Genomic DNA, 115343 nt, shown 5'->3' with positions numbered 1-115343 from the left:
CGCACCGACTCGCTCGACCTCGTGACGGTGGATTCGCCCGCCGGGGTCTCCCATCGCTCGTTCTCCCGGGTGGTGGTCGTCGACGTGGACGAGGGGCACTGGCCCAATCCCCGGATCCGGCGCAACGCCTTCCAGCCCGCCGATCTGCTGGCGCACCTCGCCGATCCCGAGGCCGCGGGGCAGGAGTTCGCGCCCGGCGAGGCCGTGCAGGAGGCCCGCCGCCGGACGGTCCGCGACGAGGGGGCGCTGTTCCTGGCCGCGGTGAGCCGGGCACGCGATGAGCTCGTCGTCTGCGCGCTGGACGACGGCGAGACGAGCCCCAGCGCCTTCCACCACATCGCCGCGGAGTTCGCGGGGGGAGCGGCGACCTCGCTCTCCCGGCTCTCCGAGAAGGCCGGCGAGGAGGACGGGGAGACGGAGGCGGGAGAGCTCGTGCCCGCCCGGCTGCGGGACATCGTGGGCCTGGCCCGGCAGGGGCTGCTCACGGAGGAGGATCCGGCGGACTGGGCCGCGCTCGTCGCCGCACTCGAGGCCGCGGGCCTGCGCGAGGCCGGTCCCTCGACGTGGAGCACCTGGCACCAGCCCTCCTCCACGGCTCCGGCGCGTGGACGGGACGAGACGCTGCGCATCCGCCCCTCGCAGGTGGAGGCCTTCGCGACCTGCCCGCTGCAGTGGTTCCTCACGGACAGCGGCGGTCGTCCGGGCGAGACCGTGACCGCGGCCTCGCTGGGGACGGCCATGCACCAGGTCGCCGAACACCATCCGGAGCCGGACCGGGCGGCGATGCTGGCGGAGTTCGACGAGGCGTTCGACTACTCGCTCCTGGCCTCGGAGTGGGAGCGCGACCGGACGCGGAGGGACGCGGAGACGATGGTCGACGCCCTCATCGACTACCTCCGGTTCAGCCGGGAGGACATGAGCGCCCGCGCCGAGCGCCTGCGGGCGGCCGGGGTCGCAGAGCCGGAGATCGCGGTGCTGCGTGAGGCGCAGGTGCGCGCCGCCTCGCCGGAGGTTTCGCCGGGAGGCCCGTGGCGCATCGGCGGCCGGGCGGACCGTCTCGAACGGGTGGGCGACACGGTGCGGGTCATCGACTTCAAGACCGGGCAGGCGCAGCCCTCGGCACAGGAGGCCAGGGACAATCCGCAGCTGAGGGTCTACCAGTACGCGCTCGCCGACGGCGAGGCCGTGCTCCCGCCCGTGCCGCAGGCGGGAGAGGAGCCCGGTGCGGCAGGTGAGGCCACCGGCGCGGCGGGAGGGGGCCCCGTGAGCACCGGCGGCGCGACCACCGGAACCGGGGCGAGCGGCCCGGAGAGCGCGGTTCCCGTGCGGCTGCGGGGGCTGGAACCGGCCGGTGCGGCACTCGTGCACCTGCGGAAGGGGCCGGGCGCGGGCCGGGGCGGGCTGCCGTCCTCGGTGCGCGAACAGCCTGCGATGGACCGCTCCTCGGAGGAGGGGGCGCAGATGCACGAGGACACCGCCGCCCTCATCGACGGTGTCGCCGCGGGGATGCGCCTGGCGCAGTTCCCCGCGACGCCGGGACGCCACTGCGAGCACTGCCCGGTGCGCTCCTCGTGCCCGGCGATGACGGCGCTCACAGCAGACGGAGGAGAGGGATGAGAGGGAACGCGATCAGTGCGGTCGAGCTGGCCGACCTCCTGGGAGCCAACCGGCCCACGGAGGAGCAGCAGCGGATCATCGAGGCGCCGCTGGAGTCCGCCGTCGTCATCGCCGGCGCGGGCTCGGGCAAGACCACCGTCATCTCGCTGCGGGTCGTCTGGCTCGTGGCCAACGGGCTCGTGGCCCCTGACCGGGTGCTGGGCCTCACCTTCACCCGGAAGGCGGTGGGCGAGCTCAACGAGCGCGTGCGCACCATGCTCGCCCGCTATCGGAGGGCGGTCGCGGCGCCCGGCACCCGTGGCGCGGGGGCGCACCGGGCGCGGGCCCGCGCCGAGGAGGAGGTGCCCGGCCTCGACCTGCCCGTCATCTCCACCTACAACTCCTATGCGGCCTCGCTCGTGGCCGATCACGGGATGGAGATCGGCCTCGAGGCGGGCGAGGGCGTCCTCGACGCAGCCGCGCGCCAGGAGCTCGCCGATGCCGTCCTGGACTCGGCGACCTCGGCGGCGGTCGTGCCGGAGCGCGCGCGCTCGACCATGAGCGCGTGGATGACGCAGATGCTCGGGGAGATGGGCGAGCACCTCGTGGACTTCGAGAAGATCGAGGCCTTCCTCGGCGAATCGGTCGAGGCGCTGTGCACGCCGGTGTTCCTGCGGGGGCTGGCGAAGGCCGTGCGCCGTCGCCGCAGCGGCCCCTATCAGGACAAGGCGGCGAAGACCCAGTTCGCAGCGCAGCTCGAGGACGCGGCGGACGAGCTCGAGGCGGCCGGCCGGGGGCCCGGCCGCAGCGCAGCCCTCGCCCGCGCGCGTCCGCTCGTGGAGGCGCACGAGCAGAAGATCGTGCCGCAGCTCGAGGCGAAGCGCCGCATCGTGGGCCTCGCCCGCTCCTATGCGGATGCGAAGCGGGAGCGCGGGGGCATGGAGTTCTCCGACCAGGTCTCCTTCGCACACCGCATCATGACGACCTCCCGGACCGCGCGGGAGACCGAGCGGTCCCGATGGGACGTCGTGCTCCTGGACGAGTACCAGGACACCTCCTATTCGCAGCTGCTCCTCCTGCGGGAGCTCTTCGCGCGCCTCCCGGTCATGGCGGTGGGCGATCCCCGGCAGGCGATCTACGGCTGGCGCGGGGCCAGCGCGGACAACATCACATCCTTCGCCGGCTCGTTCCGGGGGCCGGCCGATGTGCCGGCGGCCAAGTACGGGCTCATGACCTCGTGGCGCAACGACGAGGCGATCCTCACCGCTGCGAACCGGATCGCCCGCGGCCTCGACACCGAGGACGAGCGCAGGGGGCTCGCCGCCCGCCCGGGAGCGGGTCCCGGAGCGGTGGAGGTCTCGCTCACCCAGAATGCGGTGAATCCCGGGATTCGCAGCGCCGAAAGCGCGATGACCGCGGACGGCGGCACAGGACCGGAAGGGACCGCAGGCCCGGAGAGCACTGCGGAGTCGGGCGGGAGCGCTGGACCGGACGGCACCGTCCCGCCGGACGGCGCCGCAGAGCTCGCGCAGGAGCCGCCCTCGCAGCTCGAGGAGCTCGTGAGCTGGGTCCTGCGGGTGCGGGAGGAGCTGCGCGAGGAGGCGCGCGCGGCAGCCGGGAGGGAAGGCGCGAAGGACGTCCCCGAGCCGACCGTCGCGGTGCTGTGCCGCAACCGCTCGGGCTTCGGCCATGTCGCCGCCGCCCTCGAGGACGCGGGTCTGCCCGTCGAGGCGCTCGGGGTGCGGGGCCTGCTCGAGGACCCGTTCGTCGCTGATGCGCTCGCCGCCCTCGAGGTGCTTGTCGACCCGGATGCGGGCAATGTGCTCATGCGCCTGCTCACGGGGCGGATGGTGCGCCTGGGTGCGGCCGATGTGCACGCCTTCTCCTCCTTCGTGCGCTCGCGGGCGGTGGCGATGCCCGACCCCGAGGCTCCGGGGGAGCAGGTCGAGGAGGGCATCGGCGTCGTCGAGGGCCTCGACGAGCTGCTCCACGCGGCGGCTCCGCCGGTGGCGGACGCGGCGCGTCCGGAGGCCCGGCGGCACCCGGAGACGGGTGAGCCCCTGCTCAGCGCCGAGGGGCACCGGCGGCTCGTCCTCCTGGCCCGCAGCCTCCGCCGGCTGCGCAGCGCGAACCTCACCCTCACCGGGCTGCTGCGGGCGGTGATCCGCGAACTCGGCATCGATACGGAGATCGCGGCGCTGGCCCCCGCCCACGAGCGGGTGCACCAGCGTCAGCTCGACGGCTTCCTCGCCGTCGCGAGCGGCTTCGTCGCCGAGCACCCCGCGGGGGGACCGCGCGATCTCCTCGCCTGGCTGCGTGTCATGGAGGCCGCCGACGAGATCGGGGAGACGACGCCTGAGCCGGCCCCGGGCTCCGTCACCGTCATGACGGTCCACGCCTCGAAGGGCCTCGAATTCGATGCCGTCGCCGTGCCGTTCATGCACGCCGGCGGGCTCCCGAGCGCCCGCCGGTCGAAGGCGGGCTGGCTGGCCGGGGGCGCGCTGCCCTATCCGCTGCGCGGCGACAGCTCCAGGCTTCCGCCCTTCGACCTGCGGGAGATGGGGCTCGAATCGCCCGCGGACTTCGAGGCGGCGCTCGGAGACGACGGCGCGGTGGGCCGAGCGCTCGAGGCGCACCACCGGAGCGAGGAGCGCAGACTCGCCTATGTCGCGCTCACCCGGGCGAGGAAGCGCCTGTTCGTCTCCGCCTCCCGCTTCACGATCGGCCGGACGCGGCCGGTGGAGGACTTCCCCTTCCTCGCGGAGGTCGCCGAGAGCCTGGGGCTCACGCTGCCGGAGCTGCCGGAAGCCGATCCCGTGGCCGAGGAGGCGGCCGCTGCCGCGGTCTGGCCGGCCTCCGATCCCGCTCCGCTCGTGCGGCAGCGCGCGGCGCGGCTGTCCGCGCTGCGCACCGTCCGGCACGAGTCCCCGCGGCTGGAGGACCTCGTGCGCTCGGCGGACTCACCGCGGGTGAGGGCGCTGGCCGCGCGCGCGCTGCAGCTGCTGGACGAGGAGTCGCGGGCTGCGGCCCCGCTCGAGCTTCCCAGCCGCCTCTCCGCGACGGCCATGGTGGGGCTGAGCGCGGATGCTGCGGGCTGGTGGGCCGATCAGCTCCGCCCCATGCCCGAGGCGCCCAGCGTCGGCGCGGAGCTCGGCACCGCCTTCCACGCGTGGGTCGAGCGGCACTACGGCCAGGCGGCCCTGCTCGACATGGAGGCGGGGGAGACCGCGGCACGGCTGCCTGCGGCCGCGCACGAGTCCTTCGACCGGCTCCGGGAGACGTTCTCCGCTTCGGCCTATGCGGCGAGGACCCCGGCCGCCGTCGAGCTGTCCTTCGAGCTGGTGCTGGACCGGGGCCCGGATGCCGCGGCCCTGCACGTGCCGGGCAAGATCGACGCGGTGTTCCGCGAGGACGACGGCCGCGTGCTCGTGGTCGACTGGAAGACCGGCCGCAGGCCCACGGACCCGGAGCGGCTGCGGCACATGGAGCTGCAGCTCGCGGTGTACCATGCGGCGCTCATGCGGATGCCCGCCTATGCCGATGCCGCGGGCATCGACGCGGAGTTCTACTTCGTGGGCTCGGACGAGGTGTGGCGGGCGGAGCGGCTCATGGGCGAGGAGGAGCTGATCCGCTGGCTGCGCGAGGCCGAGGCCGGTTCTGCCCGGTCCGCCGGCTGAGTCGGCTCTGCGGGAGCGGGCAGTGCCGCTGTCGCGGGCAGCACCACTGGAATCGGCGGCCTCGCCCGGGGGAGGCGTCCAGGGGGAGGCGTCAGTTCCCGCGGGGATCGTCCTCGAGCTCGCTGAGCCGCTCGGTGCCGATGCCGTCCTCGTCATAGGCGGGTGCGGCCAGCGGCTGGAAGGCCTCGGCATCGCGGGCGAGCAGACGGACGCCGTCGGAGCTCCTCCCGCCCGGCTCCGGGGAGGCGGCCTCCGGCCGGTCATGCGGGTCCGCGTCGGTCCTTCCGGCGTCGCCAGCGGTGTCGGCAGGGTCAGCGGTCTCGCCGGGGTCAGCGGTCTCGTCATCGGTGCCGGCGTCGACGGGGGCGCCGCTGCCTTCCGGGTCGGCGGCTCCGTGTGCGTCGGCGGCTCCGGCATGCGGCTCGCCGGAGGCATCCGCGTCCTCGGCGTCCGTGATCTCCGCGAGCGCCTCGAGGAGGGCCACGGCATCGTCGACGGCCGAGGGGTCCTGTGCGGCGACGGCCGCGAGCAGCCAGTCGAGCACCGTGATCTCCGAGTGGAAGCCCACGCGCACGCGCAGACCGGGATCCTCCGCGCCGCGCGCCCGGCGGTAGGCGCGGAAGAAGCGCTCGAAGTCCTCGGGCGTGAGGAGGGAGGAGACCGCGGCCAGATCGGCTGCGGGATCGCCCACCCGCAGGCGGGAGAGCTCGCCGATGCCGCTGATCCGCCCCTCCTCGGCCCAGAGCGCGTCAGGTCCCAGGTTCGCGTGCACCGGGACCGGCAGGAAGCGCCAGGCGGCGACGTCCTCGAGGGCCTCCTCCCAGCGCTGGAGCAGGGTCGCAGGCACCCTGCCGGTCTCTGCCGCCGAATCGAGGTCGGCGAGCATGCGCTCGCGCAGCTCCGCGGACTCCTCGACCACGAGGCCCGCATCCGCGACGGGGCCGGGGTCGGCGCCGTGGATCAGCGCGACCGCCTCGGCGAGGGAGTCGACGAGGTCCGGCTGCCGCGCGAACATGTCGGTGGACAGCGGCGTGCCGGGCATGGGCTCGGTGAGCATGAGCGTATGAGCGCCCTCGCGGTCGAGGAGCCGCCCCGGCACGCCTCCGGAGGCCAGCACCGCGGTGAGCGCGAAGGGCGCCTCGGACAGGAGCGGGGCGAGGACGGAGGCTGCGATGCGCTCGGCGGAGGCGGCGGTCTCGGACTCCGGCGGCCAGGCCGTCGCCACGAGTGTGCGCGCGCCGTCCGCGAGCAGCACCCGGAGGGCGTCGGCGGAGGGCAGGGGCGCCCAGGCGCTGGGGGAGAAGCCCTCCAGCAGGGAGGCGGCGGCAGCGGCGATCCTCGGTCCGATGGTGTCCACCGTTCCAAACTACCCGCTGCGGCAGGCGCCCGTGCGATGGGTGCGGGGGCGTGTCCGCGCCCTTCGATAGTCTGGCCGGCATGAAGGAACTTCCGCTCCTGCCGCCGGCCAGCCTCTCCCGCACTGCAGTGGACCGCTCCCACGTCCACCGCGGCGGGGGCATCGACGCGATCTGGGAGACGGGCCGGGCCCGGGCGGTCCTCGCCCACCGCGGCACCCTGCTCGTCTCCCGGGGCGGGCTCCACCTGCTCGACCGCAAGGATGTGCCGGAGGACTCGGTCATGCTCTACCTCGGCGCGGACGGGGAGGGGACGCACTTCGTGGGCGGCGCGCTCACGGACGAGGGGCGGGCCGCCGTGGACCGGCGGCTGGCCGCGGAGACCGACCGCGACCCCGAGGATCTGCTCACGGACCCCGTAGGCGGTCTCCACGCCACACGCCCCGTCTGGCTGGGGCTGCGCGAGCTGGGCACGCGCCTGAGCGACCGGGACGTGGCGCTCGCCACCTCGCTCGTGGCCGTGGGCAACTGGCACGCCACCCACACGCATTCGCCGCGCAGCGGTGCCCCCACCCACCCGGCGCAGGCGGGCTGGGTGCGGGTGGACCCGGAGGCGGGCACGGAGCACTTCCCGCGGACGGACCCGGCCGTCATCATGGCCGTCGTGCACACGGACGCGGACGGCACGGAGCGAATCCTGCTGGGCTCCAACGCGCTGTGGCCGGACGACCGCTTCTCGCTGCTGGCCGGCTTCGTGGACCCGGGGGAGACCCTGGAATCGGCGGTGATCCGGGAGGTCGAGGAGGAGGCCGGCCTCCGGGTGCGCCGGCCCCGCTACGTGGGCTCCCAGCCCTGGCCCTTCCCCGCCTCGCTCATGCTCGGCTTCACCGCGGAGGCGGACTCCCTCGAGGTCCACACGAACGACGAGGAGCTCACCCACCTGCGCTGGTTCACCCGCGAGGAGCTCGTCGAGGAGCTGCGCGAGGGCACGGTCTCCGTCCCGGACGCCGTCTCCATCGCGGGCCAGATCATCGCGGCCTGGGCAGGCGGACTGGATCCGCAGACGACCGGCTGGTCAGCGCGGGGATGAGCCGGGGCGATCCCGGGAGGGCGCGGCCCGAGCAGCTGCTCGACGCCCTGGACCCGGAGCAGCGGCAGGTGGCCGAGCACCTGGAGGGCCCCCTCGTGGTCCTCGCAGGGGCGGGCACCGGCAAGACGCGGGCGATGACCCACCGCATCGCCTACGGCGCGGCGACGGGTGCCCTCGACCCGCGTCACGTCCTCGCCCTGACCTTCACGGCCAAGGCTGCGGGCGAGATGCGCTCCCGGCTGCGGGCCCTGGGCGCGGGCACCGTCCAGGCGCGCACCTTCCACTCGGCCGCACTGCGCCAGCTGCGGTACTTCTGGCCCCGCTTCGGTGAGGGCCCGTTCCCCGAGCTCATGGCCCAGAAGGCGCCCATGGTCTCCCGCGCCGTCCAGGCGGTGGGCATCGCCCCGGAGCGGGAGACCGTGCGCGATGTCGCCGCGGAGATCGAATACGCCGCGGTCTCGCTGCTGGGAGCGGAGGAGTACGGGGAGCGCGCCGGCGGCCGCGATCTTCCCGCCGGGCTCGACGCGGAGACGATGGTGCGGGTGATCGCGCGCTACGGCGAGATCAAGACGGAGCGGCGCATCCTCGACTTCGAGGACGTGCTCCTCGTGCTCGCAGGCGTGCTGGGCAGCCGCGAGGAGATCGCGGCAGAGGTGCACGGCCAGTACCGGAGCTTCGTCGTCGACGAGTTCCAGGACGTCTCGCCCCTGCAGTACGACCTGCTCCGGCGCTGGCTGGGACGGCGCGACTCGCTGTGCGTCGTGGGAGATCCCGCGCAGACCATCTACACCTTCGCCGGGGCCTCCGATCGCTTCCTGCGCCGTCTGCCCGTGGACTTCCCCGGTGCACGGGAGATCCGGCTCGTGCGCAACTACCGCTCCGCGGAGCCGGTCATCGGCGTGGCGAATGCGGTCCTCGCCCGCACCGCGCGCTCGCCCATCCGCCTGCGGGGCACGGATCGCACGGGCCCGCAGCCGGCCTTCGCGGAGTACGAGGACGATGCCGCCGAGGCCGAGGCGGTGGCCGCGCGCATCGCCTCGGAGGTCTCGGGCGGGCGGCGGGCCGGCGACATCGCAGTGCTCTTCCGGACCAATTCCCAGAGCCGCCTGTTCGAGGAGGCGCTGAGCGCCCGCGGGGTGCCGTACGTGCTGCGGGGAGGGGAGCGCTTCTTCGCCCGCCGCGAGGTGAAGGAGGCGATCGCGATCATGCGCGCCGCCTCGGGCCGGGGGAGCACGGAGCGGCTGGACGAGCAGGTGAGGTCGATCCTCTCCTCGGTCGGCTGGACGCCCGAGGCGCCGAGCGCGCAGGGCGCGGTGCGGGAGCGCTGGGAATCCCTGACCGCGCTCGTGAACCTCGCGCAGGACAGCCAGGCCGACACCACCCTGCCGGTGCCGCTCAGCGCGTTCATCGCGGAGCTCGACGACCGGGCCGAGCACCAGTTCGCCCCTGCCGTCGACGGCGTGACGCTGGCCTCGGTGCACGCGGCCAAGGGGCTCGAATGGGAGAGCGTCCACCTGGTGGGCGCCTCGGAGGGCCTCATACCCATCGGCTATGCCGAGACCGCCGATGAGATCGACGAGGAGCGGCGCCTGTTCTACGTCGCGGTGACCCGTGCGCGCACGGCTCTGTCACTGAGCTGGTCGAAGGGGCGTCGCGGAGCGTCGGGGAGCGGGCGGCGGGCCTCGCGCTTCGTCTCCGAGGTGCAGGCCGGTCAGCGGGCCGCGACGACGCGGGCCGCTGCCCCGGCCGCCCGGAACCGGACTCCCGCCCCCGTGAAGTGCCGGGTGTGCGGTCGTCTCCTGACCGCCCGCGCGGATCGCAACCGCGGGCGCTGCGGCACATGTCCGGCCGAGGTCGACGATGCGGTGCTCGAGGCCGTCGTCCACTGGCGTGCGGCGAAGGCGGAGGAGGCGCGCCTGCCGGTCTTCCTCGTGCTCGCGATGCCGACGGTGCGCGAGATCGCGGAGAAGCGCCCGGAGGGGCTCGACGAACTGGGCCGCGTGAGCGGGATCGGTCCGCTCAAGCTGGAGCAATACGGAGCGGAGCTCCTGGAGCTGGTGCGGGCGCACCGCTCGGACTGAGCGGGATCCTGCAGTCGCAGTCGTGGTGGAACCGCGCCGGCCGATGGGAGACCGTGCCGTCCCGGCCGTCGATCGTCGCGATCCGGTCGAATCCGCGGCCGTGCACCCGCAGCTCGCGCAGCATGCGCGCGGATTCGAGGCAGGCGGCCTCGACGAGCAGCGGGTCCACGAGCGCTCCGGCCGAACGCTGCGACAGCTGGGTCCAGGCCTCGAACCAGCCTGGGCCGTCATCGCGGGAGCGGAGCACGGCGCACACCGCGCAGGGTCCGGCGCCCGGGCGCACCGGCACGAGCTCGGCCCGCCTGTCGCCGATCCGCACCGACAGGTGCCAGGCGTCGTCGGCGAACAGCGCCGAGGCCTCGCTGATGTCGTGCGTGTGGAGGCTCGAGAGCACGGTGAGGGCGGCACCGGCGCCGGCGCGCGCCGCGGCGGCCGCGCTCTCGCACACCTCGACCGCGAAGCCGGCCGCTGTGAGGATCCGTGCGTGTGCCTCGGCGGCCTGGCCGAGGGCGAAGATCCGGGGTGCGGAGATGCGGGCGGCGGCGGCCGAGGCCTCCTTGCCGCATGCGGCCGCGTACGCCTCGGCGAAATCGCGGGGGATGCCGCTGCGGCCGGCCGCTCCGCGCGGTTCGATGACATCGGCTTCGCGCAGGAGGCGGAGGAGCGCTGCCGCCCGCTCCCCGGACACGCCGCTGCGCTCCGCCGTCTCGGCGAACTCGGCCTCTGCGCAGCCGCGGCACAAGGCATCGAGGAGTGCGAGGTCCCCGGGGGCGAGGCCGTCGAGGAGCACGGGATCGTCCACGCCGAACTGGACCGAGGTCTCGTTCCGCCGGACGAGGGGAACGCTCCGCCTGAACTGCAGCATCATGGCCTCCTGTGCTCGGGACACCAGGCTAGGAGGCCGGTCGCGGCCGTGGAAGACCCCGCCGAAGGCTGTGGACAGACCTGTGGACACACAGACGACCGGAAGACGTCCGGCCGAGCGCCGCTCCAAGGGGCGGAGCACTCTGCCACGACATCTCCCGGCCGTGTGTCCCCCAGCCGCGCGCGGAGCTCGTGGGCCTTCCCCTAGCCCACGAACCCCGGGTTTTCCAGGGGTACGAAGAACTAACCTAGGAGGCTCGCGGCACCGCGTCAATGCGCGCGTGCACAGTTGCGCCCCCTGCCTTGTGGATAAGGTGTTGACGACACGCGGATAGGTGTGGACGGAGCTGTGGAGGGGTGGAGGCGGATGGCGGCTGAGGCCCCGGACTCCGGGGGTGCCGCTGTGGATTCCGCCCGCCGACAGAATTCCCGCACGAATTTCCGGCGCCGCCTGCGCTTCCCGGGGCCTGTGCGCAACCGTCCGCGCGAGCCGGTACGGTCGTGGGTCATGAACCCCACCGAGGTGCGCGAGGCGCTCGAGACCGGGCTGATCCGCGTCCGCCGGTCCGCCCGGCGCAGGAAGACCATCGCCGTGAGCCGCGAGGGGGAGAGCTGGCTCCTGGCGGTGCCCCAGCGCTACGACCCGGTGCGCAATGCGCGGAGCATCGGCGAGCTCATCGGGCGCGTGCAGCGCAGGTCCGCCCGCGCGCCCCGCAGCGACGAGGCGCTCATGTCCCGGGCGACCGCGCTCAACGAGCGCTATTTCGACGACGGCGTCGAACCCGTGAGCGTGCGCTGGGTGGGCAATCAGAGCACGCGCTTCGCCTCGGCGACGAGCGCAGAGCGGAGCATCAGGGTCTCGGACCGGATGCGCGAGGTGCCGGAATGGGTGCTCGACGCGCTGCTGGTCCACGAGCTCGCGCACCTGCGCCGCCCCGATCATTCCGCGGAGTTCCGCGCGCTCACCGCCCGATACCCGCACACGGAGCGCGCAGAGGCCTTCCTGGAGGGATTCAGCGCGGGCGAGCGCTCCGCGCGCGGCGAGCAGCGCCCCTCCGGCGAGTGAGCGCGGAGTCTGAGCGCGGCCCCGTGCAGCGCAGACCCGAGTGAGCGGTTCCTGTCGGTGTGAGGGTGGAAAACCGACCGGAACCGCTCACTCGATGGATGGGGCGCGGAGTGTGCGCAGTCGCCGGAGCAGAGCCTCCGCCCCGGTGAGGAGATCGGGGGCGGTGCGCGCAGGCAGCTGCGAGGCGCGCACGCGGACAGCGCGCCCTTCGCCCGCCAGGGGAGCGGACTCCGGCAGCACCGCCGCATAGAGCACATCGAGGTGCTCCGCGCAGCGCTGCGTGCCCACCCGGAAGACGCGCACCGCGAGCGGGACGGGAGGCACCTCGGCCGAGGCGGCGGCCTGGGCCCCGCACTCCTCGGCGAGTTCGCGCAGGGCGGCGCCGCGCAGATCGGCATCGCCGTTCTCGATGTGACCCCCGGGCTGCCGGAGCTGGCCCGAGCCGGGGTGGTCCACCAGGACGAGTGCGGACAGATCGGGGGAGACCGCGAGACAGCTCACGGTGAGGTGGCGCGGGCCGTCCTCGCGTCCCGGGTGCCAGCGGCCTGCGCTGTCAGCGCGTCCCCTGCCCTCAGCGGGGTCTTCGCAGTCTGCGCCGAGCAGTGAGCGGGCGGCTGCGCGGGCCAGGGCGGTGTCCGCCTCCGGAAGCCCGCTGGAGGCCTCTCGGAGCGTGCGCGCGAACTGTGCGGTCCGCGAGGCCCCCTGCGGCAGGCGCGCTGCGCGCACCTCTGCCGCTGCACGCACCGCCGCCACGGGGGAGGGTATGGGCCCAGGCCCCGGCCCGGAGTTCAGCGCCTGTCCCGGGATCCGCCGCCGTCCGACTCCCCGGAGTCCGGCCCCTCTGCGCCCGACCCCTCTGCATCGGGTGCCTCTGCATCGGATGCCGCGGAACCCGTCTCCTCGGTCGCGGTGTCGCCAGAGCTCTCCTCCTCGCCTGCGACCGTTTCGCCGGGCCCATCGGCTCCCTCGGCCTCACCGGCCTCACCGGCCTCACGGAGGATGCGCTCGAGCGCCTCGTCGAGCGAGGACTCGGAGGACCACGCCTCGCTCCTGCGCTCCTCGTAGCCGAGGGGATCGTCGAGGTCCTGGGTCGTGGGCAGCAGATCGGGGTGGGAGAGCACGCGGTCGCGGGCCTCCGCGCCGGAGTGCTGCTCGAGGAAGGAGAAGAGCGCGGCGGCGTCGCGGACCCGGCGCGGGCGCAGCGAGAAGCCCAGCTGCGCGGCGAACGCGGCCTCGGCCTCGCTCTCGGAGGCGGCACGGGTGCGCAGCGCCTCCCGGATCTCCTCGCGCTGCTCCAGCTGCTCGCATGCGGCGTGGACGACCACATCGGTCCACCCCTCGATGACGGACAGGAGGTTCTCGAGCGCCTCGAGCGCCTCGCGCTGCGCGGGAGTGGTCTCGGAGGAGAACATCTTCTCCGTGAGCTTGTCGCCCATGCGCATGAGTTCGCTGGGGTCCATGCCCTGGGCCGCGTCCTGGACGGCGCCCATGTCCATGCGGACCTCGGAGGCGTACTTCGCGAGTGCGGTCTCGAGGTGGCCCCGGAGCCAGGGCGCGGACTCGAACAGCCACAGGTGGGCGAGCTCGCGCGCGGCGAGCCAGATGCGCAGCTGCGTGGGATCGAGGTCCATCTCCGCGGCCGCCCCGGGGAGGTTGGCCTCGACGAGCACGGGGGTGCGGCCGAAGAGGGGGAGCCCGAACTCCGTGCCCGTGAGCACGGCGCCGGACAGCGCGGCCACCGCCTGGCCCATCTGCGAGGCGAACATCGCCGAGGACATCGAGCTGAGCATCTGGCCGGCACCGGCCATGAGCTGGGCCATCTCCGGCGGGAGCTGCTCCTTGAGGCCCTCGAGGACGGAATCGGACATGTTCGCGGCGATGGGCTCGGCCAGCCTCGACCACTCGGCGAGGGAGCCCTTCGCCCAGCCGGTGCGGTTGAGGGCGCTCGGGCCCGCGATGCGCGGCTCGGCCGCGATGACGCGCTCGAGCCACAGCTCGGCGAGCCGGAACGCATCGGCGGCGTTGCGCTCGGTCTCCGGGGTCACCGCGGGATCGGGGGAGGGGACGGAGCGTTCGATCACCTGCTGCGCGGCGCGGGTGGGATCGCCGCCGCTCATCATGGACTGCACCTGGCCCATGATCTGCTGCAGCATCGCGGGGTCGAAGGGCATGCCCCCGCCCTGGCCGCCCTGGCCGGGAGGGATGGCCTGGCCGCCCTGACCGAACATCATGCCGAACATCTGCTCGAACGGATTGCGGCCGCTCTCGTCGTCCTCGCCGGGCTTACGGTCGTCGTTCCTGTCGCTCATCGTGTCCCTCGCTCCTCCGGTGCCAGTGCTGTCAGCGTAACGTCTGCACCCGAGGACTTCCTTCCTGGTTCCTGTCCGCTCAGAGCTGATCCGCACGGTCGACGCTGATTTCCCGCCGCGGTGCCGCGGCCACTAGACTGGACCGGACGTGAGACAGGCGACTGGGAGGTCGAGGCCGGTGAGCAGCACTCCGCCCGCAGCGGAACGGCCATCAGCCGATCCCGCTCCCGGGCAGTCCGGCGCGCACCGTCGCCGTCGCCCCACCGCCGCAGGGGTGTCCTCGATCCTGCTCTACGCCCTCGTGTTCGCGGCCGCCCTCATCCCCGTGCCGTATCTGCTGCAGATGCCCGGCCCCGTCGTGAACACGCTCGAGCCCTATGAGGGCCAGGAGCTCATCGCGATCTCCGGGACGGAGACCTACGAGGCGCAGGGTCAGCTGGACATGCTCACCGTCGCCGTGGCGGGCGGACCGGGCCGCAGCGTCTACGCTTCGAATGCGCTGCAGTCGCTCGTGAAGGGCGCGGAGACGGTCGTCCCCACCGAGGCCTTCTATCCGCTCGAGACCACCCGGGAGCAGGTCGCGGACCGGAACACCGCGGACATGACCTCCTCGCAGGACGAGGCGACCGCGGCCGCGCTCACGGAGCTCGGGATCTCCTTCGACACCGTCGTGGGCGTGAGCGAGGTCGCCGAGGGCGCAGCCGCGGAGGGGATCCTCGAGCCCGGTGATCTGCTCCTGAGCGTGGACGGTGCGCCCGTCGAGGGCTCGGCCGAGGGCATGGCCGCCGTGCGCGAGGCCGTGGTCTCGGCCGAGGGGCCGCTGATCCTCACGGTCGACCGCGCCGGTGAGACCGCCGAGGTCGAGGTCGAGCCGGACTCCTCCGGGGGCGAGCCGGCGATCGGCGTGGTGATGGGCCTGGCCTACTCCTTCCCGTTCGAGGTGGACTTCACGGTGGAGGGCATCGGCGGGCCATCGGCAGGGACGATCTTCGCCCTCACGATCATCGACAAGCTCACGGAGGGCAACCTCACAGGCGGCGAGCCGATCGCAGGCACCGGGGCCATCGACGCCGCCGGCGCCGTCGCTCCGATCGGCGGGGCGAGGCAGAAGGTCGTGGCCGCAGCGGCCTCGGGGGCGGAGTTCTTCCTGTCCCCGGCGGGCAACTGCGCGGAGGTGATGGAGGCTCCCGGCGCCGAGCGGATGACGGTGGTGCGGATCGACGACCTGCACCAGGCGCGCACCGCCGTCGAGGACATCGCCGCGGGGGAGACCGGAGCGCTGCCCTCCTGCGAGCCCTCCCCGGCGTAGGAGCCGGCCGGTGCTCCCCTTCCGGGGGCACAGCTGCGGTGCGAGCCGCAGACCACAACGGTTGCGGACGAGCGTCCGCAGACACATACGGGCAGGCGGGGGACCGCGGGCCCGCGATACTGACGAGAAGGAAGGGCGACTGTGAGCTTTTCAGCCAGACCCACCGCACCACCATCGGGGAGCGGCGGCCGCAGACGGCCGTCGCCCCTGTTCCTGACCATCGTCGCCGTGCTGGTCCTCGTGGGCCTGTTCGTGGTGTTCGCGCAGATCTACACCGAGGTGCTGTGGTTCAGCCAGCTCGACCGCCTCTCCGTCTTCACGACGGAGTGGCTGGTCAAGGGCGCGCTGTTCGCGGCCGGCTTCGTGCTCATGGCCCTGCCGCTGTGGTACATGCTCTCGGCGGCGCACCGGACCCGGCCCGAGACGGTGCCGACCACTCCGCGCGAGGAGAACCTCAACCGGTACCGCGAGGCGGTGGAGCCGCTGCGCCGGACCTTCACCTTCGCGATCCCCGCGGTCGTGGGCCTGCTGGGCGGCCTCGCGCTGAGCGCCTCGTGGCAGAGCGCGCTGCTGTTCGTGAATTCCGTGCCGTTCGGCCGTGAGGACGCGCAGTACCAGCACGACCTCTCCTTCTACGTCTTCCAGCTGCCCATGGTCAGCGTGCTGGCCGGTTACCTCGGGATGGTCGCGCTGCTGTGCGCCATCGCGGGCATCGTCGCGCACTACCTGTTCGGCGGAGTGCGCCCCCTCGAGACCCGCGGCTTCGAGATCAGCCGGGCCGCGCGGCGGCAGCTCGCCACCGCGCTCGCCGTGCTGGTGCTCATCCAGGCCGTCCGCCTGTTCCTGTGGCGCTACACGAAGCTCACGGACGACACCGGCCTCGTCACGGGTGCGACGTATGCCGATGTGCATGCGGCCCTGCCGGCGATCCTCATCGTCGCGGTCGCGGCGGCGATCGTGGCGGCCCTCGTGTTCTCCACCGCGTACTTCCGCACCTTCCGTCTCACCGCGATCTCCCTCGGCATGCTCGTCGTGCTGGGCGGTGTGGCCGTCCTCGGCTTCCCGGCCGCGGTGCAGCAGTTCCAGGTGAATCCGTCCCAGCAGAGCCTTGAGGCGGACTACATCAACCGGCACCTCGAGGCGACCCGCGACGCCTACGGGATCGACGATGTCGAGGTGATCCCCTACACCCCGAACACGGACGGCGAGGCCGGCGCGCTCCGGCAGGATGCGGTGACCGCGGCGAGTGTGCGCCTGCTCGACCCCAGCCTCGTCTCGGACACGTTCCGCCAGCTCCAGCAGAGCCGTTCGTACTACGCGTTCCCCGAGCAGCTGGACGTCGACCGCTACGAGATCGACGGCGAGGTCGAGGACACGGTCATCGCGCTGCGCGAGCTCAACCCGGATGCGCTGGCCGACAGCACCTGGGTCAACCAGGCGACGGTCTACACGCACGGCATCGGCGCGGTGGCCGCCTACGGCAGCCGTCAGGGCGGCGACGGCGAGCCGGTCTTCTTCGAGGACAACATCCCCGCCTCGGGTCTGCTCACCGAGCAGTCCGACTACGAGCCCCGCGTCTACTTCGGGGAGCGCTCGACCCAGTACTCGATCGTCGGAGCGCCCGAGGGGGCCGATCCCATCGAGCTCGACTACCCGGCGGACGAGGACGAGGGCTCGGGCCAGGTCAACTACACCTTCACCGGCGATGCGGGCCCCAGGGTGGGGGACCTCTTCCACCGGCTGCTGTACGCGATCAAGTTCCAGGACGAGCAGATCGTCCTCGCGGACACGGTGAACGAGGAGTCGCAGATCCTCTACGACCGGACCCCGCGGGAGCGCGTGCAGAAGCTCGCGCCGTTCCTGGAGGTCGACGGCGATCCCTACCCGGCCGTGATCGACGGGCGGATCAAGTGGATCCTCGACGGCTACACGACGTCCAACCAGTACCCGTACTCGCGTCCCTCGGTCCTGCAGGAGGCGACGAGCGATGCGAACACGCAAGCCACGAATGCGGTCGCGACGCTGCCCGACCAGCAGGTCAACTACATCCGCAACTCCGTGAAGATCACGGTGGATGCCTATGACGGTGCGGTCGACTTCTACGAGTGGGACGCCGAGGACCCCGTGCTGCAGGCGTGGATGAAGGTCTTCCCGGACCTCGTCCAGCCGTCCTCGGAGATGTCCAGCGAGCTGATGAGCCACGTCCGCTATCCCGAGGACCTGTTCAAGGTGCAGCGTTCGCTGCTCACCCAGTACCACGTCTCCAATGCGAGCGAGTACTACTCGGGGCAGGACTTCTGGACCCTGCCTGTCGATCCCACCCGGGACCAGGAGTCCGGAGCGGTCCAGCCGCCCTACTTCCTCACCCTGCAGATGCCGGAGCAGGAGGAGCCGGCGTTCTCGCTGACCTCCTCGTTCATCCCCCGTCCGACGGAGGGGCAGACGAGGAACAACCTCACGGGCTTCCTGGCCGCCACTGCGGATGCGGGTTCGACACCGGGGGAGATCAGCGAGGAGTACGGACGGCTGCGGCTCCTGCAGCTGCCGAGGAACACCACGTTCCCCGGACCCGGTCAGGCGCAGAACAACTTCAACACGGAGCCGGAGATCCAGACGAGCCTCAACCTGCTGCGCCAGGGTGAGTCGCAGGTGGAGAACGGCAACCTGCTCACTCTGCCGGTCGCCGGCGGCCTGCTCTACATCCAGCCGGTCTACGTCCGCTCCGCGGGTGAGACCTCCTACCCGGTGCTGCAGCGCGTGCTCGTGGCCTTCGGCGAGCAGATCGGCTTCGCGCCGACGCTCGACGAGGCGCTCGACCAGGTGTTCGGCGGCGACTCCGGTGCGGCGGCCGGTGATTCCGATGCGGCCGACGGCTCGGAGTCCGGTGAGTCCGGCGGCGCCGGCGGCACCGGCGGCGACTCGGGCGGTGGAGACGAGGCTCCCGGTCTCCAGGATGCGCTCGACCGCGCGCAGGACGCGATGACCGAGGCCGATGAGGCGCTCAGCAACGGCGACTTCGCCGCGTACGGCGAGGCGCAGGAGCGGCTGCGGCAGGCGCTCGAGGACGCGCTCGAGGCCGAGGGCGTCGATCCGGCCGAGGCTGCCGATCCCGCCGAGGAGGGCGCAGGCGCCGAGGCGCCGCCCGCCGAGGGCTGATCCGGCACCGACCCGGGGGCCCGGGGCTGCTGCAGCAGCCCCGGGCCCCGTGTGCTGTCCGGTCGCTTCTCCCAGCCGCCACCGCGATTGCGGCGGGGAGGAGTGATCGGAGGAGGGTGCATGGAGCGACCCGGGAGCCGGCTAGGCGGGCGGTTCGGTGAACGGCGGGTGTCGGGGATCACTCCCGCTCGATTTGTCCGTTCACCTTCCGGGCGCGTAGTGTTGGGGACATCGCCGCGGGGTGGAGCAGTTCGGTAGCTCGCCGGGCTCATAACCCGGAGGTCGGAGGTTCAAATCCTCCCCCCGCCACCAATGAGAAGGCCCTGATCAGCAGAAATGCCGGTCAGGGCCTTTGCGCATCCCGAGTCTTCGGGGGTGTCGACCGAGGTGTGCCGTCCCGCCTAAGAAGAATCTCACCTCCTCACGTCGACATCGGTGAGGGCGGTAGGGCACTGTGAGAGCATGTCCCGGCTCAGCACGACGATCACCCTCCTCGCGGCACTCCTGGTGCTGGGTGTAGGGGCTCTGCTCGTCGTCCGCCTCTCCGGCAGCGGCTCCGGTGCCTCTCCGGACCTCAGCCCCATCGAGATATCCCCGGCACCGGCCGCCTCCGGCGAGCCTTCGGAGACACCGGCGGAGGGAGCGCCCACCGAGGGCGGCGGGGACGAGGGACGGTTCGTCCCCGCACCCCCCGAGCTCTACGAGCTCGACGATGACGACGATGACCGCCCGGCCGGTTCCCGCGGTGGAGGCGGCGGGTCCGGCACCGGCGATGATGACGATGACGATGACGGCGACGATGAAGACGATGACGAAGACGATGACTGAGCGGCGTCGTCCCCGGTTCTCCGTCGGCCAGCGCATCACCGCCGGTGTCACGCTCGTGACGGTGGCCGTGCTGTGCCTCGTGGGCGTCGTCCTCTATACGGTCGAGTCGGCAGCCCTCGAGCGGCGGATCAGCGACGAGCTCAGGCAGGAGATCGTGGAGTTCCGCGCCCTGGCCGAGTCCGGAGTCGATCCCGAGACCGGCGCGCCCTTCGAATCCGTGGACCGCCTGCTCCGGCTCTTCCTCCAGCGGAACGAGCCGGCCGCCGCGGAGACCCTCTTCGGCTTCCTCACCACCGGCACCGTGGTCTACCAGGGCAGAGCGGATCCCCAGCTGCGCGAGAGCCCGGAGTTCGCGGACACGGTCGAGGCGATGCTGGTCGAGGGCGGCACGCGGACGGCGACGATCGGGGGGAGCGAGTACCGGATCGTTGTCCAGCCGCTGACGGAGGATCAGAGCCGGGCGGCCTTCGTGGTCGTGCACGACGTCTCCGGCACACGCCGGGGGCTGGCCGCGCTCATGGGCACCTATGCGCTCTCGGCCGTCATCGCCACGGTCCTCGTCACGGCCTCGGCCTCCTTCATCGCCCAGCGGCTGCTGCAGCCGGTGAGAGAGCTGCGCACCACCGCCCAGTCCATCACCGGCGGACGGCTCGACCGCAGGCTGGAGGCGAGCGGCAGCGACGACCTGGCCGAGCTCGTGCGCACGTTCAACGAGATGCTCGACCGGCTCGAGGCCGCCTTCGAGACCCAGCGGCAGTTTCTCGACGACGCCGGACACGAGCTCCGCACGCCGCTCACGGTGCTGCGCGGCCACCTCGAGGTGCTCGACCCGGCAGACGTGGACGACGTCGAGGAGACGCGGGCCCTCCTCCTCGACGAGATCGCCCGGATGTCCCGGCTCGTCGACGACCTGCTGGTGCTCGCGAAGGCCCGCCGCCCCGACTTCCTGCGCACGGAGACCGTGGACCTGGCCGTCCTGCTCGCCGAGATCGGCGCCAAGGCCACGGGTCTGGCCGACCGCGAATGGCGGGTCCAGGACACCGAGCCCCGGACGCTGTGCGCGGACCCCCAGCGCCTCACCCAGGCGCTCCTCCAGCTGGCCGACAACGCCGTGCGGCACACGTCCCCCGGCGATGCCATCACCTTCGGCGCCGATGTCTCGGAGACGGCGGCGGAGCTCTGGGTGCGCGACACCGGGCCGGGGGTGCCCGAGTCCCAGCGCGAGGCCATCTTCCAGCGCTTCGCCCGAGGCGGCAGCAGCGGCGCGGGGGACGATGGCGCACAGTCCGGGTGCCGCGGCGGCGACCCGGATCTGGGTGCGGGCCTCGGGCTCGCGATCGTGAGCGCGATCGCGCGCGCCCACCACGGCACGGTCTCCGTCGATCCCGTCCCTGCAGGCCTTCCCAGCACCAGCCCCGGTGCCACCTTCCGACTGCGACTGCCCCTGGAACCCGGAGGAGAAGAATGAGCCGCATCCTCATCGTCGAGGACGAGACCCGCATCGCATCGTTCGTGGCGAAGGGGCTGCGCGCGGAGGGATTCGCGCCGACCGTCGCCTCCGATGGGCTCACGGGCCGCGACTACGCCCTGACCGGCGAGTTCGACCTCGTCGTCCTCGATCTCGGCCTGCCCGGCATGAACGGCTTCGAGGTGCTCGCCGAGCTCCGCGGGCAGCGCCCCCACCTGCCGGTGCTCGTGCTCACGGCCAGCGATTCGGGCACCGACACCGTCGCCGCGCTCGAGGGCGGTGCTGCGGACTATATGGTGAAGCCCTTCCACTTCGCCGAGCTCCTGGCCCGCATCCGGCTGCGCCTGCGCACCCCGGTCGCCGCGGAGCCGGTGCCGGACGAGCTCACGGCCGGCAGCGTCCGCCTCGACCTGCGGCGGCGGCGCGCCTACCTGGGGGAGCGCGAGGTCGAGCTCTCGGCCCGCGAGCTCACCCTCGCCGAGGTGCTCATGGAGCACCGCGGTCAGGCGCTGTCCCGGGCGCAGCTGCTCTCGCGGGTCTGGGGCTACGACTTCGATCCCGGGTCCAATGTGGTCGACGTGTACGTGGGCTACCTGCGCCGCAAACTGGGCGCAGACTTCATCCGCACCGTCCGCGGCGTGGGCTATCGGGTCGACTGAGCTCCGCTCCGCCCCGCCTGCGCGCAGGCCCGCCCGTGCATGAGAAGCCCCTCATGCACGGATGAGAACCCTCTCACCGGCGGCTCATCCGCACCTCACCCTCGGATCTGAGGATGGTGTGCAGATGACGACGACAGGGGGTCTCGCATGACCATCACCGCAGTGCTCTACTCGCACGACTCGATCGGGCTCGGACACGCCCGGCGCAACCGCGCGCTCGCCTTCGCCCTCGCAGAGCGGCTGCCTGCGCTCCTCGGCGAGGACGTGGGCGGGCTGCTCATCGCCGGCCATCCCGATGCCTCGGCGGACACTCTGCCGCCGGGCTGGGACTGGCTGGTCCTGCCGGGCTTCCTCCGGACTCCCGAGGGATACGCCTCCCGCCGGCTGCCGCTCTCCGTCGAGGAGCTCGCCGAGCTCCGCGGCGCGACGATCACGAGTGCGGTGGAGGCGCTCGAGCCGGACCTGCTCATCGCGGACCGGCACCCCTTCGGCGTGGGCGGCGAACTCGCCGGAGCGCTCGCCTCCCTCCGATCCCGCGGTCGCTGTGCGACGGTGCTGGGGCTGCGCGACGTGCTCGACGCACCCCAGGCGGTCCGGCCGGAATGGGAGGGCGGCGGCGGAGTCGAGGCGGTCGCGGACGCCTACGATGCGGTGTGGGTCTACGGCGACCGCGGCATCTACGATCCCCTCGCGACGGGGGAGGTGCCTGCGAGCCTGGCCCCGCGGGTCCGGACGACCGGCTATCTCTCCCACGGCCGGCCCGAGGCCTCCGCTGCCGTCGCCGGGAGCCCCTTCGTGCTCACGATGGTGGGCGGAGGCGCCGACGGCGGCCCCGTGGCCCGTGCCGCCGCCGCAGCCGAGGTTCCCCGCGGCCTCCGTCACCTCGTCATCACTGGCCCGCAGATGCCCGAGGCCGCTGCCGCCGAGGTCCGGCGGGCGGCGACCGGGGACACGGTCGTGCTGCGCACAGCGGCGAACGTGCCCGCGCTCATCCGGGCGGCCTCGGCCGTCGTGACGATGGGCGGGTACAACTCGCTGACCGAGGTGATGGCCACCGATACGCCCGCGCTCGTGGTCCCGCGCTGCTCCCGGCGGGCCGAGCAGTCGCGCCGGGCGGCGGCGCTCGCAGACGCCGGCGCGGTCGATGTGCTCGCCGCGGGAGAGTGCACGCCCGCGGCCCTCGGCTCCTGGCTCGCTGAGACCGCGGGCAGGCGCACGGACCGCGGCGGCATCGACCTCGACGGCCTCGTCCGCGTGCCGGAGCTGGCCGCCGAGCTCGTCCGCTCCCGCCGGCGCGCGGCCGCACCCGCCGTGCACACCGCCGCAGCCGCCGGCCGCTCCCGACTCGCGGAGGCCGCCCATGCGCACTGAGAGCACGCCTGCGGAGCAGAGCCCGGCGCAGCCCCTCGCCGCGCAGCCGCCGACCGGCTCCGGCCGCCCCGTCGTGGGCTACGTCCTCAAGATGTACCCGCGCTTCTCCGAGACCTTCATCGTCTCCGAGATACTCGCCCGCGAGGCCCGGGGCGAGCAGCTCGTGATCTTCTCCCTGCGGCCCACGACGGACTCCCGCTTCCATCCCGAACTCGCACGCGTACAGGCCCCCGTCGTCCATGTGCCGCGGCCCAGCTCCGCGCACCGGTGGTGGGACGGCTGGCGGCAGGCCGCCGGGGCGGGACTCGCTTCCGGCCTCTCCGCGGCCCTGGACGCGCTGCTGGAGGCGGATCACGACGACGCGGGGCAGGCCGTCGCACTCGCGCGCCTCGCCGCCGAGCACGGCGTCACCCACCTGCACGCGCACTTCGCTTCGGTCGCGACGACGGTGGCCCGGCTCGCCGGCCGCATCGCAGACCTCCCGTACTCCTTCACCGCGCACGCAAAGGACATCTTCCACGAGGACGTCTCCGCCGCGGACCTGCGGACCAAGTTCGCCGAGGCCCACCACTCCGTCACGATCAGCGAGTACAACCTCGCCCACCTGCGCGCCCGCTTCCCCGCCGAGACCGGGCGCCTCCACCTCGTGCGCAACGGGCTGGAGCTCGCGCGCTTCGAGCACGCGCCGCGGGCGGAGCCGGGGACGCCCGCCCGCCTGCTCGCCGTGGGCCGCCTCGTGGAGAAGAAGGGCTTCGGGCACCTCATCGCCGCGGTGGACGCGCTCCGCGCGCGCGGGCACCGCGTGACGGCGGACATCGTGGGCGACGGACCTCTGCGGGCGGAGCTCGGCGCGGAGATCGCCCGGCGCGGCCTCGGCGAGGCCGTGCGCCTGCTGGGTCCGCGCACGCAGGAGGAGGTGGTGGGCCTGCTCGGCAGCCACGACGTGTTCGCCGCCCCCTTCGTGGTGGGCGCTGACGGCAATGCGGACGGGCTCCCCACCGTCCTGCTCGAGGCGATGGCGCGCGGCATCCGCTGCGTCGCCGCCGATGTCACGGCCGTGGGCGAGGTCATCGCGACAGGGGAGACCGGCTGGCTCGTGCCCAGTGCGGACACCGCTGCGCTCACGGACGCCGTCGAGGACGCCCTCGTCTCCGGCGCCCGGAGCCTCGCGCTCCTGGAGCGTGCACGGGAGCGGGTGGAGCACCGGTACGACTCCCGCAGGCAGGCCGCGGAGCTGGCGGCGCTCGTGAGCGGGGGTGCGCCCGCGGAGACCGGCGCTCCGGAGCGCGCGGACGCGGAGGGCCCGTTCCCGGAGGGCCCGCTCCCGGAGGACGCGCACGCAGGAGAGAGGAGTGCGGCATGAGGATCGCGTATCTGCTCGCCGATCCGGGGATCGGGGTGTTCGGGACGAAGGGCGCCTCCGTCCACGTGCAGGAGGTCATCCGCGCGCTGCGCCGCCTGGGCCACGAGGTCACGGTGTTCTGCGTGCGCCGCGACGAGGAGGTTCCCGCGGACCTCGCCGACCTCGAGGTCGTGACGGTGGGCATCGGCCCCTCCGCGGACGCGGCCGGGCGGGAGGTCCGCATCGCCGAGGCCGGCCGCGGGCTCGCGGCGGCCGCACGGGCGCACGGCATCCCCTTCGACCTCGTCTACGAGCGCTATGCGCTCTTCAGCACGGCGGGCGCTCAGCTGGCCCGGAGCTCGGGGGCGCCCTTCGTCCTCGAAGTGAATGCGCCGCTCGTCGAGGAGCAGCGCACCCACCGCGTGCTGTGCGACGAATCCGCGGCGCTGGCCGCCACACGGCTCCAGTTCGCGCGCGCGAGGGTGCTCACCTGTGTGTCCTCGCAGGTGGCCGCCTGGGCCGCACGGATGTGCCCCGAGGCGGCCGGACGCATCGTCGTCGTGCCCAACGGCGTGGACGTCGAGCGGATCCGGCCGGCGTCCGCACGGGCGGGGGAGCGGGCGGCCTTCACGGTGGGATTCGTCGGCACGCTCAAGCCCTGGCACGGGACCGACGTCCTCCTCGAGGCCTTCGCGCTCGCCCGCGAGGAGGCGCCGGCTCCGCAGCGGGCGGCGGTGGGGTCCTCGGACTGGCGGCTCGACATCTGCGGGAAGGGCCCGGAGCTCGAGAGCCTGCGTGCCCGTGCCCGCGCGCTCGGGATCGAGGCGCAGGTGACCTTCCGCGGCGCTGTCGCCCCGGAACGCGTGCCCGGGATCCTCGGAGGCTTCGATGCGGCCGTGGCGCCCTATCCTCCGGGCGCGGACTACTTCTCGCCGCTCAAGGTCTACGAGTACATGGCCGCAGGCCTGCCGGTCGTCGCATCGGGGGTCGGCGAGCTGCCCGGTCTGCTGGGCGAAGGGGAGCGGGGCCTGCTCGTGGAGCCGGGCGATGCGGCCGCGCTGGCCGATGCGCTCGGGGCGCTCGCCTCGGCCCCCGCCCTGCGCGCCCGCCTGGGGTCCGCCGCCCGCACAGCCGCTGTGGCAGAGCACTCCTGGGAGGAGCGCTGCGCCGTGTGGCTCGACCGGCTGCCGGGCGCACAGGACCGCGGCGCAGGCGGACAGGACCGTGATGCGGCCGCGCAGCACTCCCGTCCGGCGGCCCGGCCCCTCCTCCGGGAAGCGGTCGCGCCATGAGCCGGAACTCCCGCACCCTCAGCCGGCAGGCCCTGCGCCGCACGCTGCGGATGATCGTCCCGCACCTGCGCCGGCACCGCCTGCTCGCGCTCGGCGGCCTGCTCGCGCTCGCCGGCGACGTCGTGTTCCGCGTGCTCGAGCCGTGGCCCGTCAAATATGCCGTCGACGCGGTGACGGCGGCCCTGGGCGCCCGGGTCGCCGCCGGCACGGGCATGGGGGAGGACGTGGGGATCACGCTCGTGACCTGGGCGCTCATCCTCGCCGCACTCGTGGCCGGACGCGCGCTCTGCAACTACGCCTCGACCGTGGCCTTCGCCCTCGTGGGCTCCCGGGTGGCGACGGAGCTGCGCTCGCGGGTCTTCGACCACGTGCAGTCGCTGTCCCTGCGCTACCACTCGCGGGCCTCGGTGGGGGACACCTCGCAGCGGCTCGTCGGCGACATCGGGCGCCTGCAGGAGGTCGCGGTGACGGCGGGGCTGCCGCTCGTGGGCAACGTCCTCACGCTCCTCGTCCTGCTGGGCGTCGTCATCGTCCTCGATCCCGTGCTCGCGGGCGTGGTCGTCGCGACCGCCGCGGCCTATCTCGTCCTCTCCCGCTTCTCCACCCCGCGCATCACGGACGCCTCGCGCGCCACGCGCAAGGGCGAGGGGCAGCTCGTGAGCTCCGCGGCCGAGGCGCTCGGCGCCATCCGCGTGGTCCAGGCCTACGGACTGGAGCAGACGGTGGCCGCGGACTTCGCGGGCGGCAATGAGCGCGCGCTGCGCGCCGGGGTGCGCGCCCGCCGCCTCGCCGCCGGCCTCGAGCGCTCCACCGATCTCCTCGTGGGCGCGGCGACGGCCGTGGTGCTGGGCGTGGGCGGCTGGCAGGTGCTGCGCGGGGCGATGACGCCGGGTGACATGGTCCTGTTCCTCATGTACCTCAAGCTCGCGATGAAGCCGCTGCGCGATATGGCCAAGTACACCGGCCGCATCGCGCGGGCCACGGCCTCGGGCGAGCGGATCGCGGACCTGCTCGAGGAGCCCGTGGAGATCGGCGACCCCACGCCCACCCTCGCGATGGGACGGGTGGACGGCGATATCGCCTTCGACTCCGTCTCCGCGCGGGACGGGCACGGGCGCGAGCTGTTCAGGGATCTGAGCCTCCACATCCCGGCGGGGCAGCGCGTGGGGCTCCTGGGCCCCTCGGGGGCGGGCAAGTCGACGCTGGCCGGCTACCTCCTGCGGCTCGCGGACCCGGATTCCGGTCATGTGCTCATCGACGGCTACGACACGCGCCGCGTGACGCGGGCGAGCCTGCGCTCCCAGGTCTCCATCCTCCTGCAGGAGTCGGTGCTCTTCGCGGGCACGGTGCGGGAGAACATCCGCTTCGGCCGACTCGACGCCGCCGACCACGAGGTCGAGGAGGCGGCGCGCCGGGCCGGAGCCGACGAGTTCATCCGGAGCCTGCCCGCCGGCTACGACACCGTGCTCGGGCAGCGCGGAGACACGCTCTCGGGCGGGCAGCGACAGCGCATCGCGATCGCGCGCGCCCTCGTCCGCGATGCCCCCGTCGTCATCCTCGACGAGGCGACGACGGGGCTCGATCCCCAGGCCCGGGCGCTCGTGGGGGCCTCCGTCGACGAGCTCACCCGCGGGCGCACGACGCTCGCGATCACCCACGACCTCGGCATGCTCGCGGGCCTCGACCGGCTGCTGTGGCTCGAGAACGGCCGGATCGTCGAGGACGGGACGCCGAGGCGGCTGCTCTCCCAGCGCGAGGGGCGCATCGCGCAGTGGGCCGCGACCCAGCTGAAGCAGGTGCGGACATGAGCGCGGGACCGGAGCCGCACGGGGACCGCCGCCGGATCGCTGAGCTGGCCGGTGTGCCGGGGGCTGCGAACCTGCTCGACGACGCGGCCCTCTCGGAGCTCCTCGACCGCCCCGTGCGCGCCCGGTACCTGCGGATGAAGGAGGGGCACAGCCTCGTCGTCGCCTGGCAGACGGCGGGAGCGGGAGCCGAGCCCGAGGCGCACGGCTGGACCGCGGTGCTCGCCGATGCCGATAAGCGCGGCAATGCCCTCCGCCGGGCGGAGCGCGCCGGCGTCCCGCTGCGGGAGCACACGCTGCCTTCGCAGGAGCGCGGGACCGTCAGGGCGGACGCAGGCGCGGCGGCGGGAGGCGTCCCCGTGCTCTCGGGCTCCGCGTGGGCCGATCCCGCCCTTGTCCGGCAGCTTGCCCGGCTGCGTGCGTGTGCCGGGCCGGGCATCCGCTGGGAGGTGCTGCGCTTCAATCCGCGCAGGCGCCTCGTGCTGCGGGCCGAGGACTCGACCGGCGTGCGCGCGATCCGGATCTCCGCGGAGGGCTCCGCTGCTCTGTCCGAGGCGACCCGGCAGTGGCAGCGACTCGGCGCGCCCGTGCTGTCGGTGGAGCCTGTGCTGTCGGTGGAGCCCGTGCAGCAGGCCGAGGCCGCTGCGACGCCCCCCGGCGCGCTCGAGGGGGTGACGGCCTCCCCCTGGTGGGGGATCGGCGACCTCGCCGCGCATCCCGACACGCGTGCCGCCGAGGCCGCAGGTGCCGCGATCGCCGAGGTCCACCTGCGTGCGCGAGCAGGTGCACGCACGCCGGACCCCGGAGCGGACCGCGCGGTGCCCGGCGTCGGACCCGCCCTCCCCGGGGCAGAGCCCGCCCACCTCGCAGGCGGCATCGCGAAGGCCGTCCCGCACCTGCGCTCGCGGCTCATGCGCCTCGGCGAGCACCTGGCACCGCGGCTTGCAGGAGCGTCCCCCGCAGGCCGGGGACCCACGCAGCTGCACGGCGATCTGTCACCGGACCAGATCCTCGTCGATGCTGCGGGACGAATCAGGATCATCGACCTCGACCGCGCAGGGTGGGGGCCGCCTGCCCGCGACCTCGGCGCCTGGCTCGCGGCCTGCCGTCTGCAGCGGAGTCCCACGCTGGCCTCGGCGTTCATGCACGGCTATCAGGAGGCCGCGGCCGCCCGCGCAGAGGTCTCCGCGGAGAAGATCGCGGCATGGGAGGCCTTCGCCCTCCTCCAGCGCGCGCTCGAGCCGATGCGCGGCCTCGCCGCCGACTGGTGCGTCCAGGCGGAGGAGCGGGTCCGTCTCGCCGAGGAGCGGCTCGGACTCGCCGAGGCCGCCGCGACCCACCGGGAGGTGAGCGGCTCATGAGGACGCCGCCTGCCTCCGTCCTCCTCGACGGCGAGACCTGGACCATCCGCCGGGCCTGGCCCGGGACGGAGGAGCGCACCGCGGTCGAGGCCGTCTCCGCCGGCGGGCACGTGCGCGCGGGGTTCTCGGATGCCTCGGGCATCCGGCTGCACCCGTACGGCGCCGATCCGCGGCTGCCCGCGCTCGCCGCCTCTGCCCGGGCCGGCAGCGTCGTCTCCCATCGCCCCGGCAGGCGGGCCGTCGTGCGCAGCGCGGACGGGAGCCGCTACACCAAGGTGGTGCGCGAGGGCCGCTCGCGGACGATCCTGGACGGCATCGGGAGCGCGGAGGCCTTCGCCGGTCCCTTCCGTACGCCCGAGGTGCTGGGCTCCGATGCCTCGACCGTGACGTTCGCGGCGCTGCCCGGGCGCAGTCTGCACCGGCCGGAGGACTTCTCGGCCGTCGAATGGGAACGGGCCTGGGGCGAGGTGCTCCGGGCCTGGTGCGCCGCCGTCGGCACCGGGAGCGCGACGGGCACAGCGAGTGCCGCTGACAGCGCAGGGGCCGGTGCGGACGCACAGCGCTCGACGCCTGTCCACGGCGGCGGTGCCGAGGCGCGGGTCCTGCGGCAGTGGCGTGACCGGGCGGCGGGCCTGCTCGGCGCCGAGGCCCGTGCCTATTCCGCTGCGGTGGAGCGGACCGCCGAGGAGCTCAGCATCCTCCCCGCGCCCCGCCTCGTGCCCGCGCACCGGGACCTGCATGACAGACAGCTGCTGTGGACTCCCGAGGCCGGCCCCGGGCTCCTCGATGTGGACACCGCCTGCCTTGCGGACCCCGGTCTCGATCTCGGCAACCTGCGCGCCCACGCCCGGTGGCGGTCCCGCCAGGGGGTGTGGAGCAGCGGACAGGCGGCGGTCGTGGCCGAGCACGTCGATGCGGTCGCACACCGCGCCGGCGTCGCTCCCGCGTCGCTCGAGCTCCACGAGCGCTCGGCGCTGCTGCGGCTGGGCGCGGTCTATGCCTTCCGCCCGGCCTGGGTGGAAGCGGCCCGGGAGCTGCGGTGCATGCTCGTGGGGGAGGGGAGGTGACCCGGACGCGCCATGCGGGGAGGCAGCACTGCACGCAGATCGCACGCAGACTGCGCGCACGTCCACCACGTGCCCGCGGGCATCGGTGCGGAAGCCCGGCTCCGGTGCGGAAGCCCGTCAGGCCGTGAACAGCACCTCTGTGAACTCCCTGCGCCATGCGGCGGTCTCCCGGCCCACCGCCTCGACGTCCGCCCCCGGCCTCAGCGCCGCCGCGAGGAGATCGGCGAGCCGGGGCATGTCCGCCTCCGTGAGGCCCCGCCGCACGATCTCCGGGGTGCCCAGCCGCAGCCCGTTCTGGTCGCCGGGAACCTCCGGCCCGGGCACTCCGATCCCGCAGGCGAGCAGGCCCGCCCGCTCCAACAGGCGCGCCACCGCAGTGCCGCCGGTCAGGGAGAGCGCGGGACCGGCGGCATCCGTGCGCAGCGCGAACTGATGGGAGTCGGTGTGCCCCTGCGCGCACTCGAAGACGGGCACGCCGCGGGCGGAGAGCTCAGCGGCGAGCCGGGCGGCCGCTGCCCGCATCGCGGCGGCGTACTCGACCCCGACCGCCTGCCAGTCCGCCATCGTCACCGCGAGGGCGGCGACGTTCCCGGCATCGAAATTGGCGGTGAGGCCGGGGAAGGCGATGGCCTCGATCCTCTCCGCCAGCTCCGCCTCGTTCGTCACGGCGAGGCCGTGTGCGGGTCCGCCCAGGCTCTTGTAGGTGCTCATGGTCATGAGGTGCGCGCCTTCGTCGAGCGGATCGGGCCACTGGCGCCCGGCGATCATCCCGCACACATGGGCGGCGTCGAAGAGGACCTTCGCCCCCACAGCATCGGCGATCTCGCGCACCTGTGCGACGGGATGCGGGAACAGGTTGAGCGAGCCTCCCACCGTGATGAGGGCCGGCCGGACCTCGCGGGCGAGCGCCGCGAGCGCATCCACGTCGAGCGTGTAGTCAGCGGCGTCCACCGGCGCCTCGACGGTCTCGATCCCGTAGAGCCCGGCGGAGCCGGCCGCATGGTGGGTCACGTGCCCGCCGATCGTCGCGGGCGAGGCGATGATGCGCTCGCCGGGCCGGGCGGTCGCCATGAAGGCGGCGAGATTGGCCATCGCCCCCGAGGGCAGGCGGACCTCCGCGAAGTCCGCATCGAAGACCTGCGCCGCGGTCTCCTCCGCGATCACCTCGATCTGCTCGATGTGCTCGAGACCCACCTCGTACTTATCGCCGGCGTACCCCAGCGAGGTCCGCGCACCCAGACCTGCCGCGAGCAGCGCCTCGGCCCGGGGATTCATGACATTGGTCGCAGGGTTGAGGTTGAACGCCTCAGCATCGTAGAGCCGGGCGTTCGCCTCGGCGAGGGCCTCGATCTCAGCGCTGATCCCTGCGGGGGACCGGCCGGTGACGCGGTCGGCGACCACGGAGTCGATGCGGTCGCGGCTGCGGGTCGCGATCCAGGGGCGTGCTGCCAGGCGCATGGGCGCTCCTCGTGCGGTGCGGAGGTGTATGGGCAGGGCGACGTCCCCGAAACAGGGGACACGCGATTCTAACAATCAGGTGATGCGCATCACTCTGCGGATCCGCCCCTTGCGGGTAGTTAAGAGTTGAAGTAATCTGACGTATGTCATTGAAATATCAACTACATGAGGAGCGCTCATGACCGCACTTCCCGCAGGACTCACCGCCGGCACCTGGAACGTGGACGGCGTCCACTCCGAGTTCGCCTTCGTCGCCCGCCACGCCGGGGTCTCCAAGGTCCGCGGCACCTTCGAGGTGATCGGCGGCGCGATCGAGGTCGGCGAGACCCTCGAGGAGTCCCGCGTCACCGCCGAGGCCGATGCCGCGTCCATCACGACCGGCAACGAGCAGCGCGACGGACACCTCCAGTCCGGCGACTTCCTGCTCGCGGAGGAGAACCCGAAGATCGTCTTCACCTCGAGCGCGATCGAGAACGTCGACGGTCCGGAGTTCGACCTGCGCGGCACCCTCTCGATGCGCGGCGTCGAGCAGGAGGTCGTGTTCAAGGCCGAGTTCAACGGGGTGGCCGAGGATCCCTATGGCAACACGGTCGCCGGCTTCTCCGCGACCGCGACCGTCAACCGCAAGGACTTCGGCATGAGCTTCGAGGCCGTCCTCAAGGGCGGGGAGCTGCTCGTCTCCGACAAGGTCGCGATCAGCATCGAGATCGAGGCCGTCAGGGCCTGAGCTCAGCTGCCTCGGCGCTGAACCCCATCGGCGCCGGTGCTGCCCGCCGGCACGGCGGTGAGCGGCCGCGAATGCGCTCACCCGTGCGCATGGAGCCCGGACCCATTCATGTGGGTCCGGGCTCCATGTGCGTCACACCGACACGCGCTGCGCACTTCACGGCGGGCCGCGAGCACAGCCGCCTTCCGCTGCGCCCGCTCCGGCTCACCCGGCTGAGACGGTGCCGCCGGCGGCGTATGCGCGGAAGCGATCGGCGGCGCGGGCGACCTCGGCCTCGCTCTTGCAGAACGAGTAGCGGACCACCGAGCGCAGCCGCTCGGCAGTCGCGGAGCCCGCCTGGCACAGGGCGGGTGCGGGGATCCCCGTGACACCGGCCTCCCGCGTGAGCCGTGCATTGAGCGCGGCCGCATCCTCACCCGCGGCCGCCCCCGCGAAGTCCGCGAGCACGAAGTAGCCGGAGGCGGGCACGAACACGTCGACGCCGGGGAGCTCGCGGAGCGCTGCGACGAGCACATCGCGGCGCGCGGCCAGGATCCGGGCGTTCTCCGCCGGGAACCCCGGGTGGGCGCGCAGGGCCTCGGCGACGGCCGGCTGCAGCGGCGCACCGGAGACGAACGTGAGGAACTGCTTGATCGCCTGGACGGCCTGCACCACCGCGGGCGCGCCGATGAGCCAGCCGACCTTCCAGCCCGTCGCATTGAGCGCCTTGCCCGCCGAGGACACCGTCACGACGCGCGGATCGCCGATCACGGCCGCCGGAGCGGTGTGCGCGCCCTCGAACACGAGGTGCTCGTAGACCTCGTCCGTGAGCAGCCAGGCGCCGCTGGGCTCCACGATCTCCCAGACCCGCCGGATGTCGGCCTCGCTCAGCACCAGGCCCGTGGGATTGTGCGGGGTGTTGAGCAGCACCACCGAGGTCTCCCGACCGACCGCCTGCGCCAGCGCCGCGAGGTCGACCTCCGGGCGCGGGCCGTCGAAGCGCAGCCCCACGGGCCGGACCCGCGCGCCGGCGAGAGCCGCCGCGGCCGCATAGGAGTCGTAGTAGGGCTCGAGGACCACCACCTCGGACCCGGCGGGCGCGAGCGCGAGGAGCGCGGCGGTGAGCGCCTCGGTGGCCCCCGTGGTCACGAGCACCTCCTCGGCGGCCGCGGCATGGCCCCAGTCCCGCAGCCGGTGCTCGGCCACCGCCGCGCGCAGCTCCGGCGCACCCTGCGGCGGCGCGTACTGGTTGCGGCCGGCCCGCATCGCGGCCTGCGCGGCCTGGAGCAGGAAGTCGGGCGCGTCGTCCCCCGGTGCTCCCTGGCCGAGGTTGACGGCGTCATGGGCGGCCGCGAGCTGGGTCATCTGGCCGAAGATCGTCTGCTCGACGGAGCCGTCGGCCGCCACGAGCCCCGCGGCGGCCGAGACCCTGTGCCAAAGCGGCTGCCCGCCGCGGGCGCTGCCCGGCAGACCGGCGTACCGGCCCGCGCTCATGCCCCGGCCTCCGCGGTGCCGAACGCCTCGAGCGCGAAATCGTGCAGCCGGCCGTTGCTCGCCAGGGCATCCCCGCCGAAGGGGCCGTCCTCGCCGCTCAGGGAGGTGAACCGGCCGCCGGCCTCCCGGACGACGGGCACGAGCGCGGCCATGTCGTAGAGCTCGAGCTCGGGCTCGCAGGCGAGGTCCACGACACCCTCGGCCACCAGCATGTAGGACCAGAAATCGCCGTAGGCGCGCGTCCGCCACACCGCATCCGCGAGAGAGAGGAAGCGTTCGCGCAGACCGCGCTCGGCCCAGCCGCCCAGGGAGGAATAGGACAGCGAGGCGTCTGCGGCGTCTGCGATGCCGGACACGCCCAGCGGCTCCGGCGCACCGCCGGCGACGCTGCGGAAGGCGCCGGAGCCGGTCGCCGCCCACCAGCGCAGACCGAGGGCGGGCGCGCTCACGACCCCCACGAGCGGAGCGGTGCCCTCGTAGAGCGCGATGAGGCTGGCCCACACCGGCACGCCGCGCACGAAGTTCTTGGTGCCGTCGATGGGATCGACGATCCACCTGCGGCCGGAGGCCTCGCCGTGGGCGCCGAACTCCTCGCCCAGCAGCGCGTCCTCGGGCCGCTCGTCGGCCAGACGCGCGCGGATGAGCTCCTCCACCGCCCGGTCGACCTCGGTCACGGGGGTGAGGTCCGGCTTCGCCTCGACGGAGAAGTCCTGAGCGCGGAAGCGGGGCAGCGAGAGGGCGTCTGCAGCATCGGCGAGCGCGAGCGCGAGGGCGAGATCGTCGGTCATGGCACCACTGTAGGCAGACGGGCGGCCGCGGTGCGGCAGAGCCGTCATGCGGACGCGCCCCACTTCCCACCCCGTACGCCGCTGGGCACCCCGTCGTGAGTGGGCGGCAAGCGGCACAAGGGATGGCGGCGTGCGAGGTGTGGAGTGCGCTCAGCCCAGGTTCGCGAGCAGGCGTCGCAGCGAGGCGAGGCGGCGCTGACCCGCGGCCCCGGCGTGCCCTGCCGCCACCCACGCGTCGAGCGCACAGCCGGGGGCATCGGCGAGGTGCGTGCAGCCGCGCGGGCAGTCGGCCGTGGCCGGAGCCAGCTCCTCGAACGCGGCGACCACGGCGTCCGGGACCACATGGGCGAGGCCGAAGCTGCGGATGCCCGGCGTGTCGATGACCCAGCCGCCGCTCGGCAGGGGCAGCGCCCACGCCGAGGAGGACGTGTGGCGGCCCGCACCTGTGACCTCGTTGACGGCGCCGGTCGCTCTGCCGGCACCGGGGACCAGCTCGTTGATGAGCGTGGACTTGCCCACCCCGGACTGCCCCAGCAGCACGGTCTCCCGGCCGGCGATCTCCGGCAGCAGCGCGGACGTGCGGGGCAGGCCGGAGGACCCGTAGCCGCACTCGACGACGACGGCTGCGATGTCCGAGAAGTGCGCGCGCACTTCCGCGGCAGGCGCGAGGTCCGTCTTCGTCACGGCGATGACCGGCCGGATGCCCGCGTCGAGGGCCGCCACGAGCGCCCGGTCGAGGAAGCCCCAGGACGGTGCGGGATCGATCGCCGCGGTGACGAGCACGAGCGTGTCCGCGTTCGCCACGACGACCCGCTCCGTGGGGTCGGTGTCATCGGCGGAGCGGCGGAGGAGGGTCGCGCGCTCCTCGACGGAGACGATGCGGGCGAGCGTCCCCTCCGTCCCGCTCGTGTCGCCCACGACGCGCACGCGGTCCCCGGGCACGATGGAGCGCCTGCGCACCCCGGAGGCGCGCACGCAGGTGAGGAGCGCGGCCTCGGGGTCCGCCTCCGCGAGAGTCCTGCCGGGCACCACGCGCAGCCGGCCGCGGTCCACGGACACGACGACGCCGGCCAGCGCGTCCTCGTGCTCGGGCCGGCGCTTGGTGCGCGGGCGGCTGCCGCGCTTGCTGGGGCGGGGGCGGTACTCCTCCGCGCTGCTGATGACTCTGCCCATGCGGCGTGCCGGTGCGCGGGCTCAGGAGCCCACGGACTCCGTCCACAGCTCGGGGAACGCGGGCATGGTCTTGCCGACGGTGCCCGGATCGTCGATCTCGAGGCCGGGCGCGCCCAGGGCCACGATCGCCCCGGCCATGACCATGCGGTGGTCGGCGTACGTCCGCCAGGGGAGTTCGCGTGCGCCCGCGGCCGGGGTCGAGCCCGCGGCCGCGGCCGTGAGCGAGCCCGTGATCGCGAGGCTGTCCGGCCCCTCCGCGACCTCGACGCCCACGCGGGCGAACTCCGCGGCGAGCGCGGAGAGGCGGTCGGTCTCGTGCCCGCGGAGATGGCCGATCCCGCGGAGCACGCTCGTGCCGGGCGCGAATGCCGCGACGGCGGCGGTCACCGGGGTGAGCTCGCCCACCTCGGACATGTCGAGGTCGACCGCCTCCAGTCGCTCCGGGCCCTGCACCGTGAGGCCGGAGCGGTCGAGCGCGCAGCTGCCGCCGAAGGCCTCGGCGATCTGCCGGAACCGGTCCCCGGCCTGCGTCGTGTGGATCGGCCAGTGAGGGATGCGGACGCTGCCGCCGGTCACGAGGGCCGCACCCAGGAAGGCCGCCGCATTGGACAGATCGGGCTCCACCGTGACGTCGAGGGCGCGCGGACGGCCGGGCTCCACGACCCAGCGGCCGGACTCCGGCTCGGAGACGTGCACACCGGCATCGGCGAGGACCTCGAGCGTCATGTCGATGTGCGGGCGCGACGGCAGTGAGGCACCCGTGTGCACGAGCTCGACGCCGAGGTCGCAGAGACCGCCGGACAGCAGCAGGCCGGAGACGAACTGGCTCGAGGCGGAGGCGTCGAGCTCGATGTGCCCGCCGCGCATGCCCGCGGGCGCGTGCACCGTGAAGGGCAGGGTGCCGTGCTCGGAGGAGACGTCCGCGCCGAGTCGCTCCAGCGCGTCGAGGATCGTCGACATGGGGCGCGTGTAGGCCTGTTCGTCGCCGTCGAAGCGCACGCGCCGGCCGGTGGCGGCGGCGAGCGGAGGCACGAAGCGCATGACGGTCCCGGCGAGGCCGCAGTCCACGCGGGCCTCGGCGGTGGGCTCACCGTCCGCTCCGGTCTCCCGGGTGAGCGGGAGGGGGGTGATGCGCAGCGTCCCGTCCGCCTCGGGGCTGACACCGGCGCCGAGCGCGGAGAGCGCCTCGGCCATGAGCCGGGTGTCGCGGCTGTCGAGGGCATTGCGGATGACCGAGTCCGCGTCCGCGGCCGCCGCGAGCAGCAGGTAGCGGTTGGTGAGCGATTTGGACCCGGGGACGCGCACCTCGGCGGTGACGGGACCGGATGCGGCCGGAGCCTGCCACCGTGCGGGGGCGTCCGGTGAGACGTGACGGGCCATTCAGCTGTGGGAGGTCACGGCGTCGATGGCGCGCGCCGAGGTCTTCTCGATGCTGCGGCGGAGGTCCTCGGCCGCATGCTGCGCCCGCCAGGCGAGGCCCGGCCGGCCGGCGGTGTCGACGCTGGCCAGCAGTGCGCCGCCCAGCAGCGAGGTGCGGGTGATGAGCTCCTCGCGGTGCTGCGCCTTCTCCTCCTTGGTCCGCCCCTCGCTCGGGGCCAGCGCGCTGCCGATCACGTCGAAGAGGTAGGTGCCCACGAGGACGGAGGCGCTCAGGCGCGGGAGCTTGCCGATCGCCAGCAGGCTGCCGGCCGCGACCTGTGCGGCCCCGGCGGCCCGGGCGAGGGTCTCGGGCCCCACCGGCAGGTCGACGACGGTGCCGGCGGCGCGGAGGACGGCCTCGGCGGAGCGCTGGGAGCTGCGAGGGTCGCGGATGCGGGCGATGCCGTTGGTGATGTAGGCACCGGCGAGCAGAGGGCGGGCGAGCAGGCGGACTGGGCTCACGGCGGATCCTTAACCTATCGGGGACGTCTCTGAGGCCAGCATAACGTCATCGCCCGGTCCCCGGGCCATGACGTCCGGACCGGAATATCCGCCCTTCGGGGCACGTTCCCACGACAGACTGAGGAGGTGGGATGAGCACACTCACTGCGGATCCCGTGAGGGAGGATCTATCATGGGTCACGATGACTGAAGCCACCGAGACCCCCGCGGCTGAGACCGACGAGGAGCGCCATGCGCGCTTCGAGCGAGACGCGCTCGAATACGTGAATCAGCTCTACGGCGCCGCACTGCGCATGACGCGCAATCCGGCGGATGCCGAGGACCTGGTGCAGGAGGCCTACGCCAAGGCGTACTCGGCGTTCCACCAGTACACCCCGGGCACCAACCTGAAGGCGTGGCTCTACCGCATCCTCACGAACACGTTCATCAACAGCTACCGCCGGAAGCAGCGCCGGCCGCAGGAGTCGCAGAGCGACGAGATCGAGGACTGGCAGATCCACCGGGCCTCGACGCATTCGTCCTCGGACGGGCGCTCGGCGGAGCTGGAGGCGCTCGACCACCTGCCGGACTCCGATGTCACGGATGCGCTCTCCGCACTGCCGGAGGACCGCCGCATGGTCGTCTACTACGCGGATGTCGAGGGCATGCCGTACAAGGAGATCGCCGAGGTGATGGGCACGCCGATCGGCACCGTCATGTCCCGCCTGCACCGCGGGCGCAGACAGCTACGGGACATGCTGCAGGACTACGCGCGCGAGCGCGGCTTCGTCCACCCCGACGACCGGAGGCCCACGGCGGGCGCGAAGGAGGAGTCATGAGCGCAGAGGCCTCTGACCAGGACCGCCCGTGCCGTGAGACCGCCCGGGCCCGCAGCCTCGAGCAGATCTACCACTACCTCGACGGGGAGCTCGAGGCCGCGGAGATCCGCCGGATCCAGTCGCACCTCGACTGCTGCGCCGACTGCCATGACGAGTACGAGGTGGAATCGCTGCTCAAGGAGCTCGTGCGCCGCTCGTGCGCGGGCAGTGCGCCGGAGGGGCTCAAGGAGCGGATCCGCGCCCGGATCGTCATCGAGCGCCGCACGACGGTGATCCGCCGCTTCGACGGCGTGTGAGACCGGCGTCCCCGGGGATCGCCGTCCGGTGCGAAAGCGAAGGCCCGGTTCCGTGTGGGAACCGGGCCTTCGCGCGTCGACGCACGGATCAGGCGTTGGGGCGCTTGCCGTGGTTGGGGCCGCGCTTCTTGCGGTCGCGGCGCTTGCGTGCTCGCTTGCTCATGACTCACTCCTTCGGATAGACCCGTTGATTCTCCCACAGCCGCGGGTGAGCGGCAAAGCGCGGTGCGCCCGCGGCGGAGGGCCGAGGCCTCAGTCCTCGGCGAGGACGTCCGGGACGCCGAACCAGTCGAACCAGCCGCGGTTGAGCACGAGCCAGGCCAGCAGCCCGTACCCCTCCTGCGCGGGCGAACCGGTGCGGGAGGAGGCGAGCTCGCGCTGCCACACCGCGTGGGAGCGCAGCGGGGTGAAGGCGTCGACATAGGGGATGCCGCGGCGGTGGGCGACGTCCGAGAACCCCGTGTTGAGCTCGGCCAGCCGCCGGTTGGCGTCCGCGTCCCGCACGGGGGTGGGGCCCACGACGAAGGCCGAGACCTCCTGCGTGAGGGCGCGGTCGAGCACATTGGCGATGTTGAGGCGGGCGCGGGCGACGGAGATGCCGGTGTCCGCATCGGCTGCGGGCAGGCCCAGCACGAGGCGGTTCTCCGTGTTCTCGGCGAACCTGCGGCAGGCCTCGTCCATGCAGCGCTCCGTGAGCCCCGTCGTGTCCTCGCCGGCGACGGCGAGCGAGTAGAAGTCGGCCTCCGGCACAGAGGGGTGGGTCCGCGCCGCCACGCGGCCCAGCCAGCCCAGGCCGCGACCGTCGCCGTGGCCGGCGACCAGCTGGTCGCCGACCACCACGACGGTCTGCCTGCGCCTGGGGATCACCGGGCGAAGACCCGCTCGACGAGCTCGGCCTGCTCGGCGTCGTGGACGTGCTTGAGGCCGGTGGCCGGCGAGGCCGAGGCCGTTCGGGAGACCACGCGCAGCGCACGGCCGCCGAGCACCTCGGGCAGGTTGAGCGCCATGAACGGCCAGCCGCCCTGGTTCTCCGGCTCCTCCTGGGCCCACACGAGGTCCACGTCCGGGCCGAAGCCGCCGAGGGCCTGCTCGATCGACTTCTCGTCGAGCGGGTAGAGCTGCTCGAAGCGCACGAGCGCCGTCCTCGTGTCCTCGCGCCTGCTGCGCTCGGCGAGGAGGTCCCAGTACAGCTTGCCGGAGACGAGCACCACGCGGTCCACCTGGCCGGGATCGACCGCGGCGTCCGGGACGACGGGCTGGAAGCTGCCGGTGGTGAACTGCTCCACCGAGGAGGCGGCCGCCTTGAGGCGCAGCATCGACTTGGGGGTGAAGACGATGAGCGGGCGCTTGACCTCCGCGTGCGCGTGACGACGCAGCAGGTGGAAGTAGGAGGCGCCGTCCGCGGGGTTGGCGATGGTCATGTTGTCCTCGGCGGCGAGCTGCATGAAGCGCTCGATGCGCGCCGAGGAGTGGTCCGGTCCCTGGCCCTCGTAGCCGTGGGGGAGGAGGAGCACGATCCCGGAGGTCTGCTGCCACTTCTGCTCGGAGGCGGAGATGAATTCGTCGATGACGGACTGCGCGCCCTGCGCGAAGTCGCCGAACTGCGCTTCCCAGAGGACGAGGGCCTCGGGCCGCTCGACGGCGTAGCCGTACTCGAAGCCCATCGCCGCGTACTCGCTCAGCAGCGAGTTGAAGATCCAGAACCGGCCCTGCTCCTCCGAGAGGTTGGCCAGCGGAGTCCACTCGTTGCCGTTCTCGTAGTCGACGAACACGGCCTGGCGCTGCGTGAAGGTGCCGCGGCGGACGTCCTGGCCGGACATGCGCACCGGCACCCCCTCGAGCAGGAGCGAGCCGAAGGCGAGCTGCTCGGCGAAGCCCCAGTCGATGCCGCCGGAGCGGGTCATCTCCTTCCGCTTCTCCAGCAGGCTGCGCAGCTTCTTGTGCACCGTGAAGCCCTCGGGGATGTCCATGAAGGCGTCGCCGATCCGCTCCAGCACGCCCTCGGTCACGGCGGTCTCGGGCTTGGTGCGGCCCTCGACCTCGCGGGAGCCCTGGTGGATGCCGAAGGCCGACTCCCCGCCGGAGCCCTTCTCGGCCTCGCGGGTCTCGGCGAACGCGGTCTCGAGCTTCTGCTGGAAGTCCGCGAGCGCGTCCTTGGCCTCCTCGGAGGTGATGCACCGGCGGCCGACGAGCGATTCGGTGTAGATGCGGCGCACCGTCGACTTCTGGTCGATGAGCGAGTACATGACCGGCTGGGTCATCGAGGGGTCGTCGCCCTCGTTGTGGCCGCGGCGGCGGTAGCACACGAGGTCGATGACGATGTCCCGGTTGAACGCCTCGCGGTACTCGAAGGCCAGCTGTGCCGCGCGGTAGACGGCCTCGGGGTCGTCGCCGTTCACGTGGATGACGGGTGCCGCGATGATCTTCGCGACGTCCGTCGAGTAGAACGAGGAGCGGGCCGAGGCGGGCGAGGTCGTGAAGCCCACCTGGTTGTTGATGACCAGGTGGATGGTGCCGCCCGTGCGGTAGCCCCGCAGCTCGGACAGGTGCAGCGTCTCCGCCACGACTCCCTGGCCGGCGAAGGCCGCATCGCCGTGGACGAGGACCGGCAGCACGGAGAATCCGGTCTGATCGGGATCGATGACGTCCTGCTTGGCGCGGGTGATGCCCTCGAGGACCGGGTTGACCGTCTCGAGGTGGCTGGGATTGGCCGCGACGTAGACCTTGGTCGAGTTGCCGCCCGGGGAGGTGAAGGAGCCCTCGGTGCCGAGATGGTACTTCACATCGCCGGAGCCCTGGACGGCGCTCGGGGAGAGCGAGCCGTCGAACTCCTGGAACACCTGGCCGTAGGACTTGCCCGCGATGTTGGTGAGCACGTTGAGGCGGCCGCGGTGGGCCATGCCGATCGTGACCTCGTCCATCCCGGAATCGGCGGCCTGGTTGAGGACCTCGTCGAGGAGGACGATCGTCGACTCGCCGCCCTCCAGGGAGAAGCGCTTCTGGCCGATGTACTTGGTCTGCAGGAAGGTCTCGAAGGCCTCCGCGGCGTTGAGGCGGCCGAGGATGTGGCCCTGCTCGTCGCGGGTGAGCTCCTCGTGCGGGACCTCGAGCTTGGACTGGAACCAGCGGCGCTGCTCCGGATCCGGGATGTGCATGTACTCGATGCCGGTGGTGCGGCAGTAGGAGTCGCGCAGCAGGCCCAGGATGTCGCGCAGCCGCATGAGGCGCTGGCCGCCGAACCCGCCGGTGGGGAACTCGCGCTCGAGGTCCCACAGCGTGAGGCCGTGCGTGTTGATGTCGAGGTCCGGGTGCGAGCGCTGGCGGTAGACGAGCGGATCGATGTTCGCCATGAGGTGGCCGCGCGAGCGGTAGGCGTCGATGAGCTCGATGACGCGAGCGGTCTTGTTGACCACGTCGTAGTCCTCGGCGGAGACGTCGGCGACCCAGCGCACGGGCTCGTAGGGCAGGCGGAGGGAGGCGAAGACCTCGTCGTAGAAGCCGTCCTCGCCCAGCAGGAGTCCGTGGACGAGCTTGAGGAACTCGCCCGAGCCCGCACCCTGGATGACCCTGTGGTCGTAGGTGGAGGTGAGCGTGAGCACCTTCGAGACGGCGAGCTTGTTGAGCGTCTCCTGGCTCGCCCCCTGGAACTCGGCGGGGTAGTCGAGGGCGCCGACGCCGACGATGCAGCCCTGGCCCACCGTGAGCCGCGGCATCGAATGGACGGTGCCGATGCCGCCGGGGTTCGTCAGCGAGACGGTGGTGCCCGCGAAGTCCGCGGCCGTGAGCTTGCCCTCGCGGCCCCGGGCCACGAGGTCGTCGTAGGCGTCGACGAACTGCTTGAAGGTGAGCGTCTCGGCCTTCTTGATGTTGGGCACGAGGAGGCTGCGGGTGCCGTCCTTCTTGGGGACGTCGATCGCGATGCCGAGGTTGACGTGGCCGGGCTGCACCATGACCGGCTTGCCCTCGCGCACGTCGTAGTAGACGTTCTGGCTGGGGATCTCCTGCAGGGCGCGGACCACGGCGAAGCCGATGAGGTGCGTGAACGAGACCTTGCCGCCGCGGGTCCTGCGCAGGTGCGAGTTGATGACGATGCGGTTGTCGATCAGCGCCTTGGCCGGCAGCGCGCGCACGGAGGTCGCGGTCGGCAGGGTGAGCGAATCGTCCATGTTCTTGGCGATGAGCTTCGCCGGCCCGCGCAGCTTCGTGACGACGTCCTCGACGTCCTCGGCTGCGGCCTGCGGCTTCTCGGGCAGGTTGTGCGCGCCCGCCGACTTGCTCTCGGCCTTCGTGGTCTCCGAATCCGCGACGGAGGGATTCACTCCCTTGTCAGTGGCGCGGCTGGGAGCGGGGGCGGGCTGGGCGGCCGCGGCCGCGGCGGGGGACTTCGCGGGCGCGGACTTCGCAGGGGCGGACTTCGCGGGGGCCGAGGAGGGAGTCGGGGCGGCACCGGCGGCGCCCCCGTTCCTCTCGAACTCCTCGAAGACAGGCCACCAGGACTTGTCGACGGAGTTCCTGTCGGCCTTGTACTGCTCGTACATTTCCTCTACCAGCCACTGGTTCGATCCGAAGTCGGACGCAGCGGTCGCGGGGGTGCTCGTAGACACGGGGTTGTTCGCCCTCTTCCTCGTATGGAGATATCCCAATGGGGCCCAGTGTATCCGCGAACCCTCACCGCGAACGAGCATGGGCCACAATGTCCCTATGCGATTCATCACCGGCAGGCCCGAGACGGACCTCACATATTCGGACGTGTTCCTCGTGCCCTCGCGCTCGCAGGCCGCGAGCCGCTTCGACGTTTCTCTCGAGACCGCGGACGCGACGGGCACCACCATCCCCGTCGTAGCGGCGAACATGACGGCCGTGTCCGGGCGGCGGATGGCGGAGACGCTCGCCCGCCGCGGAGGGCTTGCGGTGCTGCCGCAGGACATCCCGCTCGACGCCGCGGCCGCGACGATCGCGTGGGTCAAGGAGCGCCACCCGGTGCTCGAGACGCCGGTGAGACTGGGGCCGGACGACACCGCGCTCGAGGCCCTGCACCTCGTGCACAAGCGCACCCACGGCCATGTCGTAATCGCGGACGGCGACCGCACCGTCCTCGGCGTCGTCCCGGCGTCCGCGCTCGAGTCCGTGGACCGGTTCGCCCCGCTGTCGCGGCTGCTCGACTCCTCCTCGCGCACGCTGGAGCTCAGCGCTCTGGCCGAGGAGGCCGACGGCGGGCACGCGCGGCCCGGCCGGGCCGCGCTCGCGGCACTGTACGACGACTTCGCGCGCACGCGGTCGGCCTTCGTCCCGGTCGTGGACTCCGGTGCGCTCGTCGGTGCGCTCACCCCGCAGTCCCTGCTGCGGGCCTCGGTCTACACGCCCGCGCTCGATCCTGCCGGGCGGCTGCGGATCGCGGCGGCCGTGGGGGTCAGCGGCGACGCCCGGGGCCGGGCCGAGGCGCTCGTGGCCGCGGGCGCGGACGTGCTCGTCATGGACACCGCGCACGGCCACCAGGAGAAGATGGTCGAGGTGCTGCGGCAGGTGCGCGCGGCGGACCTCGGCGTACCGCTGGCGGCGGGCAACGTCGTCACGGCGGCCGGGGTCGAGGACCTCGTCGAGGCCGGAGCCGACATCGTCAAGGTGGGCGTGGGCCCCGGTGCGATGTGCACGACCCGGATGATGACCGCGGTCGGCAGGCCCCAGTTCTCGGCGGTGCTCGACGCCTCGGTGCGTGCGCGGGAGCTGGGCGCGCACGTGTGGGCCGACGGCGGGGTGCGCTATCCCCGCGACGTCGCGCTCGCACTGGCTGCGGGGGCCTCGCAGGTGATGATCGGCTCGTGGTTCGCGGGCACCTATGAGAGCCCCGGCGATCTGCTCCAGGACGCGGACGGGCGGCTGTACAAGGAGAGCTTCGGCATGGCGAGCGCCCGCGCGGTGGCCGCCCGGACGCAGTCGGAGGAATCGGCCTTCGAGCGCGCGCGGAAGGGCCTGTTCGAAGAGGGCATCTCCTCCGGCCGGATGCCCGTCGATCCGCAGCGACCGGGCGTGGAGGACCTGCTCGACCAGATCACCTCGGGAGTGCGGTCGGCGTGCACGTACGCGGGTGCGCGGACCCTCGGGGAGTTCCACGACCGCGCGGTCGTGGGCGTGCAGTCGGCCGCGGGCTACGAGGAGGGCAGGCCCGTGCAGGGCGGCTGGTGAGGCGCATCGCCGCCGGGGGGGGGTGGGCCGGGGGTGCCGGGCTGCCGAGCGCGGGAGGCTGGGAGAACGACGTGAACCCCGGAGGCCGTCCTCCGGGGGTGGAGCGGGGGCGCTCCCGCCCCGGTATGATCGGCTCATGACGAGTGACAGTCCGTGCCGGCGTGAAGCCGGCATCCCAGCGTCCAGCACACACCCCCTCGGCCGCACGGTCCGCACCGGGCACAGGGGGCCCCAGGCCCCGCCGGGCAGGGCCGGCCTCCGCAGAGGGGGAGCAGCCTGAATGGAGTGGCTGCTCCTCGCCCTCGCTCTCGTCCTCATCGCCGGCACCGGCGTCTTCGTCGCGGCGGAGTTCGCCCTCCTCACCCTCGACAAGCACACCGTCGACCGCGCCGTGGCCGAGGGCTCGCGCTTCGCCGGCGTCATCAGGAAGGCCACGACGCACCTGTCCACCCAGCTCTCGGCGGCGCAGGTGGGCATCACCATCACGACCCTGCTGACGGGCTACCTCATGGAGCCCTCCCTCGGCGCTCTCCTCGCCCCCGTGCTCGAGGGGCTGGGCGCACCGGAATCGGCCTCGCGGCCCATCGCGCTGGGCCTGGCCCTGCTCGTCTCGACGATCCTCTCGATGGTCGTGGGCGAGCTCGTGCCGAAGAACCTCGCGATCTCCTCGCCGATGCACGCCGCGCAGATCGCGGTGCCCCTGCAGTACGCCTTCTCCGTCGTCTTCCGCCCCGTCATCTCCGTGCTCAACGGCACTGCCAACCGCGCGCTCGTGTCGATGGGCATCGAGCCGCAGGAGGAGGGCTCGGCCGGGCGGTCCCCGGAGGAGCTCACGGCCCTCGTGCGGCACTCCGCCGAGGAGGGGAAGATGGCGGAGCAGACCGCCGGCCTCCTCGAGCGCACCCTCAGCTTCTCGGAGCGGACGGCGGAGGACGTCATGACCCCGCGCACGCGCATGGTGACGGTGGCGAAGGACTCCACCGCGGCCGATATCGTCGAGGCCGCACGGCGGACGGGCTATTCGCGCTTCCCCGTCATCGGCGAGAGCCGTGACGACGTCGTGGGCGTCGTACACCTCAAGTCCGCGATGTCCGTCCCGCTGGACAACCGCGGCGACGCCTATGCGGGCGGTCTCATGACGGAGGTGCAGCAGGTGCCGGAGACGCTGCCCCTCGACCGCCTCCTCCTGCGGCTGCGCTCGCGCTCGACGCAGATGGTGGTGGTCGTGGACGAGTACGGCGGCACGGCCGGAGTGGCGACGCTCGAGGACGCCGTCGAGGAGCTCGTGGGCGAGGTCGCCGATGAGCACGACCGGATGCGCGTCATGGTCCGCCCCGCCCGCGACGGCTCGTGGATCGTGCCCGGACGGCTGCGCCCGGACGAGGTGTCCGCGGCCGTCGGCCTGCGCATCCCGGAGGACTCCGAGTACGAGACGATGGCCGGGTACGTCATGTACTGCCTCGGCCGCGTCCCCGAGGAAGGGGATGAGGTGCGCTTCGAGGACGGGCGCCTCGTGGTCGAGCGGATGCACGTCCGCCGGGTCGAGAGGCTGAGGCTGATACCGGACCTCCGCCCCGTCCCCGCGACGGAGGGGAGCTCCCATGAGTGACTGGATGGGACTGGTCTGGCTCGTCGTGCTGCTGCTCGGCAACGCCTTCTTCGTCGCGGCGGAGTTCGGCATCGTCTCCGCGAAGCGCTCGCAGATCGAGCCCTACGCGGATGCGGGCTCGAAGCGCGCGCGGACGACCCTGTACGCGATGCAGCACGTGTCGCTCATGCTGGCGATCTGCCAGCTGGGCATCACGGTGTGCTCCCTGCTCCTGGGCAACGTCGCCGAACCCGCGATCCACCACCTGCTGGTGGGGCCGCTGAGCGGCCTCGGCGTCCCCGCGGGGCTCTCGGACGTGATCTCGTTCGTGCTCGCGCTGGCCGCTGTGACCTATCTGCACGTGGTCGTGGGGGAGATGATCCCCAAGAACATCGCGATCGCGCTCTCCCGGCAGGCGGCGCTGCTGCTCGCTCCGCCGCTCGTGTTCCTGGCCCGGCTGTTCGGCTTCGTCATCCGCCCGCTCAACGCCTTCGCCAACGGCGTGCTCCGGCTGCTCGGCGTCACACCGCGCGACGAGGTCAATGCCGCCTACACCGTCGAGGAGGTGCAGTCGATCGTCGTCGAATCGCAGCGGGAGGGGCTGCTGAGCGACGACTCCGGCATCCTCAAGGGGGCGCTCGAGTTCTCCGACAAGACCGTCGCCGAGGTGATGGTGCCGCGGTCCTCGCTCGTGACGGTGGGGGAGGGGGTGACCCCCGAGGAGGTCGAGGGCCTCGTGGGGCGGACCGGGTACTCGCGGTTCATCGTCGAGGACTCCGAGGGTGCGCTCAGCACGTACTTCCACATCAAGGACCTCCTGTACGCGGACAACGAGGCCGACTACCGGGCGCCCATCCACCCCAAGCGCTTCCGTGCGATGACGGCGGTGTCCGCGGGCGCGGAGATCGAGGACGCCCTCGACGAGATGCGCGGTGCGGGAGGCCATGTCGCCAAGGTGCTCGACGCCTCGGGCGAGGCGGTGGGCGCGGTCTTCCTCGAGGACGTGCTCGAGGAGCTCGTGGGCGAGGTCGACGATGCGATGCAGCGGCACCGTGAGCGGGGCCTGCGCTGAGCTCCGGGGCTCGTCCCACCATACTGACCGCAACGTGGGTTGTGTCACGGAATGTGTCCTCGCATATATCGACTGGACGTCTTTGTAACGCTGTCGTTATAGTGTTGTGACACATGAACGGTGACCCCGCTCTGCTGGGCGGGGTCGCGTTCTGCCGAGGAATCTCTGACGAGGAATCGCAGGGCCGCTGGCCCGAGCATCCACGAAGCTTTGGAGTGAGTGAATGGCCGAGGGAACCGACGCCGCACAGGTGTTCACCAGTCGCAGGGAGCGGCGCGAGGCGGAGGGCCGCACGCGGCGCTCGACCCGCCGCACCTTCGCGGCGATCCCGGAGGCACCGGGATTCGCCGCAGCGGCCGATCAGGTGAACGCCGGTGCCGTCGCCTTCCGGGGCTCCGACGGCTCGGTGGTGCGCTCGCTGCGCCGGCGTCGTGCGGCCGCGGTCTCCGCCATGACCACCGTCTCCGCCGCCGGTGTCGCCGTCGCGGCGGTCCTCGTCGCGGGCAACGGGACGGGGCAGGCCCAGGCGGCCGAGGCGCCGGCCGATGAGGCTCCCACGCTCACCGCGCTGAGTGCGGAGGCCGTGAGTGCGGACGTCACCGAGGCCGATGCCGCGGTGGGCAGCACCGCCTCCGGCTCCGTGCCGAGCGCCGACGGCGGCACCGTCGAGGCGGCGGGCCGCTCCATCACGAAGACGGTCCTGCCCGGCTGCGCGGACGACAAGGACTGGGGTCAGGACGTCGGCAACGGCGAGCTGCCCGAGGACTGGCTGTGCGATGTGGGCATCGGAGGGCACAAGCTGCGCGCGGACGCCGCGGTGTCCTTCGCCAAGATGAACGCCGCGTTCAAGGCGGACACGGGCAAGGACATGGCCATCACGGACTCCTACCGGAGCCTCGAGGGCCAGATCTCCGTCGCCGGCCGCAAGCCCGGCCTGGCCGCCCGCCCCGGCACCTCCCTCCACGGCTGGGGCATCGCCCTCGACTTCGGCGGCGGCGCGCAGAACGCCTCGGGCGAGCAGTACGACTGGCTGGTCGCGAACGCGGCGGACTACGGCTGGGAGAACCCGGACTGGGCGAAGGCGAGCAAGTACGAGCCCTGGCACTGGGAGTACGTCCCGGCGCGTGAGACGATCCGGGGCCACTGAGCCCCGCAGTGCCTCGTGGACCGCGGTCTGTGAGGCACGGCACAAGTGCTGGACCGCGCTCGGTTGTGAAAGCACCCGCTTCGAGTGCTAGAGTGAGTCCTCGTCAGCCCGCGTAGCTCAGTGGATAGAGCGTCTGCCTCCGGAGCAGAAGGTCGTAGGTTCGAATCCTGTCGCGGGCACCAGCTAAGGCCCCTCACCTGGAATAACAGGTGAGGGGCCGTCTTCGTGTCCGCGCTCTGCGCGGCAGGCGATTCGACATCGCCCCATGGGCATGCGCCGGACCGCGCACGCCCCCGCCGCCGGCTGAGACGATTGTCCGTGTGCGGCAGGTACCCACTATCCTGTGCGGGTGACTCCGGAAGAACTCAGGGCCGTGATCGCCCGCGCACTCGAGGAATACAGCTCGCAGACCGGCACCCCTGTGGAGGTGCCCGCCAAGCTCGTCGTCGAGCGGCCCAAGAGCCGAGACCACGGGGACTGGGCGACGAATGTGGCGCTGCAGACGGCCAAGAAGGCCGGCCTCGTGCCCCGAGAGCTCGCGAACGGCCTGGCGGAGATCCTCGGGCGGGCCGAGGGCATCGAGTCCTGCGAGGTCGCCGGTCCCGGCTTCATCAACATCACGCTCGCCGCGGGTGCGGCTGGGCAGCTCGCCGCAGACATCGTCGCCGCCGGTGCCGACTACGGCCGGGGCACCGCTCTGGACGGCCGCACGATCAACATGGAGTTCGTCTCTGCGAACCCCACCGGGCCGCTGCACCTGGGCCACACCCGCTGGGCGGCACTCGGCGATGCGATCGCACGCGTCCTCGCCTTCGCCGGCGCGACCGTCGCGAGCGAGTACTACATCAACGACGCCGGCTCCCAGATGGACGTCTTCGCGGACTCCGTCCTCGCCCGGATGAAGGGCCGCGAGGTGCCCGAGGGCGGCTATCCCGGCGCCTACATCACGGAGATCGCGGAGACCATCGCCGCCGAGCACCCGGCCCTGGCCGATGTCTGCGACGACACCGTCCGCGAGGAGGTGCGCACCCGGGCCTACGCCCTCCAGCTGCGGGACATCCAGGACACGCTCGCGGAGTTCGACGTCCGCTTCGACGTGTGGTTCTCGGAGAAGTCCCTCCACGACTCCGGTGCGCTGGAGTCGGCCGTGGCCCGTCTGCGCGAGCAGGGCCACGTCTTCGACCACGAGGGCGCGGTGTGGCTGCGCACCACGGACTTCGGCGACGACAAGGACCGCGTCCTCATCCGGAAGGACGGCGTACCCACCTACTTCGCCGCGGACGCCGCCTACTACCTCGACAAGAAGGACCGCGGCTTCGAGGAGAAGGTCTACCTCCTCGGCGCGGACCACCATGGCTACGTGGGCCGCCTCAAGGCCATCGCCGCGGCCGCCGGCGACGATCCCGAGCACAACATCGAGATCCTCATCGGCCAGCTCATCAAGGTCAACGGGGCCAAGCTGTCCAAGCGCGCCGGCAACATCATCGAGCTCCGGGACCTCGTCGAATGGCTGGGCCGCGATGCCCTGCGCTACTCCCTCGCGCGGATCCCCGCCGACTCCCCGCTCACCCTCGACCCCGAGGTGCTGCGCTCGGCGAGCAACGACAACCCCGTGCACTACGTCCAGTACGCGCACGCCCGCGCCCGGGGCGTGGAGCGGAAGGCCGTCGAGGCCGGCATCGATCCGGCGCTCTTCGACGCCGCGACGCTCACGCACGAGACCGAGTCCGCCCTGCTCGCCGCGCTCGCGGACTTCCCCCGCGTCGTCGCGCAGGCCGCCGAGCTGCGCGAGCCCCACCGCATCGCGCGCTATCTCGAATCGCTGGCCGGCCTCTTCCACAAGTGGTACGACGCCTGCCGCGTCACGCCCACGGCCGATGAGGAGCTCGGCGCCGTCCATGCCTCGCGGCTCGTCCTCGATCGGGCGACGGCGCAGGTGCTCGCCAACGGCCTCGGCCTCCTGGGCGTCTCCGCGCCCGAGCGGATGTAGGAGGGGACCCCATGCCCGCACACATCTCCGGAGTCCTCCACGCAGGGCCCTCGCCCGTCTGGCTGCCCTATCCCGAGGACGTCAACGCCCTCATGCCCAGCCTGTGGCCGGCGCATGCGGCCAAGGACGCCGAGGGCGTGCTCACGATCGCCGGCCACCGCGTGAGCGATCTCGCCGCCGAGTTCGGCAGCCCCCTCTACGTGTTCGACGTCGAGGACTTCCGCATCCGCGCCCGCGAGACCGTGGCCGCCTTCGCCGATGCGTTCTCCCGCGTCGGGACGAGCGCGCGGGCCTACTACGCCGGGAAGGCCTTCCTCACCGTCGCGGTCGCCCAGCTCGCGGCCGCGGAGGGGCTGGGCATCGACACGTGCTCCCTCGGCGAGCTGCGCATCGTCCAGCGCGCGGGCGTCCCCGCCGAGCTCGTGGGCCTGCACGGCAACAGCAAGTCTGCCGAGGAGATCGAGCTCGCCCTGCGCTGGGGGATCGGCCGCATCGTCGTCGACTCCCTCGACGAGATCGAGCGGGTCGAGGTCGCCGCCGCCCGGCTGGGCGTGCGCGCGCGCATCATGGTCCGGGTGACGGTGGGCGTCGAGGCGCACACGCACGATTTCATCGCCACGGCCCACGAGGACCAGAAGTTCGGCCTGTCCCTGCAGAGCGGGACCGCCGCGGAGGCCTGCGCCCGCGTCATCGCCGCAGAGCACCTCGACCTCATTGGCCTGCACAGCCACATCGGCTCCCAGATCTTCGACGCGTCCGGCTTCGAGGTCGCCGCCCGGCGGATCGTCGGCCTGCGCGCGCAGCTCAGGCGCGAGCACGGGGTCGAGCTCGGTGAGCTCGACCTCGGCGGCGGCTTCGGCATGCGCTACACCTCGCAGGACACGCCCCCGCCGCTGCCCGAGATGGCCGCGCAGCTCGCCGAGGCGGTCGCCAAGGAGTGCGCGGAGGCCGGCGACGAGCTGCCGGTGGTCTCCTTCGAACCGGGCCGCTCGATCGTGGGCCCGGCGATGTTCACCCTCTACCGCGTGGGCAACGTCAAGGAGGTCGAGACGGACACGGGTGTGCGCAGGTATGTGTCGGTCGACGGCGGAATGAGCGACAATGTCCGCACCGCGCTCTATGATGCGGACTACTCGTGCACGCTGGCCTCGCGCGCCTCCGCCGCGGAGCCGGTGGTCGTGCGCGTCGTCGGCAAGCACTGCGAGAGCGGCGACATCGTGGTGCGCGACGAGTACCTGCCCGCGGACGTGCGCGAGGGCGACCTCGTGGCGGTCCCGGGCACGGGGGCGTACTGCCAGCCGCTGTCCTCGAACTACAACCAGGCGCCGCGACCGGGCGTGCTCGCCGTCGAGGAGGGCACGGCGCAGTGGATGGTGCGCCCGGAGACGCTCGACGACCTGTTCGCACGCGACTGCGGACCGCTGCGCTGAGCCGAAGCGCCCGAGGGCCGAACCCGGCGCCGTGCCGGGGGGAGAACGCGAGATCCGAGAGGACCACAATGGAGAAGCTGACCGTTGCCCTGCTGGGCGGGGGCGTCGTGGGCAGCGAGGTCGCCCGCACCCTGCTGGCGGATGCCGAGACCCTCGCGGAGCGGGTGGGCACCCGCCTAGAGCTGACCGCCGTGGCGGTGCGCGATGCGAGCCGGGAGAGGCCGGGCATCCCGGCTGAGCTCCTCACGGACGATCCCGAGACCGCGATCCGCGGGGCGGACATCGTCATCGAGCTCATGGGCGGCATCGAGCCCGCCCGCTCCCTCATCCTCGCAGCGCTCGAGGGCGGCTCCAGCGTCGTCACCGCGAACAAGGCCCTGCTCGCGCAGAGCTTCCCCGAGCTGCTCGAGGCCGCGGACGCCTCGGGCGTGCGGCTCGAGTTCGAGGCCGCCGTCGCCGGTGCGATTCCGATCGTGCGGCCGCTGCAGGCCTCGCTCGCCGGCGACCGGGTCACCCGCGTGATGGGCATCGTCAACGGCACCACGAACTACATCCTCGACCAGATGGCGCGTGAGGGCTGGGGCTTCGCCCACGCTCTGCGCACGGCCCAGGAGCTGGGCTACGCCGAGGCCGATCCGACCGCCGACGTCGCCGGCCTCGACGCCGCTGCGAAGGCCGCCATCATCGCCTCGCTTGCCTTCCAGGTGCCGGTGTCGATGGACGACGTCCACGTCGAGGGCATCACGGGTGTGAGCGCGGACATGATCGCCACCGCCGAGGCTCAGGGCTTCACGATCAAGCTGCTCGCGATCTGCGAGCGCCTCGAGGGCGAGAACCCCGGCGTCTCGGCCCGCGTGTATCCCGCGCTGGTGAGCCGGGAGCATCCGCTGGCCGCGGTGTCCGGGGCCTTCAACGCGGTCTTCGTCGAGGCGGAGTCGGCCGGCTCGCTCATGTTCTACGGCCAGGGAGCGGGCGGTGCCCCGACGTCCTCGGCCGTGCTCGGCGATCTCGTCTCCGTCGCCCGCCGGAAGGTCCTCGGCGGCCGGGGCCAGGCACCGGCGCAGATCCGCGGGACCGGCCGCGTGCTGCCGATCGCGGACGTGGACACCCGCTACCAGATCACCCTCGAGGTCTCCGACCGTCCCGGCGTCCTCCTCGCCGTGGCCGAGGCGCTCGCGGCGGAGGGCGTCTCCGTCGAGCTCGCCTCGCAGACGCAGTTCGAGAACCCGCAGGCGGACGAGCCGCGCGCCAAGCTCGTCATCGCCACGCACACCGCCCGGGAGTCCGCGCTCGCGGCGACCGTGGAGAACCTCGCGGCGCTCGACGCCGTCGCATCCGTCAGGTCCGTGCTCCGGATCGAAGGCAGCTGAGCGGTCCCGCCCCGGGAGCCGCCGCATCAGGAAAGCAGAGGAACGCAAGCCAATGGCAGCAGCACACCGCCACCAGTGGGCCGGAGTCGTCAACGAGTACCGTGAGCTCCTCGACGTGGGCGCGGACACGCCCGCCGTCACGCTGGGGGAGGGCGGCACGCCACTCATCCGGGCCGAGGGCCTGTCCGCGCGGGTCGGCGCGGAGGTCCACGTCAAGTACGAGGGCATGAACCCGACCGCGTCCTTCAAGGACCGCGGCATGACGATGGCGATCACGAAGGCGAAGGCCGCCGGCGCCAAGGCGGTCATCTGCGCCTCGACCGGCAACACCTCGGCCTCGGCCGCGGCCTATGCGACGAAGGCCGGCCTCACGTCGGCGGTGCTCGTGCCCGCCGGCAAGATCGCGCTGGGCAAGATGAGCCAGGCCGTCGCCCACGGGGCGACCCTGCTCGAGGTCGAGGGGAACTTCGACGACTGCCTCATGCTGTGCCGCAAGCTCTCCGAGGCCTACCCCGTCGACCTCGTGAACTCGGTGAACCCCGATCGCATCGAGGGGCAGAAGACCGCGGCCTTCGAGATCGTCGACGCGCTGGGGCAGGCGCCGGACATCCACATCCTGCCGGTGGGCAATGCGGGCAACATCACCGCCTACTGGAAGGGCTTCCGCGAGTACCGCACGCTGGGCCTGGCCTCGTCGCTGCCGAAGATGTACGGCTTCCAGGCCGCCGGTGCGGCCCCCATCGTGCTCGGGCACCCCGTCGACGAGCCCGAGACCATCGCGACCGCCATCCGGATCGGCAATCCCGCCTCGTGGGCGCAGGCCGAGGCCGCCCGCGACGAGTCCGGCGGGCTCATCGACTCCGTGACGGACGAGGAGATCCTCGCCGCGCACCGCATCCTCTCCTCCGAGGAGGGCATCTTCGTGGAGCCCGGCTCCGCGGCCTCCGTGGCCGGTCTCCTCAAGGCCTCGGCGGCGGGGCTCGTCCCGGCCGGAGCGGTGGTGTCCGTGACCGTGACCGGGCACGGGCTCAAGGATCCGCAGTGGGCGCTGAAGTCCGCCGACGGCGAGGAGACCGCTCCCGTGCGCGTCTCCGTCGACGCCGTGAGCGCGGCTCGCGCGCTGGGGCTCGAGGACGCATGAGCGCGCACGTCGCCCCGGAGGGCTTCTCGGCCGAGATCGCGGTCCCGGCCACCTCGGCGAACCTGGGGGCCGGCTACGACTCCTTCGGCATGGCGCTGACCCTGCACGACACCGTGCGCGTGCGGCTGGCATCCGAACCGGTCGATCCTGCGCACCGGGTGACGGTGACGGGGGAGGGCGCGGGGGAGGTTCCCGAGACCGAGGGGCACCTCATCCTCCGGGTGGCGGCGCAGGTGCTGGCCGCGCGCGGGGTCGACGGCGGGGCTCGCCTGCTGCTCGAGTGCGAGAACCGGATCCCGCACTCGCGCGGGCTCGGCTCCTCGGCGGCGGCGGTGGTCGCGGGGATCTCCATCGCGGACGCGCTCTCGACCGCTGCCGGCCTCCCCGAGCCCACGCCGGGGGAGAAGCTCGCCTGGGCGACGCACTTCGAGGGCCATCCGGACAATGCGGCACCGGCCCTCTTCGGCGGTGTGACGGTGAGCTGGTATCCGGAGCCCGAGCGCGCGCAGTCCATCTCGCTGCCCGTGCACCCGGACGTCCGCGCCGTCGTCGTCGTGCCGGACACCCGGCTGGACACCGGCGTGGCCCGCGACCTGCTGCCGTCACGCGTCCCGCACGCCGAGGCCGCGGCGAACTCGGCGATCGCGGGCCTCTTCGTCCACGCCGTCTGCCACGATCCGGCCCTGCTGTTCGACGCGACGAAGGACCGGCTGCACCAGGAGTACCGCCGGCCGGCGATGGTGGGCTCCCTCGAGCGGATCGATGCGCTGCGCGATCAGGGCCTCGCGGCCGTCGTCTCCGGCGCCGGTCCGACGGTGGCGGTGCTCGGGACGGGTGCCGATCTCGAGGCCCGCGTGCGCACCGTGCTCGCCGGCGACGATGCGCGCGTGCTCGCGCTGCAGATCGCGGAGAGCGGCGCCTCCACCCTGCTGCTGCGCGGCGCCGGCGCCTGAAGGGCACGGGTGCGGGCGTCCGAGCCCCTGTCCGCTCCGGCCGATTTCGCCCGGGAGCCGTGCGGCGTGTACCATGAGACTGTTCCGCCTGCGGGCACCCTGTCATATGTCTCCGTGCCATACGCCATCACGGCGTAGGTCACCGCGCCATCTGCCACAGTGACCGCAGTCATCGCCGCCGGGATGCGCCGGAGATCGTGGATCTCCGCGGATGCGCATCGTCATGGCGGACCGATGTCAGTCTCGATCTGTGCGGCAACATCCCAGACGCACTCGGTTCAGTACGAACGCTGTTCAGTCCGACTCTGTGTCTTCAATGACGCACCCGAGGGTGCTATCCGCCGCTGTGCCCCTGTGAGCGCCTTGAGAGCGCGGCAAGCTGCGCACAGCCGAACGAGGGAGAAGGAACCTTCGTGACCGAAACCACCACGAACGACAATGCAGCGCGTTCGGGAAGCCTCACCGCACTCCGCCTGCCCCAGCTGCAGGAGATGGCGTCCGGGCTCGGCATCAAGGGCTACCGCCGCATGCGGAAGAGCGACCTGATCGAGGCCATCCAGTCCTCCGGCGGCAGCGGTGCCGCCGCCTCCTCCGAGAAGCCGGCCCGCACGCGCAAGCCGCGGGAGGAGAAGGCGCAGCCGGCCACGGAGGAGCAGACCGCCTCGGCCCCCGCCGAGGCTCCGGCCTCCGAGACCGCAGCCGAGCCGGCTCCCCAGCAGACCGCCGGGAAGGACTCCGAGACGGCGCCGCGCACTGCGCGCCGCAGCGGGGCCCGCTCCGGGCGTGCCGCGCAGGAGGGTGAGCAGGAGGCCGCCGCGGCCCGGACGCAGCCCGCCGAGAAGCGGGACGAAGCCTCCCAGGAAGCCGCGCCCGCCGCCGGGCAGGGCGCCCGCGGCTCCGCCGAGAGCCGATCACAGGACGCGGGCGAGTCCGACGGCTCCGGCGCACAGGACTCCGACGACGAGCGCGACGGCCGTCGGGGCCGCCGCCGGCGCAATGACCGCGAGGGTCGCGGCGGTGAGCGCAGCGACCGCGGCGGTGACCGCGAGGGTCGCGGCGACCGGGGAGACCGCTCCCAGCGCGGCGACCGGAACGACCGGAATGACCGCGGAGATCGGAACGAGCGCAACGACCGCGGCGACCGCAACGATCGCGAGCGGCGGGGCCGCGGACGCGACCGGAGCGAGCGCAGCCGCCGGGGCCGCGGCGAGGAGCAGCTGCGTCCCGATGACGTCCTCATCCCCGTGGGCGGCATCCTCGACGTGCACGACAACTACGCCTTCCTGCGGACCTCGGGCTACCTGTCCGGGCCCAATGACGTCTACGTCTCCGCAGGCCTGGTGAAGAAGAACGGCCTGCGCAAGGGCGATGCCGTCACCGGCGCCATCCGGAAGCCGCGCGAGGGCGAGAAGCAGGGCAAGCGCGAGAAGTTCGATGCGCTCGTCCGGCTCGACTCCGTCAACGGGCTCAGCATCGAGGATGCGAAGCGCCGCGTCGAGTTCTCCAAGCTCACCCCGCTCTACCCGCAGGAGCGCCTGCGCCTCGAGACGACCTCGAAGACGATCACGACGCGCATGATCGACCTCGTGAGCCCCATCGGCAAGGGCCAGCGCGGCCTCATCGTCGCCCCGCCCAAGGCCGGCAAGACCACGATCATGCAGCAGATCGCAAACGCGATCACGGAGAACAACCCTGAGGTCCACCTCATGGTCGTCCTCGTGGACGAGCGCCCCGAGGAGGTCACGGACATGCAGCGCGCGGTCAAGGGCGAGGTCATCGCCTCGACCTTCGACCGCCCGGCCGATGACCACACGACGATCGCGGAGCTCGCGATCGAGCGCGCCAAGCGGCTCGTGGAGATGGGCCAGGACGTCGTGGTGCTCCTGGACAACCTCACCCGCCTGGGCCGCGCCTACAACATCGCGCAGCCGGCCAGCGGCCGGATCCTGTCCGGCGGTGTGGACGCGCACGCCCTCTACCCGCCCAAGAAGTTCTTCGGCGCCGCGCGCAACATCGAGGGCGGCGGCTCGCTCACGATCCTCGCGACCGCGCTCGTGGAGACCGGCTCGAAGATGGACGAGGTCATCTTCGAGGAGTTCAAGGGCACCGGCAACATGGAGCTGCGGCTCTCGCGCCACCTCGCGGAGAAGCGGATCTTCCCCGCGGTGGACGTCAACAGCTCCAGCACCCGCCGCGAGGAGAACCTCATGCGGCCGGAGGAGCGCAAGGTCATGTGGCAGCTGCGCCGCCTGCTCTCCGGCCTCGAGCAGCAGCAGGCCGTCGAGCTGCTCCTGGACAAGCTCAAGGAGACCGGCTCCAATGCCGAGTTCCTCATGCAGGTCCACAAGACGACCCCGCTGCCCAAGTCGGCCGCGGACGACCACTGAGCACGGGGTCGGCCGGCGTGGCAGCTGATGACCTCGCCGCACTGGAAGCCAGTGTGCGCTCCCTGCTCGACGAGCACACGCGCGTCGAGCAGGAGCTCGCCGACCCCGCAGTCCACGCCAGCCCCGGTCGGGCCCGCGCGCTCACGAGGCGCTATGCGGAGCTCGACCGGGTCGCGCGCGTCTGGGCGCGGATCAGGACCCTCGACGAGGATCTCGCCGCGGCCCGTGAGCTCGCGGACGACCCGGACTTCGCCGTGGAGCTCGCCGAGCTCGAGGCGGAGGCCGAGCGGGAGCGCCCGGCGCTGGCCGACGAGCTCAGGGAGCTGCTCGTGCCGAAGGACCCGGACGACGGGCGCGATGCGATCATCGAGATCCGCGCGGGCGAGGGCGGTGAGGAATCCGCGCTCTTCGCCGGCGACCTCGCGCGCATGTACATGCGCTGGGCGGCCGCGCGCGGCTGGAGCGCGGAGATCCTCGACGAGACCCGCTCCGAGCTGGGCGGTGCCAAGGACCTGACCCTGGCGCTCAAATCGTCCTCCGGCGGCGTGTACGGCCTCGTGAAGTTCGAGGGCGGTGTGCACCGGGTCCAGCGCGTGCCGGTGACGGAATCGGCCGGCCGCATCCACACCTCGGCGGCCGGGGTGCTCGTCTTCCCCGAGGCGGATGCGCCCGAGGAGGTCGAGCTCGCCGAGGCCGATCTGCGCATCGACGTGTTCCGCTCCTCGGGACCGGGCGGACAGTCGGTCAACACGACCGATTCCGCCGTCCGGATCACGCACCTGCCCACGGGCATCACCGCCAGCTGCCAGAACGAGAAGTCCCAGCTGCAGAACAGGGAGGCCGCCCTCCGGATGCTCCGCGCGCGGATCCTCGCGGCCCGGGCGGAGGAGGCCGCGGCCGAGGAATCGGCCAAGCGCCGCTCGCAGGTGCGCACGGTGGACCGCTCCGAACGCATCCGCACCTACAACTTCCCGGAGAACCGCGTGACGGATCACCGCACGGGGTACAAGGCCCACAACCTCGACCAGGTGCTCGACGGCCGGCTCGACGAGGTCATCGCCTCGCTCACGGCCGCCGAGCGGGCCGAACGGCTCGAGGACATTGGATGAGCGCTGCAGCGGGCACGGCGGCAGTGCTGGCCGAGGCCGAGGCCGCGCTCGCGCGCGCAGGCGTGGCCTCCCCGGCCGCGGATGCCCTGAGCCTCCTCGCACACGCCTGGGAACGGGACGAGGCCCGTGTGCGCCGCGCCAGGCTCTTCGACGAGGATGTGCCCGCGGACATCGGGCGCCGTTTCGCGAACCTGTGCGCACGGCGCGGGGAGCGCGTACCGCTCCAGCACCTCACCGGGATCGCGCACTTCCGCCTCCTCGCGCTGCCGGTGGGCCCCGGGGTCTTCGTGCCGCGGCCGGAGACCGAGCTCGTCGCCCAGGCCGGTCTCGACGCACTCGCCGAGCGACGGGCCCGGAGCGGAGCCGGGAGCGGCCCGGCGCGGGTGCTCGATCTGTGCACCGGCTCGGGAGCGCTGGGGCTGGCCCTCGCGGTCGAGGCGCCGGGCACCTCGGCGGTGGGCGTCGAGATCGATGCGCAGGCCGCCGCATGGGCGGGCCGCAGCGTCGCCGCGGCGGGGGATCTGCTCGCGGCCTCGGGCTCCCGGTTCCGTGTGGTCCTCGGCGACGCCGGCGATGCCGAGCGGGTGGCGGGGATCTGCGCCGCGGAGCTCGGCGGCAGCCCCCATGTGGTCGTGAGCAACCCGCCCTATGTCCTGGCGGACGGATCGACGTGCGAGCCCGAGGTGATCGGGCACGATCCGCGGCCCGCCCTCTGGGGCGGGGGAGCGGACGGGCTCGCGGTGCCCGCGCGGGTGATCGCGGCCGCCGCCGCCGTGCTCGCCCCCGGAGGCGTCCTCGTGCTCGAGCACGCGGACGTCCAGGGAGCCGCTGTGAGAACGCTCATGGCGGGTGCGGGGCTCACGGGCGCCGAGACCCGGTCCGACTACACTGGTCGAGATCGATTCACCCTGGCGACCCGCTGCTGAGCATCGACCGCTGAGCCCGGGGCGCCGCACACCTGACGGGAAGAGAGCCGCATCCGATGTCACGGACCTTCGACATCCGCAACGAGCAGGTGCGCGAGCTCGTGCTCGAGACCGCTGCGCGCGTCGTGCGGGACGGTGAGCTCCTCGTGATCCCCACCGACACCGTCTACGGGATCGCCGCGGACGCCTTCAGCCCCGCGGCGGTGGCCGCGCTGCTCGCGGCGAAGGGCCGCGGACGGGACATGCCCCCGCCCGTGCTCGTCAAGGACCCGCAGGTCGTCATGGCGCTGGCCGAAGGCGTGGACGCGCGCATCACCGCGCTCACCGAGGCGTTCTGGCCCGGTCCGCTCACGCTCATCTGCCATGCGCAGCCGATGCTCGACTGGGACCTCGGCGACGCGCAGGGGACGGTGGCGCTGCGTATGCCCGACGACGCGGATGCCCTCGCCCTGCTGGGCGAGACCGGACCGCTGGCCGTCTCGAGCGCCAACACGCACGGCGAGCCCGCCGCGGAGACCGCCGAACAGGCCTCCGCGATGCTGGGGGAGTCCGTGTCCGTGTACCTGGACGCCGGGCCCCGGAGCGGGCAGGGCTCCTCGACCATCGTGGACATGACCGTGGACCCCCCGCGCATCGTGCGCGCAGGTCCCATCTCCGCCGAGGCGCTCGCAGGGGTCGTCCCGGAGATCGCCGAACTGGACGGCTGAGTGCGCGCCTACCTCTTCGTCCTCCTCGTCTCCGCGGTCATCTCGTACCTCCTCACCCCGATGGTGAGGAGGATCGCGGAGCGGGGGCTCATCTTCGCGGCCCTGCGCGAGCGGGACGTCCACTCCGTGCCCACCCCCAGGCTGGGCGGGACGGCGATGTTCGCCGGCATCATGGGCGGCCTCGCGGTGGCCTCGCAGACCCCCTTCCTCTCGCGCGTGTTCGACGAGCCCGGGCCCGTGCTGGGGATCGCGGGGGCGGCGACCCTCCTGTGGCTCCTGGGCGTCATCGACGACATCTGGGACCTGCACTGGACGACGAAGCTCGCGGGCCAGGCGCTCGCGGCCGGCTTCATGGCGCTCATGGGCGTGAGCCTGCTCTCGATCCCCCTGGGCGGGGTCATCATCGGCTCCCCGCGCATGTCCGTCGCGCTCACCGTCCTCGTGGTGCTCATCTCGATCAACGCCGTGAACTTCGTGGACGGGCTGGACGGCCTGGCGGCGGGCGTCGTCTCGATCGGCGGTGCCGCCTTCTTCGTCTACAGCTACCGCCTGGCCGTGGACGCCTCGCCGGACAGCTATGCGAACCTCGCCTCGCTCATCATCGCGGTGCTGGTGGGCGCCTGCGTGGGCTTCCTGCCCCACAACTTCAACCCCGCTCGGATCTTCATGGGGGATTCGGGCTCGATGCTCATCGGGCTGCTGCTGGCGGCCTCGACGATCCGCGTGACCGGTCAGGTGGACCCCGCCCTGCTCACGCAGGAGCGGGCCTTCGCCGCGGCCCTGCCGATCATCCTGCCGATCGCGGTGATGGCCCTCCCGCTGCTCGATCTCGGGCTCGCCGTCCTCCGTCGGATGCTCGCGGGGAAGTCGCCGTTCTCCGCCGATGCCAAGCACCTCCACCACCGCATGCTCCGGCTGGGCCACTCCCACGCGCGGGCCGTGCTGCTGCTCTACCTCTGGACGGCGATCTTCGCCTTCGGCTCCGTCTCGTTCCTCGTCTTCCGCGTCCAGACCCTCCTGCCGGTGCTGGCCGGACTCGTCCTCGTCACCCTCGGACTCACGTTCTACCCGCTGGGCCGCCGCCTGGCGAGCAAGGAGAAGACATGACCGCCGCAGACCCACAGCCCCCCGAGCCCTCCGCGCCCCGCACCGTCACGGTCCGCACGCTCATGCGCAACATCATCGTGGCAGGAGCGCTCGTCGCGATCGCGATCGGAACCGTCGCCGCCGTCATCGGCGCACTCGTCGCCTCGCTGGCCGGGGTCTGGGCCGCAGCGATCGGTGCGCTCGCGGCCTTCGTGTTCTTCGCGATCACGAGTGTGACGATGTACTTCACCGCCGAGTCCTCGCCCACCGCGATGGCCGCCGGGGTGCTGGGCGCGTTCCTCGTGAAGATCGTCGCGTTCATGGGGGTCGGCGTGCTCCTGCGGGGCCAGGACTTCTACGATCCCTGGGTCCTGTTCCTCACGCTCGCCGCCGCCGCGATCTGCTCGCTCATCGCGGACGTCGTCATCGTCCAGCGCTCGCGGCTGCCGCTCGTGGACGAGTCCGGCGCCTCCTGAGACCAACGCCACACCGCCCGTGCGGAGGCCGTGGGCGCTCGCGGTTTCAATCATCTCTCTACGCTTGGTAGAGTAGGGCGAGGAAAAGCTGGATGACTGTGTGGAGAACCCTCAGAGCTTCCTCCGGACGTGACCGCACGTGACTGCCGAGCCGCTGCTCGGGACTCCGGCGGCTCAGCGGAGGAGGAGCAGGGGGCCCGCGGAACATGGGTGTTCGGAGCCGTTCCGGCTCACCCGCTCCAGCCGAATGACCACTGCGCGCGAGTCGCAGACCTCAAGGGTCCGCTGTGCGTGCGCGTTCGTACTGCCGTAGCCGGGTCCGCTCCAGCGGGTCCGCATAGCCGTCAGGAGTCCGCCCTGTTCTACAACGCCATCTCTACGGTGTCGCTGCTCGCAGCTGGAGGGGGAGACGGCTTCCACGCTCCCGGCCTGGAGGAGTTCTACCCGCCGAGCTTCCTGTTCGTCGGCACTCCCTTCGAGATCAACCGGATGATGCTGCTGCGCATCGCGGCGACCATCGTCCTGATCCTCATCTTCTGGCTGGGACTGCGGAAGGCCCGCATCGTCCCCACCCGCTTCCAGTCGCTCATCGAGATGGCGCTGGACTTCGTCCGCCGTGACATCGCGTACGGGATGCTCGGCAAGAAGGACGGCGACCGCTTCTTCCCCCTGCTCGCTGCGCTCTTCTTCGGCATCCTGTTCCTCAACATCACGAAGGTCATCCCCTTCCTGAACATCTCCTCGAACGCCAACATCGGCATGCCGCTGGTCATGGCGCTCGTGGTGTACGTGGTCATGATCGGGGCCGGCATCAAGGCGCAGGGCGGCGGGGCCTACATCAAGAGCCAGCTGTTCCCGGCGGGCGTGCCCAAGCCGATGTACCTCCTCGTCACGCCCATCGAGTTCGTCTCGACCTTCATCGCCCGCCCCGTGAGCCTCACCCTCCGTCTCATGTTCAACATGCTGGTGGGCCACCTGCTCCTCGTGCTCTGCTTCGCCGCGACGCAGTTCTTCTTCGTGGACATGGGCGGCCTCATGGGCGGATTCGGCATCCTCACCCTCCTGGGCGGACTGTTCTTCATGCTGTTCGAGGCGATGGTCTCCATCCTGCAGGCCTACGTCTTCGCGCTGCTCACAGCGGCCTACATCCAGCTGAGCGTCAGCCAGGACCACTGAGTCTCTGGTCTGAAGGCACCGGCTGCCACAGATCTGTCATCCGCAAGACAGGGGGACGGCCACCAGGCCGCCCCGCAACCGAAAGGGAACCCTAAGTGGACACCACCATCCTCGCCGAGGTCTCCGGCTCCATCTCCACCGTCGGCTACGGCCTCTCCGCCATCGGCCCCGGCATCGGCATCGGCATCCTGGTCGGCAAGACCGTCGAAGGCATGGCGCGTCAGCCCGAGGTCGCAGGCCAGCTGCGCACCACCATGTTCCTCGGCATCGCCTTCGTCGAGCTCCTGGCCTTCCTCGGAGTCGCAGCCCACTTCATCTTCCAGGCCTGATAGGGAGCGAGTTCGCACATGACCTCGATGACGCCACTCGCGGCTGGGGAACAGCACATCCTCATTCCCGCGGTCTATGACATCGTCTGGTCGGCGGTCTGCTTCCTCATCATCCTCATCGCCTTCTGGAAGCTTCTCCTTCCCAAGTTCAGGAAGGTCCTCGACGATCGCGCCGAGGCCATCCAGGGCGGCATCGAGAAGGCGGAGAAGATCCAGGCCGAGGCTGACACGGCGCTGGCCGAGTACCAGAAGCAGCTCGCCGACGGCCGTGCCGAGGCCGCCCGTCTCCGTGCCGAGGCACAGGAGGAGGGCGCGCAGATCATCGCCGAGATGAAGCAGCAGGCCACCGAAGAGTCCGAGCGCATCATCGCAGCCGCGAAGGTGCAGATCGAAGCCGAGCGCCAGGCCGCGATGGTCTCGCTCCGCTCCGATGTGGGCGGTCTCGCGACCGACCTCGCCTCGCGCATCGTGGGTGAGTCGCTCACCGACGACACCCGCTCCGCGAGCGTGGTCGACCGCTTCATCGCCGATCTTGAGGCGAGTGCGCCGGCGTCCGCCGGTGCCGCTTCGAAGGAGGTCTGATGCTCCAGTCGAGCAGAATGTCCCTGCAGCAGGTGCGGGAGCAGGTCGACGCGCAGGTCTCGGCATCGGCCGAGACCGCGGGCCGACTGGGCTCCGATCTGCTCAGCATCGTCTCCGTCCTCGCAGGCGACGTGTCGCTGCGCAAGGCGCTGGCCGATGCTGCCAATGACGCCGGTGCGAAGAGGGCACTGGTCGAGGGTCTGTTCGCAGGCAGGGTCGACGACAGGGCGATCGCCGTGACCGCGGCCGCCGCCGGGCAGCGGTGGGCGCGGCCGCAGGACTTCGTCTCGGCCGTGGAGATCGCCGGTGTGACGGCAGTCGCCGCCGCCGCTCAGGCCGCGAGCCGCCTGGGCCGGGTCGAGGAGGAGCTCTTCCGCTTCGCCCGGACCATCGAGGCCGAGCACGAGCTCGCCCTCGCGCTCGGCTCCCCCGCCCCGGCGGAGGACAAGCGGACCCTGGTCGCAGATCTGCTCGGCGCCAAGGCTGCGGAGGAGACGGTCGTGCTCGCGACCCAGGCCGCGGGCCAGCCCCGCGGGCTGCGCGTGTCCGAGGCGCTCGACCGGTACGGAGAGGTGCTCGCCGCGAGGCAGAACCGCTCGGTCGCCGAGGTCGTCGTCGCCAGGCCGCTCACCTCCGCGCAGCAGGACCGCCTCGCGTCCGCGCTGTCGAGGACCTACGGCCGCGAGCTGCAGCTGAACCTGGTCGTCGATCCCGAGGTCGTGGGCGGCGTCCGCGTCCAGGTGGGCGACGAGGTCGTCAGCGGCACGATCGCCGACCGCCTCTCCGACGTCCGCCGCCGGCTGGCGGGCTGAGGCCCAAGACTCATCCGACGCTGCGCTGTGCTGCCGCAGCCTCCCAAGACATCTAAGGAAGCAGGGAAACCGCTATGGCGGAACTGACAATTCGCCCGGAGGAGATCCGGGACGCCCTGGGGAAGTTCGTCGAGTCGTACTCGCCCCAGTCCGGCGACAGGACCGAGGTCGGCAAGGTCGTCACCGCGGGTGACGGCATCGCCCAGGTGTCCGGGCTGCCCGGCACGATGGCCAATGAGCTCCTGCGCTTCGAGGACGGCACGCTCGGCCTCGCGCAGAACCTCGACGAGCGCGAGATCGGCGTCGTCGTCCTCGGCGACTTCGCGAGCATCGCGGAGGAGCAGAGCGTCTACCGCACCGGTGAGGTCCTCTCCGTGCCGGTGGGCGACGGCTTCCTCGGCCGCGTCGTGGACCCGCTCGGCAACCCGGTCGACGGCCTCGGCGAGATCGCCGCGGAGGGCCGCCGCGAGCTCGAGCTGCAGGCAGCCGGCGTCATGGACCGCAAGGAGGTCAAGGAGCCGCTGCAGACGGGCATGAAGGCGATCGACTCCATGATCCCGATCGGCCGCGGACAGCGTCAGCTCATCATCGGCGACCGCAAGACCGGCAAGACCGCGATCGCCGTCGACACGATCCTCAACCAGAAGGCCAACTGGGAGTCCGGCGACCCGACCAAGCAGGTGCGCTGCATCTATGTGGCCTGCGGTCAGAAGGGCTCGACCATCGCCGGCGTCCGCAGGACGCTGGAAGAGGCCGGCGCGATGGAGTACACCACCATCGTGTCCTCCCCGGCCTCGGACCCCGCGGGCTACAAGTACCTGGCCCCCTACGCCGGCTCGGCGATCGGCCAGCACTGGATGTACCAGGGCAAGCACGTCCTCATCGTGTTCGACGATCTCTCGAAGCAGGCCGAGGCCTACCGCGCGATCTCGCTCCTCCTGCGCCGTCCGCCGGGCCGCGAGGCCTACCCGGGCGATGTGTTCTACCTGCACTCGCGCCTCCTGGAGCGCTGCGCCAAGCTTTCGGACAAGATGGGCGGCGGCTCGATGACCGGTCTGCCGATCATCGAGACGAAGGCCAATGACGTGGGCGCATTCATTCCCACCAACGTCATCTCGATCACCGACGGACAGATCTTCCTGCAGTCGGATCTCTTCAACTCGGGTCAGCGCCCGGCGGTCGACGTCGGCGTGTCGGTGTCCCGCGTGGGCGGCTCCGCGCAGACGAAGCCCCTGCGCGGCGTCTCCGGCACACTGAAGATCTCGCTCGCGCAGTACCGCTCGCTCGAGGCCTTCGCGATGTTCGCCTCCGATCTGGACGCGGCCACGCGCCAGCAGCTGGACCGGGGCGCGCGTCTCATGGAGCTGCTCAAGCAGCCCCAGTACTCGCCGATGCCGGCGGAGAAGCAGACCGTCTCCATCTGGATGGGATCCGAGGGCCACCTCGACTCGATCCCGGTCGAGGACGTCCTGCGCTTCGAGTCCGAGTTCCACGACTACCTGGAGCGCAGGACCGAGCTGCTGCCGACCATCGCCGGGCTCAAGGACAAGCTGGGCAAGGACATCCTGGCCGAGCTCGAGGCTGCGGTGAAGGACTTCACGGCGGGCTTCCAGACGTCCGCGGCTGCTGCGGGCTCCGAGGCCGTCAGCGCCGCTGACGAGTCCGAGGTCCAGCAGGAGCAGATCGTCAAGCAGAAGCGGTGAGCGACACCGTGACGAGCCAGACGGAAAGGACTCACTGATGGGCGCTCAGCAGAGGGTCTACAAGGCGAAGATCAACTCGACGTCGTCCCTGCGCAAGATCTTCAAGGCGATGGAGCTCATCGCGGCCTCGCGCATCCAGAAGGCGGTTGCGCGTGCTCAGGCCGCAAGTCCGTACGCCCGGGAGATCACCCGTGCGGTGTCGGTGCTCGCCACGCAGTCGAACGTGGATCACACGCTCACGACCGAGCCGGAGACGATCGACCGCGCAGCGGTGGTCGTCATCGGCCCCGACCGCGGCTTCGCGGGCGCGTACTCCGCGAACGTGATCCGCGAGGCCGAGGAGCTCATCGCCCTGCTCAGGGAGGCGGGCAAGGAGGTCTCGCTCTACACCGTGGGCCGCAAGGCGGAGACCTACTACACCTTCCGGGATCGCGAGATCGCGCGGTCGTGGACGGGCTTCTCCGAGGCGCCCACGGGCGAGCACGCCCGTGAGATCGGCGAGGCGCTGCTGCAGGCGTTCGACACGGACGCCGCGGACGGCGGCGTGGACGAGATCTACCTCGTCTCCACCGTCTACCGCAATGCCGTGGACCGGAAGCCCGAGTACCGCAGGCTCATCCCCCTCGAGGTCGTCGAGGAGGAGGCCGGCGGGCAGGGCCAGGCCGCTGCCCAGACCGAGGTGTTCCCGCTGTACGAGTTCGAGCCGAGCCCGGAGCAGGTGCTCGACGCGCTCCTGCCGCGGTACATCGACTCGCGGATCCTCTCCGCGCTGCTGAGCGCCTCGGCCGCCGAGCAGGCCGCCCGCCAGCAGGCGATGAAGACCGCGACGGACAACGCAGACGACCTCATCCGGACCTACACCCGGCTCGCGAACTCGGCCCGCCAGGCCGAGATCACCCAGGAGATCTCCGAGATCGTGGGCGGTGCCGACGCGCTGGCCGCGTCCGGTGCCGACGACTGATCACCCCGCCGGGCCAACGAGAGCAGAAGAGAAAGCAGATATGACAGCCACAGTTACGGAAGCCCCCCAGGTGCAGGGGACCGTGGGCCGCATCACGAGGGTCATCGGGCCCGTCGTGGACATCGAGTTCCCGCTCGATTCCGTGCCCTCCATCTACAACGCTCTGAAGACCGAGGTGACGCTCTCCGAGGGCGTCAGGAACATCACGCTCGAGGTCGAGCTGCAGCTGGGCAACGGGATCATCCGTGCCATCTCCCTGCAGCCGACCGACGGCATGGTCCGCGGCCAGGAGGTCGTCGACACCGGTGCGCCGATCAGCGTGCCGGTCGGTGACGTCACCAAGGGCAAGGTGTTCAACACCGTGGGCGACGTGCTCAACGACTCGATGCTCTCGGAGCCCTACGAGATCACCGAGCGCTGGCCCATCCACCGCCAGGCCCCGACCTTCGACCAGCTGGAGTCCAAGACCCAGATGTTCGAGACCGGTATCAAGGTCATCGACCTGCTGACCCCCTACGTGCAGGGCGGGAAGATCGGCCTGTTCGGCGGTGCCGGTGTGGGCAAGACGGTGCTCATCCAGGAGATGATCACCCGTGTGGCCCAGGACCACGGCGGCGTGTCCGTGTTCGCCGGTGTGGGCGAGCGGACGCGTGAGGGCAACGACCTCATCTTCGAGATGGACGAGTCCGGCGTGCTGGACAAGACCGCCCTCGTGTTCGGCCAGATGGACGAGCCGCCGGGCACGCGTCTGCGCGTGGCGCTCACCGGTCTGACCATGGCGGAGTACTTCCGCGATGTCCAGAACCAGGACGTGCTGCTCTTCATCGACAACATCTTCCGCTTCACGCAGGCCGGCTCCGAGGTCTCGACGCTGCTGGGCCGCATGCCCTCGGCGGTGGGCTACCAGCCCACGCTCGCGGACGAGATGGGTGTGCTCCAGGAGCGCATCACCTCGACCCGCGGCAACTCGATCACCTCGCTTCAGGCGATCTACGTGCCCGCGGACGACTACACCGACCCGGCTCCGGCGACGACGTTCGCACACCTCGACGCGACGACCGAGCTCAACCGCGACATCGCCTCGCGCGGCCTCTACCCGGCGGTGGATCCGCTCACCTCGTCCTCGCGGATCCTCGACCCGCAGGTCGTGGGGGAGGACCACTACGAGGTGGCCAACCGCGTGAAGGCGATCCTGCAGAAGAACAAGGAGCTCCAGGACATCATCGCGATCCTGGGCGTGGACGAGCTCTCCGAGGAGGACAAGCTCACGGTGCACCGCGCGCGGCGCATCGAGCAGTTCCTCTCGCAGAACACGTACACCGCTCTGCAGTTCACCGGCGTCGAGGGCTCGACGGTCCCGATCAACGACACCATCGAGGGCTTCCGCGGGATCTGCGACGGGAAGTACGATCACATCCCGGAGCAGTGCTTCTTCAACGTCGGTCCGATCGAGGACGTGCTGCGCAACTACGACGAGCTCCAGAAGGAGAACTGACCCATGGCTGTCCTCGATGTCGCCGTCGTGTCCGCCGAGCAGGAGGTCTGGAGCGGTCAGGCGTCCCGCGTCGTGGCCCGCACCACCGAGGGCGAGATCGGCATCCTCCCCGGCCATGAGCCCGTCATGGGCCTCGTGGCCGGGGGCGAGGTCCGCATCCTCAGGGAGGACGGCACGCTCGTGCGCGCACAGGCGGACGGGGGCTTCCTGTCCGTCGCGAACGACCGCGTGTCCGTGGTCGCGGATGCGGCCGAGATCGTCAGCTGAGATCTCCGGAACAGGACTGAGACGACCGTGCTGGCATCCGCGCTGCTGATCACTCTGCTCTCATCGGCATGCGCGGCGGTCGTCGTCTTCGTCCTGCTCTCCGTCAGGCGCCGGTCGCTCACTCGAGCGGCCGGCGCCTTCGACTGCTCCGCCGAGAGCGGCTCCCGGCCCGGCACATGGCGGCTGGGGGTCGCGGTGTTCGGCAACTCCTCCCTCGACTGGTACCCCGTGTTCAGCCTGCGGCCGCACGCGAGCCTCGCCCTGCCGCGCAGCGATCTCGAGATCGTCTCGCGCAGGGCCCCGGGCACCGCGGAGCAGTACTCGATGCTGCCGGACGCGTACGTCATCGAGTGCCGCTACGATGTGTTCCGCGGCTCGCCCAAGACGGTCCGCCTCGCACTCGACGCCGAGGCGCTGTCCGGATTCGCCTCGTGGCTCGAGTCCGCACCCCCCGGCGCCAATCATTCGATGGGACGGTTCACATGATGGAGGTCTTCGCGATCGACGGGCCCACTGCCCTCAGCGGCGAGGTGGTGGTCCGGGGCGCGAAGAACTCCGTCCTCAAGCTCATGGCGGCGACCCTGCTGGCACCGGGTCGGTCGACGATCGCGAACGTCCCCGCGATCGCGGACGTGCGGATCATGTGCGAGCTGCTCCGGCGCCTCGGCTGCGAGATCGACTACGACGCCGAGGCCGGCGTCGTGAGCATCGACGTCCCCGAGCGCCCGGGAATCACCGCGGACTATCAGCTGGTGCGGCTCATGCGCGCCTCGATCTCCGTGCTCGGTCCCCTCGTGGGGCGGATGCACGCGGCCGAGGTGGCGGTGCCGGGCGGCGACGCGATCGGCTCGCGGGGCCTCGATATGCATCAGAAGGGCCTCGAGCAGCTGGGCGCCCGCGTGACCCTCGAGCACGGGTACTTCGTCGCAAGCGCCCCCGGCGGTCTCCGGGGAGCGGAGATCGGCCTGGCCTTCCCCTCGGTGGGCGCGACCGAGAACCTCGTGATGGCGGCCGTGCTGGCCGAGGGCGAGACCGTGGTCGAGAACGCCGCGCGGGAGCCCGAGATCGTCGACATCTGCGAGATGCTCGTCGCGATGGGCGCGCGGATCGACGGGATCGGCACGTCGCGCCTCGTGGTGCGCGGCGTCGAGGCGCTCGCGCCGGTCTCCCACCGGTGCGTCGGCGACCGGATCGTCGCAGGCACCTGGGCGTTCGCCGCGGCTGCGACCGGCGGCGATGTGACGGTGCGGGGCGTGGGCCGTGAGCTGCTGCCGAACGTCGTCGACAAGCTCGAGGAGGCCGGTGCCGTCCTCACGGAGGTGCCGGGCACGCCGAACCGCGATTCCGCGACGACCGAGGACCCCGGCTTCCGCGTGCAGGGGCCGGAGCGTCCGCGCTCCATCCACGTCGCCACGCTGCCCTTCCCGGGGTTCCCCACCGACCTGCAGCCGTTCGTCATCGCGCTCAATGCGGTCGCCGAGGGCGTGGGCCTGCTGACGGAGAACCTCTTCGAGGCGCGGTGGCGCTTCGTCAACGAGCTCTCCAGGCTCGGCGCGCGTGTGAGCATCGACGGCAATCACGCGCTCGTCACAGGCGTGGAGAGCCTCTCCGGGGCCGAGGTCGAGGCCAGTGACATCCGCGCCGGCGCGGGACTCGTCCTGGGCGGCCTGCTGGCCGAGGGGCGCACCGAGGTCTCCGGGGTGGATCACATCGACCGGGGCTACGAGGACTTCGTCGGGAAGCTCACGGGCCTCGGCGCGGTGATCAGGCGCCTCGAGAAGGACGAGCCCGACTTCCTCTGAGCGCGCGGTTCCCGGATGCACGAAAGCTCGGGGTGCACACGCAACTGCGTGCGCACCCCGAGCTTTCGCGTGCGCGTCCGGGGAGCCTCAGAAGAGGCGGGTGTCCGGATCGTCCATGCCGCGCAGCGCATCGTAGTCGAGCGTGATGCAGCGGATGCCGCGGTCCTCGGCGAGCGTGCGGGCCTGCGGCCTGATCTCCTGCGCGGCGAACACGCCGGTGACGGGGGAGAGGGCGGGATCGCGGTTCATGAGCTCGAGGTAGCGCGTGAGCTGCTCGACGCCGTCGATGCCCCCGCGGCGCTTGATCTCGACCGCGACCGAGGCGCCTGCCGCATCGCGGGCGAGGATGTCGACCGGGCCGATCGCGGTCATGTACTCGCGCCGGACCGTCGTGAACCCGTCGCCGAGGGTCTCGATGTGCTCGGCCAGGAGCTCCTGGAGGTGCGCCTCGACCCCGTCCTTGATGAGCCCGGGATCCGTGCCGAGCTCGCGGCTGATGTCCTCGTAGACCTCGGCGAGCGAGATGACGAGGGTGTCGTCGGTCTTCTTCTGGCTGATCGTCCAGATGCGGGTGAAGCCGGCCTCGGCCTGGGCCTCGTCGGGCTCGCTCTCTCGCAGCGCGCAGGGCGGGGTCATCCAGTTGAGCGGCTTGTAGGAGCCGCCGTCGGAGTGGACGAGCACGCTGCCGTCCGCCTTGATCATGAGGACCCGTGTGGCCAGGGGCAGGTGGGCCGTGAGCCTGCCTGCGTAGTCGACCTGGCATTTCGCTATCACAACTCGCACGGTCCACCAGCCTACGCGAGGAGGATGCCGGCCTGCCACGGGGGCTCCGGTGCGCACGTGAGAGAATTCCCGCATGCCCCGCTCCTCGTCATCCCGCAGGACCAACAAGTGGCAGAGGGAGTCCCGTCCGCTCTCCGCCGGCTTCGCAACGCGCCGGCGCGTGGACGACTCCTCCGACGGCCAGTGGATCGTGCAGGAGGTCTCCGGCAGCGCCAGCGGCAAGAGCTATGTGTGCCCCGGCTGCAATCAGGTGCTGCCCGCCTCGGCCCCGCACACGGTGGCGTGGCGTGAGATCGCCGGCTACGGGATCGGGATCGGCCCGGAGGCGAGGCGCCACTGGCATACGTCCTGCTTCCGCGCCCGCAGACGCTGAGGGGACGGAAGCAGGACGTGTGAGGCGGGATCAGCGCAGGCGGTTGCCCGGGGGCGTGCTGCGGAGCGACCCGCCGCTGACCGGCATCTCCTGCGTCGCCTGCTCGGGCTCCGCGGTGTCCTCGGAGGCGGTGTCGTCCTCGGCGGACGCCTCCGCGGCATCAGCGGCAGCGCCGTCACTGTCCTCAGCGGGGTCCGTGGTCCCGCCGGTCGCTGCGCTGCCGTCGTCCTCGCCCTGGCCTCCGGCCTCCGGGCCTCCGACCTCCGGGTCATCGGAGTCGGCGGCCTCTGCTGAGGTCTCCGCCCCCGTCTCGCCGTCGCCGAGTCCGGCCTCCTCCTTGAGCCGTTCGAGCTCGTCCTCGTCCGCGATCCGCTCGGTGGGCACGGCGCCGGCCGCGATGCGCTCGGGGCTGGGCGGCTGCTCCGCGTCCGGGACCGGCAGGAGGCCGGGGGTGGCGAACATCGAGCGCAGCTGGTCGAGCTGCGCGGCGATGGTCTTGCGCTGCTTCGTGAGCAGGTCCACCTGCGACTGCGCCGCCTGCACGTTGCGGCGGGCCTCGGCCTGGGACTCCTCGATCGTCGCCTCGGCCGTCTGCCGGGCCTCGCTGATGAGCGTCTGCGCCCGCTGCTTGCCGTCGGCGATGAGGGTGTCGGCCTGCTCGACAGCCTCCGCACGGGTGCGCTCGGCCTGCTCCGATGCGGCCTTCGCATCCGCTTCGGCGCGCTCGGCCCGGGCCCGGGCCTCGGCGATGAGTGCGTCGTTGGCTGCCTTCGTCTTCTCGAAGCGCTCCTTCTCCGCGGCCTCGAACTCGCGCCGCTTGGTGGCGAGCTCGAGGTCGAGGGCGTCGGCGCGCTCAGTGGTCTCTGCCTCGCGCTGCTCGGCCGCCGTCCGCAGTGCATCCGCCTCCTGCTGCGCAGAGGCGCGGAGGGCGTCGGTCTCGCGCTCGGCGGTCTCGCGGAGCTCCGCGACCTCCCGCTGGACCGTTTCGCGCAGAGCGTCGGTGTCCTGCTCGGCGGCTGCCCGCAGAGCGTCGGTCTGCTCCTTTGCGGCGGCCCTGAGGGCATCGGTCTCCTGCTTGGCCTCACTGCGGAGGCGGGCGACCTCCTCCTCGGCCTCGGCCCGTCTGCTCGCGAGCTCGCGGTCGAAGGCCTCGCGCTCGTCCTTGACCTCGGCCGCGGCGGTCTCGCGGAGGCGCTCGGCCTCCCGCCGGGCGGTCTCGACGATCTCCTCCGCCTTCTTCTCCGCGGCGGTCACGGTCTCCGAGGCGCGCAGCTCCGCGGAGGAGGTGATGGCCTCGGCCTCGGAGCGGGCGGAGCTGAGGGTGTCATCGGCCTCGGTGTGCATGCGCGCACGCTGACCGGCGGCATCGGCACGGGCCTTGTTGCGGATGGTCTCGGCATCCGCGGTGGCCTGGGCCAGGGTCTCGCGGGCCTGCGACTCCGCGATCTTGAGCAGATGGTCGATGCGCGTGCCGGGTGCGCCCTCGGTCTCGGTCGCCTCGCTCGAGGCCTTCTTCAGCTGCTGTCTGGCCTCCGAGAGCTCACCGGCGACCTGGAGCTTCGCCCGGTCTGCGGCGACGACCTGGCTGCGCGCGTCCTTGAGCGCCTTGCGGAGCGAGTCGATCTCCGTCTTCAGCTGGCCGAACCGCGTGTCGACCTCGTTCTTCTCGTACCCGCGCATCGCTGTGCGGAACTCCTCTGGCGGTGTCACCGTGTCTCCCGTCATTCGTCTGCGGACATGCATCCGGTTCAGGGTGTGCCTCCGGTGCGGCGGGAGGCCCCGCTGAACTGGTCACCGCCTCATACTCTAGTCGTCCTCGTCCGGTGCGGATATCAGTGTTCTGGCAGGAGGGCGGGGCGGAGTCCGCGCACGGCCGGGGCGGCGTGCAGGGGGGTCGGATACGCTGGTGGAGTATGAGAACCAGGACACATCTCCGGGCAGCGGCCGCGGGGTGTGGGGAGGAGGAGACATGGCAGAGGCGGTCATCGTCGGCGGTGCGCGGACACCGTTCGGGAAGATGTCGGGAGCGCTGGGCTCGCTCAGTGCCGCCGAGCTGGGCGGAGTGGCGATCAAGGGCGCGCTGGACCGGTCCGGCGCGGCGCCTGCGGACATCGAGTACGTCATCATGGGGCAGGTGCTCCAGGCGGGATGCGGGCAGGGCCCGGCACGTCAGGCCGCGGTCAGCGCCGGCATCCCCATGAGCGTTCCGGCGATCACGATCAACAAGATCTGCCTCTCCGGGATCAACGCGATCGCGCAGGCCGCGCTCCTCGTGCGGGCGGGCGAGTACGACCTCGTGGTGGCCGGCGGCCAGGAGTCCATGACCAATGCGCCCCACCTGCTGGAGAAGTCCCGCGCGGGATACAAGTACGGCACGGTCCAGGTGCGCGACCACATGGACTACGACGGGCTGTGGGACGCGTTCACGGACCAGGCGATGGGCGGGCTGACGGAATCGGCGAACAGCGACGACGGTGAGCGGCGTGCCTTCTCCCGCGAGGAGCAGGACGCCTTCGCCGCGGCTTCGCACCGGAAGGCGGCGGCCGCGCAGGAGGCCGGACGCTTCGCGGACGAGATCGCACCGGTGACGATCACCTCGCGGAAGGGGGAGACGGTGGTCTCGGCGGACGAGGGCGTGCGCCCCGATTCGACCGCGGAGTCGCTGGGCGGGCTGCGTCCGGCGTTCCGGAAGGACGGCACGATCACGGCCGGCAACGCCTCGCAGATCTCGGACGGAGCCGTGGCCGTCGTGGTGGCCTCGAAGGAGAAGGCGCTCGAGCTCGGGCTGCCGATCCTCGCGGAGATCGGTGCGCACGGCTGGACCGCGGGCCCCGACTCCTCGCTGCAGCACCAGCCCTCGGATGCGATCCGCGCGGCGGCCGCCCGGGCCGGGGTCGAGGCGGACTCCTTCGACCTGTACGAGATCAACGAGGCCTTCGCCGCGGTCGGGCTGGCCTCCACAGCGGATCTGGGCATCGACCCGGAGAAGGTCAACGTCAACGGCGGTGCCATCGCCCTGGGCCATCCGATCGGCGCCTCGGGCGCGCGGCTCGTCCTCGACCTCGCCCTGGAGCTGGGCCGCAGGGGAGGCGGCACGGGTGTGGCCGCGCTCTGCGGCGGCGGCGGTCAGGGCGATGCGCTCATCGTCTCAGTTCCGAAGGAGTGATCGCACATGCTGCTCGCATTCTCAGTCGCACCATCCGGCGGTGCAGATCCTGACGGCGACGGCGGCGTCCACGACGCCGTCGCCGCCGCGGTGCGGGTGGTCCGGGAATCCGGCCTGCCGCACCGCACCGATTCCATGTTCACGACGCTCGAGGGGGAGTGGGACGAGGTCTTCGCCGTGGTGAAGGCCGCGACCGAGGCCGTGGCCGCATACGGGCCCCGCGTCTCGCTCGTGATCAAGGCCGATATCCGGCCCGGCCGCACCGGTGAGCTCGACGGGAAGCTCGAGCGCCTGGAGAAGGCGCTCGACACGGAGGTCTGAGGGCTCCCTCTCCAGCCGGTGGAGGGTGGGAAGGGCCGGCATCTCGTGCTTCGCGCGGGCTGCCGGCCCTTCGTTCGAGCAGGCATGCAGACGTGGGTAGAATGGCCTGCGTCCGTGCGGGAGGACCGCGCGAGAGGCCCCCATAGCTCAATGGATAGAGCAACGGCCTTCTAATCCGTAGGTTGCAGGTTCGAGTCCTGCTGGGGGCGCTCAACACGCAGGTCTCGGATCTCGGTCCCTGGAGACAAGGGCTGCTGGGACTGAGGGCAGGGAGGCGCCTGAGCTGTGAGCTCCGACCCTGGTGCTGGGCAGGTCGAACCGGCCCGGTGGAGCCGCGCCGACGTGCCGGCGACGTCGCAGCGCTTCTTCGATCCGGCTCCGGCGCTCGCCGTGCACGAAGGGCGCGCTTCGGCACCGGCACTCCGGTCGCAGGCTCGCCGCCGAGAGCATGGCATATCGGGGAACCGCCGACCGGGGCACGGTGGTGCACGCGGCGCTGAGGAGCACCGGGATCACTCGTCGCGAGATCGAGGAGCAGTCGCTGACGGGCTCCTCGGGGGGGGGCAGTCTGCATGTTGCCGTCTACTGGTCCGACCGTGACGACATCGCCTTCGCGACCGTGCATCTGGAGAGCGAGGGCGACGACCTCCTGATCTGGCCGCCGGTGCAGATCCCACGCGCCTGGGTCGCAGGCCTGTTGCCGCGCTGCGAGGAGCCGGGCCCCTCTGTCAGCTACCCGAATCAGCCCTGAATCGCACGGAGCGGCAACGGGCACGACCTCCGTCCCGTTCCTCGCCTGCACTCGGTCCGGACAGACATGCGATCCGGACGGCGAAAAAAAACTGCGATCATCTCGGTTCTGCCGTTGTGCGCTGTCGCTTCGGCTGTTAATGTGTTCAATGCAACGCCATCCGATTGCTCCTTCACGTGTGAAGACCTGGTCGGTGGCTCATGGGACCGGAGAATACGGTCGCCCTTGCTGCAGTCGCCTCGAATGAGGACTGCGAAGAATGAGACGAACGCGAGAGGATCGGAGGCGGTCATGATGATTACTGCGATGATGCACGCTCTGTCGCCTGCAACCCCGATTTTCACTGCGTTCGGAGGAGCCGCCGCGCCCCTTGGAGGAACGGCACCCCGTCTCGGCAGAGTCGTGGACTCTCGACCTCGGGCGTGATTCCGCTCCTGTGGAGCCGGTGTGGCGCTGCGCCGCACGGCTGTCCTTCGCGATGGGCCTGAGCGCGAACGTCCCCGCTCTTTCACGCATGCGGTGACCGGGTGTTCAGCTTAGGCCGCTGTGTGCGGATCACACGGTGCGAGAGCTTCGCTGCGGCTGTCCGTTCGCACTCGGTGCCGAAGGTCCGGTCGACCCACTGATCCCAGTCGGTTCGCATGGCAGCCGCCGCGCGGAGATCGCCGCCGCACCCCTCCCGCACAGAATGTCCGGGAATCCCGTCTCACAGCGCCTCTCGTGCGCTGAGGAAATGAATTCCCTGCTGTTCCGAGTGCGGTTCCGACCCCATCGATCCGGGAAGGCGATATTCGCCCCTCCCTCATTCTCCCCTGCCCTTTCTGCGGTTCTCCTATGCGCCGATGCGGCTGTGCGTCTTCACGTCCGGTCTCGGAATGCGCTCGATTCCGCGCCATTCAAGAAGGAATGTCCGTGTCTGCAGTCCCCGTCTATCCGATGCCCCGCCGCATAGTCCTCTCGCTCGGGCTCGTGCTCGTCCGCTGGGCGCGCCGGAGCGCCCCCGTTCGTCCACGGCCCCCGCGGCCCACTCGCGCTCAGCTCATCCGCCGCCACCAGCTGGACCGGCAGCTCGAACGCGAGCGCGAGGCCGCACTGCGCAGGCAGCTCATGGCTCCGCTGTCCTGAGCGCCCCCGTGCCGATCCCGAGGCGCGGGCCCGCGCTCGCGGCGCACGCGCGTGGTGCAGAATGCGCGCATGACCACCTCCGCGACGCTGGTCCAGCCGGCCGTCCTCCTGGCCCTGGCCCTCCTCGCGGGAGCGGCATGGGCGCTCACCGCCCTCCTGCGCCTGGAGCAGTCCTGGCTCCAGGCATGGGCGCTCCTGCGCGCAGTGTTCCAGCTGGGACTGCTCTCGCTCGTGCTGCGCTTCGTGCTCGGCCGCAGGGACCTCGTCCTGCTGTTCCTGCTCGTCATGGTGGTCGTCGCCGCGACCGTCGTCGCCCGGCGCCTCGGCTGGAGCTGGGCCGGCGGACTGCGCGCGGCCGGTGTCATCGCCGCCGCAGCCGCCGTGCCCGGCATCGTCGTGTTCGCCTCGGGCGCCGTGCCGGCGCAGCCGCGCTACCTGCTCGCGGTGGGCGGCATCGTCATCGGGGGAGTGATGACGGTGTCCACGCTGTTCGGCCGGGCGCTGGACTCGGAGCTGCGCGCCCAGCGGCCCCAGATCGAGGCATGGCTCGCGCTCGGAGCCGGTCCCAGGTCCGCTGCGCGCGGAGCCGTGCGAGCGGCAGGGGCCGCAGCCCTCGTCCCCAGCACCGACCAGACCCGGGTGACGGGACTCGTCGCGCTGCCCGGCGCCTTCGTCGGCGCGGTCTTCGGCGGGCTCCCGGTCCTCGACGCGGCCGTCTTCCAGCTCATGGTGCTCGCAGCCCTCCTGGCCGCTGGGGTACTCGCCGTGGCCCTCTGGACGCTCCTGCTGGGAGCGCCGCGCACACTGCCCGAGGCCGGAACCGCCGGAAGCACGGGTGCCGCCGGTGACGCACGGCCGGGGAACTCCCGCAGGAGGCGCTGAGCGCCCGCGGCCGCCCCTCGCCCGGTCGTCCCTCACCCCAGGTTCTGCGCCACCATCGCCTGCAGCCCGTAGCCCAGCTCACCGTGCACATCGGCGAGCGCATTGTGGACGATCCCGCCGTGGCCGGGAGTCGCGAGGGACTGGGCGCTCATCCTCAGCCACTCTCCGTGCGGATCGCGGTCGAGGGCCACGTGCAGATCGCAGTTGATGAACCTGTGGGTCGCGGGGTCCACCGCGAGGCTGATCCCTCCCGCCGAATCCGCGAGCACGAGGGCGCGCTGCCAGGGGCTCGGCTCCTCGCCCTCCACGAGCTGGTTGTGCTGTCTGCCCCAGGCGACGGCCGGCGCGCGCGAACCGGGGCCGCCCGTGACGAACCGCCATTCGACCGAGCGCTGGTAGCCGCTGTCGTGGCCGCCGGTGAACACAGCGGTGCGCGCACCCGCGACCGCCTCGGGCACCGCCGGAGCGGTCCCCGTCCGCCAGCCGACGAGCTCCGGATAGTCCTCGGGTGCCCGCCGGATCCGCCATGCCCGTGCGGTCATGACGGTGCGCCCGTCCGCGTTCGCTGACGCCTCCAGCAGCTCCATCGAGCGCCCGCCGCGCAGCGTGCGCACCTCGATGTCGAGGGGACGCACGGGAATGGGACCGAGGATGTCCGAGCGCACATCGGTCAGGCGCACGCCCTCGCCTCCGCCGTGCTGTTCCATCGCCCTCACCAGGAGGGCGGCCGGAGGGCCCGCATGCTGGTGCTCGGGTGACCAGACCCCCGTGGTCGCCGGCAGGGAGGCGAAGCGGTGTTCGTCCTCCTGCCGGTAGAACGGCTCCGGGATCGTGGGCGAGATCCCCATCTGTGCTCCTCTTCGTCGAGTGCGGTGCAGGCGGCCTGCGGCGTGGCCGGACGGCCCGGCACGCTGAGCGAATGTTCGGCCACCCTTCTGTCAGCGTACGTCCGCGCTCGTCAGGTGGCCACCGCCGGGGCGGGCACCGTGTCCGCCTGCGGTCGTCCGGAGGCGCACACGACCGGCCCGGATTCCCAGGAGATCCCCAACTCCTCGGCGTGGTGGGTCGACGCGGACGGCATTACCGTCGATGCTGGTCACCGTGGAACCACGAGCGAAACGTCCGGCCGTCAGAGCGGAGGCGGGCCCGGCCCTGACTGAGCTGCTCCGCCGGGTCAGAGGCGCCCGGCTCCCGCTCGACACGCCCGATGCCGGGGCCGGCCGCGCCCTGCGGCGCGCGCTCGCCTCCCAGATCGAGGACTATCTGCTGCCGCGGCTCGAATCGCCGGAGGCCCCTCTCCTCGTCGTGCTGGGCGGATCGACGGGGGCGGGCAAATCGACCCTGCTCAACTCGATGCTGCGCCGTTCCGTGACGGAGGCCGGCGTGCTGCGGCCCACCACCCGCGTTCCGGTGCTCGTCCACCATCCCGAGGACGCGGAGCACTTCCAGGGCCTCGGCGCTGCGCTGGCGGAGGCCCCCGGCCAGGCGGACGCGCCCGGTTCGGAGGAGGGAGACGGCACCTCCTCGCACATCCGGATGGTCGCCGATGAGGTCATCCCGCGGGGGCTCGCGGTGCTGGACTCCCCGGACATCGATTCCGTGAGCGAGGCGAACCGCGAGGCCGCCCGGGCGCTGCTCGCCGCCGCGGACCTCTGGCTCTTCGTCACGACGGCCTCCCGCTACGCCGATGCCGTGCCCTGGGCGCTGCTGACGGAGGCCGAGGCCCGAGGCACCACCATCGCCCTCGTGCTCGACCGCGTCCCGGCCGAGGCCAACCGCGAGGTCCGCCACCATCTCACCGAGCTGCTCACCGAGGTCGGACTGGGCTCCTCGCCCCTCTTCACCGTCCCGGAGGTCGCGCTCGAGGACGGCCTCCTGCCGGAATCGGCGTCCTTCACGCTGACGTCCTGGGTGCTCAACCTCGGGCGCAGCGCGCTCGCCCGGGAGCGCGTCATCGCGCGCACGCTGGCAGGCGCGCTCGCCGCCCTGCCGCCGGAGGCCGAGCGCCTCGCCGAGTCCGCGGCGTCCCAGGAAGAGGCCCGGGCACGGCTGGCCGGCGCGGTGGACGACTCCTTCGCACAGGCCTCCGCGGAGCTCACCGCCGCGCTCACCGGCGGCCGCGTGCTCCGCGGCGAGGTGCTGGCCCGCTGGCAGGACTTCGTGGGCACGGGCCAGTTCTTCCGCGGCCTCGAGCCCACTGTCGCGCGCGTGCGCGACCGCATCACCGCCGCGGTGACCGGCCGCCGCGACACCGCGGGCCCCCTGCGCCAGGCGATGGAGAGCGCCGTCGCCGTGCTCGTCCGGGAGCAGGCGGTGGCTGCCGTGTCCGCGGCCCGCATGGGCTGGGAGGAGCAGCCCGCAGGACGCACGCTCCTCGCGGACTGCCCCGATCCCGCCGTCCCGCGGGTGCCGGCCGATTTCGACGCCCGTGTGCGCGCCGCCGTCACCGGCTGGGCCGATGAGGTCGCCGTCCTCGTGCGCGACCTCGGGGAATCGGCCCGGGCCAAGGCGCGCATCCTCTCCTTCGGCGTGGACGGGGTCGCCTGCGTGCTCATGCTCGCGGCCCTCTCACCCGCCGCGCGTCCGGGCGGCGGCACGACGGAGGTGGCGGCGAAGCTGCTGGCGACGAGCTTCGGCGAGGAGGCCTCGGCGGACCTCGTCGCCACCGTCCGCAGTCGCCTCCTCGACGGCGTCCAGCGGCTCCTGGCAGGCTGCCGGGCCGGCTTCGACCAGACCCTCGCCGCCGCCGAGGTGCCGCCCCGGCAGGCGGGCGCGCTCAGGAGCGGCGCGGCACGACTGAAGGAGGCACTCCGATGACGGCTTCGGCCCACGCACGCACCCGGGCAGAGCTCGCACGGCTGACGCAGGGCCTGCGCCTGGCGCTCGACGAGGGCGCCTCGGCCCTGAGCGAGGAGGTCGTGGCCGAGTCCTCCTCGCTGCTCGACCGGGTGGGCGAGCGCATGGGCCTGGGCGACGAGTTCACCGTCGTCGCCTTCGCCGGATCGACCGGATCGGGGAAGTCCTCGCTGTTCAACGCCGTCTCCGGCCTCGAGATCGCCGAGGTCGGCGTGCGGCGGCCCACCACCTCGAAGCCCACCGCCTGCGTGTGGGGCGCCGGCGGCGAGGAGATCCTCGACTGGCTCGAGGTGCCGAAGGAGAACCGCACCTGGCGGGAGTCGGCCCTCGACGGCGACGATGAGACCGCGCTCCACGGCCTCATCCTCGTGGACCTCCCCGATCACGATTCGACCGCGGTCGAGCACCGGCTCGAATCGGACCGCATGGTGGGCCTCGTCGATGTCGTCTTCTGGGTGGTCGATCCGCAGAAGTACGCGGACTACTCGCTGCACACCGGCTATCTCGCCTCCTTCGCCCAGCACAGCACAGCAATGGTCTTCGTCCTCAACCAGATCGACCGGCTGGACGCCGGCGACCGGGCGCACGCGCGGGAGCACTTCGCCTCGCTGCTGGCCGAGGACGGGATCGCCGATCCGCGCGTCCACGGCGCCTCCGCGCTCACGCGCGAGGGCGTGCCCCGGCTGCGCGGGATCCTCGCGGAGACGATCACGGCGAAGGAGGCCGCGGTCGAGCGCCTGCTCGCGGACGTGCGCACCGTCAACGCGAAGGTGCTCGCGGAGCTCGGCGAGCCGCCCAGCGGCATCGACGACCTCGCGCAGGCCGGCCCCCTCATCGACGCGATGATGGACGCCGCCGGCGTGGATGCGCTGGCCAGCACCGTGCGCGAGGACTATCTGCGCAGGGCCTACCGAGCCACGGGATACCCCGTGCTGGCCTGGGCCCAGCGGTCGAAGGCCGATCCGCTGGGTGCGCGGCACGGCAGCGAGCGCAGCGAGCTGCTGCGGGCGGCCGCCCCCGAGGTGACAGGCGCCCAGAGCGCGCGGGTGAGCCTCGCCGCGCACGAACTGGTCGAGAGCGCTGTGGCGGGGCTGCCCGCCGTGTGGCGGGGACGGGTGGCGAAGCAGGAGCGGGCGAGCGCGGAGGTGCTGTCCTCGACGCTCGACAGCGCGCTCACCGCGGTGCCCATCGAACGGGAGCGGCCCGGCTGGTGGTCGACCGCGCGGTTCCTGCAGATGCTCTTCTTCGTCTGCACCGTCGCCGGTCTGCTGTGGGGTGCGGCGCAGCTGCTGATGGTGCTGCTGACCGACTTCGATGTGCACATCCTCCTGTGGATCGCGCCGCTCGCGCTGCTCCTCGGGGGCGTGCTGGGCTCGTGGCTGACCTCCTCCTGGGCGGCACGCGCGCGCGTGAGGGGCGCGGACTCCGCGGCCGAGGACGTGGGCGCACGCCTGCGCGCTGCGGTCCTCTCCGCCGCTCAGGGCGAGTTCCTCGGTCCCATCACGGCCGTGCTGGCTGACCACCGGCGCATCCACGACGCCCTGCGCTGAGCCGCGACCGCCGTCTGCGGGCCTGCGTCACAGACCCCCTTCCCACGGCGTGCGACTCTGTGTGCCTCGCCCTGTGGAGGTCGCTGCGTCCGTCCACAGGCTCGCCGCCGGCATTCCTCCGTGCTCCCGCGTGGTCCAGGGTGGTCCCCGAGGCGCCGCTCCCGCGGCGTCCCGTGAGGAAGGACGGCACCATGAGGATCACCACCACGATCGTGGGCGGACTCGCCGCGAATGCGCGCACCGGCTCCCTGCCGGACGGCCGCAGCGTCGCGAACTTCCGGGTGGGCGTGGACCACCGGCGGCGCGATCCCCAGACGGGGGAGTACACGACGACGGGCACCAGCTGGTTCGATGTGAGCGCCTACGGCGTCCTGGCGACGAACGCGGCGTTCTCCCTGAAGAAGGGCGATCAGGTCATCGTCGTGGGGGAGCTGAGGCTGCGGGACTGGGACAACGGGGAGAAGACGGGCACCTCGGGCGACATCACGGCGCATGCGGTCGGTCCCAGCCTGCAGTTCGGCGTCGCGCCGCTCACGAAGAACCGCGAGCTCACCGGGCCCGGGGAGCAGCACGGCACGGCGGGCGGTGCCGAGGCGGAGGGCGGCGCCGAGGCTGCGAGCGGCCACTGGTCCGCGCCGGGCGCCTCCGCGCATGCCGCAGACGCGCAGACCGGCGCGGACACGCGGCCGGCCGACGGTGCCGTCGCGGAGCCCTCCGGGGAGAGTGCAGAACTCGTCGAGCAGCCGGTGACGGCCGGGGTCGGCGCCGGTGCGGACGGCCCGCCCTTCTGAGCGGCCGAGCCCTCTCACCGCACCGTGCGCCTCCTCGCGGGTGGCATCGGCTCCGCAGCCGGCCGGTCCGCTCTCAGCGCCGGCCGCACCTGCCTTCGTGTGCGGGATGAGAGGAGGGCAGCCGAGGTGGCGCTACAGTGGGAGCGATTCGGCTCCTTGAGGGAAGGGACGTCCATGATCCGAGCGCTCCACCGCCCCGCGGCGGTCCTGGGGGCCTCCGCGGCGGTGCTGGCACTGACCGCGGGATGCTCCCTCTTCCAGGGCTCCTCGCCCACCGAGCCCCGCGTGGTCGAGACGGAGGAGCCTGCTGAGGTCGACGAGGTGATCGCGGGGCTCGAGCCGCTGTTGGGCGATGCCGAGTCGATCCCGAGCTCCGAGGCAGTCTTCGAGGCGCTCATGGAAGCCGGCTACGGAGTGGAGCAGCTCGAGGCGACCCAGGACGAGACGCCGCTGGAGACGGGCGTGCCCTCCAAGCAGTTCGCGGTGCGGGTGGACGCCGGCTGCGTGGTGGGCGAGATCCGCGAGGGAGAGGCCACGGCGCGCCTCATGCCTCCGTCAGAGTCGACCGGCACCTGCATGTACGGCAGCGTGGAGCGGCCGGAGGGGGCGCCGGAGCCGAGCGGGGAGCCGCGGGACGAGGACGGCGGAGACAACGGGGCCGGGCACATCCCCGGTGAGAGCTTCAGCACGGAGGAGGCCGAGGACGGCACGGGCGGAGCGGGCGAGGGCTCCGGCGGCACTGGGAACGGCGGCGATCAGGGCGGAGGCTCCGGCGACACGGGCGGGGATGCCGGACTGGGCGGGAACTGACCGGCCGCTATAGGGTGGAGCCACTATGGCAGAGTTCATTTACACCATGCACAAGGCGCGCAAGGCGCACGGTGACAAGGTCATCCTCGACGATGTGTCGATGTCGTTCTACCCCGGAGCGAAGATCGGCATGGTCGGCCCCAACGGCGCCGGCAAGTCGACCATCCTCAAGATCATGGCGGGCATCGACCAGCCCTCGAACGGAGAGGCCCGGCTGAGCCCCGGCTACACCGTGGGCATCCTCCTCCAGGAGCCGCCGCTCAACGAGGACAAGACGGTCCTGGGCAACGTCCAGGAGGCCGTGGGGGAGATCAAGGGCAAGCTCGACCGCTACAACGAGATCTCCGAGGAGATGGCGAACCCGGACGCGGACTTCGATGCCCTCATGGAGGAGATGGGCAAGCTTCAGGAGGCGATCGACAACGCCGATGCCTGGGACCTCGACTCGCAGCTCGAACAGGCGATGGACGCGCTGCGCTGCCCCCCGGGAGACGCCCCCGTCACCCACCTCTCCGGCGGTGAGCGCCGCCGCGTGGCCCTGTGCAAGCTCCTGCTGGAGAAGCCGGACCTGCTGCTCCTCGACGAGCCCACCAACCACCTAGACGCGGAGAGCGTGCTGTGGCTCGAGCAGCACCTCTCGACCTACCCCGGTGCCGTCATCGCCATCACCCACGATCGCTACTTCCTCGACCACGTCGCGGAGTGGATCGCCGAGGTCGACCGCGGACACCTCTACCCCTACGAGGGCAACTACTCGACCTACCTGGAGAAGAAGCAGGAGCGCTTGCAGGTCCAGGGCAAGAAGGACCAGAAGCTGCAGAAGCGCCTCAAGGAGGAGCTCGAGTGGGTCCGCTCCAACGCCAAGGCCAAGCAGACGAAGTCCAAGGCGAGGCTGGCCCGCTACGAGGAGATGGCCGCCGAGGCCGAGAAGACCCGGAAGCTCGACTTCGAGGAGATCCAGATCCCGCCGGGACCGCGCCTGGGCGACATCGTCATCGAGGCCAAGGACATCGAGAAGGGCTTCGACGGGCGCACGCTCATCGACGGCCTCTCGTTCTCCCTGCCGCGCAACGGGATCGTCGGCGTCATCGGGCCCAACGGCGTGGGCAAGTCCACGCTGTTCAAGACCATCGTGGGCATGGAGCCGCTCGACGATGGCGACCTCAAGGTGGGCGAGACGGTGAAGATCTCCTACGTCGACCAGTCCCGTGCGGGCATCGACCCGGACAAGTCGCTGTGGGAGGTCGTGTCCGACGGCCTCGACTTCATCCAGGTGGGCGCGGTCGAGATGCCCTCGCGCGCCTACGTCTCCGCGTTCGGCTTCAAGGGACCGGACCAGCAGAAGAAGGCCGGTGTGCTCTCCGGCGGTGAGCGCAACCGCCTCAACCTCGCGCTCACCCTCAAGCAGGGCGGCAACCTCCTCCTGCTCGACGAGCCCACGAACGACCTCGACGTCGAGACCCTGGGCTCGCTCGAGAACGCCCTGCTCGAGTTCCCCGGCTGCGCCGTGGTCGTCTCCCACGACCGCTGGTTCCTCGACCGCGTCGCGACCCACATCCTCGCGTGGGAGGGCACGGAGGAGAACCCCGCGAACTGGTACTGGTTCGAGGGCAACTTCGAGTCCTACGAGAAGAACAAGGTGGAGCGCCTCGGCGAGGAGGCTGCGCGTCCGCACCGCGTCACCCACCGCCGCCTCACGCGCGACTGACGCGGGCACCTCACGCCTCGGGCCCGCACGGATCCTCAAGGATCCGTGCGGGCCCGAGGCGCTCTGCCGTGCGTGCTCAGCCGGGGATGCGCACCATGCCCTGCTGGGCGACATTGGCGACGAGCACGCCGTCGCGCGAGAAGACGCGGCCGGCGCCCAGCGCCCTGCCGCCGCCGGACCGGGGCGCGGAGAAGTCGAAGAGCAGCCAGTCGTCGACGTCGATGGGAGCGTGCCACCACATCGCGTGGTCGAGGCTCGCCATCCGCAGACCCGGTGTGTACCACGGGACGCCGTGCCGGCGCAGCGTCGGCTCGAGCAGGCTGTAGTCGCTCGCATAGGCGACGGCGGCAGCGCTGCTCACCCGGTCCCCGCGGAACGGCGAGATGGGCCGCACCCAGAACCGCGACAGCGCCACCTGCTCTCCCCGGAACTCCGCCTGGATCGCCGGCTCCACCGGCCTGATCTCGAAGGGACGCTTGAAGACCCAGCCTTCGAGGTGGGGGTGCTGGTGCCCGGAGAGCTGCTGTGCGAGGTTCGCGAGCTCCTCGGGACCGGGGATGTCCTCGGGCATCGCGTCCTGATGGGAGGCGCCCTCCTGCGAGTCCTGGAAGGAGGCCATGCCCGTGAAGATCGGCTGGCCGTCCTGGTAGGCCTGGACCCTGCGGGCCGAGAAGGAGCGGCCGTCGCGGAGGACGTCGACGCCGAAGGTCAGCTCCTTGTCCACCGCGCCCGCGCGCAGGAAGTAGCCGTGGAAGGAGTGGATGGGGCGGTCCTCGGCGACGGTGGCCGAGGTCGCCATGACGCACTGCGCCAGCACCTGCCCGCCGAACAGCCGCCCGCCCGGCTTGGGCTGGTTCCACCCGAGGAAGCTGTGCTCCTCCCCGCCGACGCCCGGCGCCGAGAGCGGTTCGAGGTCCAGCACCCGCCTCAGGGCCGCGATGTTCTCCGTGCTCTCCGCGGTCGCGTCCGCGTCGTCTGCCGCGCCGTGTGCGCGGTGAGCGTTCTCTCCGGTCTTCACTCTGTCTCGGGCTCCGTCCCTGTCGGCGCTGCTCGTTCTGTCCGGGCGCTGAGCGCGCACCCGGGGGTTCCTCCCGAATTGTAGAGCGTCCGTTCAGTCGGTGATGATCCCGGGCGCGGAGGCCGCACTCCTCCCCTGAGATGGGGTTCTGCCTGCGGGAGTGGCAGGATGGGCGCCATGACCCATCCCGAGCTCCGCAGTCCCGTCCTCCCCGCCCCGTTCACCCGTGTGCTCATCGAGCTGCGGTGGGGAGACATGGACGCCTACGGGCACGTGAACAACGTGACGCAGCTGCGTCTGCTCGAGGAGGCCCGGGTGCGGGCCTTCGGCTCGCCGACCGCCGCCCGCGACGCCGCTCCCGTGGACACTCCCGGAGCGGGCGGAGCGGTGCTCGGCGATCCGCTCCCGGGGGTGCTGGGGGATGCGAGCGGCGACACCGATCTGCTCGTCCTCTCCCACCGCATCGAGTACCGGGAGCCGATTCCCTACCGCGAGGGCCCCGTCGCGGTGGACTGCGTGGTCTCCGCGGTCTCCCCGGTCTCGATGACGGTGGGCTACGTCATCGGGGAGCCCGACGGCTCGGCCGCCTACACCGTCGCGGAGACGGTCGTCGTGTTCGTGGACTCGCAGACCGGGAGGGCGCGCCGCATCCGCGAGGACGAGCGCGCCCGCCTGGAACCGGCGCTCACCGCGCCCGTGCCCCTGCGGCACGTCTGACTGTGCCCCTGCGGCACGTCTGAGCTCCGCCCGCCTCGCCCCGATCTCCCCGCCGCCCCAAGGAGAACCGATGTCCTCTGGCCTCCTCGTGCCCGCCGATCCCGCCGCGCTGGGGGACTGGCGCACCTTCGTCTCCCGTGCGCAGCACGCGGATGCCGACACCGCGATCCGCCTCTCCGTCACCGGTGACGTTCTCGTGCTCACAGCCGCGCCGCTGCATCCCGGGGGCCTCGGCGATTCCATGCCGCTCGTGCTCGGGATGCGGATGCTGCGACTGGCCGATTCCGCACACGACGGCCTCGATGCGGTCGTCGAGGCGCGTGCGCTGCTGGACAGGTTCGCGCGCCTGGAGGCGGAGGCCGGCGGCAGAGCGGAGAAGGATGGCGGCGCCCCCGCGGGGGTCGCTGTGCCGCCGGTCGAGGTGAGCGCCGTCTGGGCGGGGATCGCCCCGCCCCGCGGCCCCTGGGAGCCGGTGGGCTCGCTCGGCGCGGACCTGCTCACGGCCGCCGCCGAGGCCGGTATCGCCGAGGTCGCGGAGGGGACGCCCGCCGGTGCCGGCGCCCATGCCGTCGACGCCCTGCGCCGGCAGGTGTGGGCGCGCACCGCCGCCGAGGTCTCGGCGGATCCCGGGGGCGCCTCCGGTGCGGAGAGCACTCCGGTGAGCGCGGGTGCGGCCTTCGGCGCCTATGTCCTCGGGTTCCTGGGAGGACCCGGGGGAGCGGGGGGACCCGCGGGAGAGGCCCAGCCGCCTCGCCAGGTGCGGGCGCAGGTGCTCCGCTGCGGGGTCTGGACCCGGCTGAGCCTGCCGGGAGGGCACATCCTCACGCGATGAGCAGAGGCTCACCCGGTGAGCGAGCGTCTCGCTCAGATGAGGGGGCTCGGCTGCGGTCGGCCCTCACCGGGCTGGTTGATCATGGCCGCGGCCGCCCGCTGGAAGTAGTCCCACATGAGCTCGTCGTACATGGGCGGCAGCTCGATGCTGTCGAGTGCGCCGCGCATGTGGTGCAGCCAGCGGTCACGGGCCTCGGGCGTGACCGCGAAGGGCATGTGGCGCATCCGCAGACGCGGGTGCCCGCGCTGCTCGGAGTAGGTCGTGGGGCCGCCGAAGTACTGTTCGAGGAAGGCGCACAGGCGCCATTTGGCCCCTTCGATCTCCGTGCCCTCGGGGTACATGGCGATGAAGGGAGCGTCCTCGACCGCACTCGCGTAGAAGGCGTCGACGAGCGCGGCGAAGGTCTCGTGTCCGCCCACGGCGGCGTACACGCTGTCCGGGCGCGGCGATGTGTGCAGGGAAACGCTGCTGACTGCCAAGTGCTCTCTCCTCAGGTGCCGGGGTCGGGAGGGAGGGGCCGGCTCACTGCTCCTGCTTCTCCGGCTGGCGGCTGTGCTCGGCCTCGTCCCCGTGGTGCTCCTCCTGATTGTGCCGGTCCGCCGGGGAGGGTGCCGGGGACGTCCGCAGGACGGTCTGCTGCGTCCACGGGATGGCGAGGCCGTGGGCGGTGAGCTGCCGCTTGAAGGCGGCCCGGAACTGCCGGCCCACCGCGAACTGGTCTCCCGGCGTCGTCTTGATGAGGGCGCGCACCGTGACCGCTTCGCCGGTGATGTCCTGGATGCCGAGCACCTCGGGCTCCTCGATGATGCTGCGGTCCACCTCCGGATCCTTGCGGAGCTCGGTGAAGACGTCCCTGATGACGGTCTCCGCGGCGGCCTCGTCCGTGTCGTAGGGGAAGGGCAGATCGAGGACCACCTGACCCCAGCCCTGCGAGTAGTTGCCCACGCGGAGGATCTCGCCGTTGCGCACGTGCCAGAGGGTGCCGTCGAGCCCGCGGAGCTTCGTGGTCCGCAGCCCCACCTCCTCGACGGTGCCCTCGGCCTCGCCGGCGTCGATGTAGTCCCCGATGCCGTACTGGTCCTCGATGACGATGAAGAAGCCCGCGAGGTAGTCCTTCACGAGCGTCTGGGCGCCGAAGCCCAGGGCGAGGCCGGCGATGCCTGCCGAGGCCAGCACGGGTGCGAGGTTGAAGCCCAGCTCCGTGAGCACCGTCATGCCGGTGATGAGCCAGATGACGATCGTCGCGATGGACTGGAGCAGGGAGCCCACGGTGTTCGCCCGCTGGGCCCGCCGCTCGCGGACGGAGGGATCGACCTTGAGGAAGTCCGTCGTCACGGACTTCTTCTTCGTCTCGCCCAGCTTGCGCCGCGAGCCGCCCGTCGCGATCGACTTCGCGAACTTCCGGATGAGCCGGCGCACCACGAATGTGATGACGATCGCGACGAGGAGGATCACCGTCACCCGCAGCGGGGTGCCGAGGAGGAACTCCCAGCCCGAGGAGGCGGAGTCCTCGACGACGCGCTGCACCTCCTCGACGGAGATCGTCTCCGCCGGTGAGGGCGCGCCGGAGGGATCGGGGACGGGCGTGGGCGAGGACGTGGGTGTCGCGGTCTGAGTAGCCATACTGCGTCCCACCGTACGAGGCGAGGCTGAACCCGTGCCGAATGCGGTCTGTGACGCCGGCCACCCGGCCTGCGTCAGCCCCCTGCCTGCACGGACCCGGCCGCATGCTGCGCGCGCAGCGACCGCTGTGCGCCGTCGAGGTTCTCCCGCATGAGGCGCAGCAGTCCCTTGGGCGCCTTGGGATGGGTGCGCAGCCACTCCTCGGTGGCGGCTGCGGTCCTCGCGGTCGACGGCGGGTAGAGGCCGAGGGTGAGCGTCTGTGCGATCTCGAGGGTGCGCGTCTCCCACCAGCCCGTGACCCGGTCGAAGTACTCGCGGCGGAAGCTCGTGAGCGGTGCCGTCGCGGCGATCGACTCACCCGAGTCGAGCTGCAGGCCTCGGGCGAAGCCCTGCGCGAGCGCGGCGATGCGCGCATTCGGCAGCTCCCGGTCCTCGACGAGCCTGACGAAGGCCCGGGACTTCGCCTCGGGGGTTGCGCGGGCCGCCCGTGCGGTGTCCGCATGCCGCTGTCCGGCCGCGGTGCCGTCGGCCTCGAGCCGGGCCGAGATCCGGCCCTCGTCGAGCCGGTCCGCTCCTGCGAGGGCGATGACGACCGTCCAGGCGAGGTCGGTGTCGACGGGCAGGCCGTGCACGTGCGGAGGCTCGGCTCCGTCCGCCGCCTCCACTGCGGCGAGCGCCTCCTCGAGCGCTGCGAAGTGCTCCTCCGTGCAGGCGTGCCGGCACAGCGCCTGGAAGAGCTGGAGCTGCTGGTCGGAACCGGCTGCGACGCCGTCCGCGCCGCGGACGAGGGCGAGGAGGCGGTCGGCGGTGCGCTCGCGGAGGGCCGTGCGCTCAGCCGGCGGCACGTACTCGCCCAGTGCGGTCGCGAGCTGGCGCAGCTGCACCAGGAGGCCCGAGGAGTGGGTGACGGCGGGCAGATCCCGCAGGAGCATCTCGATGTAGCGGGAGGCCGCGAGCTCGCCGTCGCGGACCATGTCCCAGACGGTCGAGAGCACGAGCAGCTGCGTGAGGGTGTCCTCGAAGCCCGCGAGATGGTCCGCGGCGAGCCGGAGGGAGTCGGGATCGAACCGGGCCTTGGCGTACGTGAGGTCGCCGTCGTTCGCGATCACGATCTGTGCGGATTCCGCGCCCGGCGGGACGGGCGCCTCGGCGGACTCCCCGTCGAGGTCGACGGCCTGCCAGCCGAGGCGGGCCACCGAGCCGTCCTCGGCGGCCCGGTAGAAGCCGATGCCCACGCGGTGCGGGCGGAGGCTGGGGACCGGCTGCCCCGGCAGGACGTGGGGCTCCTGCAGGACGGTGACCGAGGTGAGAGCACCCTCCCCGTCGCGCCGGGGCACGGTGCGGATGACGTTCACCCCGGACTCCTCGAGCCACAGCCGCGACCACGAGGACAGGTCCCGGCCCGAGGCGCGCTCGAGCGGAGCGAGCAGATCGTCGAGCTCTGTGTTCCCCCAGGCGTGGGCGGCGAAGTACTCGCGGAGGCCTGCGAAGAAGGCGTCCCGGCCCACATAGGACACGAGTGCGGTGAGGACGGAGCCGCCCTTCGCATACGTGATGCCGTCGAAGTTGACCTCGACGTCCTCGAGGTCGGCGATCTCCGCGACGATGGGGTGGGTCGAGGGCAGCTGGTCCTGGCGATAGGCCCAGGACTTCTCGAGGGTGGAGAAGGTGGTCCAGGCATCGGAGAATTCGGTGGCCTCCGCGGTGGCGAGCGTGGACATGTACTCCGCGAACGACTCGTTGAGCCAGAGGTCGTTCCACCAGCGCATCGTCACGAGGTCCCCGAACCACATGTGCGCGAGCTCGTGCAGGATCGTCACCGTGCGCCGTTCGACCATCGCCTGTGTGGGCCGGGAGCGGAAGACGTAGTTCTCCAGGAAGGTGACGGCCCCGGCGTTCTCCATCGCGCCCGCGTTGAACTCGGGGACGAAGAGCTGGTCGTACTTCTCGAAGGGGTACGGGGTGTCGAACAGCTCCTCGTAGAGCGCGAAGCCCGCCCGGGTGACCGCGAAGACGTTCTCCGCGTCCAGGTGCTCGGCCAGCGAGGCGCGGCAGTAGGCCCCCAGCGGCACCTCGGAGCCGTCGCTGCTCGTGAGCGAGGAGTGCACGGAGGCGTAGGGGCCGGCGATGATCGCGGTGATGTAGCTCGAGATCGGCGGGGTCGGCGCGAACTGCCAGAGCCGCATGCCCGCGGCGTCCTCGCCCAGTGCCGCGGCGAGCTCGGAGGCGTCCGAGGAGTGCGGGGTGGGGGAGTTGCTCACGACCGTCCAGTGCTCCGGGGCGAGCACCGTGAAGGTGAAGGTGGCCTTGAGGTCCGGCTGCTCGAAGACGGCGAACACGCGCCGCGAGTCCGGGACCTCGAACTGCGTGTAGAGGTAGGTCTCCCCGTCGACCGGATCGGTGAAGCGGTGCATCCCCTCACCGGTGTTCATGTAGCGGAACCGGCCCTCGACCGTCAGGGTGTTCTCCTGCTCCAGGTGCGGGAGGCGGATGCGGCCCTCGCCCACGTGCGCCGCCGGGTCCAGCGTCTCCCCGTTGAGCACCAGCCCGTCGATCCGCTCCGCGATCGCGTCCACGAAGGTCTCGCCGCCCTCCTTCGCGGAGAAGGTCACGGTGGTCACGGAGCGGAAGGTGTCCTGGGCGGGGTCGAGCACGAGCGTGACGTCGTACCCGTGCGTCGTGAGTGCGTCCGCCCTGGCCCGCGCTTCCGCACGGGTGAGATTGTGCTGGGGCATGCGTGTCCTCCGGTGGGGCAGGTGATGGGGGCATCTGTGCGCTGTGCGACATTCTGTCATGGAGGGGCTGCTCCGTCGGGGAGCCGCGGCGCCGGCAGGCCGTCAGCCGCCCCTGCCGGGTGCGCCTCCCCGGCGGCGGTTTGCGATTAGGCTGGACACCGGCGGCGCCGGGACCGCGCACGGCGAGGCCGCGAGCGCACCGGCGATCCGTGCCGCCGGAGAACTGCATGCGCGATCCCTGAGGAGGACACCCATGACCCGCACCCTCGACCTCTGGTTCGACCCCATCTGCCCCTGGGCGTGGATGACCTCCCGCTGGGCGCTGGAGGTCGAGAAGGTCCGCGATGTGAAGGTCGTCTTCCACCAGATGAGCCTGTCCGTGCTCAACGAGGGCCGCGACCTGCCGGCGGACTACCGGGAGATGATGGACGCGGCGTGGGCGCCGGCGCGCATCGTCACGGCCGCGCGCGTCGAACACGGCGAGGACGTCGTGGGCGACCTGTACACCGCGATCGGCACCCGGATCCACCCGGGCGGCCGCACCGACTGGGTGCAGGTCGCGGCCGAGGCGCTCGAGGAGCTGGGCCTGCCCGCGGAGCTGCTCGAGTACGCGGAGAAGGACACCTACGACGCACAGCTGCGCGCCTCCCACGCCGAGGGCATCGCGAAGGTGGGCGAGGACGTCGGCACGCCGGTCGTCGCGGTGGGCGACATCGCGTTCTTCGGCCCCGTCGTCACGCCCGCGCCCAAGGGCGAGCAGGCCGGGCAGCTCTACGACGGCGTGCTCGCCGTCGCCTCCGTGCCCGGCTTCTTCGAGCTCAAGCGCACCCGCACGAGCGACCCGATCTTCGACTGACCCGCCTTCGCAGAACCACATCGAACCGAGAGGAACAACTGTGCAGATCCACCTGGGAACCGACCACGCGGGATACGAGTTCAAGGAGGCGCTCAAGGCCCACCTGAGCGCAGCCGGCCATGACGTCGTCGATCACGGCGCGGCCGAATACGATGCGCTCGACGACTACCCCGCATTCTGCATCGCGGCCGCCGAGGGCGTCGTCGCGGCCCGGGCCGGAGGCGAGGACGCCCTCGGCGTCGTGATCGGCGGCTCCGGCAACGGAGAGCAGATCGCGGCGAACAAGGTCGCCGGCGCGCGCTGCGCGCTGGCCTGGAACACCGAGATCGCACGGCTCGCACGCGAGCACAACGACGCGCAGATCGTCTCGGTGGGGGCACGCCAGCACCCCGAGGCCGAGGCGCTCGCCATCGTCGATGCATTCATCGCGACTCCCTATTCCGATGACGAGCGCCACAACCGGCGCATCGGCCAGATCGCGGACTACGAGGCGCGCTGAGCCTTTGCCCGCGACCGGCCGGAGGGCTCAGCTCGCCTCCCGCGCGAGCAGGCTGCGCTTGACCGCGAGCCCGTAGCGGAAGCCGCCGAGGCCGCCGTCCGTCCGGACGATCCGGTGGCAGGGCACGAAGAGGGCCGCCGCATTCATCGCACACGCGGATGCGGCGGCCCTCACCGCTGCCGGGCGGCCGCTGCGCTCGGCGTACTCGGTGTAGGTGATCGCTTCTCCCGGCGCCACATCGCGCAGCACCTCCCAGGCGTGCGTGCGGAACTCCCCGGAGGCCTGGAGCACCGGGACGGAGCGGACCGCGGCCAGGTCGCCGGCGTAGTAGGCACGCACGGCCTCGGCAGCGGTGTGCGCCATCGCCTCAGCGCGGTGCAGTGAGGATCCCGCGCCGGAGGCCTCCTGTGCGGCCTCCAGGAGCACCCGGACCGATTCGGGCCGCAGCGAGCGGTGGATGAGAACCCGCAGCTCCTCGACGTCCGCGGTCCAGCCGGAGGCCAGCACCGCCTCCGGTCCGGCGATGAGCGAGAAGGGGCCGTCCGGGGTCTCCACGGTGCACGCGACCGTGTCAGCGACAGCGTCGGCGGAGGCTGGGGGGCACGGGCGGGCAGCGGTGTGTGCGGCGGCGGTCATGAGCGGTGTCCTTCCGGGGTGGGTGGTGTGCGGGGCGCGGCAGCGGGTTCGCCCGCGGCCTGCCACAGGTGCATGACGGCGTAGGAGCGCCAGGGCGCCCAGGCCTCGGCGCTGGCGGTGAGCGCGCGATGAGCCTGCGCCCGAGGCCGATCGTCGGCGGGCCCGAGGAGTCCGAGGCCGCGGGCGGCATTCAGCAGCGCGGCATCGCCCGGCAGCCAGGCATCGGGTTCGCCCAGCACTCGCATCGCGATGTAGGCCGCCGTCCAGGAGCCGATCCCCGGCAGCTCTGTGAGCGCCTTCCTGAGAGTGCAGGACTCTGCGCCGGGGTGCACCGCGAGGGTGCCGTCGTCGAGGGCCTGCGCTGCCGTGCGGATGGCGGTCAGCGCCCGGCGCGGCAGGCGGAGGGGCCGGGAGGGATCGAGCGGTGCGGTCTCCGCCGGGGCGTCCACCGCGGCGAGGACTGCGGCGGCGTCAGGGAACAGCCGGGTGAGGCCGGCGAAGCGGGAGGAGTACGGAGAACCCGCGGCCTCTGCGAGACGGCCGAGGTGCGTGCGCGCGGCCTCGACGGAGATCTGCTGGCCGACCATCGCCCGGAACACGAGCTCATGGGGGTCGACGGCGCCGGGGACGCGGATGCCGGGGACGGCCGCGGTGAGGGGCGCCAGGGCGGGATCCTGGGCGAGCGCGGCGTCGACGGCCTCGGGATCGGCGTCGAGGTCGAGCAGTCTGCGCAGGCGTGCGAGGGCCGGCGGAAGGTCGGCGAGGTCGCTGAGTTCGAGTTCGGCGTGCACGCGCCAGGAGCCGGAGGCCCGGGCGTCTGCGCCGGCATGCGCCGGGCTGTCCGCAGGGGCCGCCGCGGTCAGGCGTGCGGCTCCGGGCCCGTGGGGGAGCGAGAGGGTCCGGGCATAGCGCAGCGTCCCGGGTGCGGGGGACTCCGCATGCTCCACTCCGACGACGGCGCGGCGCGCGAGGAAGTCGAAGACCCCGCGGGCGTCGAAGGGTGCGCGGACGGGCAGCTCGACGCGCACGAGGACCGTGCCCGGGGTCTCACGGATGGATGCGGCAGCGAGCTGCGGTTCCGCCGCGGCAGCGCCCCGCCGGGTGCGCGCGCGGCCGCGCAGCTCGGACGGGGCAGCATCGAACACCTCGCGCATCGTGTCGTTGAACTGACGCACGGAGCCGAAGCCCGCGGCATAGGCGATCTGTGCGAGCGGGAGGTCCGTGCCGACGAGGAGGGCGCGGGCGGTCTGCGCGCGGTGCGCCCGGGCGAGGGCGAGGGGGCCCGCGCCGAGTTCCGAGGTCAGGATGCGGCTGAGGTGGCGCGGCGAATAGCCCAGGCGCGCGGCGAGCCCGGGGACGCCGGCGCGGTCGAGCTCCCCGTCCTGGATGAGGCGCATGGCCCGGCCCGCCGCATCGCCGCGGAGGTTCCAGGCGGGCGTGCCGGGGGCGGCCTCGGGCAGGCAGCGCTTGCATGCGCGGAAGCCGGCCTCGTGCGCCGAGGCGGAGGTGAGGTGGAAGGACACGTTCTCCGGCCGCGGCGTGCGCGCGGGGCAGGAGGGACGGCAGTAGATGCCCGTCGTGTGGACGGCCGTGAAGAACTGGCCGTCGAAGCGGCGGTCGCGGGCGGCGATGGCGCGGTAGCGTTCGGCGAAGACCCGATCGGCCTCATGGGCCGCCGTGCTCCCTCGTGTGCTCATGTCCACCAGTCAAGCACGTCGACGATGGCTCTGCTGGCGGGAATCGGACATGGGAGTGGCGAGACCGTGCGGCGGTTGCCCGTGCGCGGACGCCGTGCAGGGTGTGCGGTGCGGGACGTTCAGTACAGGAAGATCGGCAGCCAGTGCGGGTGGTGTGCGTGCACGATCGCGAGGAACACGACGAAGTCGAAGAGCAGGTGCACGGTGATCGTGTACGGCAGCGACTTCGTCCGCGTGAAGATCACGGCCTGGACGAGGGCGAAGGGGATGGTCAGCAGCGGACCCCAGGAGCGGTAGCCCAGCTCCCACAGGAAGCTCACGAAGATGACCGAGGTGAGCGCATTGGCCGTCCAGAACGGGAAGTGGCGGGCCAGCAGGGTGAAGACGGTGCAGATGAAGAAGAGCTCGTCCCAGATGCCGACGGCGTTGACGCCGACGAACAGCCGCCCGATCTCGCTGGGGGTGGAGACCGCCGGCCAGTTCTCGTAGCTGCCGGAGCGGAGGAAGTAGAACGGCAGGACGAGATAGGCGGTGACGAGCACGAAGGCGAGCCAGCCCCATTCGAGCCGCGACCAGGGCCGGCCCTGTCTGCGGGGGAACCGGATCGCATGATCGAGGAGGGCCCAGCGGTGCACGACGTACGGGACGAGGACCGCGGCCGTGAGCACGCCGCCCATGAGGAGGAAGTTCGGCCACGAGATGTCGGCCTCGACGGAGATGGTGCTGATGATGCCGAGGCCCAGGACGATGAGGCCGAGGTCGCGCCCCAGCGGGCGGGAGGCGGCGAAGCCCAGCACCACACCCGCGAGCAGCGGCGCATAGCCCCATGGGCTCATGAGCGCGAAGATCAGCACGGCGCCGGCGGCGACGAGCGCTGCGGCCAGGCCTCCCGGGCTCAGCAGCCGCTGGGGGACGGGAGGTCCGAAGAGCGGTCCGGCCGGGGCTGTGCGGGCTGTGCGCGGGGCTGCATCAGACCGCGCTGCGTGGTCCTCGGGTTCCGGCATGGCCCCAGCCTATGTGTGCGGGACATGGCTGGCACGGCGCGGGTGGTCCGAGTCTCCCCAATCCTCTGAGTGAGCGGTTTCTGTTGGTCTGCGACGCTCGATCCGACAGAAATCGTTCAACCGGTGGGTTCGAGGCCTGACTGTTCAGGCCAGCGGCGTCTCGGCGCCCACCCCGGAGCGGAGGTCGTGGAGCCGGAGGACCCGCATCTCGGAGGGAGTGAGTCCTGAGGGCGCGGAACCGGGTCCGGGGAGCGCGAGCGCGGCCAGGGCGGGGGAGGATGCCTCGGCGACGATCTCGCACACGGAATGGTTCGCGCTCGCCGCCTCGTAGCGCCTCACCCATTCCCCATACGCACGGCGGGCGGTCGCGGAGTCAGGCGGCCAGCGCACCGGGAGCCGGCCGCAGCCGATCCGCCAGGGCTTGGGTGTGAGCCGTGCGCGGCAGGTGCCGGCGGTGCGGCACAGCCGCGTGTACAGTTCGTCGGTGCCGAGGGCGCTGAACAGGGCCTCGGCCTCGGGCGAGCCCGGCCGGGCGCCGCTGCCGGTGATGCACACGCGGAAGCCTCCGCGTGTGCGATAGGTGCGCACGCCGAGGTCCGGATGGTCCGCGGCGAAGGCGGTGACGGCGGCGAGCGCTGCGGCCGAGGCGTCCTCGTGTGCGGAGCCGGCCCCGCGGTCGCGTCTGCGGAACAGGGAGAGCAGGCCGCCGGTGCGGGTCTGCGGCTCCGGCAGGTCGACATCGGCGATGAGGAGGGCGTCCGTGTTGAGGATGAGCGCGCCGTAGCGATTGCGGGTGAGCGCGGCGATGAGCCGGCCGTCGTCGTCGCAGACCTCCTCGAGCACCTCCTCGCGCTGCGGTGAGGCCGGATAGTAGTCGTGGAGACGCCGTATCGCGGCACCGTCCCGGCTCTGCTTGCGCCGGCCGTGCTCCTCGGGCAGTGGCCCGCCCGCGGCGATGAGCTTCTCGATGCGGGCGGCGGCCATCTCCGCGGCGGCGGTCGGGGAATCGCGCGACCAGCCCCAGCGGCGGAGGCGGAGCGGCCTGCCGCCGAGCGTGACCGTCTTCTCTCTGCTGGCCCAGTGGAGGGGAGGAGGCTCCATCCGCCCAGGCTACCGCCGCCGCGGTGGTTCAGGCGAGCGCTGAGGTGAGGAACTCGTCCTCGGCGTCATTGCCGCCGAGGGCGAGGGCGCGGCGGTACGCGCGGGCGGCGCCTTCGGCATCCCCGAGCTCTTCGAGGGTGATTCCCCTGGCGATGTGGAAGGGGCGGAAGCGTTCGAGGACGGGATCGGAGGCGAGGGCGTCGAGGCGGCGGAGGCCCTCGTCAGCTCCGAGCGCCCGGCCCAGGGCGACGGCCCGGCCGAGTCGCACGACGGGGCCGGGCTCGTGGGCTTCGAGCATGCGGTAGAGGACGGCGATCTGGCGCCAATCGGTGGCGTCCGAGGAGGAGGCCTCGGCGTGGACGGCGGCGATCGCGGCCTGGATCGCATAGGTGCCTGCCTGCGCCGAGGTCGCCGCAGCCTCGGCGCAGGCGATCCCCTCGGCCATGAGCGCCGGGTCCCAGAGGTCCCGGTCCTGCCGCGCCAACGGGACCGGGGTGCCGTCGGCGGCGAGACGGGCCGGTCGCCTGGCCTCGGTGAGGAGCAGGAGCCCGAGCAGGCCGGTGACCTCGCCGGCACCGGGCAGCGACCGGTGGAGGGCGCGGGCCAGGCGGATCGCATCGGCGGTGAGGTCGTCGCGCACATGGGTCTCGCCGGTCGAGCGCGCGAAGCCCTCCGCATAGAGGAGGCAGACCACTCGGAGGACGCCGTGCAGACGCGCGGGCACATCCTCGGGCGGGGGAGTCGTGAACGGGATGCCGAGGGTGCGGATGCGCTTCTTCGCCCGCACGATGCGCTGCTGCATCGTGGCGGTGGGCACGAGGAGGGCATGCGCGACCTCCTCCGTGGTGAGGCCCGCGACGAAGCGGAGGGTGAGGGCGATCCTGTCCTCGGGTCGCAGGCCGGGATGGGCGCACGTGAAGAACAGGACGAGGCGGTCGTCGCCGAGCGGACCCGCGCCGCCGGTGAGCGCGGTCTCGGCCGGGTCGGTGCCCGCGGACGGGAAGGGTGCGCGCTCCTCCTCGATGCGCAGGCGCGCGAGCTTCTGGGCGAGCACTCTCTCGCGCCTGACCGCGTCGAGGGCCCGGCGGCGGGCCGTCGTCATGAGCCAGGCCGCCGGCGTTTCGGGCACACCGGTCTCCGGCCAGGTCCGCAGGGCCTGCGCGAAGGCGTCCTGCAGGGAGTCCTCGGCGAGGCCGAGGTCGCCGAAGCGCCGTGCCAGGGGCGCGAGGAGCCGCGCTCTCGCCTCCGGGCCGAACGCGGCGAGGGCATGCCGGGCCTCCTCCGCCTCTGCGGCGGAGGAGGTGCTGCCGGCGGAGCGGCTCATGATCCCGGGGCCTGAGGCGGGTCCGGGATCAGTACGGGGCGAGCGGGCGGATCTCGACATGGCCGCCGGCGGCCGAGGCCGGGCTCCTTCTCGCCCAGGCGATCGCGTCGTCGAGGTGCGGAACCTCGATGATGTAGGCGCCGCCCACGAATTCGCGGACCTCCGCGAACGGTCCCGCGGAGACGATGCGCTCGCCGTCGTCCCCCGTGCCCACCCGGACGGCCTGGTCAGGATCCTCCAGGGCGAAGGAGTCCAGCACCACGCCGGCGGCCGTGATCTCCCTGTCGAACGCGAAGAACTCCTCGGGATCCGCGCCGCCGTCCTCGCCGCACGCCGGATCATTCACATGGCCCATCAGCAGAAGTGCATACTTCATCGTTCCTCCTCGAAGGGTCGCGGCCCGGGGCGCTCGGCCCTCGGACCGGACTGCGGATGTCGAACCGGAGGGTCCGACACCATGATGACGGACGGGGCGGGGCAGGATCGACAGATCGCCGAGGGGAATTCGGAGACGAGACTGCTGCAGGGGGCGCTCGTGGGTGCTGACCGCGGTCAGGGGGGAGACGGCGAACTCGCCCCGCCTTCTCGGACCGTGGGAGCTGTGACATCGTCACGATGAGCGGAGCGACATGGAGGAGCCCCGGAATCTCGCGGATCCCGGGGCTCCTCCCGTCATGTCACATTGTCGGGGCGACAGGATTTGAACCTGCGACCCTCTGCTCCCAAAGCAGATGCGCTACCAAGCTGCGCTACGCCCCGTGACCACGGTCAATAGTAGCCCACGTGCGAGGGTGTCACCGTCTGGCCGGTGTCCGGTGGTTGCGGTAGTGTGGTGGCTCACATGCGGTCGCGAGGGCCGGAGCTGATTTGGATGTGTGCGCGGACCTGGTCTAGAGTCTGTTCCGCACACGGGGATGTAGCTCAATGGTAGAGCCTCAGTCTTCCAAACTGATGGTGCGGGTTCGATTCCCGTCATCCCCTCCACGGGCCTGAGCCGCGATGTTCCTGAGAGCGGGAAGTCGCGGCTCAGGTTTTTCTGTTGCTCAGGCCTTTCCGCTGCTCAGCGTTCGACGGGGATGCCGGTCAGCCGGAAGGGCGCGTTGCCGAGGTTGTGATCCAGCTGGACGGTCACCTCGGTGACGTCCTCCACGCCGGCGTAGACGATGCTGGCGGTCTGCGACTGCCCCTCGAAGAGCTGGGCGTCTCGGCTGAGATCGGAGACGGTGCCCCAGAGCTCGGTGCTGGTGTCCGTGGAGCCGTACAGGTAATCGGCCGGGTAGGTCTTCGTGGTCCCGGCGACGACGGCGACTCCTGAGACGGCGCCGGAGGGATAGCGCGCCCCGGAGCCCCGATGCGACCAGGCGCCCGAGAACATCCTCCCCTGATGGGCCCCATCGGCCGCGTGACTTGTCACCTCCAGCTCAACGACGAGGTAGTCGCCGAGCTCGTACGCCCGCGGCGCTGTCACGGTGAAGTCGCCGAGCGAGACTCCTTCGGAACCGCTCGCGACCGGACCCGCATCGAACTCGGGCAGTTCGCCCTCCTCCTGAGCCCGGACAGCCTGTCCGGAGGGCTCCTCGATGGCGATGGTCACGCGCCGATTCTGCGCACGGCCGGCGTCCGTGTCGTTGTCGGCCACGGGTTCGCGGAACGACCTGCCCTCCGCGATGAGCTCCTGATCGTTCGCCAGGCGCGGCGCGAGCGCCGTGACCACCGCCGAGGCGCGGTCCTCCGAGAGCTCCTGATTCGTCGCATGCGAGCCGATATCGTCCGTGTGGCCGGTCACCTGCACGGGACCGGCGGCACGGGCGTCGATGATCTGCGCGGCACGGTCGAGCGCCGGCTGGGAGCCCTCTCTGATCTCGGCGGAGCCGAAGTCGAAGAGGATGTCGGTGTCTAGAGTGACCTCCACGTGCTCGGTGTCGTCGAGCAGTGCGACCGCACCATCCAGTTCGGTGGTGTAGGTGCCCACTGCGAAAGCCGGTGCCTCCGCGATATCGGCAGGGGCGTACACGTCCTCGGCGACAGCGCCGAGTGCGTCGTAGCCGGGTGCCTCGGGCGCCTCTGCGTCGATGACCGGAACCTCGGCGGTCATGGCGGCTCCCGGGAGCATCACGGCCACGGAATCGGAGGAGGGTGCCGCGAAGGCGATCTGCACCCTCCGACCGTCCGGATCGGCATAGCGCCAGCCCTCATTGCTCACCGGCGCGCCCTCCGAGTCGAGCGCGGCGGTGAGGACCAGATCGCTCTTCGCGTCGAAGAGCCGGATCGCCTCCGGCGGACGGAGGGGAGGCGAGGCGGTCGCTCCGAAGGCGGTGGCCGTGTCCACGCGCTCGCTCCCGTTCGCCGTCAGATCGAAGGTCAGAGTGGCAGTGTCGCCCTCACGTGCGATCGGGAACAGGGCGGCGGCGACGCCTCTGTCGCCTCCCAGCCCGGCGATTGCGAGCTCGGCGACCTCGGTCTCGGGTGCCGGCTGCTCCTCCGGCTGGGTGTGCTCCGGCGCCCCGCTGCAGCCGACGACCGCTGCCGCTGCGACGAGAACCGAGAGGAAGGGTGCGGATCGGCGAGGAATCGTGGAGCTCCGGGTGCGATCCCTGCCGGCGCGTGCGCAGTCAGCTGGCCCTCCCGGGCGTCCCGGAAGACTGTCCGTCGAGAACCTCATCGTTGCCCTTCGAATCCGATGCCGGCGGCGACATCGACACTAGCAGGACAGCGCCGTGCCTTCTCACACGAGCCCCGCCTGATGGGCGAGCACAGCCGCCTCGACCCGGTTGCGGACGCCCAGGCGAGTGAAGATCCCGCGGATGTATCCCTTGACGGTCCCCTCGACGAGGAAGAGCTCCGCCGCGATCTCGGCATTCGACAGGCCTCGCGCGAGCAGCACCAGCACCTCCCGTTCGCGTGCCGTGAGCGCAGACAGCCGGTCGCCGGCCTGAGCGGCGGGCAGGGAGGCCCCGAGCGCGTCCATGAGGTGCCCGGCGACGGCGGGGGAGAGTGCGGCGCCCCCGGCCGCGACGGCGCGCACCCCGCGGATGAGCTCGTACGGGTCCCCGGCCTTCGTGAGGAAGCCCCTCGCGCCGAGTCCGACGGCGCGGTCGATGAGCTCGTCATCGCCGAAGGTGGTGACGATGACGACCTTCTGCTCGGGGCGCGCGCGGCGGATCTCGCCGAGAGCTGCGAGCCCGTCGAGCACGGGCATGCGGATGTCCATGAGCACGACATCGGGTCGCCGGGCGAGCGTCATCGAGACGGCCTGTCTGCCGTCGGCGGCCTCCTCCGGGAGCACGCACAGCTCCGGATCGGAGTCGAGGACGGCGCGGAAAGCTGCGCGGATCGGGGCCTCGTCGTCGGCGAGGAGGATGCGGATCACAGCCACGGCCGCCTCCGCAGGTCGGACAGCCGGACCACCTCGCCGTCGTCGAAGCAGACCTCGAAGACGGCGATCCCGAGGGGGAAGTTGCCGTCGGTGAAGCGCATGCACGACCAGCCCTCCTCGTGCGGAGCCGCGGGGACGAGGTGCACCGGGGCCTGCCGCCCGGGCAGCCGCTCCTCGGCGGCGGAGGCGGTCATGCCGACTCGGAGCTCGGCGAAGTCCCGGTCCTCGAGCGTGCTGTTGTGGACCGCCCAGGTGAAGAAGCCGAGGACGAGGCCTGCGGCCGTGAGCGCGGGGACAGCCGCGGACCGCAGGGTCCGTGACAGGGGCGAGGAGCCGGTCCGCACGGCCTCCGCCTCGGATTCGCGCCGCAGGGGGATTCGCGCCGTCGCGGTGAACTCCCCGCCCCTGTCCTCCGTCTCGAGCTGTCCGCCCAGCGCGCCGAGGTGCCGACGGAGGCCCGGGAGTCCGGAGCCCGGGGTGCTCCCGCCTCCAGCGCCGGGCTCGTCCCCTCTCGTGCACTCGTCCTGGGCGGGGCCCGCAGCCAGAGGATTCCGCACCTCGACGGTGAGGACGTCCGCGCCGCTGCGGTACTCGATCGCGATGGGCTGTCCGGGGGCGTGCCTGAGCGCATTGGTGAGCAGCTCCCGCAGCGTCCGGTGCAGGACGTGCTCCGCGGCTGCGGGCAGTCGTGCCGGCACGCGGCCTCTCTGCGTGATCGAGGCGCCCGAGGCGATGAGCCGGCCGATCATCTCACTCACGGACTCGCGGGGTGCGGGCTCGCGTGCTGCCGCGAGTGCTGCGCGAAGCCTCTCCACCGCGGCCTCGGCGTCCTGCCTTATGCCTGCGGCCTGCTCCTGGACAGCGCCGGTGGTCCGTATCTGGAGGCCGCCCGCCCTCAGCGCGATGAGGCTGAGATCGTGGCCGAGCGCGTCGTGCAGCTCGTCCGCGAGCCTCTGCCTGTCGGCGAGGACGGCGTTCGCTGCGAGCGTCCGCTCGTGCTCGCGCCGGAACCGGAGGTACCGGCCGGCGAGCAGCCCCAGCCAGACGAGCACGATGAGCGCGAGCTGCAGGACGATGAAGACGACCGTCGCCCCGGTGGCCGCCCACCAGCCCACCAGCGCGACCTCCGCGACCGCGCACGCGGCCGCTAGGAGCGGGCGCGGCAGGGGAAGGGACATGTGCCTCAGCGTAGGCCGTCGTGAGAGCGGCGGCATCATGCGTCGCGGCGGGCGAACAGCACGGACGCGACCGCATAGGCCGCAGCCGCCCAGCCGGTGACGATCAGCAGGCCGATGCTCGGAGGATAGTCGGAGGCGTCCGCCGCGATGAATTTCGCGGCGGCCCCCGCCGGCGTCCAGATCCCGGCCGCCGGCGGCAGCGCCAGCATGCCGACCAGCAGCGCCGCCGCGGCTGCCAGGGTGCCCACGGCGCTGCGGATGATCGTGCCGAGGGCCATGACCAGCACCGCCGACACCGCGAACAGCGTCCCGACGCGGAGTGCGATGAGCGCGGCCGGTTCGGCGGCGGGGGCGCTGTGCCCGCCGAGCGCGAGTTCGCTCACCGCGAGGCCGATGCCGCCCGTCACAGAACCGCAGACGAGGCCGATGCCCGCCCCGATCGCCGATTTGGCCGCGAGCACGACACCCCGGCGGGGCTGTGCCTGCAGGGTCGACCGCATGCCTCCGCCCGGGTATTCGGAGGTGATCAGCGCCATCGCGAAGGCGGCGAAGGTCAGCAGGCCGAACTGAACGGCGGGTCCGAGCGCACTCACGGCGCTCATCCGCGCGTCCGGGGCCTGTTCCCCGATGTCGATGCTCCGCACGAAGTCGTTGCCCAGCATGCCCGCCGTGACCACCACGAGGAGGAGCGTGCCGATGAGGCACAGGACGGGAGTTCGGATCGAGAAGGTCTTGCCCCATTCCGCCCGCAGCGCCCCGATCATCGCGGGCCTCCCGCTGTCGATCCGGCCGGCCGCCTGAACTCGAACTCGTCCTCCACGAGGCGCAGATAGCCGTCCTCGAGCGTGGCCGGAGCCGCCTGGAGGGAGTGCACGCGGACACCGCGCTCGTAGGCGGCATCTCCGATCCCCTCGGCCGTCCCGCCCGTGATCGTGAGGACTCCCGGCTGGGATTCGTCCACCGACATGCCCGCTCTCCCGAGGTCTGCCGCGAGCGCGCCCGCACCGGAGAGATCAGGCGTGCGCAGGACCACCGCACCGGCGGCCGCGGACACCAGCTCCTCGGTCGCGCAGTCGGCCAGCACCCTGCCCCTGCCCATGACGACGACCCGGTCGACCGTCTGGTGCATCTCTGCCATCAGGTGGCTGGAGACGAGCACCGTCCGCCCCTCGCGTGCGCAGGACTTCAGCAGCGAGCGGATCCACCGGACCCCATCGACGTCCAGGCCATTCATCGGCTCGTCGAGCACCAGCACCTGCGGATCGCCCAGCAGGGCCGCCGCGATGCCCAGCCGCTGCCTCATGCCGAGGGAGAACCCGCCGATCCGGCGCCGTGCGGCGGTCTCGAGGCCCACCTGCTCCAGCACCTCCGTGACGCGCCGTCCCGGGATGCCCGCGTACCGGGCGAGCCCCAGCAGATGCGCACGCGCGCTCCTGCCCGGATGCTGCGACTGCGCGTCCAGGTGCGCGCCCGCCGTCCGCAGCGGATGCCGCAGCCGCGCATAGGGCAGCCCGCCGATCGTCACCGTGCCGGAGGTCGGGTGGTCGAGTCCCAGGAGCAGCCTCATGGCCGTCGACTTGCCCGCGCCGTTCGGGCCCAGCAGGCCCGTCACATGCCCTTCGCGCACTTCGACCGTCACATCGTCCACCGCTGTCCTGCCGCCGTAGCGCTTCGTCACCGCCTGATAGGAGATCATCACTCCATGCTGGTCACGGGGGCGGGTCCGCACCACTGTCGAAAGTGAGGACCTGTGCGGCTGCGAGTCGCGAGGTGCGGCCTCAAGCGCCGATGGGCGAACAGCGGTTCGCGGCCTCGACCTCGGACTCGATCTGCTGGGCGGTCTCGACATCGGGCACCCGCGGAATCCCGTCGGCACCGATGAGCATCGGCTGGAGGTCGAAGTCCGTCACGCGCGTGCCCGGAGCCGCGGTGCCGGGCGCGGGGACCTCGACGTCGAGGGTGAGGACGCCCGTGTGCGAGGAGGGGCCGCTGCCGCCCGTGTACCAGACGAAATTGCCCAGCCCGTAGGCGATGAACGCCCCGTCCTGATGTCCCATCCCCGCCAGCCGGTGCGCATGAGCGGCGATGACGATGTCCGCACCGGCCTCCGTGAGCGAGCGCGCCCGCTGTGCGTCGACCTCGCGTACGCACGTCGAGCCCTCTTCGCCCATGTGCATGTACGCGATGACGACGTCGTGGCCCTCCGCCGCGGCCTCGACCTCCGCGAGCATCCGCTCCGGTTCCACGAAGGCCGCGATGCCGGGCGAGGTCTCCGTCGCCTCGTGGTGGGTGTACGTGTCCTCCCACAGCGCGCTCGCAGCGAGTACGGCCACCCGTGCTCCGTTCACCTCCCGTGACAGCGGTGCGAAGGCCGCATCCGCGTCCTCGCCCACCCCGATGATCTCCACGGGTGAGCGCCCGGCCGCCGCGAGCGTGTCCTCAAGGCCCGCGGCGCCGTAGTCCGCCGCATGGTTGTTCGCCATCGAGACCGCGTCGATGCCGGCGTTCGCGAGCGTCGTGAGCGAGGACTCGGGTGCGCGGAAGGCGAAGTCCTTGCCGGGGATGCGCTCGCCCGCGGAGGTGATCGCGGTCTCGAGATTCACCATCGCGAGATCGGCCCCGGCGAAGTGGGGGAGCAGCTCGCTCAGGCCCTCGGGGTCCTCGCCCACGGGCCGCAGCTGACGCTCGAAGTGCACGTCCCCGGCGAAGGCGAGACGGAGCGAGGCCGAGGCCGCCTCGCCCTCCCCCTGCCCGGCACCGTCGCGCGCACCCCCGGAGGCCGCTGTTCCGGCTCCGGCCTCGTGCGCGGAGCCGTCGAGGACTGCCGTGCCGATGCCCAGTGCCGCGCCGCTCACGGCCAGCACCGCGGCGATCGCTCCCATGACGCGCTGCGCCCCACCGCGGGGGGATGCGCCGGTGGGTGCAGGCGCCTCCGTCAGCGCCGCCGCGCCGGGCGCAGCCGCGCGGTCGGGGGACGGAGGCTGAGCGGTGAGGAGGTGCACGGGACGTGAGCGCGACATGCCGACCATCTTCCGGGAGTCGGTCCGCTTGGACAAAGCGGCGTGAAGCAGGCCGGGATGCGGCCAGGTGCCGGACCGCCGCGGGACTCGGCCGGCGGCCTGCGCATCCCCGCCCGCCGGCCGCTGCGATTCGGCAGATGCCGCGGGGTCTGAGTAGTATGGAGCGCGCATATTGCGGGGGGCTCCGGCGTGCCCGCATGAATGACCCGCAATCTTCGCCCCGTCCTGCTCGGCTCCGGCCCGCAGGCGGCAGCATCAGACAATGAGAGGGAAACTGTGAAGAGCTCCGTCGAGAACATCGACCCCACCCGGGTCAAGCTCAGCATTGACGCGCCTTTCGCCGAACTCAAGCCGAGCGTCGACGAGGCCTACAAGGAGATCGCCAAGCAGGTCAGCATCCCCGGCTTCCGCCGCGGCAAGGTGCCGGCTCGCATCATCGACCAGCGTGTGGGCCGCCCGGCAGTCATCCAGGAGGCCGTGAACAACAGCCTCGACGGCTTCTACCGGCAGGCCGTCGCGGACAACGGCCTGACCCCGCTGGGCCAGCCCGAGGTCGAGGTCTCCGAGGTTCCCGGGCTCGACGGCAAGGACGAGGGCGAGCTCTCCTTCACCATCGAGGTGGACGTCGCGCCCTCGATCGAGCTCCCCGCCTACGACTCCATCGAGGTCACCGTCGACGCCGTCGAGGTCACGGACGCCGATGTCGAGGAGCAGCTCGACGAGCTGCGCGCCCGCTTCGGCACCCTCACCGCTGTGGAGCGCCCCGCCGCGAAGGACGACTTCGTCACCCTCGACCTGGTCGCCAAGGTCGACGGCGAAGAGATCGACACCGCCTCGGACATCTCCTACCAGGTGGGCGCCGGCACCATGCTCGAGGGCATGGACGAGGCCCTCGAGGGCCTCTCGGACGGCGAGTCCACCACCTTCGAGACCACGATGGCAGGCGGTGAGCGCGCCGGCGAGAAGGGCGAGGTCACCGTCACCGTCAAGGCCGTCAAGGTCCGCGAGCTGCCTGAGGTCGACGACGACTTCGCCCAGCTGGCCAGCGAGTTCGACACCGTCGAGGAGCTCCGCGAGGACCTCCGCAGGCAGGCTGCGGAGAAGAAGGAGTTCGACCAGGGCGTCGAGGCCCGCGACAAGGTGCTCGAGGCGCTGCTCGAGCAGATCGACCCCCCGGTCCCGGCCAAGCTGGTCGAGGACGAGGTCAACCGCCATCTCGAGGGCGAGAGCCGCCTCGATGACGACGAGCACCGCGCCGAGGTCACCGAGGAGACCACCCGCAACCTCCGCGTCCAGTTCATCCTGGACGAGGTGGTGAAGGCCGAGGAGGTCGAGGTCTCGCAGCCGGAGCTCATCGAGTACATCATCAACGCCTCGCAGCAGTACGGCATGAACCCCAACGAGTTCGCGCAGCTGCTCGACCAGGGCAACCAGGTTCCCGCGATCATGGGCGACGTCGCGCGCCGCAAGGGCCTCGCCGAGGTCCTCGCCAAGGCCGTCGTCAAGGATCCCGAGGGCAATGTCGTCGACATGACCGCCTTCACGACCCCGGGCGGAGCGGCCGCCGAGGCCGCCGCCGAGGAGGAGGCTGCCGAGGCCGCTGAGGCGCCCGCCGCCGAGGCAGAGGCCGAGGAGGCCGCCGCGGAGAAGTGATCTCCGGCATCGCACCCGGTCGCAGCCGCCGTGCGAGGGAGACGCTTCCGCCCCCGGACATCCTCTGTCCGGGGGCGGAAGCGCATTCGGCAGCCGTCTGCCGCCGCCCGTCCGGCGCGCACGTCTGTCTCCCTTCCCGCCCGCCGTGGGTCTCCCGTTCACGCTGAGGGCGAACACCGGGGGCGGGGCGGACTAATGCGAGGGCTGCGCGGGTTAGGCTTCGAGACGGATACGACCAATGGAGAACAGGAGTCAGACGTGAGCAATGGAGGAAGCTCCTCGATCGCGCAGATGATGGCGGACTCGCCCCGTATGGCCGAGCAGTCCAGCGGTCTGGGCCTGGACGACCACATCTACAGCCGCCTCATGCGTGAGCGCATCATCTGGCTGGGCTCGGATGTGCGCGACGACAACGCGAACGTCATCTGCGCGCAGATGATGCTGCTGGCGGCGGAGGACCCGGAGAAGGACATCCGGCTCTACATCAACTCGCCCGGCGGCTCCGTGACCGCCGGCATGGCGATCTACGACACGATGCAGTACATCCAGCCGGACGTCGCCACCGTCGCGATGGGCATGGCCGCCTCGATGGGGCAGTTCCTGCTGTCCTCCGGAGCGAGGGGCAAGCGGTTCGCGACCCCGCACGCCCGCATCCTCATGCACCAGCCGCTGGGCGGGATCGGCGGCACCGCCACGGACATCAAGATCCAGGCCGAGCTCATCCTGCACATGAAGCGGCAGATGGCCGAGCTGACGGCGGAGCAGACCGGCAAATCGGTCGAGCAGATCCTCAAGGACAACGACCGCGACCACTGGTTCACGGCGGACGAGGCGCTGGAGTACGGCTTCATCGACGGCGTCGTGAAGAACGCCGCGGACGTCCCGACCGGCTCCGGTCAGTGATCCCAGGCACGAGAGGCAGAGAACTCATGATGAACCAGACACCCTGGGCCGCTGCTGGCCAGATGCCCTCCTCGCGCTATGTCATGCCGCAGTTCGAGGAGCGGACCCCCTACGGCTTCAAGCGCCAGGATCCCTACACCAAGCTCTTCGACGACCGCGTCATCTTCCTGGGCGTCCAGGTCGACGACACGAGCGCCGACGACGTGATGGCCCAGCTCCTCGTCCTCGAATCGCAGGACCCGGACCGCGACATCACCCTCTACATCAACTCTCCCGGCGGCTCCTTCACCGCGATGACCGCCATCTACGACACGATGCAGTACATCAAGCCGGAGATCCAGACGGTGTGCCTGGGCCAGGCGGCTTCGGCGGCGGCGGTGCTGCTGGCCGCGGGCACCCCGGGCAAGCGCCTTGCGCTGCCGAACGCACGCGTGCTCATCCACCAGCCCTCGATGCAGGGCGGGGGACAGGGGCAGGCCTCGGACCTCGAGATCCAGGCGAACGAGGTCCTGCGCATGCGCTCCTGGATGGAGAACACCCTCGCCAAGCACTCGAACAAGACCGCGGAGCAGGTCTCGAACGATGTGGAGCGCGATCTGTTCCTCACCGCCGAGGAGGCGAAGGACTACGGGCTCGTGGACCAGGTGCTGAGCTCGCGCAAGGCGCGTCCGGTCGCCTGAGCGCACGGGAGCCGGAGGGCCGGTCCGGGACATGACACGCCTGGACCGGCCCTCAGGCGCTGAGGTCCTGCACTGTGGAATGCTTGAGTGCAGGTGAGACGGCAGAGTATCTTGGAGGCAGTGGGCTTCCTGGAAGGCAGTGAGAAGTGGCGCGCAGTGCAGAGGGAGCGGAGCTCCTCAAGTGCAATTTCTGCGGCAAATCGCAGAAGCAGGTCCGCAAGCTGATCGCCGGACCCGGTGTCTACATCTGCGATGAGTGCATCGGGCTCTGCAATGAGATCATCGAGGAGGAGCTCAGCCAGGCGGTGGAGGCGTCCTCGGACTCTGCGCTGCCCAAGCCCCAGGAGATCTTCGACTTCCTCGAGGAGTACGTGGTGGGCCAGGCGCCGGCCAAGCGCGCCCTCGCCGTCGCCGTCTACAACCACTACAAGCGCATCCGCTCGCAGGAGTCCTCCGACGAGGACGAGGTCGAGATCGCGAAGTCCAACATCCTCATGGTCGGGCCCACGGGCTCCGGCAAGACCTACCTCGCGCAGACCCTGGCGAAGAAGCTGGACGTGCCCTTCGCCGTCGCGGACGCCACGGCGCTCACCGAGGCCGGCTATGTGGGGGAGGACGTCGAGAACATACTCCTCAAGCTCATCCAGGCCGCGGACTTCGACATCGAGAAGGCCCAGCGCGGCATCATCTACATCGACGAGATCGACAAGGTCGCGCGCAAATCGGAGAACCCCTCCATCACCCGCGACGTCTCCGGCGAGGGCGTGCAGCAGGCGCTGCTGAAGATCCTCGAGGGCACGGAGGCCGCGGTGCCCCCGCAGGGCGGGCGCAAGCACCCGCATCAGGAGTTCCTCACGATCGACACGACCAACGTGCTGTTCATCGTGGCGGGCGCCTTCGCCGGCCTCGAGGACATCATCTCCTCGCGCAAGGGCAAGCACGGGATCGGCTTCGGCGCGCTCATCCAGTCGAAGGACGATCAGGAGGACGTGTTCGAGGACCTGCAGCCGGAGGACCTGCACAAGTTCGGCCTCATCCCCGAGTTCATCGGCCGCCTGCCGGTGCTCGCGACGGTGGGCGATCTGGACCGGGCCGCCCTCATCCAGATCCTCACGAAGCCCCGGAACGCGCTCATCAGGCAGTACCAGCGCATGTTCGAGTTCGACGGCGTGGAGCTGCTGTTCGAGGACGATGCGCTCGAGGCGATCGCGGACCTCGCGCTGCTGCGCGGCACCGGTGCCCGCGGCCTGCGCTCCATCATGGAGGAGGTGCTGCAGCCGGTCATGTTCGAGATCCCCTCACGCGATGACGTGGACCGCGTGGTCGTCACCAGGGACACCGTGGAGAACAACGTGGCGCCGACCATCGTGCCCAAGGCCGCGCAGCCCAAGCGCAGCGCCCCCAGGCGAAAGAGCGCCTGAGGGCTTTCGGCAAGTCCGAGGCCTCAGACGGTCTCGGCCGGCTGCACGACGACGAAGCCGGGGCCGTGGAAGCGCATCTGCACCGATTCGCCCGAGCCCCGTCCCACGAAGGAGCCGAGGGAGACGTCGGTGTGGATATCGGGCGCGAGGTTCGCCGACCAGCACACGGCTGCCTGAGGATCGACGAACGTGGGCTGCTGCGAGCAGTCGAGGACGAGCGGATCGCCCTGGCAGGCGAGCGCGGCGATGCCGTGGCCGGACAGCACCACGTTGAACAGGCCCGCGCCCGAGGCGAGGCTGCCCAGGCCCTTGACCCGGCGGATGTCCTCGTTGAGCGTGGGATCATAGGCGAGCAGCGAGGACGAGTTGACGCTGAGCGCGTCGTGCTCGCCCTCGAGCTGCATCATGAAGATGTTGGCGGCCTGCCGGGCGAAGAACACCTCGCCCTGGCCCTCTGCCCGCATCATCGGCGTGTCCTCGCCCGTGACCTGCTTCTTGAGGAAGTTCCCCACTGAGCCCGAGCCCTGGTGCTTGAACTGCACACTGCCCTGGTATGCGACCATCGCGCCCTTCGTGGCGACGACGGGCATCTGCGGTGTGACGAGGGTGCGCAGCATCTTCTGCGACTGGAGCGTCCAGCGCTCCGTCGACTGGATCTCCGCGTTCCTCTTGGCGAACAGCTCCGAGCGCATCGGATGACTCCTTAGGGGAGGGCCGCACCGGCGGCTCGTGCCGGGGCACGACCGCGGGCGCGGCGGACATGAGGGAGGCGGAGCGGCCGCGGCCGCTCCGCCTCCCAAGACTACTGCCGTCCGGGGGATCCGAGGATCCCGTGCTGTGGCGGATCTGCACCATCGGTGCAGGTGTGATCAGTCGGCCTTCGCCTCGAAGACCACCTTTGCGAGCGAGGCCTGCGGGCCGTCGGCCGCATCGGGCGCGCCTGCGGACTCCGTCGCGAGCGCGTCCACACGGCCGGCGGCCAGCAGATCTCCGCGGGCGGCGGCGACCGCGCTCAGCACCGCCTCGGGCGCGGTGACCACCGCTGAGACGATGCGCGTCTTCTGCGAGACCTTCGCCTCGGTCTTCGCCCTGCGGATCTCCCCGAGGACCACGGCGATCCGGCCCAGCAGACCGGACTCGGCCTCGGGAGCTGCGACATCGGCGGGCTGGGGCCAGGCCGCGCGGTGCACGCTCCCGGTCCTCCACCACGACCAGACTTCCTCGGTGACGAAGGGCATGAACGGCGCGAACAGGCGCAGGAGCGCGTCGAGGGAGGTCGCGAGCGCGGCGTGGGCGGAGAGCTGGCCCGCCTCGCCCTGGGCGCCGTAGGAGCGGTCCTTGACGAGCTCGACGTAGTCGTCCGTGAAGTCCCAGAAGAACGACTCCGCGGTGCGGAGGGCGGCGGCGCCGTCGTACTCGGCCATCCGCGCGCCGCACACCTCGACGACCTCGCGCAGACGCGTCAGCACGGAGGCGTCGAGGGGCTCTGTGACGAGATCGGTGCGCCCGACGAGACCGGCGTGCACTCCCTGTGCGAGGGCGAACTTCGAGGCGTTGAGGAGCTTCATCGCCAGACGGCGGCCGATCTGCATCTGCGCCGTGTCGTAGGCGGTGTCCGCCCCGAACTTCGCGCTCGCGGCCCAGTAGCGGACGGCGTCCGGGCCGAAGCCGGGCTTGGACTCGGCGAGGATGTCGCTGGGCACCACGACATTGCCCTTGGACTTCGACATCTTCTTGCGGTCGGGATCGAGGATCCAGCCGGACAGCGCGGTGCTGCGCCACGGGACCGAGTCGTTCAGCGAGTTCGCCCGCACGACGGTGGAGAAGAGCCACGTGCGGATGATGTCGTGCCCCTGCGGGCGGAGATCCATGGGGAAGGTCGCGGCGTGGAGCTTCTCGTCGCGCTTCCAGCCGGTGACGAGCTGCGGGGTGAGCGAGGACGTCGCCCAGGTGTCGAGCACGTCCGGGTCCGCGGAGAAGCCGCCGGGGCGGTTCCGCTGGGACTCGTCGTAGCCGGCCGGCGCCTGGGCCTGCGGATCGACGGGCAGCTGCTCGGGTGCAGGCACGATCGGATCGTCGTAGTCCGGCGCACCGTCGGCGTCGAGGCGGTACCAGAGCGGGATCGCCACGCCGAAATAGCGCTGGCGGGAGACGAGCCAGTCGCCGTTGAGCCCCTCGACCCAGTTCTCGTAGCGCGAGCGCATGAATGCCGGGTGCCACACGAGTTCGCGGCCGCGGCCGATGAGCTCATCGCGCAGCTCCGCCGAACGGCCGCCGTTGCGGATGTACCACTGCCGGGACGTGACCACTTCGAGGGGCTTGTCGCCCTTCTCGTAGAACGGCACGGGGTGGGTGATGGGCTCGGGCTCGGCCAGCAGGTCGCCGGACTCGCGGAGGAGCTCGACGATCTCCCTGCGCGCGGAGAAGGTGGTCTTGCCGGCCAGCCGCTCGTAGCTCTCGGCGGCCCCGGCCAGGGGGGAACCCGCGATCCACTCCGGCGTCTCCCGGGCGAGGCGGCCCTCGCGCGTGATGACCGCGCGGGTGGGCAGATCGAGTTCGCGCCACCAGGTGACGTCCGTGAGATCGCCGAAGGTGCAGACCATCGCGATGCCGGTGCCCTTGTCGGACTTCGCGAGGCCGTGCGCGCGGACCTCGATCTCGACGCCGAACAGCGGGGAGGCCACCGTCGTGCCGAAGTACGGCTGGTAGCGCTCGTCCTCGGGGTGCGCGACGAGGGCCACGACGGCGGGGATGAGCTCGGGGCGCGAGGTGACGATGACGAGGGGCTCGGCCGCGGTGTCGGCCGTGCCGTCGGCCGCGGCGGGGAAGAAGGCGATGCGGTGGTAGGCCCCCTCCTTCTCCCGGTCCTCGAGCTCGGCCTGCGCCACGGCTGTGCCGAAGGTCACGTCCCACATCGTGGGTGCGTCCTGCGAATAGGCGTTGCCGCTGGCC

At 71.9% G+C, this 115343-nt stretch carries 98 protein-coding genes and 5 tRNA genes (2 of these 103 cut by a window edge); 67 read left to right on the top strand and 36 right to left on the bottom strand.

From position 1 onward, the window contains the following. A protein-coding gene (locus K318_RS0106450) for a UrvD/REP family ATP-dependent DNA helicase (RefSeq protein WP_029088883.1) crosses the window boundary here: on the top strand, positions 1–1617 show its 3' end. Its footprint begins 1914 nt before the window's first position; the window shows 1617 of its 3531 coding nt (coding positions 1915–3531); its start codon lies beyond the left edge, outside the window; its stop codon occupies positions 1615–1617. Continuing rightward, the gene (locus K318_RS0106445; RefSeq protein ID WP_029088882.1) at positions 1614–5273 is read left to right on the top strand and encodes an ATP-dependent helicase; all 3660 of its coding nucleotides are present in this window, start codon (positions 1614–1616) and stop codon (positions 5271–5273) included. Before K318_RS0106450 ends, K318_RS0106445 begins: the two co-directional genes overlap by 4 nt. A gap of 91 nt (positions 5274–5364) precedes the next feature. On the opposite strand, the gene K318_RS23535 is transcribed toward K318_RS0106445, so the two are convergent. Next, positions 5365–6630, bottom strand: coding sequence for a phosphotransferase (locus K318_RS23535; protein WP_051297618.1), 1266 nt, complete (start codon positions 6628–6630; stop codon positions 5365–5367). 80 nt (positions 6631–6710) lie between these two features. Between K318_RS23535 and nudC the strand changes: the two genes are divergently transcribed. Together nudC and K318_RS0106430 are read left to right on the top strand one after the other, a co-directional pair. Then, positions 6711–7718, top strand: a complete 1008-nt coding sequence (nudC, locus tag K318_RS19870) for an NAD(+) diphosphatase (RefSeq protein ID WP_035281009.1) — start codon at positions 6711–6713, stop codon at positions 7716–7718. Next, positions 7715–9799: an ATP-dependent DNA helicase UvrD2 gene (locus tag K318_RS0106430; protein ID WP_029088881.1), complete on the top strand. Its 2085-nt coding sequence runs from the start codon at positions 7715–7717 to the stop codon at positions 9797–9799. The genes nudC and K318_RS0106430 overlap by 4 nt, the downstream gene beginning before the upstream one ends. On the opposite strand, the gene K318_RS0106425 is transcribed toward K318_RS0106430, so the two are convergent. Then, the gene (locus K318_RS0106425) at positions 9738–10667 is read right to left on the bottom strand and encodes a hypothetical protein (RefSeq protein WP_029088880.1); all 930 of its coding nucleotides are present in this window, start codon (positions 10665–10667) and stop codon (positions 9738–9740) included. The two genes, K318_RS0106430 and K318_RS0106425, sit on opposite strands and share 62 nt — an antisense overlap. Before the next feature lie 504 nt (positions 10668–11171). Here K318_RS0106425 and K318_RS19865 point away from each other — a divergent pair. Beyond that, positions 11172–11729, top strand: a complete 558-nt coding sequence (locus tag K318_RS19865; RefSeq protein WP_051297666.1) for a M48 metallopeptidase family protein — start codon at positions 11172–11174, stop codon at positions 11727–11729. Positions 11730–11816: 87 nt separating this feature from the next. Here the strand turns inward: K318_RS19865 and K318_RS19860 are convergent, their stop codons facing one another. Together K318_RS19860 and K318_RS19855 are read right to left on the bottom strand one after the other, a co-directional pair. Further along, a complete protein-coding gene (locus K318_RS19860) occupies positions 11817–12482 on the bottom strand; it encodes an NUDIX domain-containing protein (RefSeq protein WP_035280759.1) in 666 nt (221 codons plus the stop codon). Between the two features lie 35 nt (positions 12483–12517). Continuing rightward, positions 12518–14038, bottom strand: a complete 1521-nt coding sequence (locus K318_RS19855) for a zinc-dependent metalloprotease (protein WP_051297617.1) — start codon at positions 14036–14038, stop codon at positions 12518–12520. A gap of 178 nt (positions 14039–14216) precedes the next feature. On the opposite strand from K318_RS19855, the gene K318_RS19850 reads away from it, so the two are divergent. The 12 genes from K318_RS19850 (at position 14217) to K318_RS19830 (ending at position 29696) form a co-directional block, all read left to right on the top strand. Then, entirely contained in the window at positions 14217–15347 is a 1131-nt protein-coding gene (locus K318_RS19850; protein WP_245579784.1) for a YlbL family protein, read from the top strand. Positions 15348–15488: 141 nt separating this feature from the next. Further along, positions 15489–18503 (top strand): UPF0182 family membrane protein, encoded by a 3015-nt coding sequence (locus K318_RS0106400; protein WP_029088879.1) that lies wholly within the window; start codon positions 15489–15491, stop codon positions 18501–18503. 235 nt (positions 18504–18738) lie between these two features. Further along, a tRNA-Met gene (locus K318_RS0106395) sits at positions 18739–18815 on the top strand. Between the two features lie 150 nt (positions 18816–18965). After that, the gene (locus K318_RS23530) at positions 18966–19331 is read left to right on the top strand and encodes a hypothetical protein (RefSeq protein WP_051297616.1); all 366 of its coding nucleotides are present in this window, start codon (positions 18966–18968) and stop codon (positions 19329–19331) included. Then, a complete protein-coding gene (locus K318_RS0106385; RefSeq protein ID WP_245579783.1) occupies positions 19216–20799 on the top strand; it encodes a sensor histidine kinase in 1584 nt (527 codons plus the stop codon). The genes K318_RS23530 and K318_RS0106385 overlap by 116 nt, the downstream gene beginning before the upstream one ends. After that, positions 20796–21458 (top strand): response regulator transcription factor, encoded by a 663-nt coding sequence (locus K318_RS0106380; RefSeq protein ID WP_029088877.1) that lies wholly within the window; start codon positions 20796–20798, stop codon positions 21456–21458. The genes K318_RS0106385 and K318_RS0106380 overlap by 4 nt, the downstream gene beginning before the upstream one ends. Positions 21459–21605: 147 nt before the next feature. Beyond that, positions 21606–22829, top strand: a complete 1224-nt coding sequence (locus K318_RS0106375) for a glycosyltransferase family protein (protein ID WP_029088876.1) — start codon at positions 21606–21608, stop codon at positions 22827–22829. Continuing rightward, complete coding sequence (locus K318_RS19840; protein ID WP_084499777.1) at positions 22819–24192, top strand: glycosyltransferase family 4 protein; 1374 nt, start codon at positions 22819–22821, stop codon at positions 24190–24192. The genes K318_RS0106375 and K318_RS19840 overlap by 11 nt, the downstream gene beginning before the upstream one ends. After that, positions 24189–25463: a glycosyltransferase family 4 protein gene (locus K318_RS19835; RefSeq protein ID WP_084499776.1), complete on the top strand. Its 1275-nt coding sequence runs from the start codon at positions 24189–24191 to the stop codon at positions 25461–25463. Before K318_RS19840 ends, K318_RS19835 begins: the two co-directional genes overlap by 4 nt. Continuing rightward, positions 25460–27271 (top strand): ABC transporter ATP-binding protein, encoded by a 1812-nt coding sequence (locus tag K318_RS0106360; protein WP_029088875.1) that lies wholly within the window; start codon positions 25460–25462, stop codon positions 27269–27271. The genes K318_RS19835 and K318_RS0106360 overlap by 4 nt, the downstream gene beginning before the upstream one ends. Then, positions 27268–28629 carry a phosphotransferase family protein gene (locus K318_RS0106355; protein WP_029088874.1) on the top strand — a complete coding sequence of 454 codons (1362 nt, stop codon included), beginning with the start codon at positions 27268–27270 and terminating at the stop codon, positions 28627–28629. Before K318_RS0106360 ends, K318_RS0106355 begins: the two co-directional genes overlap by 4 nt. Next, a complete protein-coding gene (locus tag K318_RS19830) occupies positions 28626–29696 on the top strand; it encodes a phosphotransferase family protein (RefSeq protein WP_035280754.1) in 1071 nt (356 codons plus the stop codon). Before K318_RS0106355 ends, K318_RS19830 begins: the two co-directional genes overlap by 4 nt. Positions 29697–29813: 117 nt before the next feature. On the opposite strand, the gene K318_RS0106345 is transcribed toward K318_RS19830, so the two are convergent. Next, complete coding sequence (locus tag K318_RS0106345) at positions 29814–31154, bottom strand: serine hydroxymethyltransferase (protein ID WP_029088873.1); 1341 nt, start codon at positions 31152–31154, stop codon at positions 29814–29816. Between the two features lie 178 nt (positions 31155–31332). Here K318_RS0106345 and K318_RS0106340 point away from each other — a divergent pair, with 178 nt between their 5' ends. Then, positions 31333–31881, top strand: a complete 549-nt coding sequence (locus K318_RS0106340) for a YceI family protein (RefSeq protein ID WP_029088872.1) — start codon at positions 31333–31335, stop codon at positions 31879–31881. Between the two features lie 204 nt (positions 31882–32085). Here the strand turns inward: K318_RS0106340 and K318_RS19825 are convergent, their stop codons facing one another. The 5 genes from K318_RS19825 to K318_RS0106315 form a co-directional block, all read right to left on the bottom strand. Then, the gene (locus K318_RS19825; RefSeq protein WP_051297615.1) at positions 32086–33354 is read right to left on the bottom strand and encodes an aminotransferase class I/II-fold pyridoxal phosphate-dependent enzyme; all 1269 of its coding nucleotides are present in this window, start codon (positions 33352–33354) and stop codon (positions 32086–32088) included. Continuing rightward, entirely contained in the window at positions 33351–34142 is a 792-nt protein-coding gene (gene hisN, locus K318_RS0106330; RefSeq protein ID WP_029088871.1) for a histidinol-phosphatase, read from the bottom strand. The genes K318_RS19825 and hisN overlap by 4 nt, the downstream gene beginning before the upstream one ends. 150 nt (positions 34143–34292) lie before the next feature. Beyond that, a complete protein-coding gene (gene rsgA / locus K318_RS0106325; protein ID WP_029088870.1) occupies positions 34293–35315 on the bottom strand; it encodes a ribosome small subunit-dependent GTPase A in 1023 nt (340 codons plus the stop codon). A 21-nt stretch (positions 35316–35336) separates the two neighbouring features. Continuing rightward, positions 35337–36695: a 3-phosphoshikimate 1-carboxyvinyltransferase gene (gene aroA / locus K318_RS0106320; protein ID WP_029088869.1), complete on the bottom strand. Its 1359-nt coding sequence runs from the start codon at positions 36693–36695 to the stop codon at positions 35337–35339. Further along, a complete protein-coding gene (locus K318_RS0106315; RefSeq protein ID WP_029088868.1) occupies positions 36696–37196 on the bottom strand; it encodes a DoxX family membrane protein in 501 nt (166 codons plus the stop codon). A 182-nt stretch (positions 37197–37378) separates the two neighbouring features. Here K318_RS0106315 and K318_RS0106310 point away from each other — a divergent pair, with 182 nt between their 5' ends. Continuing rightward, positions 37379–38014 carry a sigma-70 family RNA polymerase sigma factor gene (locus K318_RS0106310; RefSeq protein WP_029088867.1) on the top strand — a complete coding sequence of 212 codons (636 nt, stop codon included), beginning with the start codon at positions 37379–37381 and terminating at the stop codon, positions 38012–38014. Further along, entirely contained in the window at positions 38011–38310 is a 300-nt protein-coding gene (rsrA, locus tag K318_RS19820) for a mycothiol system anti-sigma-R factor (protein WP_035280751.1), read from the top strand. Before K318_RS0106310 ends, rsrA begins: the two co-directional genes overlap by 4 nt. A gap of 88 nt (positions 38311–38398) precedes the next feature. Here rsrA and K318_RS25875 read toward each other — a convergent pair whose 3' ends face one another. From K318_RS25875 to K318_RS0106295, 3 genes are all read right to left on the bottom strand, one after another. Next, positions 38399–38473: a 50S ribosomal protein bL37 gene (locus tag K318_RS25875; RefSeq protein WP_373404784.1), complete on the bottom strand. Its 75-nt coding sequence runs from the start codon at positions 38471–38473 to the stop codon at positions 38399–38401. Between the two features lie 89 nt (positions 38474–38562). Continuing rightward, the gene (locus K318_RS0106300; RefSeq protein ID WP_035280989.1) at positions 38563–39174 is read right to left on the bottom strand and encodes a GDSL-type esterase/lipase family protein; all 612 of its coding nucleotides are present in this window, start codon (positions 39172–39174) and stop codon (positions 38563–38565) included. Beyond that, a complete protein-coding gene (locus K318_RS0106295; RefSeq protein ID WP_029088864.1) occupies positions 39174–42914 on the bottom strand; it encodes a multifunctional oxoglutarate decarboxylase/oxoglutarate dehydrogenase thiamine pyrophosphate-binding subunit/dihydrolipoyllysine-residue succinyltransferase subunit in 3741 nt (1246 codons plus the stop codon). The genes K318_RS0106300 and K318_RS0106295 overlap by 1 nt, the downstream gene beginning before the upstream one ends. Before the next feature lie 97 nt (positions 42915–43011). Here K318_RS0106295 and guaB1 point away from each other — a divergent pair, with 97 nt between their 5' ends. The 26 genes from guaB1 (at position 43012) to murA (ending at position 71002) form a co-directional block, all read left to right on the top strand. Continuing rightward, positions 43012–44493 (top strand): GMP reductase, encoded by a 1482-nt coding sequence (gene guaB1, locus K318_RS0106290; protein ID WP_029088863.1) that lies wholly within the window; start codon positions 43012–43014, stop codon positions 44491–44493. Between the two features lie 280 nt (positions 44494–44773). Next, positions 44774–46102, top strand: a complete 1329-nt coding sequence (locus tag K318_RS0106285; RefSeq protein WP_029088862.1) for a hemolysin family protein — start codon at positions 44774–44776, stop codon at positions 46100–46102. Next, positions 46095–47153 carry a hemolysin family protein gene (locus K318_RS0106280; RefSeq protein ID WP_029088861.1) on the top strand — a complete coding sequence of 353 codons (1059 nt, stop codon included), beginning with the start codon at positions 46095–46097 and terminating at the stop codon, positions 47151–47153. Before K318_RS0106285 ends, K318_RS0106280 begins: the two co-directional genes overlap by 8 nt. 223 nt (positions 47154–47376) lie before the next feature. After that, positions 47377–48300, top strand: a complete 924-nt coding sequence (locus K318_RS0106275) for a M15 family metallopeptidase (RefSeq protein ID WP_029088860.1) — start codon at positions 47377–47379, stop codon at positions 48298–48300. Between the two features lie 106 nt (positions 48301–48406). Then, positions 48407–48482 (top strand) — tRNA-Arg (locus K318_RS0106270). Positions 48483–48649: 167 nt separating this feature from the next. Beyond that, positions 48650–50290 carry an arginine--tRNA ligase gene (gene argS, locus K318_RS0106265; protein WP_029088859.1) on the top strand — a complete coding sequence of 547 codons (1641 nt, stop codon included), beginning with the start codon at positions 48650–48652 and terminating at the stop codon, positions 50288–50290. 11 nt (positions 50291–50301) lie between these two features. Continuing rightward, complete coding sequence (gene lysA, locus K318_RS0106260) at positions 50302–51720, top strand: diaminopimelate decarboxylase (RefSeq protein ID WP_029088858.1); 1419 nt, start codon at positions 50302–50304, stop codon at positions 51718–51720. A 68-nt stretch (positions 51721–51788) separates the two neighbouring features. Continuing rightward, positions 51789–53090 carry a homoserine dehydrogenase gene (locus tag K318_RS0106255; protein WP_029088857.1) on the top strand — a complete coding sequence of 434 codons (1302 nt, stop codon included), beginning with the start codon at positions 51789–51791 and terminating at the stop codon, positions 53088–53090. Positions 53091–53142: 52 nt separating this feature from the next. Continuing rightward, complete coding sequence (gene thrC / locus K318_RS0106250) at positions 53143–54231, top strand: threonine synthase (protein WP_029088856.1); 1089 nt, start codon at positions 53143–53145, stop codon at positions 54229–54231. Then, a complete protein-coding gene (gene thrB / locus K318_RS0106245; protein ID WP_035280749.1) occupies positions 54228–55184 on the top strand; it encodes a homoserine kinase in 957 nt (318 codons plus the stop codon). The genes thrC and thrB overlap by 4 nt, the downstream gene beginning before the upstream one ends. 413 nt (positions 55185–55597) lie before the next feature. Further along, complete coding sequence (rho, locus tag K318_RS0106240) at positions 55598–57571, top strand: transcription termination factor Rho (RefSeq protein WP_029088854.1); 1974 nt, start codon at positions 55598–55600, stop codon at positions 57569–57571. Between the two features lie 17 nt (positions 57572–57588). After that, entirely contained in the window at positions 57589–58680 is a 1092-nt protein-coding gene (prfA, locus tag K318_RS0106235) for a peptide chain release factor 1 (protein WP_029088853.1), read from the top strand. Continuing rightward, positions 58677–59606 (top strand): N5-glutamine methyltransferase family protein, encoded by a 930-nt coding sequence (locus K318_RS0106230; RefSeq protein ID WP_035280747.1) that lies wholly within the window; start codon positions 58677–58679, stop codon positions 59604–59606. The genes prfA and K318_RS0106230 overlap by 4 nt, the downstream gene beginning before the upstream one ends. Before the next feature lie 56 nt (positions 59607–59662). Beyond that, entirely contained in the window at positions 59663–60313 is a 651-nt protein-coding gene (locus tag K318_RS0106225; RefSeq protein ID WP_029088851.1) for an L-threonylcarbamoyladenylate synthase, read from the top strand. Beyond that, complete coding sequence (locus K318_RS0106220) at positions 60314–61420, top strand: MraY family glycosyltransferase (RefSeq protein WP_029088850.1); 1107 nt, start codon at positions 60314–60316, stop codon at positions 61418–61420. After that, positions 61417–61875 carry a Cg1360 family ATP-synthase-associated protein gene (locus K318_RS19815; RefSeq protein WP_035280744.1) on the top strand — a complete coding sequence of 153 codons (459 nt, stop codon included), beginning with the start codon at positions 61417–61419 and terminating at the stop codon, positions 61873–61875. Before K318_RS0106220 ends, K318_RS19815 begins: the two co-directional genes overlap by 4 nt. A 381-nt stretch (positions 61876–62256) precedes the next feature. After that, entirely contained in the window at positions 62257–63051 is a 795-nt protein-coding gene (gene atpB, locus K318_RS0106210; protein WP_029088849.1) for a F0F1 ATP synthase subunit A, read from the top strand. A 95-nt stretch (positions 63052–63146) separates the two neighbouring features. Continuing rightward, entirely contained in the window at positions 63147–63380 is a 234-nt protein-coding gene (gene atpE, locus K318_RS0106205) for an ATP synthase F0 subunit C (RefSeq protein ID WP_029088848.1), read from the top strand. Positions 63381–63398: 18 nt separating this feature from the next. Next, the gene (locus tag K318_RS0106200) at positions 63399–63962 is read left to right on the top strand and encodes a F0F1 ATP synthase subunit B (RefSeq protein ID WP_029088847.1); all 564 of its coding nucleotides are present in this window, start codon (positions 63399–63401) and stop codon (positions 63960–63962) included. Next, entirely contained in the window at positions 63962–64774 is an 813-nt protein-coding gene (locus tag K318_RS0106195) for a F0F1 ATP synthase subunit delta (RefSeq protein WP_029088846.1), read from the top strand. The genes K318_RS0106200 and K318_RS0106195 overlap by 1 nt, the downstream gene beginning before the upstream one ends. Positions 64775–64848: 74 nt before the next feature. Beyond that, complete coding sequence (gene atpA, locus K318_RS0106190) at positions 64849–66477, top strand: F0F1 ATP synthase subunit alpha (RefSeq protein ID WP_029088845.1); 1629 nt, start codon at positions 64849–64851, stop codon at positions 66475–66477. Between the two features lie 37 nt (positions 66478–66514). Further along, positions 66515–67438, top strand: coding sequence for a F0F1 ATP synthase subunit gamma (locus K318_RS0106185; RefSeq protein WP_029088844.1), 924 nt, complete (start codon positions 66515–66517; stop codon positions 67436–67438). 40 nt (positions 67439–67478) lie between these two features. Further along, the gene (gene atpD, locus K318_RS0106180; protein WP_029088843.1) at positions 67479–68933 is read left to right on the top strand and encodes a F0F1 ATP synthase subunit beta; all 1455 of its coding nucleotides are present in this window, start codon (positions 67479–67481) and stop codon (positions 68931–68933) included. Between the two features lie 3 nt (positions 68934–68936). Then, a complete protein-coding gene (locus K318_RS0106175) occupies positions 68937–69200 on the top strand; it encodes a F0F1 ATP synthase subunit epsilon (RefSeq protein WP_029088842.1) in 264 nt (87 codons plus the stop codon). 27 nt (positions 69201–69227) lie between these two features. Then, on the top strand, positions 69228–69686 hold the full coding sequence (locus K318_RS0106170; RefSeq protein ID WP_029088841.1) for a DUF2550 domain-containing protein: 459 nt from the start codon (positions 69228–69230) through the stop codon (positions 69684–69686). Beyond that, positions 69683–71002: a UDP-N-acetylglucosamine 1-carboxyvinyltransferase gene (murA, locus tag K318_RS0106165; protein ID WP_035280742.1), complete on the top strand. Its 1320-nt coding sequence runs from the start codon at positions 69683–69685 to the stop codon at positions 71000–71002. The genes K318_RS0106170 and murA overlap by 4 nt, the downstream gene beginning before the upstream one ends. A gap of 87 nt (positions 71003–71089) precedes the next feature. Here murA and nucS read toward each other — a convergent pair whose 3' ends face one another. Further along, positions 71090–71785, bottom strand: coding sequence for an endonuclease NucS (gene nucS, locus K318_RS0106160; RefSeq protein WP_029088839.1), 696 nt, complete (start codon positions 71783–71785; stop codon positions 71090–71092). A 73-nt stretch (positions 71786–71858) separates the two neighbouring features. On the opposite strand from nucS, the gene K318_RS0106155 reads away from it, so the two are divergent. Next, positions 71859–72158 (top strand): hypothetical protein, encoded by a 300-nt coding sequence (locus tag K318_RS0106155; protein ID WP_029088838.1) that lies wholly within the window; start codon positions 71859–71861, stop codon positions 72156–72158. Between the two features lie 30 nt (positions 72159–72188). Here K318_RS0106155 and K318_RS19810 read toward each other — a convergent pair whose 3' ends face one another. Next, complete coding sequence (locus tag K318_RS19810) at positions 72189–73868, bottom strand: cell division protein (RefSeq protein ID WP_051297665.1); 1680 nt, start codon at positions 73866–73868, stop codon at positions 72189–72191. Between the two features lie 259 nt (positions 73869–74127). Between K318_RS19810 and K318_RS0106145 the strand changes: the two genes are divergently transcribed. The 6 genes from K318_RS0106145 (at position 74128) to K318_RS19805 (ending at position 78403) form a co-directional block, all read left to right on the top strand. After that, on the top strand, positions 74128–75324 hold the full coding sequence (locus K318_RS0106145; RefSeq protein WP_029088837.1) for an acetyl-CoA C-acetyltransferase: 1197 nt from the start codon (positions 74128–74130) through the stop codon (positions 75322–75324). Between the two features lie 6 nt (positions 75325–75330). Then, a complete protein-coding gene (locus K318_RS0106140; RefSeq protein WP_029088836.1) occupies positions 75331–75645 on the top strand; it encodes a thiamine-binding protein in 315 nt (104 codons plus the stop codon). Positions 75646–75781: 136 nt separating this feature from the next. After that, positions 75782–75854, top strand: a tRNA-Arg gene (locus tag K318_RS0106135). 239 nt (positions 75855–76093) lie between these two features. After that, entirely contained in the window at positions 76094–76396 is a 303-nt protein-coding gene (locus K318_RS0106130) for a hypothetical protein (protein ID WP_029088835.1), read from the top strand. A 912-nt stretch (positions 76397–77308) separates the two neighbouring features. After that, positions 77309–77521 carry a hypothetical protein gene (locus tag K318_RS0106125; protein WP_156913821.1) on the top strand — a complete coding sequence of 71 codons (213 nt, stop codon included), beginning with the start codon at positions 77309–77311 and terminating at the stop codon, positions 77519–77521. A 69-nt stretch (positions 77522–77590) separates the two neighbouring features. Continuing rightward, positions 77591–78403 carry an ABC transporter permease gene (locus K318_RS19805; RefSeq protein WP_051297614.1) on the top strand — a complete coding sequence of 271 codons (813 nt, stop codon included), beginning with the start codon at positions 77591–77593 and terminating at the stop codon, positions 78401–78403. Between the two features lie 32 nt (positions 78404–78435). Here K318_RS19805 and K318_RS0106115 read toward each other — a convergent pair whose 3' ends face one another. Beyond that, a complete protein-coding gene (locus K318_RS0106115) occupies positions 78436–79251 on the bottom strand; it encodes a thioesterase family protein (RefSeq protein WP_035280741.1) in 816 nt (271 codons plus the stop codon). A gap of 110 nt (positions 79252–79361) precedes the next feature. After that, positions 79362–79484: a hypothetical protein gene (locus tag K318_RS25730; protein ID WP_281170681.1), complete on the bottom strand. Its 123-nt coding sequence runs from the start codon at positions 79482–79484 to the stop codon at positions 79362–79364. A gap of 20 nt (positions 79485–79504) precedes the next feature. Here K318_RS25730 and K318_RS0106110 point away from each other — a divergent pair, with 20 nt between their 5' ends. The 5 genes from K318_RS0106110 to ettA all read left to right on the top strand — a co-directional run bounded on the left by K318_RS0106110 (position 79505) and on the right by ettA (position 86118). Next, entirely contained in the window at positions 79505–81220 is a 1716-nt protein-coding gene (locus tag K318_RS0106110) for a dynamin family protein (RefSeq protein WP_245579782.1), read from the top strand. Further along, positions 81217–82809: a GTPase gene (locus K318_RS0106105; RefSeq protein WP_029088831.1), complete on the top strand. Its 1593-nt coding sequence runs from the start codon at positions 81217–81219 to the stop codon at positions 82807–82809. Before K318_RS0106110 ends, K318_RS0106105 begins: the two co-directional genes overlap by 4 nt. 191 nt (positions 82810–83000) lie before the next feature. After that, positions 83001–83600, top strand: coding sequence for a single-stranded DNA-binding protein (locus K318_RS23525; RefSeq protein WP_051297613.1), 600 nt, complete (start codon positions 83001–83003; stop codon positions 83598–83600). Positions 83601–83774: 174 nt separating this feature from the next. After that, positions 83775–84410 (top strand): DUF6993 domain-containing protein, encoded by a 636-nt coding sequence (locus tag K318_RS0106095; protein ID WP_029088830.1) that lies wholly within the window; start codon positions 83775–83777, stop codon positions 84408–84410. Positions 84411–84435: 25 nt separating this feature from the next. Further along, positions 84436–86118, top strand: a complete 1683-nt coding sequence (ettA, locus tag K318_RS0106090; RefSeq protein ID WP_029088829.1) for an energy-dependent translational throttle protein EttA — start codon at positions 84436–84438, stop codon at positions 86116–86118. Positions 86119–86194: 76 nt separating this feature from the next. Here the strand turns inward: ettA and K318_RS0106085 are convergent, their stop codons facing one another. Further along, positions 86195–87136 (bottom strand): acyl-CoA thioesterase, encoded by a 942-nt coding sequence (locus K318_RS0106085; RefSeq protein WP_245579781.1) that lies wholly within the window; start codon positions 87134–87136, stop codon positions 86195–86197. Positions 87137–87313: 177 nt separating this feature from the next. Between K318_RS0106085 and K318_RS0106080 the strand changes: the two genes are divergently transcribed. Further along, the gene (locus tag K318_RS0106080) at positions 87314–87853 is read left to right on the top strand and encodes an acyl-CoA thioesterase (protein WP_029088827.1); all 540 of its coding nucleotides are present in this window, start codon (positions 87314–87316) and stop codon (positions 87851–87853) included. Positions 87854–87923: 70 nt separating this feature from the next. After that, positions 87924–88685 carry a DUF8185 domain-containing protein gene (locus tag K318_RS0106075; RefSeq protein ID WP_051297612.1) on the top strand — a complete coding sequence of 254 codons (762 nt, stop codon included), beginning with the start codon at positions 87924–87926 and terminating at the stop codon, positions 88683–88685. A gap of 32 nt (positions 88686–88717) precedes the next feature. Here the strand turns inward: K318_RS0106075 and K318_RS19795 are convergent, their stop codons facing one another. The 3 genes from K318_RS19795 to pepN form a co-directional block, all read right to left on the bottom strand. Continuing rightward, on the bottom strand, positions 88718–89164 hold the full coding sequence (locus K318_RS19795) for a globin (RefSeq protein ID WP_245579780.1): 447 nt from the start codon (positions 89162–89164) through the stop codon (positions 88718–88720). 43 nt (positions 89165–89207) lie between these two features. After that, a complete protein-coding gene (locus K318_RS19790) occupies positions 89208–90308 on the bottom strand; it encodes a mechanosensitive ion channel family protein (RefSeq protein WP_084499771.1) in 1101 nt (366 codons plus the stop codon). A 74-nt stretch (positions 90309–90382) separates the two neighbouring features. Further along, the gene (gene pepN / locus K318_RS0106060) at positions 90383–93043 is read right to left on the bottom strand and encodes an aminopeptidase N (protein ID WP_035280740.1); all 2661 of its coding nucleotides are present in this window, start codon (positions 93041–93043) and stop codon (positions 90383–90385) included. 253 nt (positions 93044–93296) lie between these two features. On the opposite strand from pepN, the gene K318_RS0106055 reads away from it, so the two are divergent. Both K318_RS0106055 and K318_RS0106050 read left to right on the top strand, forming a co-directional pair. Next, on the top strand, positions 93297–93899 hold the full coding sequence (locus K318_RS0106055) for a mycothiol-dependent nitroreductase Rv2466c family protein (RefSeq protein ID WP_029088824.1): 603 nt from the start codon (positions 93297–93299) through the stop codon (positions 93897–93899). A 40-nt stretch (positions 93900–93939) separates the two neighbouring features. Next, positions 93940–94398 carry a ribose-5-phosphate isomerase gene (locus K318_RS0106050; RefSeq protein WP_029088823.1) on the top strand — a complete coding sequence of 153 codons (459 nt, stop codon included), beginning with the start codon at positions 93940–93942 and terminating at the stop codon, positions 94396–94398. A gap of 27 nt (positions 94399–94425) precedes the next feature. Here K318_RS0106050 and K318_RS0106045 read toward each other — a convergent pair whose 3' ends face one another. The 7 genes from K318_RS0106045 to K318_RS0106015 all read right to left on the bottom strand — a co-directional run bounded on the left by K318_RS0106045 (position 94426) and on the right by K318_RS0106015 (position 100919). Further along, the gene (locus K318_RS0106045; protein WP_084499769.1) at positions 94426–95034 is read right to left on the bottom strand and encodes a methylated-DNA--[protein]-cysteine S-methyltransferase; all 609 of its coding nucleotides are present in this window, start codon (positions 95032–95034) and stop codon (positions 94426–94428) included. Continuing rightward, the gene (locus K318_RS0106040) at positions 95031–96731 is read right to left on the bottom strand and encodes a DNA-3-methyladenine glycosylase 2 family protein (RefSeq protein ID WP_029088821.1); all 1701 of its coding nucleotides are present in this window, start codon (positions 96729–96731) and stop codon (positions 95031–95033) included. The genes K318_RS0106045 and K318_RS0106040 overlap by 4 nt, the downstream gene beginning before the upstream one ends. A 119-nt stretch (positions 96732–96850) precedes the next feature. Next, positions 96851–97735, bottom strand: coding sequence for a type II CAAX endopeptidase family protein (locus tag K318_RS19785; RefSeq protein ID WP_084499768.1), 885 nt, complete (start codon positions 97733–97735; stop codon positions 96851–96853). 144 nt (positions 97736–97879) lie between these two features. Next, positions 97880–98836, bottom strand: a complete 957-nt coding sequence (locus K318_RS19780; RefSeq protein ID WP_051297611.1) for a hypothetical protein — start codon at positions 98834–98836, stop codon at positions 97880–97882. 28 nt (positions 98837–98864) lie between these two features. Then, on the bottom strand, positions 98865–100160 hold the full coding sequence (locus K318_RS0106025) for an RNA polymerase sigma factor (RefSeq protein ID WP_029088820.1): 1296 nt from the start codon (positions 100158–100160) through the stop codon (positions 98865–98867). A 28-nt stretch (positions 100161–100188) separates the two neighbouring features. Next, the gene (locus tag K318_RS0106020; protein ID WP_029088819.1) at positions 100189–100536 is read right to left on the bottom strand and encodes a YciI family protein; all 348 of its coding nucleotides are present in this window, start codon (positions 100534–100536) and stop codon (positions 100189–100191) included. A 309-nt stretch (positions 100537–100845) separates the two neighbouring features. Next, positions 100846–100919, bottom strand: a tRNA-Pro gene (locus tag K318_RS0106015). A 151-nt stretch (positions 100920–101070) separates the two neighbouring features. On the opposite strand from K318_RS0106015, the gene K318_RS0106010 reads away from it, so the two are divergent. Further along, positions 101071–101144: transfer RNA gene (locus K318_RS0106010), tRNA-Gly, on the top strand. 76 nt (positions 101145–101220) lie between these two features. Here the strand turns inward: K318_RS0106010 and K318_RS0106005 are convergent. The 6 genes from K318_RS0106005 to K318_RS19775 all read right to left on the bottom strand — a co-directional run bounded on the left by K318_RS0106005 (position 101221) and on the right by K318_RS19775 (position 107734). Further along, a complete protein-coding gene (locus tag K318_RS0106005; protein WP_029088818.1) occupies positions 101221–102822 on the bottom strand; it encodes an OmpA family protein in 1602 nt (533 codons plus the stop codon). Between the two features lie 63 nt (positions 102823–102885). Continuing rightward, positions 102886–103536, bottom strand: coding sequence for a response regulator (locus tag K318_RS0106000; RefSeq protein WP_245579779.1), 651 nt, complete (start codon positions 103534–103536; stop codon positions 102886–102888). Then, the gene (locus K318_RS24965) at positions 103527–104714 is read right to left on the bottom strand and encodes a sensor histidine kinase (RefSeq protein ID WP_029088816.1); all 1188 of its coding nucleotides are present in this window, start codon (positions 104712–104714) and stop codon (positions 103527–103529) included. The genes K318_RS0106000 and K318_RS24965 overlap by 10 nt, the downstream gene beginning before the upstream one ends. 35 nt (positions 104715–104749) lie before the next feature. After that, a complete protein-coding gene (locus K318_RS24960; protein ID WP_029088815.1) occupies positions 104750–105478 on the bottom strand; it encodes an ABC transporter permease in 729 nt (242 codons plus the stop codon). Continuing rightward, on the bottom strand, positions 105475–106410 hold the full coding sequence (locus tag K318_RS0105985) for an ATP-binding cassette domain-containing protein (protein ID WP_029088814.1): 936 nt from the start codon (positions 106408–106410) through the stop codon (positions 105475–105477). The genes K318_RS24960 and K318_RS0105985 overlap by 4 nt, the downstream gene beginning before the upstream one ends. 82 nt (positions 106411–106492) lie before the next feature. Further along, complete coding sequence (locus tag K318_RS19775; RefSeq protein WP_169721450.1) at positions 106493–107734, bottom strand: CapA family protein; 1242 nt, start codon at positions 107732–107734, stop codon at positions 106493–106495. Positions 107735–108010: 276 nt separating this feature from the next. On the opposite strand from K318_RS19775, the gene tig reads away from it, so the two are divergent. From tig to clpX, 4 genes are all read left to right on the top strand, one after another. Continuing rightward, positions 108011–109387, top strand: a complete 1377-nt coding sequence (gene tig / locus K318_RS0105975) for a trigger factor (RefSeq protein WP_029088813.1) — start codon at positions 108011–108013, stop codon at positions 109385–109387. 294 nt (positions 109388–109681) lie between these two features. Then, a complete protein-coding gene (locus tag K318_RS0105970; protein WP_084499829.1) occupies positions 109682–110290 on the top strand; it encodes an ATP-dependent Clp protease proteolytic subunit in 609 nt (202 codons plus the stop codon). Positions 110291–110319: 29 nt separating this feature from the next. Then, a complete protein-coding gene (locus K318_RS0105965; protein ID WP_029088811.1) occupies positions 110320–110970 on the top strand; it encodes an ATP-dependent Clp protease proteolytic subunit in 651 nt (216 codons plus the stop codon). Positions 110971–111116: 146 nt separating this feature from the next. Further along, positions 111117–112391 carry an ATP-dependent Clp protease ATP-binding subunit ClpX gene (clpX, locus tag K318_RS0105960; protein WP_029088810.1) on the top strand — a complete coding sequence of 425 codons (1275 nt, stop codon included), beginning with the start codon at positions 111117–111119 and terminating at the stop codon, positions 112389–112391. A gap of 23 nt (positions 112392–112414) precedes the next feature. Here the strand turns inward: clpX and K318_RS0105955 are convergent, their stop codons facing one another. Together K318_RS0105955 and valS are read right to left on the bottom strand one after the other, a co-directional pair. Next, positions 112415–113083, bottom strand: coding sequence for an AIM24 family protein (locus tag K318_RS0105955; protein ID WP_029088809.1), 669 nt, complete (start codon positions 113081–113083; stop codon positions 112415–112417). A gap of 177 nt (positions 113084–113260) precedes the next feature. Further along, positions 113261–115343, bottom strand: partial view of a valine--tRNA ligase gene (gene valS / locus K318_RS19770; protein WP_035280739.1) — the 3' portion only. 581 nt of this gene lie beyond the right edge of the window; only the last 2083 of its 2664 coding nucleotides appear in the window; the start codon falls outside the window, past its right edge; its stop codon occupies positions 113261–113263.

The sequence above is a fragment of the Brevibacterium album DSM 18261 genome (assembly GCF_000426445.1).
Classification (GTDB): domain Bacteria; phylum Actinomycetota; class Actinomycetes; order Actinomycetales; family Brevibacteriaceae; genus Brevibacterium; species Brevibacterium album.
The sequence above is the reverse complement of the archived record's forward strand: the minus strand, read 5'-3'. Positions and strand labels throughout refer to the sequence as shown.

Bases quoted from the DNA above. Each gene is read 5' to 3' on its own strand.
- K318_RS19785 (WP_084499768.1), bottom strand. From the start codon at position 97,735: ATGCCGGAACCCGAGGACCACGCAGCGCGGTCTGATGCAGCCCCGCGC.
- K318_RS0106310 (WP_029088867.1), top strand. From the start codon at position 37,379: ATGACTGAAGCCACCGAGACCCCCGCGGCTGAGACCGACGAGGAGCGC.
- K318_RS0106145 (WP_029088837.1), top strand. From the start codon at position 74,128: ATGGCAGAGGCGGTCATCGTCGGCGGTGCGCGGACACCGTTCGGGAAG.
- K318_RS0106200 (WP_029088847.1), top strand. From the start codon at position 63,399: ATGACCTCGATGACGCCACTCGCGGCTGGGGAACAGCACATCCTCATT.
- K318_RS0106230 (WP_035280747.1), top strand. From the start codon at position 58,677: ATGAGCGCTGCAGCGGGCACGGCGGCAGTGCTGGCCGAGGCCGAGGCC.
- thrB (WP_035280749.1), top strand. From the start codon at position 54,228: ATGAGCGCGCACGTCGCCCCGGAGGGCTTCTCGGCCGAGATCGCGGTC.
- K318_RS0106360 (WP_029088875.1), top strand. From the start codon at position 25,460: ATGAGCCGGAACTCCCGCACCCTCAGCCGGCAGGCCCTGCGCCGCACG.
- K318_RS0106280 (WP_029088861.1), top strand. From the start codon at position 46,095: ATGAGTGACTGGATGGGACTGGTCTGGCTCGTCGTGCTGCTGCTCGGC.
- rsrA (WP_035280751.1), top strand. From the start codon at position 38,011: ATGAGCGCAGAGGCCTCTGACCAGGACCGCCCGTGCCGTGAGACCGCC.
- K318_RS19815 (WP_035280744.1), top strand. From the start codon at position 61,417: ATGACCGCCGCAGACCCACAGCCCCCCGAGCCCTCCGCGCCCCGCACC.
- K318_RS0106255 (WP_029088857.1), top strand. From the start codon at position 51,789: ATGGAGAAGCTGACCGTTGCCCTGCTGGGCGGGGGCGTCGTGGGCAGC.
- K318_RS19780 (WP_051297611.1), bottom strand. From the start codon at position 98,836: ATGGAGCCTCCTCCCCTCCACTGGGCCAGCAGAGAGAAGACGGTCACG.
- K318_RS0106130 (WP_029088835.1), top strand. From the start codon at position 76,094: ATGGCATATCGGGGAACCGCCGACCGGGGCACGGTGGTGCACGCGGCG.
- ettA (WP_029088829.1), top strand. From the start codon at position 84,436: ATGGCAGAGTTCATTTACACCATGCACAAGGCGCGCAAGGCGCACGGT.
- K318_RS0106075 (WP_051297612.1), top strand. From the start codon at position 87,924: ATGTCCTCTGGCCTCCTCGTGCCCGCCGATCCCGCCGCGCTGGGGGAC.
- K318_RS19865 (WP_051297666.1), top strand. From the start codon at position 11,172: ATGAACCCCACCGAGGTGCGCGAGGCGCTCGAGACCGGGCTGATCCGC.
- nudC (WP_035281009.1), top strand. From the start codon at position 6,711: ATGAAGGAACTTCCGCTCCTGCCGCCGGCCAGCCTCTCCCGCACTGCA.
- K318_RS0106080 (WP_029088827.1), top strand. From the start codon at position 87,314: ATGACCCATCCCGAGCTCCGCAGTCCCGTCCTCCCCGCCCCGTTCACC.
- K318_RS0106095 (WP_029088830.1), top strand. From the start codon at position 83,775: ATGATCCGAGCGCTCCACCGCCCCGCGGCGGTCCTGGGGGCCTCCGCG.
- K318_RS0106285 (WP_029088862.1), top strand. From the start codon at position 44,774: ATGGAGTGGCTGCTCCTCGCCCTCGCTCTCGTCCTCATCGCCGGCACC.
- K318_RS0106045 (WP_084499769.1), bottom strand. From the start codon at position 95,034: ATGACCGCCGCCGCACACACCGCTGCCCGCCCGTGCCCCCCAGCCTCC.
- K318_RS19790 (WP_084499771.1), bottom strand. From the start codon at position 90,308: ATGGCTACTCAGACCGCGACACCCACGTCCTCGCCCACGCCCGTCCCC.
- K318_RS0105965 (WP_029088811.1), top strand. From the start codon at position 110,320: ATGAACCAGACACCCTGGGCCGCTGCTGGCCAGATGCCCTCCTCGCGC.
- K318_RS19805 (WP_051297614.1), top strand. From the start codon at position 77,591: ATGACCACCTCCGCGACGCTGGTCCAGCCGGCCGTCCTCCTGGCCCTG.
- K318_RS24960 (WP_029088815.1), bottom strand. From the start codon at position 105,478: ATGATCGGGGCGCTGCGGGCGGAATGGGGCAAGACCTTCTCGATCCGA.
- K318_RS19825 (WP_051297615.1), bottom strand. From the start codon at position 33,354: ATGAGCGCGGGCCGGTACGCCGGTCTGCCGGGCAGCGCCCGCGGCGGG.
- K318_RS0106275 (WP_029088860.1), top strand. From the start codon at position 47,377: ATGGCCGAGGGAACCGACGCCGCACAGGTGTTCACCAGTCGCAGGGAG.
- K318_RS19835 (WP_084499776.1), top strand. From the start codon at position 24,189: ATGAGGATCGCGTATCTGCTCGCCGATCCGGGGATCGGGGTGTTCGGG.
- K318_RS0106005 (WP_029088818.1), bottom strand. From the start codon at position 102,822: ATGAGGTTCTCGACGGACAGTCTTCCGGGACGCCCGGGAGGGCCAGCT.
- lysA (WP_029088858.1), top strand. From the start codon at position 50,302: ATGCCCGCACACATCTCCGGAGTCCTCCACGCAGGGCCCTCGCCCGTC.
- K318_RS0106225 (WP_029088851.1), top strand. From the start codon at position 59,663: ATGTCACGGACCTTCGACATCCGCAACGAGCAGGTGCGCGAGCTCGTG.
- K318_RS0106195 (WP_029088846.1), top strand. From the start codon at position 63,962: ATGCTCCAGTCGAGCAGAATGTCCCTGCAGCAGGTGCGGGAGCAGGTC.
- K318_RS19775 (WP_169721450.1), bottom strand. From the start codon at position 107,734: ATGTCGCGCTCACGTCCCGTGCACCTCCTCACCGCTCAGCCTCCGTCC.
- atpD (WP_029088843.1), top strand. From the start codon at position 67,479: ATGACAGCCACAGTTACGGAAGCCCCCCAGGTGCAGGGGACCGTGGGC.
- K318_RS0106175 (WP_029088842.1), top strand. From the start codon at position 68,937: ATGGCTGTCCTCGATGTCGCCGTCGTGTCCGCCGAGCAGGAGGTCTGG.
- K318_RS0106055 (WP_029088824.1), top strand. From the start codon at position 93,297: ATGACCCGCACCCTCGACCTCTGGTTCGACCCCATCTGCCCCTGGGCG.
- K318_RS0106140 (WP_029088836.1), top strand. From the start codon at position 75,331: ATGCTGCTCGCATTCTCAGTCGCACCATCCGGCGGTGCAGATCCTGAC.
- K318_RS0105985 (WP_029088814.1), bottom strand. From the start codon at position 106,410: ATGATCTCCTATCAGGCGGTGACGAAGCGCTACGGCGGCAGGACAGCG.
- K318_RS0106355 (WP_029088874.1), top strand. From the start codon at position 27,268: ATGAGCGCGGGACCGGAGCCGCACGGGGACCGCCGCCGGATCGCTGAG.
- rsgA (WP_029088870.1), bottom strand. From the start codon at position 35,315: ATGGGCAGAGTCATCAGCAGCGCGGAGGAGTACCGCCCCCGCCCCAGC.
- K318_RS0106430 (WP_029088881.1), top strand. From the start codon at position 7,715: ATGAGCCGGGGCGATCCCGGGAGGGCGCGGCCCGAGCAGCTGCTCGAC.
- K318_RS0106385 (WP_245579783.1), top strand. From the start codon at position 19,216: ATGACGACGATGACCGCCCGGCCGGTTCCCGCGGTGGAGGCGGCGGGT.
- K318_RS23530 (WP_051297616.1), top strand. From the start codon at position 18,966: ATGTCCCGGCTCAGCACGACGATCACCCTCCTCGCGGCACTCCTGGTG.
- K318_RS0106380 (WP_029088877.1), top strand. From the start codon at position 20,796: ATGAGCCGCATCCTCATCGTCGAGGACGAGACCCGCATCGCATCGTTC.
- hisN (WP_029088871.1), bottom strand. From the start codon at position 34,142: ATGACCGACGATCTCGCCCTCGCGCTCGCGCTCGCCGATGCTGCAGAC.
- K318_RS0106025 (WP_029088820.1), bottom strand. From the start codon at position 100,160: ATGAGCCGCTCCGCCGGCAGCACCTCCTCCGCCGCAGAGGCGGAGGAG.
- murA (WP_035280742.1), top strand. From the start codon at position 69,683: ATGATGGAGGTCTTCGCGATCGACGGGCCCACTGCCCTCAGCGGCGAG.
- K318_RS19830 (WP_035280754.1), top strand. From the start codon at position 28,626: ATGAGGACGCCGCCTGCCTCCGTCCTCCTCGACGGCGAGACCTGGACC.
- K318_RS0106375 (WP_029088876.1), top strand. From the start codon at position 21,606: ATGACCATCACCGCAGTGCTCTACTCGCACGACTCGATCGGGCTCGGA.
- guaB1 (WP_029088863.1), top strand. From the start codon at position 43,012: ATGCGATTCATCACCGGCAGGCCCGAGACGGACCTCACATATTCGGAC.
- K318_RS25730 (WP_281170681.1), bottom strand. From the start codon at position 79,484: ATGCCGTCCGCGTCGACCCACCACGCCGAGGAGTTGGGGATCTCCTGG.
- K318_RS0106340 (WP_029088872.1), top strand. From the start codon at position 31,333: ATGACCGCACTTCCCGCAGGACTCACCGCCGGCACCTGGAACGTGGAC.
- K318_RS0106040 (WP_029088821.1), bottom strand. From the start codon at position 96,731: ATGAGCACACGAGGGAGCACGGCGGCCCATGAGGCCGATCGGGTCTTC.
- K318_RS0105970 (WP_084499829.1), top strand. From the start codon at position 109,682: ATGGCGGACTCGCCCCGTATGGCCGAGCAGTCCAGCGGTCTGGGCCTG.
- K318_RS0106105 (WP_029088831.1), top strand. From the start codon at position 81,217: ATGACGGCTTCGGCCCACGCACGCACCCGGGCAGAGCTCGCACGGCTG.
- atpA (WP_029088845.1), top strand. From the start codon at position 64,849: ATGGCGGAACTGACAATTCGCCCGGAGGAGATCCGGGACGCCCTGGGG.
- K318_RS19855 (WP_051297617.1), bottom strand. From the start codon at position 14,038: ATGAGCGACAGGAACGACGACCGTAAGCCCGGCGAGGACGACGAGAGC.
- K318_RS0106115 (WP_035280741.1), bottom strand. From the start codon at position 79,251: ATGGGGATCTCGCCCACGATCCCGGAGCCGTTCTACCGGCAGGAGGAC.
- K318_RS19840 (WP_084499777.1), top strand. From the start codon at position 22,819: ATGCGCACTGAGAGCACGCCTGCGGAGCAGAGCCCGGCGCAGCCCCTC.
- K318_RS0106020 (WP_029088819.1), bottom strand. From the start codon at position 100,536: ATGAAGTATGCACTTCTGCTGATGGGCCATGTGAATGATCCGGCGTGC.
- thrC (WP_029088856.1), top strand. From the start codon at position 53,143: ATGGCAGCAGCACACCGCCACCAGTGGGCCGGAGTCGTCAACGAGTAC.
- K318_RS24965 (WP_029088816.1), bottom strand. From the start codon at position 104,714: ATGTCCCTTCCCCTGCCGCGCCCGCTCCTAGCGGCCGCGTGCGCGGTC.
- K318_RS0106445 (WP_029088882.1), top strand. From the start codon at position 1,614: ATGAGAGGGAACGCGATCAGTGCGGTCGAGCTGGCCGACCTCCTGGGA.
- pepN (WP_035280740.1), bottom strand. From the start codon at position 93,043: ATGCCCCAGCACAATCTCACCCGTGCGGAAGCGCGGGCCAGGGCGGAC.
- K318_RS0105955 (WP_029088809.1), bottom strand. From the start codon at position 113,083: ATGCGCTCGGAGCTGTTCGCCAAGAGGAACGCGGAGATCCAGTCGACG.
- K318_RS0106185 (WP_029088844.1), top strand. From the start codon at position 66,515: ATGGGCGCTCAGCAGAGGGTCTACAAGGCGAAGATCAACTCGACGTCG.
- K318_RS0106425 (WP_029088880.1), bottom strand. From the start codon at position 10,667: ATGATGCTGCAGTTCAGGCGGAGCGTTCCCCTCGTCCGGCGGAACGAG.
- K318_RS0106345 (WP_029088873.1), bottom strand. From the start codon at position 31,154: ATGCGCCTGGCAGCACGCCCCTGGATCGCGACCCGCAGCCGCGACCGC.
- K318_RS0106155 (WP_029088838.1), top strand. From the start codon at position 71,859: ATGCCCCGCTCCTCGTCATCCCGCAGGACCAACAAGTGGCAGAGGGAG.
- K318_RS23525 (WP_051297613.1), top strand. From the start codon at position 83,001: ATGAGGATCACCACCACGATCGTGGGCGGACTCGCCGCGAATGCGCGC.
- aroA (WP_029088869.1), bottom strand. From the start codon at position 36,695: ATGGCCCGTCACGTCTCACCGGACGCCCCCGCACGGTGGCAGGCTCCG.